108 protein-coding genes, 7 pseudogenes and 2 riboswitches (1 of these 117 running past the window's edge) are annotated in these 113,277 nt (G+C 63.8%); of the genes and pseudogenes, 56 read left to right on the plus strand and 59 right to left on the minus strand.

Features of this window, described 5'->3' with window-relative positions:
* A protein-coding gene (poxB, locus tag EY713_RS08185; RefSeq protein ID WP_131114356.1) for a ubiquinone-dependent pyruvate dehydrogenase crosses the window boundary here: on the minus strand, positions 1–708 show its start. 1,029 nt of this gene lie to the left of the window's left edge; the window shows 708 of its 1,737 coding nt (coding positions 1–708); it begins with the start codon at positions 706–708; its stop codon lies beyond the left edge, outside the window.
* Positions 709–1,141: 433 nt separating this feature from the next.
* On the opposite strand from poxB, the gene EY713_RS08190 reads away from it, so the two are divergent.
* From EY713_RS08190 to EY713_RS08210, 5 genes are all read left to right on the plus strand, one after another.
* Positions 1,142–2,158: a sugar ABC transporter substrate-binding protein gene (locus tag EY713_RS08190; RefSeq protein WP_131114357.1), complete on the plus strand. Its 1,017-nt coding sequence runs from the start codon at positions 1,142–1,144 to the stop codon at positions 2,156–2,158.
* Positions 2,159–2,184: 26 nt separating this feature from the next.
* Positions 2,185–3,669 carry a sugar ABC transporter ATP-binding protein gene (locus EY713_RS08195; protein WP_131114358.1) on the plus strand — a complete coding sequence of 495 codons (1,485 nt, stop codon included), beginning with the start codon at positions 2,185–2,187 and terminating at the stop codon, positions 3,667–3,669.
* 4 nt (positions 3,670–3,673) lie between these two features.
* Positions 3,674–4,669: an ABC transporter permease gene (locus tag EY713_RS08200; RefSeq protein ID WP_131114359.1), complete on the plus strand. Its 996-nt coding sequence runs from the start codon at positions 3,674–3,676 to the stop codon at positions 4,667–4,669.
* Positions 4,670–5,065: 396 nt separating this feature from the next.
* Entirely contained in the window at positions 5,066–6,148 is a 1,083-nt protein-coding gene (locus EY713_RS08205) for an ATP-grasp domain-containing protein (RefSeq protein ID WP_131114360.1), read from the plus strand.
* 74 nt (positions 6,149–6,222) lie between these two features.
* Positions 6,223–7,494, plus strand: a complete 1,272-nt coding sequence (locus tag EY713_RS08210; protein ID WP_131114361.1) for an NAD(P)-binding domain-containing protein — start codon at positions 6,223–6,225, stop codon at positions 7,492–7,494.
* A 21-nt stretch (positions 7,495–7,515) separates the two neighbouring features.
* On the opposite strand, the gene EY713_RS08215 is transcribed toward EY713_RS08210, so the two are convergent.
* Positions 7,516–7,743, minus strand: a complete 228-nt coding sequence (locus EY713_RS08215; RefSeq protein WP_131114362.1) for a hypothetical protein — start codon at positions 7,741–7,743, stop codon at positions 7,516–7,518.
* Positions 7,744–8,025: 282 nt separating this feature from the next.
* On the opposite strand from EY713_RS08215, the gene EY713_RS08220 reads away from it, so the two are divergent.
* Both EY713_RS08220 and EY713_RS08225 read left to right on the plus strand, forming a co-directional pair.
* The gene (locus tag EY713_RS08220) at positions 8,026–9,381 is read left to right on the plus strand and encodes a glycerophosphodiester phosphodiesterase family protein (RefSeq protein WP_131114363.1); all 1,356 of its coding nucleotides are present in this window, start codon (positions 8,026–8,028) and stop codon (positions 9,379–9,381) included.
* 288 nt (positions 9,382–9,669) lie between these two features.
* Positions 9,670–10,719 (plus strand): HoxN/HupN/NixA family nickel/cobalt transporter, encoded by a 1,050-nt coding sequence (locus tag EY713_RS08225; RefSeq protein WP_131114364.1) that lies wholly within the window; start codon positions 9,670–9,672, stop codon positions 10,717–10,719.
* A gap of 46 nt (positions 10,720–10,765) precedes the next feature.
* Here EY713_RS08225 and copD read toward each other — a convergent pair whose 3' ends face one another.
* The 7 genes from copD to EY713_RS08260 all read right to left on the minus strand — a co-directional run bounded on the left by copD (position 10,766) and on the right by EY713_RS08260 (position 16,603).
* On the minus strand, positions 10,766–11,650 hold the full coding sequence (gene copD / locus EY713_RS08230) for a copper homeostasis membrane protein CopD (protein WP_131114365.1): 885 nt from the start codon (positions 11,648–11,650) through the stop codon (positions 10,766–10,768).
* A gap of 27 nt (positions 11,651–11,677) precedes the next feature.
* Positions 11,678–12,337 (minus strand): SCO family protein, encoded by a 660-nt coding sequence (locus EY713_RS08235; protein WP_165491062.1) that lies wholly within the window; start codon positions 12,335–12,337, stop codon positions 11,678–11,680.
* A 130-nt stretch (positions 12,338–12,467) separates the two neighbouring features.
* Complete coding sequence (gene copC / locus EY713_RS08240; RefSeq protein ID WP_131114367.1) at positions 12,468–12,836, minus strand: copper homeostasis periplasmic binding protein CopC; 369 nt, start codon at positions 12,834–12,836, stop codon at positions 12,468–12,470.
* Positions 12,837–12,927: 91 nt separating this feature from the next.
* On the minus strand, positions 12,928–14,295 hold the full coding sequence (locus tag EY713_RS08245; protein WP_245572944.1) for a PepSY-associated TM helix domain-containing protein: 1,368 nt from the start codon (positions 14,293–14,295) through the stop codon (positions 12,928–12,930).
* Between the two features lie 14 nt (positions 14,296–14,309).
* A complete protein-coding gene (locus EY713_RS08250) occupies positions 14,310–14,852 on the minus strand; it encodes a copper chaperone PCu(A)C (RefSeq protein ID WP_131114368.1) in 543 nt (180 codons plus the stop codon).
* A 169-nt stretch (positions 14,853–15,021) separates the two neighbouring features.
* Entirely contained in the window at positions 15,022–15,375 is a 354-nt protein-coding gene (locus EY713_RS08255; RefSeq protein WP_131114369.1) for a hypothetical protein, read from the minus strand.
* Positions 15,376–15,526: 151 nt separating this feature from the next.
* The gene (locus EY713_RS08260; RefSeq protein WP_131114370.1) at positions 15,527–16,603 is read right to left on the minus strand and encodes a HoxN/HupN/NixA family nickel/cobalt transporter; all 1,077 of its coding nucleotides are present in this window, start codon (positions 16,601–16,603) and stop codon (positions 15,527–15,529) included.
* Positions 16,604–16,694: 91 nt separating this feature from the next.
* A riboswitch (cobalamin riboswitch) is annotated at positions 16,695–16,890 on the minus strand.
* Between the two features lie 272 nt (positions 16,891–17,162).
* Between EY713_RS08260 and EY713_RS08265 the strand changes: the two genes are divergently transcribed.
* The 4 genes from EY713_RS08265 (at position 17,163) to EY713_RS08280 (ending at position 20,965) form a co-directional block, all read left to right on the plus strand.
* Positions 17,163–17,354, plus strand: coding sequence for a hypothetical protein (locus EY713_RS08265; RefSeq protein ID WP_131114371.1), 192 nt, complete (start codon positions 17,163–17,165; stop codon positions 17,352–17,354).
* Positions 17,355–17,583: 229 nt separating this feature from the next.
* Positions 17,584–17,808: riboswitch (cobalamin riboswitch) on the plus strand.
* A 279-nt stretch (positions 17,809–18,087) separates the two neighbouring features.
* Positions 18,088–19,122, plus strand: a complete 1,035-nt coding sequence (locus EY713_RS08270) for an ABC transporter substrate-binding protein (RefSeq protein ID WP_425374347.1) — start codon at positions 18,088–18,090, stop codon at positions 19,120–19,122.
* Positions 19,122–20,159, plus strand: a complete 1,038-nt coding sequence (locus EY713_RS08275) for a FecCD family ABC transporter permease (RefSeq protein ID WP_245572988.1) — start codon at positions 19,122–19,124, stop codon at positions 20,157–20,159. Before EY713_RS08270 ends, EY713_RS08275 begins: the two co-directional genes overlap by 1 nt.
* Positions 20,156–20,965: an ABC transporter ATP-binding protein gene (locus EY713_RS08280; protein WP_131114373.1), complete on the plus strand. Its 810-nt coding sequence runs from the start codon at positions 20,156–20,158 to the stop codon at positions 20,963–20,965. The genes EY713_RS08275 and EY713_RS08280 overlap by 4 nt, the downstream gene beginning before the upstream one ends.
* Positions 20,966–20,975: 10 nt before the next feature.
* On the opposite strand, the gene pucL is transcribed toward EY713_RS08280, so the two are convergent.
* From pucL to EY713_RS08325, 9 genes are all read right to left on the minus strand, one after another.
* Positions 20,976–21,812, minus strand: a complete 837-nt coding sequence (gene pucL / locus EY713_RS08285; protein WP_131114374.1) for a factor-independent urate hydroxylase — start codon at positions 21,810–21,812, stop codon at positions 20,976–20,978.
* A 149-nt stretch (positions 21,813–21,961) separates the two neighbouring features.
* Positions 21,962–22,327: a circadian clock KaiB family protein gene (locus EY713_RS08290; protein ID WP_131114375.1), complete on the minus strand. Its 366-nt coding sequence runs from the start codon at positions 22,325–22,327 to the stop codon at positions 21,962–21,964.
* Entirely contained in the window at positions 22,324–24,087 is a 1,764-nt protein-coding gene (gene kaiC / locus EY713_RS08295) for a circadian clock protein KaiC (RefSeq protein WP_165491063.1), read from the minus strand. Before kaiC ends, EY713_RS08290 begins: the two co-directional genes overlap by 4 nt.
* Before the next feature lie 2 nt (positions 24,088–24,089).
* Complete coding sequence (locus tag EY713_RS08300) at positions 24,090–26,267, minus strand: putative bifunctional diguanylate cyclase/phosphodiesterase (RefSeq protein WP_131114377.1); 2,178 nt, start codon at positions 26,265–26,267, stop codon at positions 24,090–24,092.
* A gap of 395 nt (positions 26,268–26,662) precedes the next feature.
* Positions 26,663–27,583, minus strand: a complete 921-nt coding sequence (locus EY713_RS08305) for an acetamidase/formamidase family protein (RefSeq protein WP_131114378.1) — start codon at positions 27,581–27,583, stop codon at positions 26,663–26,665.
* Between the two features lie 75 nt (positions 27,584–27,658).
* Complete coding sequence (locus EY713_RS08310; RefSeq protein WP_131114379.1) at positions 27,659–28,501, minus strand: ABC transporter permease; 843 nt, start codon at positions 28,499–28,501, stop codon at positions 27,659–27,661.
* 13 nt (positions 28,502–28,514) lie between these two features.
* Positions 28,515–29,348 carry an ABC transporter ATP-binding protein gene (locus EY713_RS08315; protein WP_245572945.1) on the minus strand — a complete coding sequence of 278 codons (834 nt, stop codon included), beginning with the start codon at positions 29,346–29,348 and terminating at the stop codon, positions 28,515–28,517.
* Positions 29,349–29,359: 11 nt separating this feature from the next.
* Positions 29,360–30,370 carry an ABC transporter substrate-binding protein gene (locus EY713_RS08320; protein WP_131114380.1) on the minus strand — a complete coding sequence of 337 codons (1,011 nt, stop codon included), beginning with the start codon at positions 30,368–30,370 and terminating at the stop codon, positions 29,360–29,362.
* A gap of 277 nt (positions 30,371–30,647) precedes the next feature.
* Entirely contained in the window at positions 30,648–31,001 is a 354-nt protein-coding gene (locus EY713_RS08325) for a transposase (RefSeq protein WP_131114381.1), read from the minus strand.
* Between the two features lie 148 nt (positions 31,002–31,149).
* On the opposite strand from EY713_RS08325, the gene EY713_RS08330 reads away from it, so the two are divergent.
* Positions 31,150–32,088: an acetamidase/formamidase family protein gene (locus EY713_RS08330; RefSeq protein ID WP_131114382.1), complete on the plus strand. Its 939-nt coding sequence runs from the start codon at positions 31,150–31,152 to the stop codon at positions 32,086–32,088.
* An 83-nt stretch (positions 32,089–32,171) separates the two neighbouring features.
* Here the strand turns inward: EY713_RS08330 and EY713_RS08335 are convergent, their stop codons facing one another.
* From EY713_RS08335 to tnpA (EY713_RS08350), 4 genes are all read right to left on the minus strand, one after another.
* Complete coding sequence (locus EY713_RS08335; RefSeq protein WP_131114383.1) at positions 32,172–32,513, minus strand: DUF5605 domain-containing protein; 342 nt, start codon at positions 32,511–32,513, stop codon at positions 32,172–32,174.
* Between the two features lie 105 nt (positions 32,514–32,618).
* Positions 32,619–33,799, minus strand: a protein-coding gene (locus EY713_RS08340) for an IS3 family transposase (RefSeq protein ID WP_131113674.1) whose coding sequence is annotated in 2 segments (ribosomal slippage) — positions 32,619–33,538 and positions 33,538–33,799 — 1,182 coding nt in all. Because the reading frame shifts where the segments join, the coding sequence is not laid out codon by codon here.
* 46 nt (positions 33,800–33,845) lie between these two features.
* Positions 33,846–34,169 carry an IS66 family insertion sequence element accessory protein TnpB gene (gene tnpB, locus EY713_RS08345; protein ID WP_131114384.1) on the minus strand — a complete coding sequence of 108 codons (324 nt, stop codon included), beginning with the start codon at positions 34,167–34,169 and terminating at the stop codon, positions 33,846–33,848.
* Positions 34,166–34,465 carry an IS66-like element accessory protein TnpA gene (tnpA, locus tag EY713_RS08350; protein ID WP_165491064.1) on the minus strand — a complete coding sequence of 100 codons (300 nt, stop codon included), beginning with the start codon at positions 34,463–34,465 and terminating at the stop codon, positions 34,166–34,168. Before tnpA (EY713_RS08350) ends, tnpB (EY713_RS08345) begins: the two co-directional genes overlap by 4 nt.
* Before the next feature lie 251 nt (positions 34,466–34,716).
* On the opposite strand from tnpA (EY713_RS08350), the gene tnpA (EY713_RS08355) reads away from it, so the two are divergent.
* The 4 genes and pseudogenes from tnpA (EY713_RS08355) to EY713_RS08370 all read left to right on the plus strand — a co-directional run.
* On the plus strand, positions 34,717–35,103 hold the full coding sequence (gene tnpA / locus EY713_RS08355; RefSeq protein WP_131114386.1) for an IS66-like element accessory protein TnpA: 387 nt from the start codon (positions 34,717–34,719) through the stop codon (positions 35,101–35,103).
* A complete protein-coding gene (gene tnpB, locus EY713_RS08360; protein ID WP_131114387.1) occupies positions 35,100–35,447 on the plus strand; it encodes an IS66 family insertion sequence element accessory protein TnpB in 348 nt (115 codons plus the stop codon). The genes tnpA (EY713_RS08355) and tnpB (EY713_RS08360) overlap by 4 nt, the downstream gene beginning before the upstream one ends.
* Before the next feature lie 94 nt (positions 35,448–35,541).
* A complete protein-coding gene (gene tnpC, locus EY713_RS08365) occupies positions 35,542–37,065 on the plus strand; it encodes an IS66 family transposase (RefSeq protein ID WP_425374363.1) in 1,524 nt (507 codons plus the stop codon).
* A gap of 59 nt (positions 37,066–37,124) precedes the next feature.
* A pseudogene (locus EY713_RS08370) lies at positions 37,125–37,889 on the plus strand (IS256 family transposase); the annotation flags it as partial.
* Positions 37,890–37,992: 103 nt separating this feature from the next.
* Here the strand turns inward: EY713_RS08370 and EY713_RS08375 are convergent.
* From EY713_RS08375 to EY713_RS08385, 3 genes are all read right to left on the minus strand, one after another.
* Positions 37,993–38,397 (minus strand): hypothetical protein, encoded by a 405-nt coding sequence (locus EY713_RS08375; protein ID WP_131114389.1) that lies wholly within the window; start codon positions 38,395–38,397, stop codon positions 37,993–37,995.
* A gap of 150 nt (positions 38,398–38,547) precedes the next feature.
* Entirely contained in the window at positions 38,548–39,231 is a 684-nt protein-coding gene (locus EY713_RS08380; RefSeq protein WP_165491065.1) for a GntR family transcriptional regulator, read from the minus strand.
* Positions 39,232–39,369: 138 nt separating this feature from the next.
* Positions 39,370–40,194 (minus strand): alpha/beta hydrolase, encoded by an 825-nt coding sequence (locus EY713_RS08385; RefSeq protein ID WP_131114391.1) that lies wholly within the window; start codon positions 40,192–40,194, stop codon positions 39,370–39,372.
* A gap of 111 nt (positions 40,195–40,305) precedes the next feature.
* Between EY713_RS08385 and EY713_RS08390 the strand changes: the two genes are divergently transcribed.
* The 7 genes and pseudogenes from EY713_RS08390 to EY713_RS08420 form a co-directional block, all read left to right on the plus strand.
* The gene (locus tag EY713_RS08390) at positions 40,306–41,316 is read left to right on the plus strand and encodes an isopenicillin N synthase family dioxygenase (protein ID WP_131114392.1); all 1,011 of its coding nucleotides are present in this window, start codon (positions 40,306–40,308) and stop codon (positions 41,314–41,316) included.
* Between the two features lie 74 nt (positions 41,317–41,390).
* Entirely contained in the window at positions 41,391–42,455 is a 1,065-nt protein-coding gene (locus EY713_RS08395; RefSeq protein WP_131114393.1) for a CapA family protein, read from the plus strand.
* A gap of 52 nt (positions 42,456–42,507) precedes the next feature.
* Positions 42,508–43,506: a sugar ABC transporter substrate-binding protein gene (locus tag EY713_RS08400; protein ID WP_165491066.1), complete on the plus strand. Its 999-nt coding sequence runs from the start codon at positions 42,508–42,510 to the stop codon at positions 43,504–43,506.
* Positions 43,507–43,588: 82 nt separating this feature from the next.
* Complete coding sequence (locus tag EY713_RS08405) at positions 43,589–45,094, plus strand: sugar ABC transporter ATP-binding protein (RefSeq protein WP_131114395.1); 1,506 nt, start codon at positions 43,589–43,591, stop codon at positions 45,092–45,094.
* Positions 45,091–46,116: an ABC transporter permease gene (locus EY713_RS08410; protein WP_131114396.1), complete on the plus strand. Its 1,026-nt coding sequence runs from the start codon at positions 45,091–45,093 to the stop codon at positions 46,114–46,116. The genes EY713_RS08405 and EY713_RS08410 overlap by 4 nt, the downstream gene beginning before the upstream one ends.
* A gap of 347 nt (positions 46,117–46,463) precedes the next feature.
* Positions 46,464–46,646: a hypothetical protein gene (locus EY713_RS08415; protein ID WP_131114397.1), complete on the plus strand. Its 183-nt coding sequence runs from the start codon at positions 46,464–46,466 to the stop codon at positions 46,644–46,646.
* Positions 46,647–46,751: 105 nt separating this feature from the next.
* A pseudogene (locus tag EY713_RS08420) lies at positions 46,752–47,006 on the plus strand (IS21 family transposase); the annotation flags it as partial.
* A gap of 34 nt (positions 47,007–47,040) precedes the next feature.
* On the opposite strand, the pseudogene EY713_RS08425 reads toward EY713_RS08420, so the two are convergent.
* Both EY713_RS08425 and EY713_RS08430 read right to left on the minus strand, forming a co-directional pair.
* Positions 47,041–48,219: pseudogene (locus EY713_RS08425) on the minus strand (IS3 family transposase).
* 128 nt (positions 48,220–48,347) lie between these two features.
* On the minus strand, positions 48,348–49,208 hold the full coding sequence (locus EY713_RS08430; protein ID WP_131114398.1) for a hypothetical protein: 861 nt from the start codon (positions 49,206–49,208) through the stop codon (positions 48,348–48,350).
* Between the two features lie 36 nt (positions 49,209–49,244).
* Here EY713_RS08430 and EY713_RS08435 point away from each other — a divergent pair.
* Positions 49,245–50,425 (plus strand): IS3 family transposase gene (locus EY713_RS08435; protein WP_131113674.1). Its coding sequence is split into 2 segments (ribosomal slippage): positions 49,245–49,506 and positions 49,506–50,425, totalling 1,182 coding nucleotides; the frame shifts between segments, so codons are not numbered across the junction.
* Between the two features lie 139 nt (positions 50,426–50,564).
* Here the strand turns inward: EY713_RS08435 and EY713_RS08440 are convergent.
* The 8 genes from EY713_RS08440 to EY713_RS08475 form a co-directional block, all read right to left on the minus strand.
* Complete coding sequence (locus EY713_RS08440; RefSeq protein ID WP_245572946.1) at positions 50,565–51,116, minus strand: isochorismatase family protein; 552 nt, start codon at positions 51,114–51,116, stop codon at positions 50,565–50,567.
* A gap of 480 nt (positions 51,117–51,596) precedes the next feature.
* Positions 51,597–53,396 (minus strand): putative bifunctional diguanylate cyclase/phosphodiesterase, encoded by a 1,800-nt coding sequence (locus EY713_RS08445; protein WP_131114400.1) that lies wholly within the window; start codon positions 53,394–53,396, stop codon positions 51,597–51,599.
* Positions 53,393–55,342 carry a putative bifunctional diguanylate cyclase/phosphodiesterase gene (locus tag EY713_RS08450; RefSeq protein ID WP_165491067.1) on the minus strand — a complete coding sequence of 650 codons (1,950 nt, stop codon included), beginning with the start codon at positions 55,340–55,342 and terminating at the stop codon, positions 53,393–53,395. The genes EY713_RS08445 and EY713_RS08450 overlap by 4 nt, the downstream gene beginning before the upstream one ends.
* A 536-nt stretch (positions 55,343–55,878) precedes the next feature.
* Positions 55,879–56,313, minus strand: a complete 435-nt coding sequence (locus tag EY713_RS08455; protein ID WP_131114402.1) for a hypothetical protein — start codon at positions 56,311–56,313, stop codon at positions 55,879–55,881.
* Entirely contained in the window at positions 56,313–56,894 is a 582-nt protein-coding gene (locus EY713_RS08460) for a recombinase family protein (RefSeq protein ID WP_131114403.1), read from the minus strand. The genes EY713_RS08455 and EY713_RS08460 overlap by 1 nt, the downstream gene beginning before the upstream one ends.
* A 254-nt stretch (positions 56,895–57,148) precedes the next feature.
* Positions 57,149–57,499, minus strand: coding sequence for a hypothetical protein (locus tag EY713_RS08465; protein WP_165491068.1), 351 nt, complete (start codon positions 57,497–57,499; stop codon positions 57,149–57,151).
* An 11-nt stretch (positions 57,500–57,510) separates the two neighbouring features.
* Entirely contained in the window at positions 57,511–58,467 is a 957-nt protein-coding gene (dapA, locus tag EY713_RS08470; protein ID WP_131114405.1) for a 4-hydroxy-tetrahydrodipicolinate synthase, read from the minus strand.
* The gene (locus EY713_RS08475) at positions 58,454–59,371 is read right to left on the minus strand and encodes a hypothetical protein (protein WP_131114406.1); all 918 of its coding nucleotides are present in this window, start codon (positions 59,369–59,371) and stop codon (positions 58,454–58,456) included. Before EY713_RS08475 ends, dapA begins: the two co-directional genes overlap by 14 nt.
* A 577-nt stretch (positions 59,372–59,948) precedes the next feature.
* On the opposite strand from EY713_RS08475, the gene kdpF reads away from it, so the two are divergent.
* From kdpF to EY713_RS08525, 9 genes and pseudogenes are all read left to right on the plus strand, one after another.
* Positions 59,949–60,056: a K(+)-transporting ATPase subunit F gene (gene kdpF / locus EY713_RS08485; RefSeq protein WP_245572947.1), complete on the plus strand. Its 108-nt coding sequence runs from the start codon at positions 59,949–59,951 to the stop codon at positions 60,054–60,056.
* A gap of 38 nt (positions 60,057–60,094) precedes the next feature.
* Positions 60,095–61,804, plus strand: a complete 1,710-nt coding sequence (gene kdpA, locus EY713_RS08490; protein ID WP_131114408.1) for a potassium-transporting ATPase subunit KdpA — start codon at positions 60,095–60,097, stop codon at positions 61,802–61,804.
* A gap of 13 nt (positions 61,805–61,817) precedes the next feature.
* Positions 61,818–63,869 carry a potassium-transporting ATPase subunit KdpB gene (kdpB, locus tag EY713_RS08495; protein ID WP_131114409.1) on the plus strand — a complete coding sequence of 684 codons (2,052 nt, stop codon included), beginning with the start codon at positions 61,818–61,820 and terminating at the stop codon, positions 63,867–63,869.
* A gap of 5 nt (positions 63,870–63,874) precedes the next feature.
* Positions 63,875–64,561 (plus strand): potassium-transporting ATPase subunit KdpC, encoded by a 687-nt coding sequence (gene kdpC / locus EY713_RS08500; protein ID WP_131114410.1) that lies wholly within the window; start codon positions 63,875–63,877, stop codon positions 64,559–64,561.
* 29 nt (positions 64,562–64,590) lie between these two features.
* Positions 64,591–67,350, plus strand: a complete 2,760-nt coding sequence (locus tag EY713_RS08505; protein ID WP_131114411.1) for a sensor histidine kinase — start codon at positions 64,591–64,593, stop codon at positions 67,348–67,350.
* A complete protein-coding gene (locus EY713_RS08510) occupies positions 67,319–68,029 on the plus strand; it encodes a response regulator (RefSeq protein ID WP_131114412.1) in 711 nt (236 codons plus the stop codon). Before EY713_RS08505 ends, EY713_RS08510 begins: the two co-directional genes overlap by 32 nt.
* 191 nt (positions 68,030–68,220) lie before the next feature.
* On the plus strand, positions 68,221–69,075 hold the full coding sequence (locus EY713_RS08515) for an SPFH domain-containing protein (RefSeq protein ID WP_165491069.1): 855 nt from the start codon (positions 68,221–68,223) through the stop codon (positions 69,073–69,075).
* A gap of 58 nt (positions 69,076–69,133) precedes the next feature.
* Positions 69,134–69,592 carry a PTS sugar transporter subunit IIA gene (locus EY713_RS08520; protein ID WP_131114414.1) on the plus strand — a complete coding sequence of 153 codons (459 nt, stop codon included), beginning with the start codon at positions 69,134–69,136 and terminating at the stop codon, positions 69,590–69,592.
* A gap of 52 nt (positions 69,593–69,644) precedes the next feature.
* A pseudogene (locus tag EY713_RS08525) lies at positions 69,645–69,975 on the plus strand (transposase); the annotation flags it as partial.
* A gap of 224 nt (positions 69,976–70,199) precedes the next feature.
* Here the strand turns inward: EY713_RS08525 and EY713_RS08530 are convergent.
* Positions 70,200–71,380 (minus strand): IS3 family transposase gene (locus tag EY713_RS08530; RefSeq protein ID WP_131113674.1). Its coding sequence is split into 2 segments (ribosomal slippage): positions 70,200–71,119 and positions 71,119–71,380, totalling 1,182 coding nucleotides; the frame shifts between segments, so codons are not numbered across the junction.
* 223 nt (positions 71,381–71,603) lie between these two features.
* On the opposite strand from EY713_RS08530, the gene EY713_RS08535 reads away from it, so the two are divergent.
* On the plus strand, positions 71,604–71,945 hold the full coding sequence (locus EY713_RS08535) for a cupin domain-containing protein (protein ID WP_131114415.1): 342 nt from the start codon (positions 71,604–71,606) through the stop codon (positions 71,943–71,945).
* Between the two features lie 122 nt (positions 71,946–72,067).
* On the opposite strand, the pseudogene EY713_RS08540 reads toward EY713_RS08535, so the two are convergent.
* The 6 genes and pseudogenes from EY713_RS08540 to EY713_RS08560 all read right to left on the minus strand — a co-directional run bounded on the left by EY713_RS08540 (position 72,068) and on the right by EY713_RS08560 (position 78,709).
* A pseudogene (locus tag EY713_RS08540) lies at positions 72,068–73,158 on the minus strand (IS5 family transposase).
* 245 nt (positions 73,159–73,403) lie between these two features.
* Positions 73,404–74,039: a PRC-barrel domain-containing protein gene (locus EY713_RS08545; protein WP_165491070.1), complete on the minus strand. Its 636-nt coding sequence runs from the start codon at positions 74,037–74,039 to the stop codon at positions 73,404–73,406.
* A 423-nt stretch (positions 74,040–74,462) separates the two neighbouring features.
* Positions 74,463–76,370 carry an ATP-binding protein gene (locus EY713_RS08550; RefSeq protein WP_165491071.1) on the minus strand — a complete coding sequence of 636 codons (1,908 nt, stop codon included), beginning with the start codon at positions 76,368–76,370 and terminating at the stop codon, positions 74,463–74,465.
* A gap of 61 nt (positions 76,371–76,431) precedes the next feature.
* Positions 76,432–76,959, minus strand: coding sequence for a hypothetical protein (locus tag EY713_RS22705; RefSeq protein ID WP_165491072.1), 528 nt, complete (start codon positions 76,957–76,959; stop codon positions 76,432–76,434).
* Between the two features lie 87 nt (positions 76,960–77,046).
* Positions 77,047–77,829, minus strand: a complete 783-nt coding sequence (locus EY713_RS08555; protein ID WP_131114418.1) for a molybdopterin-dependent oxidoreductase — start codon at positions 77,827–77,829, stop codon at positions 77,047–77,049.
* Positions 77,822–78,709 (minus strand): cytochrome b/b6 domain-containing protein, encoded by an 888-nt coding sequence (locus tag EY713_RS08560; protein ID WP_131114419.1) that lies wholly within the window; start codon positions 78,707–78,709, stop codon positions 77,822–77,824. Before EY713_RS08560 ends, EY713_RS08555 begins: the two co-directional genes overlap by 8 nt.
* A 366-nt stretch (positions 78,710–79,075) precedes the next feature.
* Between EY713_RS08560 and EY713_RS08565 the strand changes: the two genes are divergently transcribed.
* The 6 genes and pseudogenes from EY713_RS08565 (at position 79,076) to EY713_RS08585 (ending at position 83,077) form a co-directional block, all read left to right on the plus strand.
* Positions 79,076–79,636, plus strand: a complete 561-nt coding sequence (locus EY713_RS08565) for a ferritin-like domain-containing protein (protein ID WP_210215319.1) — start codon at positions 79,076–79,078, stop codon at positions 79,634–79,636.
* A gap of 22 nt (positions 79,637–79,658) precedes the next feature.
* Positions 79,659–80,315, plus strand: a complete 657-nt coding sequence (locus EY713_RS08570; protein ID WP_131114421.1) for a ferritin-like domain-containing protein — start codon at positions 79,659–79,661, stop codon at positions 80,313–80,315.
* A 32-nt stretch (positions 80,316–80,347) separates the two neighbouring features.
* Positions 80,348–80,542 (plus strand): hypothetical protein, encoded by a 195-nt coding sequence (locus tag EY713_RS08575; protein WP_131114422.1) that lies wholly within the window; start codon positions 80,348–80,350, stop codon positions 80,540–80,542.
* A 345-nt stretch (positions 80,543–80,887) separates the two neighbouring features.
* Entirely contained in the window at positions 80,888–81,928 is a 1,041-nt protein-coding gene (locus tag EY713_RS08580; protein ID WP_131114423.1) for a PAS domain-containing protein, read from the plus strand.
* Between the two features lie 168 nt (positions 81,929–82,096).
* Positions 82,097–82,225, plus strand: a pseudogene (locus tag EY713_RS23535) (helix-turn-helix domain-containing protein); the annotation flags it as partial.
* Between the two features lie 39 nt (positions 82,226–82,264).
* Positions 82,265–83,077, plus strand: coding sequence for a LysR family transcriptional regulator (locus tag EY713_RS08585; protein ID WP_245572948.1), 813 nt, complete (start codon positions 82,265–82,267; stop codon positions 83,075–83,077).
* 419 nt (positions 83,078–83,496) lie between these two features.
* Here EY713_RS08585 and EY713_RS22975 read toward each other — a convergent pair whose 3' ends face one another.
* Positions 83,497–83,736 (minus strand): hypothetical protein, encoded by a 240-nt coding sequence (locus tag EY713_RS22975; protein ID WP_131114425.1) that lies wholly within the window; start codon positions 83,734–83,736, stop codon positions 83,497–83,499.
* Positions 83,737–83,777: 41 nt separating this feature from the next.
* Between EY713_RS22975 and EY713_RS22980 the strand changes: the two genes are divergently transcribed.
* The 3 genes from EY713_RS22980 to EY713_RS08605 all read left to right on the plus strand — a co-directional run bounded on the left by EY713_RS22980 (position 83,778) and on the right by EY713_RS08605 (position 85,031).
* Positions 83,778–84,044: an ATP-binding protein gene (locus tag EY713_RS22980; RefSeq protein WP_131114426.1), complete on the plus strand. Its 267-nt coding sequence runs from the start codon at positions 83,778–83,780 to the stop codon at positions 84,042–84,044.
* A complete protein-coding gene (locus EY713_RS08600; protein ID WP_131114427.1) occupies positions 84,041–84,391 on the plus strand; it encodes a response regulator in 351 nt (116 codons plus the stop codon). Before EY713_RS22980 ends, EY713_RS08600 begins: the two co-directional genes overlap by 4 nt.
* Positions 84,392–84,833: 442 nt before the next feature.
* Complete coding sequence (locus tag EY713_RS08605) at positions 84,834–85,031, plus strand: ribosome modulation factor (RefSeq protein ID WP_131114428.1); 198 nt, start codon at positions 84,834–84,836, stop codon at positions 85,029–85,031.
* Positions 85,032–85,193: 162 nt separating this feature from the next.
* Here EY713_RS08605 and EY713_RS23540 read toward each other — a convergent pair whose 3' ends face one another.
* Positions 85,194–85,448: a recombinase family protein gene (locus EY713_RS23540; protein WP_131114429.1), complete on the minus strand. Its 255-nt coding sequence runs from the start codon at positions 85,446–85,448 to the stop codon at positions 85,194–85,196.
* 433 nt (positions 85,449–85,881) lie between these two features.
* Here EY713_RS23540 and EY713_RS08615 point away from each other — a divergent pair, with 433 nt between their 5' ends.
* The 4 genes from EY713_RS08615 to EY713_RS08630 are packed head-to-tail and all read left to right on the plus strand — an operon-like array spanning position 85,882 to position 90,148.
* Positions 85,882–87,093, plus strand: a complete 1,212-nt coding sequence (locus EY713_RS08615; RefSeq protein WP_131114430.1) for an ABC transporter substrate-binding protein — start codon at positions 85,882–85,884, stop codon at positions 87,091–87,093.
* Positions 87,094–87,102: 9 nt separating this feature from the next.
* Entirely contained in the window at positions 87,103–88,782 is a 1,680-nt protein-coding gene (locus EY713_RS08620; RefSeq protein WP_131114431.1) for an ABC transporter permease, read from the plus strand.
* Complete coding sequence (locus EY713_RS08625) at positions 88,782–89,483, plus strand: ATP-binding cassette domain-containing protein (RefSeq protein WP_131119466.1); 702 nt, start codon at positions 88,782–88,784, stop codon at positions 89,481–89,483. Before EY713_RS08620 ends, EY713_RS08625 begins: the two co-directional genes overlap by 1 nt.
* Positions 89,480–90,148 (plus strand): CDP-alcohol phosphatidyltransferase family protein, encoded by a 669-nt coding sequence (locus EY713_RS08630; protein WP_131114432.1) that lies wholly within the window; start codon positions 89,480–89,482, stop codon positions 90,146–90,148. Before EY713_RS08625 ends, EY713_RS08630 begins: the two co-directional genes overlap by 4 nt.
* Here EY713_RS08630 and EY713_RS08635 read toward each other — a convergent pair.
* The 12 genes and pseudogenes from EY713_RS08635 to EY713_RS08685 form a co-directional block, all read right to left on the minus strand.
* Positions 90,099–91,262, minus strand: a complete 1,164-nt coding sequence (locus EY713_RS08635; protein WP_131114433.1) for an FAD-dependent oxidoreductase — start codon at positions 91,260–91,262, stop codon at positions 90,099–90,101. The genes EY713_RS08630 and EY713_RS08635 overlap by 50 nt on opposite strands.
* Positions 91,259–92,029, minus strand: coding sequence for an FAD-dependent oxidoreductase (locus EY713_RS23315; RefSeq protein WP_281015370.1), 771 nt, complete (start codon positions 92,027–92,029; stop codon positions 91,259–91,261). The genes EY713_RS08635 and EY713_RS23315 overlap by 4 nt, the downstream gene beginning before the upstream one ends.
* Positions 91,951–92,685, minus strand: a complete 735-nt coding sequence (locus tag EY713_RS23140) for an FAD-dependent oxidoreductase (protein ID WP_281015371.1) — start codon at positions 92,683–92,685, stop codon at positions 91,951–91,953. The genes EY713_RS23315 and EY713_RS23140 overlap by 79 nt, the downstream gene beginning before the upstream one ends.
* Complete coding sequence (locus tag EY713_RS08645; protein WP_131114434.1) at positions 92,682–93,434, minus strand: TVP38/TMEM64 family protein; 753 nt, start codon at positions 93,432–93,434, stop codon at positions 92,682–92,684. Before EY713_RS08645 ends, EY713_RS23140 begins: the two co-directional genes overlap by 4 nt.
* 422 nt (positions 93,435–93,856) lie before the next feature.
* Positions 93,857–94,853: pseudogene (locus EY713_RS08650) on the minus strand (DHA2 family efflux MFS transporter permease subunit); the annotation flags it as partial.
* Positions 94,837–95,343 carry an isoprenylcysteine carboxyl methyltransferase family protein gene (locus EY713_RS08655; protein WP_131114435.1) on the minus strand — a complete coding sequence of 169 codons (507 nt, stop codon included), beginning with the start codon at positions 95,341–95,343 and terminating at the stop codon, positions 94,837–94,839. The pseudogene EY713_RS08650 and the gene EY713_RS08655, both read right to left, overlap by 17 nt.
* Positions 95,340–96,392: a type III polyketide synthase gene (locus EY713_RS08660; RefSeq protein WP_131114436.1), complete on the minus strand. Its 1,053-nt coding sequence runs from the start codon at positions 96,390–96,392 to the stop codon at positions 95,340–95,342. Before EY713_RS08660 ends, EY713_RS08655 begins: the two co-directional genes overlap by 4 nt.
* 187 nt (positions 96,393–96,579) lie before the next feature.
* Entirely contained in the window at positions 96,580–98,835 is a 2,256-nt protein-coding gene (gene katG, locus EY713_RS08665) for a catalase/peroxidase HPI (protein WP_170314107.1), read from the minus strand.
* Positions 98,836–98,952: 117 nt separating this feature from the next.
* Positions 98,953–99,654, minus strand: a complete 702-nt coding sequence (locus EY713_RS08670; protein WP_131114438.1) for an MIP/aquaporin family protein — start codon at positions 99,652–99,654, stop codon at positions 98,953–98,955.
* Between the two features lie 31 nt (positions 99,655–99,685).
* On the minus strand, positions 99,686–100,294 hold the full coding sequence (locus tag EY713_RS08675) for a cytochrome b (RefSeq protein WP_131114439.1): 609 nt from the start codon (positions 100,292–100,294) through the stop codon (positions 99,686–99,688).
* Positions 100,295–100,302: 8 nt separating this feature from the next.
* On the minus strand, positions 100,303–100,740 hold the full coding sequence (locus EY713_RS08680; protein ID WP_131114440.1) for a sulfocyanin-like copper-binding protein: 438 nt from the start codon (positions 100,738–100,740) through the stop codon (positions 100,303–100,305).
* Between the two features lie 48 nt (positions 100,741–100,788).
* A complete protein-coding gene (locus tag EY713_RS08685; protein ID WP_342635983.1) occupies positions 100,789–101,595 on the minus strand; it encodes a Dps family protein in 807 nt (268 codons plus the stop codon).
* Between the two features lie 175 nt (positions 101,596–101,770).
* On the opposite strand from EY713_RS08685, the gene EY713_RS08690 reads away from it, so the two are divergent.
* The 5 genes from EY713_RS08690 to EY713_RS08710 all read left to right on the plus strand — a co-directional run bounded on the left by EY713_RS08690 (position 101,771) and on the right by EY713_RS08710 (position 105,449).
* Positions 101,771–102,448: a response regulator transcription factor gene (locus EY713_RS08690; protein WP_131114441.1), complete on the plus strand. Its 678-nt coding sequence runs from the start codon at positions 101,771–101,773 to the stop codon at positions 102,446–102,448.
* Entirely contained in the window at positions 102,435–103,862 is a 1,428-nt protein-coding gene (locus EY713_RS08695; protein ID WP_131114442.1) for a sensor histidine kinase, read from the plus strand. Before EY713_RS08690 ends, EY713_RS08695 begins: the two co-directional genes overlap by 14 nt.
* 83 nt (positions 103,863–103,945) lie before the next feature.
* A complete protein-coding gene (locus EY713_RS08700) occupies positions 103,946–104,254 on the plus strand; it encodes a hypothetical protein (protein ID WP_131114443.1) in 309 nt (102 codons plus the stop codon).
* A gap of 131 nt (positions 104,255–104,385) precedes the next feature.
* Complete coding sequence (locus EY713_RS08705; protein ID WP_165491074.1) at positions 104,386–104,715, plus strand: cytochrome c; 330 nt, start codon at positions 104,386–104,388, stop codon at positions 104,713–104,715.
* Entirely contained in the window at positions 104,712–105,449 is a 738-nt protein-coding gene (locus EY713_RS08710; RefSeq protein WP_131114445.1) for a cytochrome b/b6 domain-containing protein, read from the plus strand. Before EY713_RS08705 ends, EY713_RS08710 begins: the two co-directional genes overlap by 4 nt.
* Before the next feature lie 27 nt (positions 105,450–105,476).
* Here the strand turns inward: EY713_RS08710 and EY713_RS08715 are convergent, their stop codons facing one another.
* Positions 105,477–106,832: a sensor histidine kinase gene (locus EY713_RS08715; protein WP_131114446.1), complete on the minus strand. Its 1,356-nt coding sequence runs from the start codon at positions 106,830–106,832 to the stop codon at positions 105,477–105,479.
* Entirely contained in the window at positions 106,825–107,508 is a 684-nt protein-coding gene (locus EY713_RS08720; protein ID WP_131114447.1) for a response regulator transcription factor, read from the minus strand. Before EY713_RS08720 ends, EY713_RS08715 begins: the two co-directional genes overlap by 8 nt.
* Before the next feature lie 359 nt (positions 107,509–107,867).
* On the opposite strand from EY713_RS08720, the gene EY713_RS08725 reads away from it, so the two are divergent.
* A complete protein-coding gene (locus tag EY713_RS08725; RefSeq protein WP_131114448.1) occupies positions 107,868–108,449 on the plus strand; it encodes a cytochrome b in 582 nt (193 codons plus the stop codon).
* 16 nt (positions 108,450–108,465) lie between these two features.
* Here EY713_RS08725 and EY713_RS08730 read toward each other — a convergent pair whose 3' ends face one another.
* Positions 108,466–109,836 carry a transposase gene (locus EY713_RS08730; protein WP_131114449.1) on the minus strand — a complete coding sequence of 457 codons (1,371 nt, stop codon included), beginning with the start codon at positions 109,834–109,836 and terminating at the stop codon, positions 108,466–108,468.
* A 426-nt stretch (positions 109,837–110,262) separates the two neighbouring features.
* Between EY713_RS08730 and EY713_RS08735 the strand changes: the two genes are divergently transcribed.
* The 3 genes from EY713_RS08735 to EY713_RS22715 are packed head-to-tail and all read left to right on the plus strand — an operon-like array spanning position 110,263 to position 113,257.
* A complete protein-coding gene (locus EY713_RS08735) occupies positions 110,263–111,912 on the plus strand; it encodes a glycosyltransferase family 39 protein (protein WP_131114450.1) in 1,650 nt (549 codons plus the stop codon).
* Entirely contained in the window at positions 111,909–113,123 is a 1,215-nt protein-coding gene (locus tag EY713_RS08740; protein ID WP_131114451.1) for a glycosyltransferase family 2 protein, read from the plus strand. Before EY713_RS08735 ends, EY713_RS08740 begins: the two co-directional genes overlap by 4 nt.
* Positions 113,120–113,257 (plus strand): hypothetical protein, encoded by a 138-nt coding sequence (locus EY713_RS22715; protein WP_165491075.1) that lies wholly within the window; start codon positions 113,120–113,122, stop codon positions 113,255–113,257. The genes EY713_RS08740 and EY713_RS22715 overlap by 4 nt, the downstream gene beginning before the upstream one ends.
* Positions 113,258–113,277 lie beyond the last annotated feature (20 nt).

Here is a 113,277-nt window from a genome sequence, read left to right on the forward strand (position 1 = left end):
TGCATGGACAATTGGGCTCTTCAATGTTTCGGCGAGGCGCATCAGTGAGCCGTGGGCACCGGCGCAGCCGCGCCCGCAGAACAGGGTGACGCGCTCGGCGCCGTTCAGCAACTCGGCCAGGGCCGCGATATCGGCGGCGGGTGGCTGCATGATCGGAGCGGCGGGGATCAGGCTGCGGCGCGGCGAGATCGCCTTGTTCGGGGCGGGCTTCAGCGACACGTCGCCCGGGATCACCACCACGCCGACGCCGCGTTGGCCGACGGCGGACCGAATGGCATTTTCGAGGACGAACGGCATCTGATGCGGGTCCGAGACCAGCTCACAATAATGGCTGCATTCGCGAAACAAGTTTTGTGGATGCGTCTCCTGGAAGTAGCCGCCGCCGATCTCGGACGAGGGGATCTGGGCCGCGATGGCGAGCACCGGGGTGCGGCTGCGATGGGCATCGAACAAGCCGTTGATGAGATGCAGATTGCCAGGCCCGCAGGAGCCGGCGCAGACCGCCAGATTGCCGGTGATCTGCGCTTCGCCGGAGGCCGCGAAGGCCGCCACCTCCTCGTGACGGACGTGCACCCACTCGATGGTGCCGCGTTGGCGCAATGCTTCGGTCAGCCCATTCAGGCTGTCGCCCACGACCCCGAAAATACGTCTGACGCCCGCTTCCTCCAGCGTTGCGACGATGAGATCGGCAATGCTCGTGATCGGCATGAAACTCTTCCTCGGGTGGCGCAGGTGAAACTCAATCGATGATGGACCAGCGATCGCACAATTGGGTGACGAAGACTTGGAGGTTTGCGGCGCGATTTGCAGCCTTCGATCGTCGCGGCGAGCGGTGCGAGACGAGAGATGGATGACGTGCCGCTGCCGTTTGCTATTGCCGGTCGCTCGGTGATGCGGACCGGCCCCTGCATGGGCGGCGACCCCGTCTTGCGCCCCTCCCCAAACATGAACGTGATCCCGGTTCGTAACAACCATACGACGCGCACGCTCGGGAAAACGAGACGGCATTTTGTTTTCTGCTGCCGGCGCGCTCGGTTCCGCAGATGATGGCGCTGCCATTTGGCTTGACAGCGCGATCGTCGGAAGGACAGTCTCGGCATTAAGGCTACACAACAAGCAATGAGCCGATCTTGGGGGAAACATGGACAGAAGAGACCTGTTGAAATCCGTCGGCATTCTGACGGTGACGAGCTTTCTGCCGAGCGTCGCACGGGCCGCCGCAGGTAAACCGCTTAAGATCGGCTATAACGTCTCCACGCTGGCGAACCCGTTTTTCCAGGGCATGACCAAGGGGGTCGTCGATGCCGTGCAGCAATTCCCAAACATGACATTGCTGAACACCAATGCGAATGGCGATGCCAACACCCAGGCCAGCATGGTTGTCGACCTCATCAACCAGGGCGTCGATGCGCTGATCCTCAACCCAATCAATGCAAACGCGATCGTTCCGGTCGTGCTTCAAGCCGACAAGAAGAAGATCCCGGTCTTCACGCTTGATCGCGGGGCCGGCTGCGGCGACTGCCAGACGAATTTCCTCGAGACCGACAACGTCGCCATGGGCCGCGAGGGCGCCCGCTACATCGTCGCTCAATTGCAGAAGCGTTACGGCAAGATCCAAGGCAACGTCGTCGATCTCGTCGGCTTGATCGGCACCACGGCGGGTGATGATCGCGACAAGGGCTTCATGGACGAATTCAATAAGATCGCGGCCGACAATCCGGGTCTCAAACTCGTGGCCCGACAGGAAGGCCAATTCGATCAGGAGAAGTCCTTCAATCTTATGAGCCAGATCATGGCCGCGAACCAGCAGATCGATGCCGTGTTCAATGGCAATGACGATAATGCGGTCGGCGCCTTGCGCGCTGTGCGGCAAGCCAGCCGCAACATGCCGATCGGCGATCCCAAGCACATCATCATCATCGGCATCGATGGAACCCGGCAGGCGCTGACGGCCATCCGCAAGGGCGACATGGACGCGACCTTGTCGCAGAACCCGCTCACCATGGCGTCGCAATCGGTGAAATTCGTCGATCAATTCTACAATGGCGACAAGGCAGCGATCCCCCCACACGAGTTCTGGCCCCATATCCTGATCACCAAGGACAATATCGACAGCCCCGAGGTTAAAACCTATGGCCTGTGGGGCGAGGCGGTCTGATCGCGCCCGCGACGATTGCCGCCCCGATGGCACGTCTGCTCGACATGCAAGGCGTCTCCAAAGCGTTTCTCGGGGTCGAGGTTCTCAGCGACGTCGCGCTGACATTGGGGCGCGGCGAAGTGCTCGGCGTCGTCGGTGAAAATGGCGCCGGGAAATCCACGCTGATGAAAATTCTGGCCGGAGTCCACCGGCCGGATGCCGGGACGATCCGGCTCGATGGCGTCGCCTTCGAGCCGCATAGTCCGCGGGACGCTTTGGCGGCGGGCATCAAGGTGGTGCATCAGGAGTTGAGCCTGTTTCCCGACCGCACCGTTGCGGAAAACATCTTCGCGGGTGTGTTGCCGAGGACCCTGGTCGGGACGATCAGCCGACGCCGGTTGATGCGCAATACGCAGGTCGTGCTGAAACGCGTCGGGCTCGAGATCGCTCCAAACGCGCGCATTCGCACCTTGTCGCTCGCGCAGCGGCAACTCGTTGAAATCGGACGGGCGCTCTCGCAGAAAGCCCGCATTATCGTGATGGACGAGCCGACCGCGACCCTGACTGGGCACGAGGTCACCTTTCTGATGGCAACCATCAAGGCGCTGAAGTCCGACGGCGTCGGCATCATCTTCATCAGTCATCATCTCGACGAGGTCTTCGCGATCTGCGACCGCATCGCCGTGATGCGCGACGGACGTAGCGTCGAGGATCGGCCGACGCTGGATTGGACCGAGGCCACCATGGTTCAGGCCATGGTGAACCGACCGATCGACAAATTCGTCCCCAAGCAGTCGATTGCGCTTGGTGCTGTCATGCTGGACGTCAAAGACTTGGCCAGCAAGGGGCGGTTCAGCGGCGTGTCGTTCGAGGTCAGGGCTGGTGAGATCTACGGGCTCGCGGGCCTCGTCGGGGCCGGACGCACCGAAGTGCTGAAGACGATCTTCGGCGTGTTGCCGCTGACCAGCGGCAACATCGAGGTTGCGGGGGAGCCCTACCGGCCCCAATCGCCGCGCTCCTCCCTGCGGCAAGGCGTGGTGCTGACGCCCGAAGACCGGAAGCTCGAAGGGCTCGTTCTGCCTTTCTCGATCCGGCGCAACCTCGCCATGTCGACGCTCAATGCGCTGTCGCGCTGGGGCGTTCTGTCGGCCCGGGCCATCGGCATATTGGCCGATAAGTCGATCCGCTCCTTGCGGATCCGCACGAGTTCGGCCGACCAGGAGGTGCGCCGTCTCTCCGGCGGCAACCAGCAAAAAGTCGTGCTGGCTCGCGCCATCAGCGTGGGGCCGCGCGTCTTCATGCTCGACGAACCGACACGCGGCGTCGATGTCGGCGCGAAGGTGGAGGTCTATACGCTCATCGGCGATCTCGCAGCCAAAGGGGCCGCCATCCTCATCGTGTCGTCGGACCTGCTCGAACTTCTGGGGCTTTGCGACCGCATCGGTGTGCTGCGGGCAGGACGATTTGCCGGCGAGGTCAGCCGCGAGGAGTTCAGCCAGGATCGCATCATGTCTCTCGCGGCCATCGGATAACCTTATGACCACCAACGACACTGCGGCGCGCGTCGACACCAAGACACCGGCCACGCGGCGATGGCTCAAGACCGATGTCAGCGACCTGACGGTCCTGGGCGTGTTTCTGGCGATCGTGCTCTACCTTAGCCTGTCGACCGCCTCGTTCCTGTCGACCGCCAATCTGATGGCGATCCTGGTCGCAACGTCGCTGATCGCGCTCGTGGCTTGCGGGCAGACATTCGTCATCATCACGGGCGGCATCGATCTGTCGTCCGGTTCCGTTGTGGCTCTATCCGGCATCGTGGCCGCCATGGCGCTCCAGGCCCATGTGCCGGTGCCGTTGGCCGTCGTGATCGGGGTTCTGACCGGAGCGGGATGCGGCCTCTTCAACGGCATGGCCGTGACGCTGCTCGGTATGAATCCGTTCATCGTCACGCTCGCCTCCATGGCCATGGCGCGTGGCCTTGCCTTCATTCTCCCGAAAGGCGCCACGATCTTCGGCTTCGACGACGCTTTCGACGCGATCGGGGGCGGTCTCATCGGCTTCTTTCCGATCGCCGGTCTTATCTCGGTGTTGGCCCTCGGCATCGGGGCCTTCGTGCTCAGAAAGACCGTCTTCGGCAGCGAAGTTTATTCGGTCGGCGGCAATCGCGAGGCTGCCGTCATGACCGGTATCCCGGTAAGACGGACGCTGCTGTCGGTCTATACGATATCGGGCGCCCTTGCCGGCCTTGGCGGCATCATCCTGACGGGTCGGCTTGACTCGGCGCAGCCCATCGCGGCGAACGGCCTCGAGTTGAACGCCATCGCAGCCGTAGTGATCGGCGGCGCGTCCCTGTTCGGCGGCCGTGGTTCGATGATGGGGACCATCCTCGGCGTTTTGTTGATCGGTGTCATCAACAACGGGCTGACGCTCCACAACGTGGAGCCCTTCTGGGTCCAGTTCATCCAGGGAGCCGTCATCTTCCTCGCTGTTTTGTTCGACTCGTTGAACAACAAGCGCAAGGCGTCCTCCTAGGTCCGCTCGCGTTCGACAAATTCACGCCAATCCGACCGCGCCACCTCGACAAAGCGACGAGGCTGCCGCGTTGTGAGCCGCACCAAAGGTCTCAAGGCGCGCGCCATGCCGCTCGCTACGCGAGCGCGCCCTGATCGCTAGCCTCCGGGGTGGGTGTGAAGCAGATCGAACCTCTCGTGCACGGTCAAGCACCTCGTCGGCTTAATCCGAAAGAACGAGCGCCGGGCCATACCTCATTTGATTGATACTCCTTTGCGATCTCGCCAAGCGTGAGTGTCTCGGTCAATGAACATACGTTGCTCATAAATATTATTAAATATCAATTTAGATACAGATGACCCCAAGTATAGCGTGGCAGGTCAAAATCATGAACGTTCGCGATCACCGAGCTGCCAGATGAGCAAGAAACGTCGACTTCTTCTGCTTGCGGAAAGTTTTCGGCTGCCTTATCGCGTCATGCGATGCGCGGCCGCAAGTGGAGATGAAATATTTGTGCTCGGAACGTCTGACGCCGCAAATCTGAAAATCTCGAACTCATGTAAAAAATATATTCCGATCGAGGGGTCGTTTTCGGATTTTGTGTTTGAAGATGTTCAGAAAATCAATGCAATTGCGGCGCATTTTGATATTTCCTGCATCTTGCCGAGTTGTCCGATGACGACGCGGTTTCTGTCGGTTCATGGAGCCTCACTGACGACGCGGCATTTTCCTGTACCGTCGAGCAAAGTGTTCGACCTTCTCGACAACAAATGGAGCTTCGCGGAATTCTGCGTGGAACTTGGGGTGCCGCATCCTCCCACGCGCCATGTTGCGACGCCGAAAGAACTCCAATTTTCCAACGGCCTCAGTCAATTGATTTTCCCGTTGATGTTGAAACCGCTGTCTCTGTGGGGCAGCGCCGGGATCAGCAAGATTAATCGGATTGAAGATCTGCCCGCACATTTCGACCACACGCCGATGGTGGCGCAAAGCTATATTCCGGGCCAGGATATTTGTGCCTTCTACCTCTGCGACAATGGCGTCATCGTCCGTTCGATCCAGTATATCAAGACAGAGCGTCGTGTGACATTCATCAATGATAGTCGAATTGATGAAAACGCTTTATCGATCATCAGTCATCTCAACTATAATGGTGTCATCGGCTTTGATATCAGGCGCGACCCCGCCGGGGAAATCTGCTTTATCGAGTGTAATCCGCGCTTCTGGTATCGAATTCATTTCGCGTCGATCATCGGCATCAACTTCGTCAAAGAAGGTCTGGCGATTAACATTGGTTCCAGGCAAGACGCGAAAGACAAGCGCGACGTAACCGTCATGACCTATAGTGCGCTCGCGGCGCATCTTTTCATGCCTTGGCGGCTGACGACCTACGACTTTGCCATGCTGCGGTATCTGGCGGTCGATCCTTTTCCGACGGTGCTGACGATCCTTCAGCGCGCGTTTGGCCCGACGCTGACCGCCAATGGGGCGCATTTTTGATCTGCTAACCGGCCGCGCGGGCCGCACGTGTCGGACATTCACAAATTTCGTTTCAGACGACGAAGGGGCTCACGATGCTGCAACATATTCCCGTCGCGATCATAGGGGCCGGCCCCTATGGGCTGTCGATCTCGGCTCATCTCCACCATGCAGGGATCGGTCATCGCATCTTCGGGCGGTCGATGGAGACCTGGTCGACCGGTATGCCCTCCGGGATGTTCCTGAAATCCGCACCCGCCGCCACGGATCTGTCCGATCCGGAGGAGCGACTGACCCTGAAGGCTTTCTGTGCGCGGCAGGGTCTCGCTTATGATCCGCTCGAGATGCCGTTGCCGGTGGAACTGTTCACAGCTTATGGCGAAGCGTTCCAACGCGAGTTGGTGCCGCATCTCGAGCCGCAGTTCGTCCGCAATCTCGCGCGCGCGCCCGACGGGTTTACGCTGACGCTGGATGACGGCTCGGTCGTGCAGGCCGAACAGGTCGTCGTGGCGACGGGGTTGCGCCGCTTCGGCTCGGTGCCGGATGCGATCGCGACGCTGCCGCCCAGCCTCATGACCCACAGCAGCGAGGCGGCGGATCTCACGCATCTGCGTGGACAAGACGTCATCGTGTTGGGCGGTGGATCATCGGCTGTCGATGTCGCGGCTGCGCTGCACCGCTCCGGCGCCCGTGCGACGCTCGTGGCTCGACGGGCGACGCTGCGGTTTCCACCGATCAACGGGAAGCGGCGCTGGTTTCACGCGATCAAGGCGCCGATGACGCCGCTCGGGCCGGGGTGGAACAAGGTGCTGGCCTGGAAGGGCGCGCTCGTGTTCCACAAGATGCCGGCCGACTTCCGCGCCATGGTCGTGCGTCGCTATCTCGGTCCGTCTCCGACGATTTCGGTGCGCGAGACGATCGAGGCGCATGTCGCTCAGATTCTCAATGCCACGATCAGCCGCTGCGAGGTCGTCCAGGGCCGTTTGCGCGTGACGGTCCGCAGCGATGGCGTCGATCGTTCGATCGAGGCCGACCATATCGTGGCCGCGACGGGCTATCGCATCGACCTCGCCCGGCTCGATTTTCTCGATCACGACATCGTTGCGGCGGTCGCCTGCACCAACGGCTATCCGACGTTGTCGAACCGTTTCGAGACCAGTCTGCGCGGTCTCTACTTCGTCGGAACACCGTCGGCCGTCAGTTTCGGACCCATCATGCGGTTTGTCTGTGGAACGGGGTTCTGCTCCCGCCGTGTAACCGGCGCAATCGCGCGCTCGGTCCGAAGCGCAAGGCGATACGGCACTGTCACGCTCGGACGTCAAAACCAGGGTGTCGAGGTTGGAACGCCGGTGACCGATCCGAGCTGATCCTCGTCAGCAGCTTTGGCGTTAGACGGCGAGGTGCCGGTGGGCTTCGTCCGGCGTCATCTCGCGGATCTGATCGTCGGTCCAGCCAAGCTCGCGTAAGCGAGCGCGTTGCTGTCGCGTGATCATCAGCGACACCGCGGCGGGCTCGATCGCCGGGTCCTCCGGCTCACCCGTGTCGTTGGCGGGCTCCGGTGTGCGGGCGAGTGCATCGGTGATGAGCCGTTTCAGCCACTCATTCGGATCGGTCATGAGAAGCCTCCTGATCGCGCCATCTGCGCGGGTCCGATGCGTGAACCGAAACCGTCCTGATCGCAACGGCTCATGTGTCGCCGAGTTCCGCCCTCGCCTTGTCGGACAGTTTGCGGTGATCAGCCATGTGGTCCGCAGCGCGGCCGCGGCCGTCAGGTAGACGGCGGGATCTCCTCCCATCAGCCGCTCTTTTCAGGGAGCCTCTGGCTGGCTTGCCGCCGAGATGGGTCATTCAAGCTTCATCCGCCGCTGCTAGGCAACGGGTCCGACGGAGGATGACTCATGCGACAGACGAGCCCGATCTGGTTGATGGCCCCCATGATGGCCGCGATCACCATGTGTTCTGTCGGCGCGAGAGCCGCCGAAACTTTGCGGACTCTCGATGGAAAGCCGCCGTTGGTGATCGGCCATCGCGGGCTCCCCGGCCTCATGCCGGAAGAGACGCGGCCCTCATATGAACTCGCGTCCGATCTCGGCACCGATGCGCTTGAGGAGGATTTGCACCTCACCAAGGATTGCGTCCTCGTGGCCCGGCATAATCCCTGGCTGAGCGACAACACCAACGTGGCCGAGGTGGCCAAGTCCAACCCCGACGTCATGGCGCGCAAGCGGACCGTTCCGGGCCTGATGGTCAAGGTCGCATGGCCGCAAACCGCCACGAGTGGCCCGTCCGAATATCTAACCGACCTGACCGACCCGCGCGACCCGAAATCGGTCCTGAAATCGCTGGTGGTGGATGGCGAGGACCATACGGGTGATTGGTCGATTACCGACTTCACGGTCAAGGAGCTCAAGGACTGGTTCGGCGGCACGACCTACGACGCTGCGTCCGAGCGGCCGACCGTCTATAATGGCAAGTTCCCGATCCTGACCTACCAAGAGATCGTCGACATCGCCAAAGCAAAGAGCCTGCAGACCGGGCGCGTGATCTCGACCTACCCCGAGAGCAAGAACCCGACCTGGAACGACGAGCAGGCGATCGCTAACGGCTGCGGCCAGCCGGGCAGCCACCCGCTCGAGGATGCGATGATCAAGATCATCGAGCAGAACGGCCTCAATTCCAAAACCGCGCCGATCTTCGTCCAGAGCTTCGAGCCCGGCAGTTTGAAATATCTCGTGGCGCATGGCTTGAAGACAAAAGTCGTGCAGTTGATCGACGGCTACGACACCGATTTTAAAACCGGCAGCGTCGTCTACAACGAGATCACCGACAGCCGCCCCTTCGACTGGACGGTCGCGGGCGATCCGCGCTGGTTCGATGCGATGCTGACGCCGGACGGATTGGCCGAGATCAAGACCTATGCAGATGGCATCGGGCCATGGAAGCCGCAGATCCTGCCGCTCAAGATCGTGCCGTGGAAAGACAAGAATACGGACGGCAGCGCGTTCAAGCCGTCGACCACCCAGGCCGAGGTGCAGGCCCCAACGAGCGTCATCGCCGATGCCCACAAGGCCGGCCTCTTCGTTCACGCCTTCACGTTCCGCAACGAGAAGAAATATCTCGCGGCGACCTATGCTGGCGACGCCCAACGGGAATATCTGACCTTCTTCCGGCTCGGCCTCGACGGCGTGTTCAGCGACTATACGAACAGTGCCGTGACCGCACGGACCGCCTACATGCGCGACGTTCAGCCCTAAGGGCACGCGCCAAGACGGGGTCGTCGCAGTCAGCCTCGATGCGAGCAGCGAGCGCCTGTCGCGAGTGACGATCGAGCGGAAAGCGCGGCGCGTCCCGCTCGGGCCGGCGGTGCTCGGCATGTCTATGTCCGTCCCGCAATCAGTCGCATCGCCATCCGGTGTCGGAACCCTTGAGAGCGAGCAGGACACCGCTGGCGCGCAGCGACGAAAAGCGCTGTCAATGCGTCAATCGCAGGTCGCCGCGGCGCCGCCTCTCGTGCAAGATGGTTTGCAACTGAAGGAGAGGCCGTGTTCCTGAACCCGTTCGACGACCATCGCCCGCAAGGTCGCGCCAAAGCCGGTTTGATCTATGCGCTGCTGATATCGGCCAATATCGCGGCCTGGGTTTGGGCCTGGATCGCCTTCTCGGATCGCCCGGCGCTGCTCGCGACGGCGTTCCTGGCCTATACGTTCGGCTTGCGGCATGCTTTCGATGCGGATCACATCGCCGCCATCGACAATGTCGTTCGCAAGCTGATGCAGGACGGGAAGGCGCCGCTATCGGTCGGCTTCTTCTTCTCGCTCGGTCATTCGACCATCGTGGTCCTCGCCTCCGTCGCGATCGCCGCGACCGCAACGGCGATGCAGGGGCGGCTCGAAGAATTTCATGGCATCGGCGGCGTGATCGGCACCGCGATATCGGCGGCTTTCCTGCTGGTGATTGGTCTCGCTAACTTGTTCATCCTTCGCGGCATCTGGTCGGCGTTTTCCAGAGCCCGGCGGGGCGAGCGCGTTCTGGATGAGGAGATGGATAGCCTCCTGGCCGGGCGCGGTGTTTTGGCGCGCATCTTCCGTCCGATGTTCCGGCTCGTCTCGCGCTCGTGGCACATGTATCCGATTGGTTTTCTGTTCGGGCTCGGTTTCGATACGGCGACTGAAATCGGGCTGCTCGGCATCTCGGCGACGCAGGCCGCGCAAGGTCAATCATTTTGGACGATCCTGGTGTTTCCGGCGCTGTTTACCGCCGGCATGTCGCTGATGGACACCACCGATAGCGTGCTGATGACCGGTGCCTACGGTTGGGCTTTCGTGAACCCGATCCGCAAGCTCTGGTATAATCTCACGATCACGGCCGCCTCGGTCGTGGTCGCGATTTTTATCGGTGGCGTCGAGGCGCTTGGGCTGATCGGCGACAAGCTCGGGCTCGATGGCGGCTTTTGGGCGCTGATTGGCGATCTGAACGACAATTTCGCGAATTTCGGCTTCGTCGTCGTCGGGCTTTTCATCGCAAGCTGGATCGTGTCGACGCTCGTGTATCGCGCCAGAGGCTACGACCAGATCACGCCGACGCAAGCCTGAACGGTTTGGCTCCGGTCGACACCGGCTCATCTCCCCTCATCTCATGTCAGCTCGGCTCGATCAGCCCGAAGATGCTGACGAGCGCGATGACGGCGAGGCCGAGCGCGATCTCGAACAGTGTGCCGCGTTGCAAAGCGCCGATCGCGCTGTGTCGTGAGGCGGCCATCCGGGGCACGATGACATACCGATTGACGAGCGCGATCGTGGTCATGACCAGCACTAGGCCGATTTTCGCCGATAACAGAGCCTGATAAGGCGAGGTCCAGTCGAGTGGCCATCGTTGCAGGACGAGCGCCGTGTTAGCGACACCGGTGCCGATGACAAGTGCGACCGCCCAATGCCCGGCGGTCGAAAACCGCCGCAGCGCGAGCCCCGCGTCCTGTCGCAGCTTTGGATCGTCGAGGGCGCGCAGCAGCGGCCGTAGTGCAAACAGTGCACCAACCCATGCGCCGCCGGCGAGCAGGTGAGTGATGTCGTTCAGCCGATGCGCGAGGCCGAGAGCGCCTTCGTGCATAGCCGCATGGCCGCTGAGCGCGATGGATGCGACCACGAGCCCAGACGCGAGCGCCGTGGCGCCGCAGCGCAGGCCGGCTGGTCGCACCACTGTCAAAGTCAGCATCATCGCGGCGAGACACTGCACGATCCAGGCGGTCCCGACGCTCGTCTCGAACAGCACGGCTCGGAGCGTCGAGACATCGATGGCATCCGGCCAGCCATTGCCGATCATGGCGGCTTGGAGCGGTAACGCCGCTAGCGTCGTGATGACCGTAATGGCGATCGATGTGACCCGGAACCCGGCGAGCTGATCCGCCACAGGGGTCGTGACAGGCTGTGGCACCAGCGCCCAGAGGAATGCGAAGAGGCCCCAGAGAGCGAGGGCGGCCGCATCATGCCCGAAGCGACAAACAGCGAGGGCGACGTCTGGGCTCACGGCCCGCGGATCCGGCCGGCCGGCGGTTTAGCTGGCACACACATCGTTCATGCTGACGCCGCTCCAGAGGTCGACGCGGGGCGGTGCCCCTTTCACGCAGGCGTCGGGCCGCACGAGAGTCTCGAGCTTGGCGAAGACACTCGTTTCGGGCTCCTCGTAGGGCAGTTCGCCGACCAGCCGGCCCGTCTTGTCGAACAGCAGAACGCCAGCATAATGGTCCATGCTGTAGCCGCCACCCTCGGTTTGCACACGCCGATACGGAATGTGGTAGCGGTTGGCCATGGACGCGAGCTGCTGTTCGGTGCCGATGAAGCCACGAATGCGTGGATCGAAGGACGACAGATAGAGTTTCATCTGTTCGGCCGTGTCGCGCTGAGGATCCACCGTCACGAACACCACATTGAGCCGATTGGCGTCAGTTCCCATCCGCTGCATGACGTTGGTCAGTGTCAGCAACGTCGTGGGGCAGACATCGGGGCAATAGGTATAGCCGAAGAACATGGCGGTCGGTTTTCCGAGCATCGTCTTTTCGGTGACCGGGTCGCCGGTCATCTCCGTCATCGAGAACGCCCCACCGACGCGCGTGCTCGAATAGGGTGACCATTGCTGCACCGTAATGGCGGTGACGCCCGCTATAACCAGCAAGCAGAACAGACCCATGAGCAAGATGAACGTCGAACGCGGCATGGAGGCTCTCTTCAACGGCGAAACAGGGACAAGAGGACGATGCTGCCGTTGCCGGTCAGCGATGATATCGTGCATAGGCCCGGTCAAACGAGCCGCACCGATGATGATCGATGCGGCTCGTTTGAGCGGTTTACTTGACCGTGAACATGTAGGTCCCGTGGGTCTTGTGGCCATCCGTCGACAGGGCGTGCCAATCGATCGTGTAGGTGCCGGCCGCGAGCGTGTCGGACACCGGAACCGTCAAGGTCGTGTCGTCGCCTGCGCCGAGAGACGCCTTGCCGGTCGTGACGGCAGTCTTGCCCGGTTCCTTCACGGAAACGCCGGTGAACGCTAGGTTCAAGCCTTCGGAAAATTTCAGCTCGAGTTCTGTGGGCGGGGCTGCGACGCGACTGCCGGCGGCCGGGACCGATGAGGTGAGATGAGCATGCGCGAAAGCCGGGGCCGCAGCCCCGATCAGGCACAGGCTGGAGAGGGCGAGGGTGAGATTGAAGCGGGTCATCGTGGGGTTCCATGCGTGAGGGTGAAGCGAGGGGCCGCGATACGTCTGGCGGCTCAGAAACCGGACCGCGACGCTCGCGGCCCTTTGGATCTCAGGCGAAAGCACGCCGGAGCGGTGGGATGCTGCGGATGACGAGGAGATCGAAGGCCAGCATCAACAGGATGGCGAGCCCCGTGAGCGGGAACAGCAGGCCGAGCGCCGCCGCCGCAATCCAGAGTGCCCGATAGACACGCGTCTCGGCGGGGTAGGGCGGCACGCCGAGCCGACCGACCGGCCTGCGTTTCCACCACATGACGACGGCCGCGACCGACGACAGGATGATGGCGAAACAGGTGGCCAACATGACGAGTTGGTTCGCGAGGCCCCATTGCTGGCCCATATGGACGTTGATGCCGAATTCGATCGCTTTGCCGACCGGCCCGTAATCCTTGAAGCCGAGATCGACCAACGGCTTACCGGTATATTGGTCGAAATGGATCGTCCGTTCCTGGCCAAGATCGGCCGGATAGATCGCGGCCGTGTAGACCCCGGTCTCGTCGCCCGGGACCGACATCTCGAACCCGCGCATGATGCCGAGGTCATGAGCGTTGGCGACGGCCTGATCGAGACCGATCGGGGGCGTCTTCGTCGGCGTCGAGGCCGGCACGGGCGCCGTCTGCATCACCCAGCCGGGCTTGGTCGTCGCTTCGCTCATCGGGATGCTCGAGGACGGCACGTCGTCCCAGAGCGCCGGCGGATAATTCATCCCCGCCTGCGAGGCATAATCCTGCATGTGGGTGCCCCAGAACTTCGACCAGGGCATGCCGGTGAAGGCAAGGAAGAAGATCACGACGCCCGCAAAGGCGCCCGTGACCGCATGCACGTCCCGCCACCAAATGCGCTTCTGCGGGGTGCCACGCACCGTCATGACGCCGCCAGATTGGCGGCGTGGCCACCAGAGATAGAAGCCTGTCACCACCAGGACCAGAGCGAAGCCGGCGACCGCCTCGATGACGTAACTCGCGTAAGTGCCGAAATAAACGAGGCTATGAAGCTTGCGAGTCACGAACATGAACTCGTTGTTGGCACTCACCGTATCGAGGATCTCGCCCGTATAGGGGTTGATGTAGACGAGGGTCTTACCCGCATCTCCCTTGAGCGTGACGAGGGCCGACGCGGTTGGGCTGGCGGGTTCCGCGTAGGATTTCAGCTGTGTTGCAGGGACAGCCGCCAACGCTTTGTCGACAAGGCGGCTCGGCGGCTGCATCGGCGTCGCCTCCGCTTTCACCACATTGCGATAGGCGAAAGCCGTGTGATTGATCTCGCTTTTGAAGAGATAAAGCGAGCCGGTCACGGCCAGCAGGATCATGAACGGGACGCTCAGCAGTCCGGCGTAGAAATGCCAGCGCCAGATCGCTCGATAGAGCGACGAGCGGGGAGCGGACGCCGGCACGGCGTCGAGCGACAAGGTCTTGGACACGGGCTTCCTCCCCCTCAGTCCATGTCCATGCCGGGCATCGATTGCCCTGCATGACCGGCCTTCGTGCTCGGTTGCACAGATGGCGTCTGCGACGGTCCCTTGGCGCCCATGCCCTCGACATCGAAGCTCACCGTCACCGTCCCGGCATGGTCGAACACCAGAGTGCCCCCGATCGTCTCGCCTTTTTTCAGGCCTTTTTTCAGGCCGAGGAACATGATGTGTTTCGACGACGGATCGAGGGTCAGGCGGCCACCGGGCGGGATGTCGAGTGGGCCGGTCGGGCGCATGGTCATGATGCCGTCGGTCGTCGACATCTGGTGAAACTCGGCCGTGGTCGCGGCCTCGAGCGACCCGCCGGTCAAGCGATCGGCGACAGTGCCCGTGTTGATGATCGTGAGATAGCCGCCGGCGACTTGCGCGCCACCGGGCGTCGCACGAGCCCAAGGGTGTTCGATGACGAGATCGCCGACTTTCACGTCATGCGCCGAAGCGGGCGCGCTGGAGAGCAGGGACAGAGATGCGAGCACAGCGAAGCCGGCCGCGTGAACCTTATGCATGGGAGATGTCCTGAGTTACCCGACACCAACCCGGTCGCCGAAGCGCAGACGCTGCGTCGAGCGATGTCACCGGACACGAGCCGCGACGCGACGCGAGTGTTCCGATGCTGCTCGAGAAGCGGCCGGGTGATGGTGCGGACAGAAAAGAAAACCGTTGGCGTGTCTCAGGTCACGCGGACGGAGGCCCCTGCGGTTGGCGGGGCGAGCGCGCACGCGCTAGACGGGCCGCCCAGGACACGACGGCCGAGCGGAGAACGGCATGGCTGGCGGGTGTGACGATGGTCGGACATGGGGCGCTGGAGGTCAGGATCGGCGCCGACAAAGCGCATTGATCGCAGCAGTCGTGATGCGTCGGGTCGCTCGGGTTCGATGATGAACCGCCGCCGTCCGCGTGGCAGATCGGCATTGCGACGCCGGGGATGGACCCGAAGGACGGCATCAGATCGGAGGGAGCCGCCAGCGCTCGTCCGACGCCGGCAAGCGTCAGGACGATCATCAAAAGTGCGGCAATCGCGTGCCGCATCGATGAGCTTCGGAAGGCTGTCACACGCCTAGACGCAACCAGAGAAGGTGACCTGTCAAGACAATCCTCCGGCTGCACCTTGGACGCTTTGTCTCACGAAGCAACGACCACGGCGCGGCGACCTTTGATGGTACTGGTGCCGCGCCGGCGGTCACGACTGGTGACTAGGCTTCGGCGAGAGGGCGACATCGAACTCGTCCAGTCGCTTCATCTTGTAGACCGCGTAAGACACGACCCAGGCCGCGATAAAGATGCCGATAATGACGAAACCGAGATTGTTGAAGTTGTCGTTAAGCGCGCCGATGCCGTCCCAGAATGTGCCCTTCAGGTCGAGCTTGTCGCCGATCAATCCGAGTGCCTCGATGCCGCCGATCAGCAACGCAACCATCACGGAGACGAGCGTGATCGTCATGTTGTAATAGAGCTTCCGCATGGGTTTCACGAAAGCCCAGTTGTAGGCGCCAAGCATCATCACGCCATCGGTGGTATCGATCAGCGACATACCTGCCGCGAAAAGTACGGGAAACACCATAATGGCGGTGAGCGGGACGCCCTTGGCGGCTTGAGCCGCCGAGACGCCGAACATCGCGACTTCGGTCGCCGTGTCAAAACCGAGTCCGAACAGGAATCCCAGCGGGAACATGTGCCAGCTTTTGGTCACCAGCTTGAAGGCTGGACGGAAGATTCGAGCCAGGAAGCCCCGATTGCCCAACAAGATGTCGAGATCCTCTTCGACATAGACGCCTCCGGCTCGGACGCGCCTATAGCTCCGGTAGATGGAGGCGAAGATGACGATGTTCATTGCCGCGATGATGAGGAGGAAAAGCGCCGATATGCTGGTGCTGATCGTGCCGCCGACCGCCTGAAACGATTGGAAGCTCGCCAGCGCCCCGGTCGCGACCGCGACGAGAGCCGCCACGATGACCACGATGGCCGAGTGACCCATGGCGAAGAAGAAGCCGACCGACACCGGTCGCTGGTTATCCTGCATGAGTTTGCGGGTGACGTTGTCGATCGCTGCGATGTGATCCGCGTCGACCGCGTGGCGGAGACCGAGCCCGTAGATCACCAGTGCCACACCCAACAGGGTCGGATTGTCATGGAAGGCGATAAAGGCCCAGATCCAAGCTCCAACGTTGAGGATGGCGAGGACGACATAGATCGCGATGAGACGCCCTTTAAGATCGGGGCTGCTCTCGTCGAGGAGTTGCCTGATTCGATTTAACATGGATGATGCTGCCTTGTGACGTTGCAAGTCATCGCAAACTGGCCCCATGACATTGGGGTTCGCACACCAGGACACCCCGCCCGGCGATTCTGCTTTGACGTCCAAGATGGCAGGTCTCCTGGCTCGCGGGTCGTTGCAGCCTTCGCCTTCCCGGGTCCATGCAGCCCAGTGGCATTGTGAAGGAAGCTCGTCGCTTACAGTTGCGGGGGCAGCCGCGGCAAAGGCGTTACCGCCCGCACCACGTTCCCTTTTAATCCCTCGCGGGCACCATCAGCTTCAATTTGACGAGCCTGTCGCGTTCGGGTCAAGCCTCTTTCCGACACGCGTGTCGTTGCGATGTGGGCAGTGCTTTTGCAGCACCGTTCGTCAGTGATGCGCGCGGTTCGGTCGATCGCGCGACATCGTCCGGGCTCCTGCGACGACGAGTCCCTGTCGTTTCAACCGATGTTGGTTCTAAATTGCGGGAGCAGGCAGAGGATGTCTGATTCCTCGACAGTGAGCTCCTGCCGGACGATGCCGGGATCGGGCATCTGATCAGGCGCACGGTGGGAGGTCACCCTTGTTCGTCGACTTTCAGAACCAGTTTCCCCATCCGGGACCGTGGGAACCCAAGCCGCGGAAAGTCCGCATCACCAAGCGCCAGGAAAAGATCGTGATCTGGCTGATTTTCTTCAATCTGCTGATGTTGCTTTTGGCTCCGGTCGCGGGCTTCACGATTTTCGATGCCGTGATTGCCCTGCTGAGGCGTTGAGCCACGATCGACAGCATTCCGATCCGATGGCACGGTAACGGTCCGGCGAGGCGTGAAGCCGACCGGCCAGGGTGAGCGCGTCATTCAGTGTGCGAACCAACGATCGCTCTGTGAAGTCCCCCTTGTGTCCAAAAATGTTATAATATAACTATCGCGGCGACTTCACTTTCGGCTGCGATGCGGTGCCTTCTGCTTCGAGCCGCCCGATTGACCGATGATCGAACGGACAGCTATGATCAAGCTTGACGGTTCCCGAGAGGGATTAAAAGGGAACATGGTGAGGCTCGCGCCAAATCCATGGCTGCCCCCGCAACTGTCGGCGGATCGCTCGACGCCCTTGGTGATGTGTCATCACATCATGCCACTGCAAGCTCCGTCACCGGCGCAAGCGGGAAGGCAGGTCGAACAGCCAAGATCCGCGAGCCAGGAGACCTGCCGTCGCAGTGAAATCCATCATCCGGGCGGGGTTGTCCGGACGCAGGAGCGATTGCGATGCAGCTTCGACGCCGCCTTCTTCGACCCCAATCCGTAGAGATTGCGCCACCGCCTCGCGTTTGATGGGCGCGTTTCGCTGACGCCGTAGCAGACCGGCCGATCGTGCGTCGCGTGCCGCGACGCCGGCGAAGATCCCGCTCTCTGTCTTGTCTCACCCCTCGTTCGACCCCAGCGGTCGCGGCCTTGCTGGCTCGCGCCGTGCGGCTTGTTGGCGCCCAAAAAAGTAAGGATCATGGCCTTGTTCAATCAACGACGATTGCGGTTCGCTGTTTTCGGATCACTTGCCTATGCCATCGTTGGAGGGGCATCGTTTCCGGCTGCAGCAGCCACGATCTATCCCCTGACGATCAAGAATTGCGGCTCGACCTTGACGGTCGACAAGGCCCCGCAGCGGGTCGTTTCGATCGGCCAGAGCACGACCGAAACGCTGCTTGCGCTCGGTCTAGCCGACAAAATCGTTGGGACGGCGGTCTGGTTCGGGCCTGTGCTCAAAGCCTACGAGGCCGATAATGCCAAGATCAAACGTCTGGCCGATAACGATCCGAGTTTCGAGGCCGTCGTGGCGCAGCAGCCCGATTTCGTCGCCGCACAATATGAGTGGCACATCGGCCCAAACGGCAGCGTCGGCAAGCGCGAACAATTCTCGGACTTGAAGATCCTGGCCTATGTGTCGCCCGCCGATTGCGTCGAAAAAGATAACACGACGGGCGGCGACGGCGTCCGCAAGCAATTGTTCACGATGCAACTCGTCTATCAGGAGATCCACGAACTGGCCGCGATCTTCGATATCAGCGACCGGGGCGACGCGCTGATCGCCGACCTCAAAAAGCGCGAGGCCGCTGCTGTGGCGACGGCATCGGGCAGCAACGCCAAAGCCGTGCCGATCGTGTTCTGGTTTTCCAGCAAGGACGTGAAAGGCGACGCCTTCGTGGCCGGCAAGAACGGTGCTCCCGCCTTCATGATGCAGGCGCTCGGCGTCCGGAACGTCATCACGACGGAGGATGAATGGCCGCTGGCCAGTTGGGAAAGCATTGTGGCGGCCGACCCTCGGGTGATCGTCATCGCTCGAATGGATCGTCGCCGCTTTCCGGCCGATGCTTTGGACGTCAAGCTGAAGTTCCTCGGGACCGATCCGGTCGTGAGCCATCTCGACGCCGTGCGCAACAAGCGTTTCGTCGTCTTGGATGCGATGTCGATGAACCCCTCGATGCGGACCATCGATGGTCTCGAAGCGTTGGCTGACGGCATCAAGGCGCTCGGCCAGCCTCAGTGATAGACCCGCGGATCATTACCGATACATGGGCAAGCCGCGTCGGGCTCTTGGTTGTGGCGGCCGTAGCGCTTCTGGGCGTCATCGCTGTTGCGGTGTCGATCGGCGAAATGAAGATCCCGCTGGGCACGACGCTCGGGGCCGTGAGCAACAAGTTGTTCGGGACCGCATTTCCGCTCAGCCCCATTCAAGAAGGCATCATCTGGGATTATCGGTTCAGCCGCGCGCTGGTGGCAGCATCCTGCGGCGCGTCACTCGCGCTCTGCGGTGCGATTCTCCAGGCTCTGCTCCGCAATCCTCTGGCCGAGCCTTTCGTGCTGGGGATTTCGGCCGGCGCGTCCACCGGGGCCGTCGTGGTGCTGATCGTCGGCTTCGGCGGTGGCCTTCTTTCGTTGTCGGGCGGCGCGTTCCTCGGCGCCGTATTGGCCGTCATGCTCGTCGCGATCCTGGCGGCGGGCTCCGGCGGGGGCGGCGATCGAATTATCCTGGCCGGGGTCGCTGGATCGCAGCTCTTCAATGCCCTCACGTCCTATATCGTCACCACCTCGGCGAGTGCCGAACAGGCGCGCGGCGTCATGTTCTGGCTCCTGGGCAGTCTCGGAGGCGTTCGCTGGCCGGATGTGTATCTGGCGGCTCCCGTCGCCGTGGCGGGCCTCATCATCTGCACCGTCCACGCACGCGCGCTCGATGCCTTCACGTTCGGGGTGGATGCGGCCGCCTCGCTCGGCATTCCGGTCACCCGCGTCCGCGTGGTCTTGTTCGGTCTCACGGCGCTGATGACCGCCACCATGGTCAGCCTCGTCGGGTCGATCGGTTTCGTCGGACTCGTCATCCCGCACGCGGCCCGTTTCCTCGTCGGGCCGAGCCATGCGCGCCTGTTGCCGGCCTCGGTCATGATCGGGGCGATCTTCATGGTGCTGGCCGATATCATCTCCCGGATCATCATCCCGCAGCAGGTCTTGCCGATCGGCGTCGTCACGGCCCTGTTCGGTGCGCCCGCCTTTGCGTTCATTCTCTATCGGTCGAGGGTGTCGGCGTGAGCATCGCGGCCAGGAATGTCCGCTGGATCGTGTCGGGCAAGATCATCGTTGATGATGTCACACTGGACGTCGCGCCCGGCTCGATGCTCGGCCTCGTCGGACCGAACGGATCGGGCAAGTCGAGCCTGCTTCGATTGATATGCCGCCTTCGCAAGGTCGCCAGCGGCGTCATCACCTTGGGCGAGGTCGACGTGACGGCCCTGTCGCATGGCGACATCGCCCGGCGGGTCGCCCTCGTGGAGCAACAGGCCACCACCGATGCTCAGGTCACCGTCCTCGATGTGGTTCGGCTCGGCCGCACGCCGCATCGGGGACCCCTCTCCCCGATGACGGACATCGACAGGGCGGCGATCGAGGCGGCGCTGGTCCACGTCGATATGGACGGCCGTCGCAATCAGCCCTGGACGACCCTCTCGGGCGGCGAGCGCCAGCGGGTTCAGATTGCGCGGGCGCTGGCTCAGACACCGACCGAATTGCTGCTCGACGAGCCGACCAACCATCTGGACGTGCAGCACCAGCTCGAGATCCTGTCGCTTGTCGCCGATCTGCCTGCCACCAGCATCGTGGCGCTGCACGACCTCAATCTCGCGGCGATGTTCTGCGACACGATCGTCGTGCTCAAAGGCGGCCGCGTGGTGTGCGCCGGTAAGCCGGACGCGATCATCACGGCCGATATGATCCGGGATGTGTTCGGCGTCGAGGCGCATGTCGCGCCTTCGGCGCGTCACGGCAAGCCGCTCGTGCAATTTGCGAGGCCCGCCCGCTTGCGCGATCGGGGTGTTGCCTTCGACGAATCGAGCCTCTAGCGAAACCGCCTTACCGGCCGACGGTGCACTCGATTTGCCCATGGGGCTCGTCGGTCGAGGTGAACACGCGATTGGGGTTATCCAGCCCAAATGCACCGAGGTTGACCGGCAGGTAATGCTTGTTCGGGCAAGCCATCCGGATGCTCTCGATCTCGGGCACGTCCTCGAGCGCCGCGCAAGCCATGCGATACATGCTGTCTTGCGCGCTATGGCTGTATGTCGTCGCAAAGACGCGCATAAAAGCCGCGACGACGCGGGCATTGGCGGTCGCGAAATCGCTGGGATCGCGTGACCAGCGCCATGTTGCGTCCATGCTGGTGGCAAGGATGCGGTCCTGCGTTTCGGGCAGCGTCGTGTAGGTGTCTTTCACGTAGTTCGACCACCCCGAGGCGGTCGCCTTGAGAAAGGTGAAACCCGAAAGCCCGGATGTGACGTGATCGCCGTTGCGATCCATGACGACGCTGGCGGTGCCCTGGCCGTTGGCCTCCAGCGTGAAAGCATGTGGATGCGGGGCGCCATCCACCGTCAGGCGGGTCCAGCGGATTTCCCGAGCCGAGACCGTGGAGCCGGTCATGCCGGGATATTGTTCAAGAAGGCGCACGGCCACGGCACGGCAGAAGACTTCCGGACCCGCCTCGAGTTGCTCGCGCGCCACCACATTGACGACGTTCTTGATCGTATCAGTCGACACGGTGGTGGTGTTGTCGGCCTCGACATAGGCCGGCGCGATATTGCCGGTCAGCATGGCTTGGATCGTGAGTTCGCGAACCTCGCGATGGTCGCCATCGCCCGACAGCCGCATGACGCGGACGCGGCCTTTGCCGTAGGTGCTGTCCAAAAGCTGCATGGGTTTCTCCAAGAGATGGGGCCGCGACCCTCCCCTCGTCTCGCCGTGCGTGGAAGGTCGGACCAGTAGAACTCAATGAGCAGCATCCGAGAACGCGCTCAGGGCTGACTCGCATGATCTGCGCCAGCATCCGCATCGCGCTCTTTCGGCTACCCTGGCGGCGCGGCGTCTTTCAGACAAAGATCGCGAATGACGCCCAATAAGTGGAGATGATCGGCCAGATCGCCCATCAACACGATCCGTTGATGCGCGTTCACGCCGATGAGGGTCGGCGTTACCACGACACCGGCCGTGAGCGCCCGCTTGGGTTGCGAGAACACATCGACGATGTCGAGCGACGGTACAAGCAGTTGGCCCTGCAGAACGTCCATCACGCGCGCGAGATTGATCTCCGCGCGCTGAGAATTCGGCGTCGCTCGTGCAACGTAGAGGGTCAAGCGTGCCAGCGTCTCGGGACGGCCTTCGCCGGGCACCTTTTCGCGACGGTCGGGCATGTCGGCGGGTTCGACCGTCATCTCGGGTTCACGGGAACGATGGTGGTTCCGCCTTCGGTGACCGGTCCGTCATCGTCGCCCCGGCGGAGGCTCAATCGATCGATCGCGTCGACTCGGCTGGTTTCGAGGCGGCTCTGTTCTGACGCGATCAACAGGTCCACCTCCTTCTGTTTCCAGCCCAGTTCGAGGTTCGCGGCCTCGACATGGGCGCGGGCCTCCGAAATCTGCCGATCGAGCGAGAGACGCGCACGCTCCGCGGCGATCTGTTCGAGAACGTGGAGCCGCTTGACGGCGACTTCCTTCTGGGCTCGAGCGCTGCCCATCAGCACCTCTCCCTCCGCGACATAGACCTCGACCAGATCGATCCCCGACGCGTCGAGCACCAATTCACGAACCTGGTTCGAATGTCCGGTCCCTCGCGATTTGACGATCGTCAAAGCACGGTTGCGTTCGCCGTCGCGCGCCACATAAGACACGTGCAGCCACGTGTCGGCGATCGTCGAAATTTGGCTTGCCGACAACTCAGTGGTGCCGCTCACCTGATCGAGCAGCGAGATGCAGACGACGGAAATTTCTTGGGATTTGGCGAGATCGAGCAAGCTCTCGCAGATCATTGCGGAGAACGGGTAATCGGCTTTCATCAGCGCGGAGATGGGATCGATCACGAGGCACTTCGGATGACGCGTCGCCAGCACGTTGCGGATCGCGACAAAATGCTCCTCTGGGCTGCGCCCGGACGAGAGAAACGATACGATGGTCAGCAACCCGGACTCGATATGCGGCGTGAGGTTCATGCCGATCGACAGCATATTGGCGACGATCTGTGCCCCGCTCTCGTCAAAGCTGATCACGACCGCATGCTCGCCGCGCTCGCAGGCCGCGAAGGCGAATGTGACGCCGAGGCTGGTCTTCGAGGTTCCGGGTGAGCCCGAAATCAGGGTACTGCTCCCACGGAGATAGCCGCCGTTGAGCAGGGCGTCGAGCCGCGGAACTCCGGAGGATACGCGGCCTGTATAGGTGGGGTAGCCGACCCGTATGCCCTTGAACGCGATGACGTCGATCCCAGACGCGCCGATCACGACCGGAACCGGATTACCCGAAAAACCGGACCCACGAAATTTAGCGATGCGAATCGTGCGCGAGGATCCGGTCTCGGTGACGATCTCGGCCATGATGACGAGGCAGTCGGTCATATATTGTAGAAAGTCGGCGCGGATCTGGTCCCGGTCTCCAGCCCCGAAGATCTTCACGGTCACGATCGCTGAAATCTCCGACCGCTTGATCCAGCTATCGAGGCGCAGCAATTCTTGCCGCTCCAGCCGCTCATCCTTCAGGCTGCTGAGCAGCATGTCGATGCCGTCGAAGACGACGTTTCGCGCACCGGTCTCGACGATCAACGCGCTGAGACCGGCAAGCAGGCCCGCGAGATCGAACGCACCCGTCACGACCGCGTCGTCGGGAATGCGGGCATCGATAAAATGAAATTGGTTGGACTCGAGCGTATCGACGTCCCAATCGAAGGAGGCGACGTTGCTGCGGATGCGATCGATCGGCTCCTCGAAGGTCACGAAGATGCACGGCTCGCCGCGGTCGGCAAGGCGATTTTTAAGGGTCTGGAGTGCAAACACGGTCTTGCCGGCACCGGCACTCCCGACAACAGCCGTCAACCGGTTCTTCGGTAAGCCGCCACCGCTGATTTCGTCGAACCCGGCAATGCCCGTCGCGACTTTCGAGATCGCCCTGCCGCGCGCCTCTACGGTTCCATGATCCGATGCCGTCATCTTCATCCTAGTTGCGCTCCCGTGACGGCGTCCGGTCCCGTTGGTGATCCGGGCAACGCTTGCTCCACGGGGCCTCGCATTGGAAGTCTCACGTTATGGGCTAGCATCCACGTAAAATCTTCGGCGACAAGCGGCATACTGAACAGATATCCCTGCCCGACGGCGCATCCCTCTTGCTGCAGAAATGCGCGCTGCATGTCGGTTTCGATACCCTCCGCAACCAACGCTATTCCCATGCTCCGCGCCAAGGAAATGATCGCCCGGATGATCAAGGCATCGGTTGATTCCAGCACGAGCTTCCGGACGAAGATCTGATCGATTTTGAGCTTATCGACGGGAAAATCGCGCAGGTAGCGGAAAGTGGCATGCCCGCTGCCGAAATCGTCGATCGCGATCGTGAATCCCATGGTCCGCAAGGCGTGAAGCGACGCCATGATCTGCGGCGAAGGCTCGACCAACAACCCTTCGGTCAAATCGATTTCGAAATTCGCGGCATTTGCCCCTTGGCTTTCAAGAGCCTCTGCGACGAGGGCGACGAATCCCGGCTCGATCAATTGATTGCCGGACACGTTCACGGCCACGGGTGGGGGCGCCAACCCGGCACTCGTCCAGAGCCGATGCTGGCGAAAGGCTTGTTCGAGAACCCATCGGCCGAGCGGCACAATCAAGCCCGATGTCTCGGCAAGCGGAATGAACCGATCCGGTCGTTGCATCCCGAGCGTCGGGTGCTTCCATCGCACCAGAGCTTCGGCAGATACGATCCGGCCGGACGCAAGCTCGACGAGCGGCTGGTAATGGAGCTCAAGTTCGTCGTTGGCGATCGCATGTTCGAGCGAGCGCGCCAGGACGGCCTCGTTGCGGTGACGATCGTCCTGCTCGGGTGAATAGAGCATCGGGGTGTTTCGGCCGGATTGCTTGGCCCAGCGAAGCGCGAGTTCGGCCTGGGTCATGACTTCGCTGGCGATCCCTTTGTCGGCCATCGTCTCGGTCTCGAGCCGCTGGTGGAAGGTCGCACCGATGCAGGTCAGAACCGTCAGCCACTCCGTCCCGATCTGCATCGGTTGCGCGAACGCCTCGCGCAACGAGCCGACGCAGAGCGACAAAGACTCTTGGTCGGCGCAGTCGGGGATCATGATCGCGAATTCGTCGCCACCAAGACGGGCCGCGACACCACCGATCGAGGCGGCGAGTTTGGCAAGTCGCTTCGCGGTTTCGCGCAGGATCGTATCGCCGGCGATCTGGCCGAGCCGTTCATTGAGCGCACTGAAGGCCGAAATGTCGCTACAAATCACAGCGCAAGTCGCGGATTCAGACCTCTCTGCCGTCAGTTCCGACTCGAGCGCTTGCAGCCACGCCGCGCGGGTCAGCAAGCCCGTGAGCGGATCACGAGACGCTTGGTTCGCGATCTCGCTCTCCCACCGTTCCTCGGCGCTGGACTCGATCGCGATGCCGTCCCATACGATTTCGCCGTTGGGCGTGCGGCGTGGCATCGCCCTACTGCGAAGCCAATGCAGAGTACCGTTGGAAGCGACGAGCCTGAACTCTTCCCGAAAGACGGACATGCCGGCTGCTGACTTGCGGATTGCGGCATAGACCGCGTCGTGATCGTCCGGGTGGACAAGATTGTCGAAGGTTCGCATGACTTGGCTGTTATCAATTCCAAGCATCTGAGCGACAGACGCGCTGCGATAGACGGTATCGATTGTCCCATCGCTTCGCATGATCAAGCGATAGATGTATCCCGGAAGATGCTCCGCGACGCTTGGGAGGTTTGTGTCGACCTCTCCAATTGTTGCAGCGGGATCACCGGTCACGTCCGTCGGCCGATAGATACTGATGAGATGCGTCACCCGCCCCGAGGCATCTCGGATAGGGTCGATCGAGACGTCGGTTCGATAAGGCGTCCCGTCTTTTCGAGTGGTCACAATCGTGCGGCGGATGCCTCGGCCTTCCGTGAGGACGGCCTGCATGTCCGCCTTGACGCTCCGATCGGTCTTTAAGCCGTCGAGGACAGCATCGTCGCGGCCGACGAGATCCGCGATCGGATGGCCGCACATGGCGCTGAAGGCTGCGTTTGCATAGGAGATGACATGCTCGCCTTGAACCATCGCCGTGACGAGAACAGGCCAGGAGACACCATCGAGAGCCTGATAGAGAGGGGGTGGGGCAGGCTCCCTCATGAAGCGGCGGCCGATGACGGGGCGGAGGACGACGAGGCGGACGATGTGGAGCGTCGCGTCGAGAATCCGACGATAACTGCTGAGGTCCTCATCACGTCCGCAATGATCGATCTATCATAGGCTTAAATCTCCAGCACGTGAGCGGACCGCACTCTCACATCGCCGTCATGGCTAAAATCTCACACAATATATAATATATGTTAGCGCCATTCGCTCGAAAGCACCAGCCTACCTTAAGCTGAACCTTAAGGCTTTGCCAGGCGCACCCGCGTCCTGACAACCAGATCTGCCGAAGCGCGTCGTGATGTCCACCTCTCTCCGTTCTAAGGCTATGACCGACACGCAACATCACTGCGGCGGCCACGTGATCGCGATGTCGACCCCGGGTCGCAGTTTCAGGTGAACTGAGCCAGGATCGCCTTTGATACTTTACAAATATAAGTATACTTTGGGTTGACCATCTGGGTACAGCGCGCCTCTGCGATCTGCGCGAGAAGCAGGTATCCGTCGGGCTCCGGGATATTCCATTCATCGTTGAGCCAGTAGATCATCTCCTGGAAGGCGATCCGCATGGCGTCCTCCAGGGGGCGGGCACAGCCGAGGGTGCAAAGATGCGTCGCGGTCTCGATACGCGGATGTCCGAGCCGTTTGGGAGCCTTTTCGATCGTGATCCTGAGCGTGACGTTCGAGCCGATCTCGATCGCGCCCATGCCGACCGCCTCGCCATCGCCCTGGAGCGCATGACAATCGCCGATAAAGAAATGCGCCCCTGGTTTTTCGACGCGGAGCATGATGATGCTGCCGGTCGTGATCTCCTGGACGTCGAGGTTGCCCCCATGCGTGCCGTTGTCCACCGTGAGCACGGCACCATGAATCGGAGCGACACCGATCACGCCGGCCATCGGTTTGCAAGGAAGCCTGACCGTGTCGGTCCAATGGACGACGCCGTCAAGAACATCGACCACACGGGTCTGGATCCCGAATTCCTTGCGCCGGACCCAATCCGGGAACATGCCATGGCCTGGCCAAAGCGAGGAATACCCGAGCGTGTCGAGTTCCATATGCAGAATTTCGACCTTCAGCATGTCGCCCGGCATCGCGCCGACGACCTCGATCGGGCCCGTCGCGCCATTCACGAACGGGAAGGTCACATCGACTTCCGTGAGTTGCTGTCCAACATGTTTGATCACGCCATCACCGATGTTGATGACACATTCGATCGTGACGGTTTCGCCTGGCTCGACGTGAGCCACGAAGTCATCGTCGCCCGAAAGCGCGTATTTGATGGTGCCTTGCTTGCTGATGCGTTGGGTCATGTGTCCTCCGTTCCGATCTCGTGGCCTTTGGGCGGCACGATGATGCTGTCGAGCGATTGACGTGGAGCGCGCGCGCTAGCCGGCGCGACGCCACGGCGTCAAAGCATGTTCGACCTTGCCGACCATGAAGGTTAGCAAAAGCGCGAGCGCGATGGTGCCCACCAACGACGCGAACACCTTGGGGATCGCGTAGAGCGAGCCGGCCTGGAAAATCGCATGGCCCAGGCCGACCGACGACGACATGAACTCGCCGACGATTGCGCCGATCAGCGCGAAGCCGACCGTGAGCTTCAATCCCGCAAAGATGTCAGTCAGCGAGGAGGGGACGACGAGTTTCGAAAAGATCTGGGGTTTCGAGGCACCCAGCGTGCGAAGCAGATTGATCTGGTCGGGATCGACGCCGATCGCACCCTTGTAGGACGTGACCAGCGCGACGACGACGACCGAGATCGTCGACATCGCGATCTTCGATGGCAGTCCTGTGCCAAACCAGATGATAATGATGGGCGCGAGAGCGATAATGGGGATCGAGCCGATCGCGATCACGAAAGGCTGGACGACGCGCGAGACGAAAAGCGAATACCAGAGCATCAGTCCGGCCAACGTCCCGATCAGATTGCCGACCACGAAGCCGAGAACCGTCTCGGTCCCTGTCACGGCGCTGTCGCGCAACAGACTGCCATCCAGGATCATCTGCCATAAAAACCGTCCGATGGCGGAGGGCGACCCGAACATGAAGGCCGATTGGCTGCTCTTCGACGTTTGATACTCCCAGAACCCCAGGAAGGCGGCGAGGATCGCAAGCTGGACCGCGAGCACGAGGGCGTGCTGTCGCAGCCGCTCGGTCCGCAGTCGGCGAACCGCGAGCCGATCCGGGCTGCCTTGCGCAGCCGGCGTTTGCCCGATCAGGACCGACATCGCTGCTCTCCGGTCATGTGCGGACGACCGCGAGATCGGCCCAGATCCGACGCACATAATCGCCGAAATCCGGGCTTTCCCGGGCCGCGATCATGTCGCCCCGAGCCGCCCCGAGCGAGATACTGTAGCTAGCCTTCACGGCCGTGGGACGGTGCGACAACACCAGAACGCGATCGGCGATCGACACGGCTTCCTCGATATCGTGAGTGATCAGCAGAACCGACTTGCCGCTATCCCGCACCAGCTTGGCGGTGTCGCTCTCGATCAGGAGCTTGGTCTGGAAATCGAGCGCTGCGAAAGGCTCGTCGAGCAGCAGAACGTCGGGATCATTGGCGAGGGTGCGGGCGAGCGCCACGCGTTGCCGCATCCCGCCCGAGAGCGTCGATGGATAATTATCCGCGAAACCATGGAGGCCCAGCTGGTCGAGCAAGGCGCGTGCCCTGTCGTCGGCTTCGGCAGCGGGAACGCGGCGAATTTCCATGCCGAGCTTCACATTGTCGACGGCCTTGCGCCAAGGCAAAAGCAGATCCTTCTGCAGCATGTAACCGAAGCTGGCCTGTTTGACGCCGCGCTTTTGCGCGCCGAGCTTTTCGCCGTACCAGCGAACCGTCCCGCGATCGGGCTCGATCAGGCCACAGATGACATTCAGCATGGTCGTCTTCCCGCAACCCGACGGGCCGACGATGCTGACGATCTCGCCGCGGCCAAGCGTGAACGACAGATCGCCGATCACGGGTGTCACATTGCCGGGCGACACATAGCTCTTGGCGACGTGATCGACCACGATCGGTTGCGTCTGCTCGGCCGACATCGTCTCTAGACTGCGTTCGGCACTGCGTTCAGCCATGACGATCTCGGTCAGCCGGCTGCCTTGACGGCTTTGTCGGCGAATGAATTGTCGATGATCTGATCGAACGGGACGGTGCCTTTGGCGTTGCCGAGATAAACCTGCATGTCCATCAGGTTCTTCCATTGATCGGGTTTGGTCACCACAGACTGCGCCGGAATGAGATATTTCAGTTCTGCATCGATCGCCGCGTCGACGACCTCGCCGGGGAGATCCGGAAATTCGAGACGAGCGACCTGCTTGGCATAAGCCGGGTCCGCATAGGTTTTGCGCGAGGCTTCCTCGAACGACGTCACGAGCGCCTGCACCATGGCCGGATCTTTCTCGATCGTGGTCGGCAGCACCATGATGCCGGTGTTGCAGAAGGGTCCGATATAGGTCGAGAAGTCGAACACGACCTTGGCGCCCTGCGACACCGCCGACGCGACGCCGGGCTGATAGGCGATCGCGATATCGGCTTGGCCGGCCAGCATGGCGGCGATTTCCGTGCCAGGGCTGACCGGGATGATGGTGGCGTCGACCCCGACCTTCAGGCCCGCATTTTCGAGCAAGCGCTTGGCAACGCTATAGTTGGTGTTGGGCTCAGGCGATGTGACGATCTTGAGACCCTTGAACATCTTGGGGTCGGTGAACGGCTCGAGTGTCTTGGACACGCCAAAATAATGCGCGCGCTGAACGACTGTCCCGACCACCACGCCGGGGCCGCCATTCTCGCGTGAAATCTGCGCCATGGTGGCATCGCCGATCGCGAAATCGGCGGAACCGCCGAGAACCGCCGCGAACGTTTGCGTGTCGCCGCCGGCGGCGCTCACCTGCATATCTAGGCCATTTTTCTTGAAGATGCCGGCGTGCATGCCGACGTAGAGGTTGATGTAGCCAAGGTTGTGGACCGCTTCGCTGAACCGAACGGGCTTGAGGTCGGCCGCAAAAGCGACGCCCCCAAAGAGCGACACGGTCGTCGCGCCCGCCACACCCTTCATGAAGGACCGGCGGTTGGGGAAGGATTTCGTTCCAAAGATCATCGTCGCTCTCCACTGCCACGTGCATGAATGGCTCTCATCCGTGCAGCTTCCTGTGCGATCCTCGGACGAGCAAGCATCTTTGATAAGCGGCGATTGTCCAAAACACGTGCAGTCTGGTTAAAGCCGATCAAAGACTTGACCTTGCAAGACAACGTCAGTCTTGGTTCGTGATGAAATCTTGCGGTTCTGACGCAGGAGTGCCGCGATCTCTCGTTGTAATTTGTCAAAAATGACATGACCGTGAGCCGTCGCTGCACAAACTATCAGCGGAGGTTCATCACCGGACACGGAGCGCCGCATAGCGGCCCACGACGGTCGCGGAGGTCACGCCCGATGACACCCTGCCGCCACCGAGATCGCTTCGCATCGTCACGCGAGATGGCGACGTGGTCGTGGAAATCGTCTTGATGGCTCGGTGCGCCGCCTCGGCCTTCAGCCTATAATTCTCTTGTTCGAGCGCCCGCAGAGCGTGGACCGCAAAGGGTTTGAGGCCGCCGAAGCGACGCCGCCATCGATAGAGCGTTCGCAGCGTGATTCCGGCGGTCTGGCACATTTCATCAGCAGGCCGCCCGGCTTCGACATCTCGCACCATCGCGATGATTTCCGAGTCTGAATAAGCGGAACGGCGCATCGTGACCTCGCTCGCGTCGAACGACCGCGCCAGTCAGGCGCGCGGTTTGCATCGGGAGCGGATCGCCCCTGTCGCGATCAGCCAAGCAAAAATTTGGCCAAACCAGACACGGGCAGGTGACCCGGTCCGCAGCAGAAGGAGGTTTCACATGGCGAGGCGTCACGAGATCCCTCCGACACCCGACGCCATGGTGTGGGGCTACTTCGACGCGAGCCGCCCGGCCGTGATCGAGATCGAGTCAGGCGACATGGTCACGCTTCACTCGTTCCCGGCAGGCGGCCCGGAGACGTTGCCGCCCGATCGCGGCCTCGTCAGCGCCGACTATCGCAGGGTGCTCGAGACGCTGCCGCAGGGTCCTGGCCCGCATTTCATCACCGGCCCCGTGCACGTGCGAGGGGCCGAGCCGGGCGACACGCTGCAAATCGATATTCTGGATGTGCGGATCAATCAGGATTGGGGTTTCATGGCGATCCTGCCACTCCTCGGCACTCTGCCCGAGGAGTTCACGGATTACGAGATCGTGCACCCGCTGATCGATCATCAGCGCAATGTCGCGATCATGCCTTGGGGCACCGAAGTTCCGCTGGCGCCCTTTTTTGGCATCATCGCGGTCGCGCCGCCCCCAGCCTGGGGGCGTGTCGGCTCACCCGTGCCGCGTCGCTTTGGCGGCAACATGGACAATAAGGAACTGAGGCCCGGCGCCACGCTTTTTTTGCCGGTGTTCAACGACGGCGCGCTGTTCTACGCCGGGGATGGCCATGCCGTGCAAGGCGACGGTGAGGTTTGCATCACGGCACTCGAAACCGGCGTGACCGGGAGCTTTCGCCTGACGATCCGTAAAGACATGGCGCTCGAATGGCCCTTCGCCGAAACCGCCACCCACCTCATGTCGATCGGGCTCGACGACGATCTCGATGACGCCGCCAAACAGGCCGTCCGTGAGATGGTGCACCACATCTGCGCCCGGTCCAACCTCACGCCCAATCAGGCCTATATGCTGTGCTCTCTGGCCGGAAACCTCCGCGTCACCCAAATCGTCGACGGCAACAAGGGCATTCACATGATGTTCCCGAAGGCTCTCCTCTGAGACCAGTCACGCGACCCTCTATTCACTGGACCACACTGCAGTATCGAAGCCCGAGACCAATCATCTGGGCAAAACGGCAGGCCTTACTTGGCTCGAACAGGTCTGATCCGGACGGCCTGATAAGGTTTTCCTGGTAGCTTCACGCCAAAGGCTGCTTCTGGCTCGCCGCCGGCCATCGCCCCGCCGCGTTGGCGTAACGCCGGAGAAGCGGGTAACGCCGCCTTGTCGAGGCGGGTCACCGTCATCTCCCACGTATCGATGAGGTCGATCTCATAGTCGCCGTCTTCTAACGGCAGGCCCACGGCCCACTCGCGGGGCTGGTGCTCCCCGAAATAGAGGAAACGGACAGTCCCGTCCCGCGCGCCGGAAACCCGACTGAACTCCCAGCGCCCATCCTCGCTCAGGGGTGTCAGTCCTTCGGTCACGCTGTCCTCGACGAGCCACCGTAAAAAGCCGATCCGCGCTGCGCTTTCGCCGTGCAAAACGCCACCTTTGGTGATCGGCCCCCATCGGGTGGTCCGGGTTGATTGTTAGTTCATGGTCGGCCTGGGCGCCACCCTGAGCATGGCCGGCGGAGATGGTCGGGGTTTCGCAGCCGGCCATGCGGCGAAGGCGGGCACGAAGACCTCCGGCGCCGGGGGCTTGTAGCCGATTGATCCGTGCGGGCGCACAGTATTGTAATGCCTTCTCCAGCTTTCGATGATGACCTGAGCTTCCTTGAGCGAGTAGAAGATCTCTCCGTCGAGCAGCTCGTCTCGGAAGCGAGCGTTGAACGACTCGACGTAGCCGTTCTCCCACGGGCTGCCTGGGGCAATATAGGCGGTCTTTGCTCCAACCGCCGTGATCCAGTCTTGCACAGCCTGGGCGATGAACTCGGGGCCGTTGTCCGAACGGATGTGACCAGGCACGCCGCGCAGGATGAACAGGTCGGACAGAACGTCAATGACGTCGGTCGAGTTGAGCTTGCGCGCGACCCGGATGGCCAGGCACTCCCGGGTGAACTCGTCGACGACATTGAGGGTCCTGAACTTGCGGCCGTCATGCGTGCGATCCTCGACAAAGTCGTACGACCAGACGTGATCGCGGTGCTCGGGCCGGAGGCGAATGCAGGAGCCGTCGTTGAGCCAGAGACGTCCCTTCTTCGGCTGCTTGGCCGGCACCTTCAGCCCTTCGCATCGCCAGATGCGCTCGACCCGCTTGTCGTTTACCAGCCACCCGGCATCGCGCAGCAACGCCGCGATCTTGCGATAGCCGTAGCGGCCGTACTGCCGCGCCAGCTCGATGATGTCGCCCGTCAACGCCTCTTCGTCGTCAAAGCCCCGCGGCGCCTTGCGCTGCGTCGAGCGGTGCTGACCGAGCGCCGCACAGACGCGGCGCTCGGAGACAGGCAAATGCTGTCGCACATGCTCGATGCAGACGCGCCGGCGCGCGGGGCTCAGAAGTTTCCCGAGGCCGCCTCCTTCAGAATCAGCTTGTCGAGCGTGAGGTCGGCGATCGCCTTGCGAAGCCGCATGTTCTCCGTCTCCAGCTCCTTCAGGCGCTTGACCTGGTCAAGCTTCAAGCCGCCGAACTCCTTCCGCCACCGGTAGTAGGTGACCTCGGTCACCCCGATCGAGCGAACCGAGTCCGCAACGGTCTTCCCCTGTGAGACCAACACGTCGACCTGACGCAGCTTGCTCACGATCTCTTCAGGCTTCGGTCGTCTTCCCATCGATCCATCCTCCAGGCTCGAAAGCCATACATCGGGATGGACCACTTCAAGGGGGGACGATCAAGTCGATACCCTCCAGCAACATGGCGGCCTGTGCCGGGGTCAGAGCGGCAGCCGCCCCGCTCTCCACCGAGGGCCACAGAAAGCGGCCCTTCTCCAGCCGCTTGGCAAACAGGCAGTAGCCCTGGCCGTCCCACCACAGGATCTTGAGCAGACGCCCCTGACGACCCCGGAACACGAAGGCCTGCCCCGAGAAGGGATCGCGACGGAGGTGGTCCTGCACCAGCGCGGCCAAGCCGTCGAAGCCCTTGCGCATATCGGTATGGCCGGTTGCCAGCCAGACACGCGCACCAGCGGGCACCGGGATCATCGACCAACCAGGGCGTCGATCACGCTGCGCAGGACAATGAGATCGACCGGACCCTCGACCCGCAAGCGATGGCCGCCCGCCAAGTCGATCTTGATCGTGCCTGAAGTGTGTCGAGGCAAATCAACGGGAGCAGGCAAGGCCACGGGCATGAACGAGGGCGGCGCCGACGACGATGTCACAGCACGCTCCCCAGCCCGCGCGTTACGCCGCCACCGGAACAGCAGGCTCGAATGAATGCCGTGTCGTCGCGCCACCATCGAAACCGTGGCACCAGGCTCGCCCGCCTCGGTTACCATCCCTCGCTTGTCTTCCTCCGACCAGACCCGACGGGTTGTCGCCGTCACGACGTGTGGTGGGTTCGTCCTATGTCCAGACATGGTGCCGATACAAAGCCAAATGGGACCATCTGTATCCAGCCAGACCCCTTAGTCGCACAAGGCGCCCGTCAGCGAGCGCTTACTACGCATCCGACGAAGGCCGCCTTGCGGGATGACGGGCTTGCGGCCGACCTTATGGGCTTAAGGCTAGCCTAAAGGTCATCAGGTCGATGCGGGTCGAGGTTCTGAGCGGGGTTGAGCGCCGGCGTCAATGGTCGGACGATGAGAAGGCCCGGATCGTTGAGGAGACTTTGGTCCCGGGTGCGCGGGTGGCCGAGGTGGCGCGACGCAACGCGGTAAGTGCCAGCCTTGTGTTCGGATGGCGTCGCCTGGCTCGCGCCGGCCTTCTGGGACGGGGCGTGCCGGCGCTGGTTCCGGTCGAGATCGTGGCTCCCGTTCCCGCACTGCCGACCCCCACGCCATCGAGCGTATCGCGCCCGAGGCGGTCGGCCGGGCTGATCGAGATCGAACTGTCGCAGGGGCGCCGCCTGCGGGTGGGCCCTGATGTCGACGGCGACGCGCTGCGGCGCGTCCTCGATGCCCTGGATCGCCGATGATCCCGCTGCCGAGCGGCACCAAGGTGTGGCTGGCGACAGGCCACACCGACATGCGCAAGGGTATTGGTGGCCTGTCACTGTTGGTGCAGGAGGTGCTCGGGCGCGACCCGTTCTGCGGCCACCTGTTCGTCTTCCGCGGCCGTCGATCCGACTTGATCAAGATCGTCTGGCACGACGGCCAGGGCGGGTGCCTGTTCATGAAGAGGCTGGACCGCGGCCGGTTCACCTGGCCGTCGGCGAGTGACGGGGCGATCGCGATCACGCCGGCGCAGCTCGCCTACCTGACCGAGGGGATCGACTGGAGAAACCCACAGCAGACGTGGCGTCCGAGCCAAGCGGGATAACGAAAAGGCTTGCAGTGGCAGGAGGTTGTGATCTGATCGGGGTGTGACGACGTCCCCCGATCAGCTCCCGTCCGACCTCGCCGATGCCCACGCCATGATCGTGGCGCTGCGTAGCGAAGCCCTGATCCGCCGGCTCGAAACCGAGAAGCTGAAGTTCCTGATCGCCAAGCTGCGCCGTGAGCAGTTCGGCCAGTCCTCCGAGCGTGGCAGGCTCCTCGTGGAGCAACTCGAGTTGGCCATCGCCGACGTGGAAGAGAGCCAGGGCGCGGCCGAGGCGGAGGCCGACATCGCGGCACCCGCCGCGGCGGCCGCGGAGCGACAGAAGCGCCCCGCCCGTACGCAACGCCCAAGCCTGCCCGATCACCTGCCGGTGGAGCGGATCGTGTATCCGGCGCCCTGCGCCTGCGCCAAATGCGGTGGAGCCCGGCTTCGCAAGCTCGACGACGTCGTGTCGCGCTCGCTCGAATGCGAGCCGCGGCGGTGGAAGATCGTCGAGCACGTACGCGAGAAGATGACGTGCCGCGACTGCGAGAGCGTCACCGAGACGCCGGCCCCGTCCCACCCGATCCCGCGCGGCTTTGCCGGCCCGAACCTGCTGGCGAGCGTGCTGGTGTCGAAGTTCATGCTTCACCAGCCGCTGAACCGGCAGAGCGACGCCTTCGCCCGCGAGGGGATCGCGATCGATACCTCGACGCTGGCGGACCGCGTCGGCGCCTGTGCGGTGGCGCTCGCCCCGATCGTGGACGCGATCAGGCGTCACGTGCTGGCGGCGGATCGGATCCACGGCGATGACACGACAGTGCCGGTGTTGGCCAAAGGAAAGACCGACACGGGGCGCCTGTGGACCTACGTGCGGGACGACCGGCCGTTCGGCGGTGCCGACCCGCCGGCCGCGGCCTTCCATTATTCGCGCAGCCGGTCCGGGGAACACCCGCGGGAGCACCTGGCGACCTACGGCGGCATCCTGCAGGCCGATGCCTACGCGGGCTACAACGACCTTTATGACGGCCGACGCAGACCAGCACCCGTGATCGAGGCGGCGTGCTGGGCCCACGGACGGCGGAAACTGTTCGACATCGCCAAGCTGACGAAGGCGCCGATCGCGGTGGAAGCGGTACGACGCATCGATGAGATTTTCGCCATAGAGCGCACCATTAACGGCCAGACCTCGGTCGAGCGCGTCGCTGCACGACAACAACAGTCGAAGCCGCTCATCCTCGATCTGGAGATCTACCTTCGGGAACAGCGAATGCTGCTCTCGGCCAAGAGCGATACGGCCAAGGCCATCACTTATATCCTGAGCCGTTGGGCGGCCTTCACCCGCTTTCTCGACGACGGCAGGATCTGCCTGAGCAATAACGCGGCGGAGCGCGCACTGCGGGGGATCGCCATCGGCAGACGGAACTGGACGTTCTGCGGCTCAGACGCGGGCGGCCATCGCGCCGCCGCCATCTATACGCTGATCGAGACCGCCAAGCTCAACGATGTCGATCCTCAGGCCTGGCTCGCCGACGTCCTCGCCCGGCTGCCGGACCACCCCGCCAAGCGCCTCGACGAGCTGCTGCCCTGGAACTGGAAGGCCAGCCGACCTGGCGCAGCCCTGGCCCAGGCGGCCTGACACACCACCGACGCGATCCACAGAACGCCGCCGTCACACAGGTAGCCCTGACCTACGGTCTTGGCCGGATGCGTACTGTCTACGTATGGGCTGACGGCGTCTACCTGCAGGCCCGGATGGAGAACCAGGCGGAGTGCATGCTGGTGCTGATCGGGGCGACACCCGAGGGCAGGAAGGAGTTGGTCGGCTTCCAAGTCGGCGTGCGAGAGAGCGCCCAGAGTTGGCGCGAACTGCTCGTCGAGGTGAAACGGCATGGTCTGATCATCGCGCCCGAACTGGCGATTGGCGACGGCGCGCTCGGGTTCTGGAAGGCCCTCGAGGAGATCTATCCCGGCACGCGGCACCAACGCTGCTGGGTCCACAAGACCGCCAACGTGCTCAACAAGGTCCCGAAATCCGTCCAGGCCGCGATGAAGGACGATCTTCGTGAGGTCCATGGCGCGCCGACCCGGGCGGCGGCCGAAACGGCCATCGTCGTCTTCGACGAGAAGTACGGAGCGAAGTACCCCAGGGCGGTCGCCTGCCTAACCAAAAACCGCGAGGCCCTGCTGACCTTCTTCGACTTCCCCGCCGAGCACTGGGACCACCTGCGCACCTCGAACCCCATCGAGAGCATCTTCGCCACCGTCCGACACAGGACGGTGCGCACCAAGGGGGCACTCTCGCCGACCACGGCACGGCTAATGGTCTTCAAGCTGGTCATGGCCGCCTCAAAGACCTGGCGGCGTCTCAAAGGCGAGAACCAGTTGCCCAAGGTTGTCGCCGGTGTCATCTTCCGGGACGGGACCGAGGTCCTCGACCGCACGTCAGACCGCGCCGCCTGACTGCTGCATCACCTAAATTCCCGCATAGCTCAAGGACGGGTTCGCGCGTGTCGTTCCGGTCCACAGCGAACTTGAGCGCGAAGGCCTGATCCATTTCGTCGAATCATCCGGAAGCGGTTTCCTGTTCGTCGGTGACGTCGCGCAAAAGCGTGGCGCCAGCCGTAGCCCCCAGGAGCTTCGAGCTGCAGAACTTGCTGCATGGATCAGGACGCAGGCTGATCTCGAGCTTGGGCTCAGTCCCAATCACTCTTGGCGGCACACTTTTGTGACACAAGCCGAAGGTGCGGAGATTTCGAAGCGCCATAGCAACGCTATCACAGGCCACAATAAGCGACGGGATGCCAGTGACGGTTATTTCTCTCCCGGCGTTGCGCAGCTCAAGACTGAGATAGAGAAGCTCCCTGCCTTCGACCTTGCATAACGCTTTAGGCTTGTTCTTGTTGACGCCGTCAATTGAGGCGAGGCGTCTATCGGCCCATGATCGAACGTAAGGTGCCTGCTTGGACATTCGGCTTTGCGCCGGGAGCGGCCGTTGCCCGGGCGCAGAATAGCGGACATTCGGCATTGCGCCCATCCAAGTCGTTCAGTAGCAACTCGCCCGCTCCCGCAAGCTGCCGTTCGCAGCGGAACCTCGACTTTTGTGCCCCCGAAGATTCTCTCAGATTTCAACGCGCTTGCGAACGGCCGGTCGTATTGTAGAGAAGATCGCGACGAGGTCGGTTCCCTCTTGTTTGTTGAGGGCCAGCGCCGCCTCGATATGTATCAGGTGCGCGAGCGAGAGAGAAAGTGCACCCGCAGTATCGCTGGCGGCGAGCGCGTCGACGATGGAATCATGCTCGCGTAGCGAGCAGTCGAGTTGGTGGCCCGTTGCATGCGCTGACACAGCAAGCGAGCTTTGCGCGATGAGGTCGCGCAGGATGGAGGAGAAGATGCTGTTTCCGGCAGCCTGGGCCAGCCGAAGGTGGAACAGGCCCGACAACCTAACCTCAGCGTTGCGGTCGCCGATCTCGATCGCCTGGTGCTCGGCGGCGAGGTGAGTGCGGAGACTTGCGATTGCAGCTTCGCGCTGCGGTCCCGGCAATGCCGCGACGAGACGGACGAGCTCGGCTTCAATTAGGCGACGGGCCTGAAAGACCTCGCGCGTCTCCTTGGCTGTTGGCCGCGCCACGGTGGCGCCGCGGTTTGGCGAGAGCTGGACGATCCGTCGTTGCGACAGCACAAGGAGTACCTTGCGGATTCGGGCGCGATTCAGGCCGAAGATCTCGGCAAGTTGCTCCTCCGCCAGCTTGATGCCGGGCGCGAGACGACGTTCGGCGATGGCCTGCACGATCGCATCGAGCATTTCTGTTTCGGGTTCGGACAACCCTGCGACGCCTGGATCGTCGCCGTCTTCGACGTCATGTTCGGTCATATTGCGCTTGGCCATCACCTGCCTGAATAGCTTCGCGTCCGGCGCGCTGCAATGACGAAAATCGACACATCAGGTCGCCATGCGCGCCAGCTTTGTAGCGAGCACGCCGTCGGGCGACGCCAGGGATTCCAGCACGGAGAAGTGGTCCGCCCCGGATACTGGAAAAACCTCGGGCCGCCAGCCCTGCGCTTCGAGCGCGGCCCCGTAGTCGCGAGACTGGCGCTGGATTTCAGGACGTTCGCGATCACCAAATGTCACCACGAGCGGCTTGGCGGCGCCCGCCGGTCGATGCAAGGGCGAGAAGGTCCGCGCGTCATCCGCTGACATCCCGATGGCATCGTTGAGCCCGGAGAGGCGGATCGGCTCAAGGTCGTAGATGCCGCTGATCAAGAGCCCGCCGGCGACGTTCGGGAGGGTCAATGCGGTCGCCATCAGATGAGCACCGGTGGAAATTCCGCACACGTAGAGCGGAGCAAGACCACCGCATATTGTAGACAATCCATGTTCTATCCATCGCACCATTGCATGAACTTCGCCGCAGATCTGCTCCATCGTCGCCGCAGGCGCCAGCGTGTATTCCCCGACGGCGACGTTTAGGGTGTGCGGCAGCAGGCCGGCAGCGACGAACGCTTGCCCCTCCTTGTCGTTCCACTGCCAGTAGCCGCCGTGAAGAAACAGGATCGTGGGCCGCCCAGGGACTCCACAGGGGAAGATGTCGACCTTCTGCCGTGCGCTGTCGCCGTAGTGCAGATCTCTACCGCAGAGCGTCGAAGCGTAAACAGTGTCGCTGCGCTCTGCCCAGCGCGTCAGGTAGCCCTCCCAGTCGGGCACGACCGCCCGATTGTTGTAGGCTGTGTCTAAAGCTTCGCGATCCATTCCGCGATATGTTTTCATGCTGTTTGCCCAAAGGTTAGACAATGAGTGACGCTAATTTGGCATTGTCATGTCAACATCATTGTTTACAATAATCATCATCGAAAACGATCGAGTTGCAAGGAGTTTATAATGCCCGCACTTGAGGAAGTCCCAATTATCGATCTTCGGCCTTTCCTGAACGGTACCGACGAGGAGCGTAGGAAAGTCGCGGAACTCGTCGACAAAACCAATCGTGAGATTGGTTTCCTCGTCGTAACCGGGCACGGCTTTGACCTGGATCTCCTTGCCAAGTGGTTCGATGTCTCCCGCCGCTTCTTCGAGCAGCCGGCCGATACCAAGGCCGCCTGCATGCCCGCTGTGTCGGGCGATCACCAGGGCTACCACCAGCTCGCCGCGTCCGGTCTTGCCGCCAAGGAAGGGCAAGAGGCTCCGCCGGATCTCCGCGAATACTTCATGATCGGCCGCCTCGACACGGACGCGCCTTACTTTCAGGACGAGTCGGCGAAGCGCTTCTACAAGCCGAACCGCTGGCCCGAGCAGCCGATTGAATTCCGCGAGATTGGTGAGCGATACTATCGCGCCGTCGACCAGTTGGGCCGCCAGCTGATGTCCCTGTTCGGCGTGGCGCTCGGCCTCGGCCAAGGATTCTTTGAGCCGTATATAAACCGGCAGTTTTCGGTCGTCAGCTCTATCTACTACCCGGCCCAGCGCGTAGCGCCGATGCCGGGACAGTTGCGGGCCGGCGCCCACACTGACTACGGCAGCCTGACGATCCTGGCCCCGACCGACTCGCCAGGCGGGCTCCAGGTCCGCACCCTCGCGGGCGACTGGGTCGACGTCCCCTACGTCCCGGGTGCCTTCGTCATCAACATTGGTGATATGATGCAGCGTTGGACCAACGACCGTTGGCTTTCCAACATGCACAGGGTCGCCAACCCGCCCGCGGCATCGGCAGCGACCCCTAAGCCGCGCCAGTCGATCGCGTTCTTCCTGCATCCGAACTACGACGCAGTCATCGAGTGCCTGCCGACCTGCACCGATGCTGCCAACCCGCCCAAGCACGCCGCGATCCTCGCCGGCGAGTACATGCGGGAGAAGGAGGCTGCCATCGCCCAGGCCAAGCCCACGAAGGCGGCCTGACAGAGGCTGCCATGGCTTGAAAACAGCATGCCTGCAGCACGCGACGACCCCAGAAACTTGGAGCACAGCAGGGCATGAGTTCTCTCTCGATCGTCCTTGCCGGCGATATCTGCCCCACGCGCAGGCTCGGGCCGTTCGCGCCGGAGGTCGAGGCCGTGTTCGCGCTGATCCGCGCGGCGGACCTCGCCGTCGGCGACTTCGAGATGCCTCTAACGACTGCCGGTACGCCCGTGCAGAAGCTTCTCAACCTCCGAGCCAATCCAGAGATAGCGCAAGACATCCCTGCTCTGGGCTTCGGGATACTCACGTTAGCCAACAATCATGCTGTCGACTACGGCTGGACGGCGCTGGACGGAACCGCCCGCCTCTTGCAGGAGAGAGGCCTGCAGACGATCGGCGTTGGTACTGACCGAGCGGCAGCGGCATTACCTGCCATTCGGACAGTGCGCGGCGCAAGGATCGGCGTTGTCGCTTTCTCCTGCCTGACTCCGACGGGCATGGGAGCGTCTGACGAGCGCCCGGGAATCTCGGCAATCCACATCGAGACCGCCTACGAGATCGATCCCTGGTACCAGATGGAGGAGCCTGGCGACCCATCGGTCGTCACCGTGCGGACCCGGGTCAGGGATGCCGATCGCATATGGGTCGAACAAACAGTCCGGAAGGCTAAGGCGGACTGCGACGTGCTGATCGTCAGCGTCCATTGGGGCTTTGGGTCGGGTGACGAACTCGCGGAGTACCAGGAGCCGCTTGGGCGAGCATTCATCGAGGCTGGCGCCGACGTGGTCCATGGCCATCATCCACACGCGATCCATCCGGTCGGTTTCCACCATGGCAAACCTATCCTCTACGGGTTGAGCACACTGGTCGGCCAACAAGTGTTCATGCCGGCCTCGGATCAGGTGCAGGCCCTCTGGGCCGCGATGTCGGCAGACGGGATCGTTGCTGAACTGCGGCTTGATGGTGGCGTCCCGGACGTCGTGCTTCATCCCACGATGTTGAATGCCGACCGGCTACCCGTGCTTGCCCAGGGGATCGACTTCGATCGGATCGAAGAGAGGATTCGGCACCTCTCCGCGCCCCTCGGAGCCGCCATCGTCCGAAACGACCACGCCCTCACCGTCACACCTCGGTCCTGATCACAGGCTCGAAGTCCCGCGGCGCCGCCGCATTACTGAAGGAAGCGATCCCATGACCAAGACACCCAGGTTTCCGCTGTCGCAAACCGCGTCGCGCCGCATCGTGGTGGCCGCGTTCGGTGCGGCAGTTGCTTGTGCGGCCGCGCCCATAGCAGGCGCGAGTGCCGAAGAAACGATCATCGCCATCAGCTTTCCAAATGCGTCGACAATCGGCGCCGTCGTAACGGAGATCGAGGGCGCCAAGAAGAAAGGTGCCGAGATGGGCTACAAGGTCGTGGTCGACGACCCCAGCACCGACCTCAACAAACAGATCAACACGATCAAGACCTGGACGGAGCAGAAGGTCGGCGCGATCGTTTGCGACGCTCTGCAACCTGCGGCGTTCGAGTCCGTCGCCAAGCAGGCCCGAGCCGCGGGGGTCAAGTGGATCACCTACGGTGAGAAGCTTGAGAATCAAGATGCCACGGTCGGATACGCGCAATATGCCGATGGGCATACCCTGGGCGAATATGCGGGTAGCTGGATCGCAGGCAAGCCGGGCTTCAAGGCCAAGGTCGTGATCCTGGGCTACCAGAAGGGCGTATGGGGCCAGTTGCGTGGCAAAGGCATCAAGGAAGGCCTGCTGGCCAAGGCGCCCAATGTAGACATCGTTGCCGAGCAGGATGCGATCAGCCCAACCGAGGGCCTCAACGTGACGCGTTCTATTCTCCAGGCCCATCCCGACGCCAACGTGATCCTGGGCGTCGAGGATCCCGCCACCGAGGGGGCCTACAAGGCCTGGATCGCGTCTGGCAAGGACAAGGCCGACCCGAATGCCTTCATCGGGGGCATGGATGGCACCGCGCCGGCCCTCAAGCTTCTGAAAGAGGGTGGCACGGTCTATCGCGCTTCGATGGCGATCCCGCTCGTCGCAGTTGGTGAAGCCATGATCACCACCGCCGACGCCCTGATCAAGGGCAGGAAGCCGGGCGACGATATCGTTCCCCTCGAACTCGTGACCGAAAAATCGCCCAAGGCCGAGGAATACCTCATGCAGCAGGGCGAAAAGTAAACGTTGCAGGTCAGTTCCTCGCCGGCTCCGCTTCGGTGGGCCGCTGGCGAGGACGGCAAGCATCCGATCACGAGGTTTCAACATGGCCTTCGCTGTCTACGGCCTCCAGAAATCATACGGCGGTGTCGAGGTCCTGGGTGGGATCGATCTCGAAGTCGCCGACGGCGAAATTCACGCACTGCTCGGCGCGAACGGGGCTGGAAAGTCCACGCTGATCAAGTGCCTATCGGGAGCAGTCACGCCCGACGCCGGCGTTATCATAGTCGGAGCAGAGCGCTTCGAAGCGCTGACGCCGCGCGAGGCTCGTCAGGCCGGGGTCTCGGTCGTCTACCAGGACCTCTCCCTGGCGGCGACGCTGGACGTCTCCGACAACATGTTCCTGGGTCAGGAACTCCGGTGGGGTCCGTTCGTGCGCAAGCGCCAGCAGCGGATCGAGGCCCGGCGTTGGCTGGAAACGATGGGCACCGACATCGCTCCCACAGCCTCGCTGTCATCCCTCGGCAATGCTGGGCTTCAGGCGGTCGAGATCGCCAAAGCTTTGCGGACCAAACCGAAGGTGCTGATCCTTGACGAGCCCACGGCCGCGCTGTCGGAACGTGAGGCCGAAACTCTTGGTCACCATCTCAAGGAACTCAAGAAGCAGAGCCTGCCGTTGCTCTACGTCACGCACAGGTTGGCCGAGGTCTTCGCACTTGCCGACCGCGTGACAGTTCTGCGCGGGGGCCGAGTCGTGCTCAGCGGGCTCGTGGCGGAATACGATCGCGATGCGCTGGTCGGCGCCATCGTGGGGGAGCAGATCGACCGTGGCCGGCCAAAGGCGCAGGCCGGTAAAAACGCAAACCGCGAGCCCGTGCTTCGTGTCGAGGGATTACTGGCTGCCGGGATAGGCCCCATGAATCTTACAGTTGGGGCCGGAGAGGTGGTGGGTGTGTTCGGGCTGGTCGGCTCCGGCCGCACGGAGATGCTGGAGGCACTTTTCGGCCATCGGCCCGCGGCCGCCGGCAAGGTGGCCCTGGACGGCCGGCCTATTACGCTCGGCGATCCCAAGCGGGCTGTCGCGGCCGGCTTGGCCCTGGTCCCGTCGGACCGGCTCCGCAAGAGCATTCTCGGACCGCTGTCGGCGGGCGAGAACGTCCTGCTCCCGTCCTACGCCCGCATCGGCGTCCTTGGCGCCCGCCGCCGCGCCGCCGAGCGGGTAGTGTTCCAGCAGGCTGCCGGCCGGATGGATCTCAGACCGTCCCGCATTGACCTTGAAGCGAAGCGATTCTCCGGGGGCAACCAGCAGAAACTCGTTATCGCCCGCTGGTTAAACGCTGTTCAGGACTGCCGGGTCTTGATGCTCGATGAGCCGACGCAAGGCGTCGATGTAGGGGCGCGCCGCGATATCTACCGGGCGTTGGCGGACACCGCCGCCGCCGGACGAGGCGTTCTCGTCACCTCGTCGGAACCCGAAGAACTCGTCCAGGTGGCCCATCGGGTGATCGTGCTCGCCCATGGTTTCGTCGTCGCTGTACTTGAAGGCGCCGCCATCGAGGAAGCCAGACTCCTCTCCCTCGCCCATGCCCTTGAAGGGAAGGACGCCTCATGAACGAAGTCAGCAAAGTGCGCAGGCGCCAGCGCGGCCTACCCGTCGAACTCGTCGTGAACAACATCCTGCTGCTCGCGCTGTTAGTCCTCGTCGTCTACTTCGGCAGCCACAGCAGCGCATTCCTGACGGTATCAAACTTTAAGGTGCTGCTGACGAACTACGCCGCGATCGGCATCGTGGCAGCCGTCATGGCCTTGTTGGTCATCGCCGGTCAGGTAGACCTTTCGATCGGCTCGAACATCGCGTTCTCGGCGATGGTGACCGCTATCGCGATGACGGCCTGGCACCTCCCGGCGACGATCGGCATCCTGCTAGGCATAGGATCAGGCGCGCTCATAGGGCTTCTGAACGGGATCCTGTGCGCATACCTGGGGTTCAGCCCGATCATTGTGACGCTGGGCATGCTGAGCGTCCTGCGCGGCACCACTCTCCTCATCAACCCGATCGAAGTGAGTGGCTTGGGAGACGTCCTCTTCTCGGTTGGTAACGGCGAAACGCTCGGAATGCCGAACCTGCTCATCGTGGTCCTGTGCGCGTTTCTGCTGTCTGCCGCTTTTCTCTCATTAACCGTGTGGGGACGCTACGTTTTCGCCATCGGCATCAACCCCCAGGCGGCGTTCCTGGCCGCTCTTCCAGTGCGGCCGGTGCTGCTCGGGTTGTTCGTCGCGACGGGGGCCGCTGCTGGCGCCTCGGGTGTGGTCCTCGCGGCGCGCCTCGATGGTGTATCGCCCGGCTCGCTGGGGCTGCAGATGGAGTTGCAAGCGCTGACCATCATCCTGTTGGGTGGTGTCGCCTTCGCGGGGGGGCGCGGCCGCGTCCTGGGCGTCTTCACAGCATGGGTCTTCCTAGGCGTACTCGACAACGGACTGACGCTCTTGAACGTCCCGCCTTTCGTGCAACTAGTCGCGAGCGGTCTCGCGCTCGTCTTCGCAGCCAGCTTGGATGCTCTGGGAACCTTTCTTGGACCGCGATTGGAGCAGCGGCGGCGTGTCGCCGAGCAGCTAAGCCAAGCCAAGAGCTGAACGTGCCTGTATTATGCTCCAAACCGGATCGACCCCGTTCGGCCAAGTACGGTCGTAGGTGCCGGCTTAGGTGCGCCAACAGCAGACCTTCGGCAGGTCCGTTTTGAGGTTTCCGGAGCAAGCGTTAGCGTGTCGGCTTCGGTTTCCGGCTTGGCGACGATGGCCATGCGACGACGCTCGGCATCGAGCCTGTCTAGCTCAACCCGGTGCCGTATGGTCGACGCCATTGACGCCGTCGCGGGCGACGAGGATTTGTCCTGGCCCCGCAACGGTTGCGCGGTGCCGGCGGTGCCCCCCAGATGTCGGTGGCGCCCCGATACGGGTGGGAACGATGAGGCGGCGTCGAGATGGCGAAGGGCGGCTCGGCGAAGCTGAAGGACCAGAACCGTCGGCAATTGTGGCTGGTGATCGCCATCAATGCCGTCGTCGTCTACGCGGTAAGCCAGTGGGCCGCGATCCAGGCGTCCGGGCTTACGGCACTGGCCGAGGGCGCGGTCAAGCTGTTGCCCGTCGGGCTGGCGGTGTGTTGATTTCCGCTGAGAGTTGACCCGGCGGAGGCGGAAGTTTCCACCGAGAAGTGACCCGTGTCTGAACCCTCTCCCTGGCTGATGGTCGGGGGGCACGGAGTGATCGACATGGCTTTATTGAGCGTCATCCGGCGTTGGGCATTACGAGACGGGATGCCGATCCGGGAGATTTCGCGACGCACGGGACTGTCGCGCAACACCATCCGCAAGTACCTGCGTTCTGATGCGAAGGAGCCGAGCTACCAGGCTCCGGAGCGTCCAAGCAAGTTAGACCCGTTTGCCGAGAAGCTCTCCGGCTGGTTGAAGACGGAGGCGACCAAGTCCCGCAAACAACGGCGCACGGCGCGTCAGATGCATGCCGACTGATCGGCCCCCATCGGGTGGTCCGGGTTGATTGTTAGTTCATGGTCGGCCTGGGCGCCACCCTGAGCATGGCCGGCGGAGATGGTCGGGGTTTCGCAGCCGGCCATGCGGCGAAGGCGGGCACGAAGACCTCCGGCGCCGGGGGCTTGTAGCCGATTGATCCGTGCGGGCGCACAGTATTGTAATGCCTTCTCCAGCTTTCGATGATGACCTGAGCTTCCTTGAGCGAGTAGAAGATCTCTCCGTCGAGCAGCTCGTCTCGGAAGCGAGCGTTGAACGACTCGACGTAGCCGTTCTCCCACGGGCTGCCTGGGGCAATATAGGCGGTCTTTGCTCCAACCGCCGTGATCCAGTCTTGCACAGCCTGGGCGATGAACTCGGGGCCGTTGTCCGAACGGATGTGACCAGGCACGCCGCGCAGGATGAACAGGTCGGACAGAACGTCAATGACGTCGGTCGAGTTGAGCTTGCGCGCGACCCGGATGGCCAGGCACTCCCGGGTGAACTCGTCGACGACATTGAGGGTCCTGAACTTGCGGCCGTCATGCGTGCGATCCTCGACAAAGTCGTACGACCAGACGTGATCGCGGTGCTCGGGCCGGAGGCGAATGCAGGAGCCGTCGTTGAGCCAGAGACGTCCCTTCTTCGGCTGCTTGGCCGGCACCTTCAGCCCTTCGCATCGCCAGATGCGCTCGACCCGCTTGTCGTTTACCAGCCACCCGGCATCGCGCAGCAACGCCGCGATCTTGCGATAGCCGTAGCGGCCGTACTGCCGCGCCAGCTCGATGATGTCGCCCGTCAACGCCTCTTCGTCGTCAAAGCCCCGCGGCGCCTTGCGCTGCGTCGAGCGGTGCTGACCGAGCGCCGCACAGACGCGGCGCTCGGAGACAGGCAAATGCTGTCGCACATGCTCGATGCAGACGCGCCGGCGCGCGGGGCTCAGAAGTTTCCCGAGGCCGCCTCCTTCAGAATCAGCTTGTCGAGCGTGAGGTCGGCGATCGCCTTGCGAAGCCGCATGTTCTCCGTCTCCAGCTCCTTCAGGCGCTTGACCTGGTCAAGCTTCAAGCCGCCGAACTCCTTCCGCCACCGGTAGTAGGTGACCTCGGTCACCCCGATCGAGCGAACCGAGTCCGCAACGGTCTTCCCCTGAGACCAACACGTCGACCTGACGCAGCTTGCTCACGATCTCTTCAGGCTTCGGTCGTCTTCCCATCGATCCATCCTCCAGGCTCGAAAGCCATACATCGGGATGGACCACTTCAAGGGGGGACGATCAGGATCCTCGTCTAGACCTGACACCCCATGGCCTGCCTGCTCTCCTGCGCTACCCGACTTCCGCGCCTATCGCGTCCGCGCCCGGCCCGATCGGCTTGGGGCCGCCCGCAGTCGCGGCGCACGCTTGCCTGCTGCGTCGACCCGTGAGCGATGCAGCGGCGGGAACATCGTCGGCACCTCGGTGGCCCTGGCGCTCGGTAGACTCATTGGCTCTGTCATGACGTGATCAATGATGAGCTGTTCGCAGAGGCGCAGCAGCCGTGACGCGTCGTGCCGCGGCCGGATCAGCACCAGCTCGGTGGACCACGCCACCGCGTCGCCAGGCCCGCGCGTACCGCGGACGAGCGACCCCGGGTCGATGCCCTGCGCGGCGCAGACGGCCTGACCCTCGGCACTGCTGGCCCACCCTGCCAGGCTCACGCTGCCCAGGGCTTTTGCGAGCGCCTTATCGAAGGCGTTGGTGGTGAGCGTCGCGGGCAACAGGCATTCGAGGCCGTCGCCGACAACGCGGACCGGGCTGCCGGGGGATGGGATCACGGTCGCGATCGGCAGCGGCTCCACGCTCCAGCATCGGAAGCCGGCATCGGCTAGAACCGGATCAGCTACGGATACGCTGGCGTAGGCGCTCTGACCGAGTTCCGCGACGCGTCGCGCAATATCGCGCCCGGTGCCGACTTTTCCGACGCCCGGATCGGCCCCGACCGCATAGGCGTTGAGCCGGAGCGGGCGGACGAGCTCGGCAAGGCGACGATTCCCCGCGCAATACACCCCGATGGTGGCGCCCGGACGCCAGCGTGCGGCGAACTCGACCTCGGTGAACGTCATCCGGGGCGTGAGATCGAACGTTGCTCCGCCAATCAACGGCAGCAAACGCTGGGCGACTGCGATCTCGCCGCCAGATGATCGTCCCCCCTTGAAGTGGTCCATCCCGATGTATGGCTTTCGAGCCTGGAGGATGGATCGATGGGAAGACGACCGAAGCCTGAAGAGATCGTGAGCAAGCTGCGTCAGGTCGACGTGTTGGTCTCACAGGGGAAGACCGTTGCGGACTCGGTTCGCTCGATCGGGGTGACCGAGGTCACCTACTACCGGTGGCGGAAGGAGTTCGGCGGCTTGAAGCTTGACCAGGTCAAGCGCCTGAAGGAGCTGGAGACGGAGAACATGCGGCTTCGCAAGGCGATCGCCGACCTCACGCTCGACAAGCTGATTCTGAAGGAGGCGGCCTCGGGAAACTTCTGAGCCCCGCGCGCCGGCGCGTCTGCATCGAGCATGTGCGACAGCATTTGCCTGTCTCCGAGCGCCGCGTCTGTGCGGCGCTCGGTCAGCACCGCTCGACGCAGCGCAAGGCGCCGCGGGGCTTTGACGACGAAGAGGCGTTGACGGGCGACATCATCGAGCTGGCGCGGCAGTACGGCCGCTACGGCTATCGCAAGATCGCGGCGTTGCTGCGCGATGCCGGGTGGCTGGTAAACGACAAGCGGGTCGAGCGCATCTGGCGATGCGAAGGGCTGAAGGTGCCGGCCAAGCAGCCGAAGAAGGGACGTCTCTGGCTCAACGACGGCTCCTGCATTCGCCTCCGGCCCGAGCACCGCGATCACGTCTGGTCGTACGACTTTGTCGAGGATCGCACGCATGACGGCCGCAAGTTCAGGACCCTCAATGTCGTCGACGAGTTCACCCGGGAGTGCCTGGCCATCCGGGTCGCGCGCAAGCTCAACTCGACCGACGTCATTGACGTTCTGTCCGACCTGTTCATCCTGCGCGGCGTGCCTGGTCACATCCGTTCGGACAACGGCCCCGAGTTCATCGCCCAGGCTGTGCAAGACTGGATCACGGCGGTTGGAGCAAAGACCGCCTATATTGCCCCAGGCAGCCCGTGGGAGAACGGCTACGTCGAGTCGTTCAACGCTCGCTTCCGAGACGAGCTGCTCGACGGAGAGATCTTCTACTCGCTCAAGGAAGCTCAGGTCATCATCGAAAGCTGGAGAAGGCATTACAATACTGTGCGCCCGCACGGATCAATCGGCTACAAGCCCCCGGCGCCGGAGGTCTTCGTGCCCGCCTTCGCCGCATGGCCGGCTGCGAAACCCCGACCATCTCCGCCGGCCATGCTCAGGGTGGCGCCCAGGCCGACCATGAACTAACAATCAACCCGGACCACCCGATGGGGGCCGATCAGCACAACGCCCCGCGCAACAGAGAGGTATGCGAGCGCCTATGGATGCCGCTCAGGCTCTAAGCCGATAGACTCGAGACGTATGCAGTGCGAATGACTGAAGGTCGTCAGTAAACGACTGCACCGACAGCCACTATGACTTCGGAGGTGTCCCGAACCAACGCAATCCTAGGTAGAATGTTTGTGACGGCAAATTCGTGGAAGCCCTGTGATGTGCTGCTGCAAGCATCGGCCGCGATCACAACGGCGTAATTGAGATTGTAAGCATCGCGCGCACTGCCCTCGACCCCGAAGTTCGTCGCCAGCCCGCATATAATCACAGTCGTGATGCCACGCCGGCGGAGCTGCAGATCAAGTTCAGTGCCGTAGAAAGCACTGTGTTGGCGTTTGGTAATGTATAGGGGGGCGGGAAGCAACGCGATTTCCGGAACCAGCATGGCCCAGTTTTCTGGTAGCCCCTCGGGAGGCAAGCTCAAGGGAGCATCTGCCGGCTGGTTGGGACGGTCGGCATATCCCTCGGAATAGTCGACGTTGACCAGAACGATAATTCCGCCCGCCTCTGCGAGCGCGTACCCAAGGTCGACACACCGCGCGATGACATGGCCAGCGTCATACGGCATCAACGGCAGCGCCACGATGCCATTCTGGAGATCGATCACGACGAGAGCTGTCGTCCTCGGATTTAGGGTTAGCACGATTCCTACCTTGTTTACCCGAGATCAGTGCGGAAGCGATGGTAAGAGAGCCGGTGCAGTACCAATAGCGGTAGCACCGCAATCCACCTATATTACGGGTCGATGCTGCAAAACTCAAGAATTCTGCATGACGCTCAGGCAAACGGACCCGTGTTGCGCGTCCTTCCAAACTCGTCGTGGCCGTTCCCTAATCGAAAGGCGGCCCGCCGTGATAGGATCACAGCATGGATATACAACTGCCCCATATCGGACTGCGCCGCGTTGTTCGCCTCGTTGCACTGCTGAACCTTGCTCCAAAGTTCGGAATATCAGCTCGAACGTGGGTAAATACCATACCGCCACAGAACATTTGATGCAGAGTAATACCACGATGGCAGTTACAAGTACAACTCGCTCACTGATGGTAGATTCGGCGCGAGCGCAGATGGTTGCAAGCGCCTACAACTAACGCACCAATCGTGGCCGTGCAGTTCTCTGCTCAACCGCGTCGAAGAGCGATGCAGCCCTCGCCTCCCACCGCTCGAGAAAGCCAGGGACATCATCCGAAGGCATAGGGCGGCCAAACAGGAACCCTTGCCCGACGTCGCAGCCGAACTGCCTCAGCACGGCGAGCTGATCCACGGTCTCGATCCCCTCGGCCGTGATCCGGATTCCGAGGTCACGGCCAAGACCGATCATGCAGCGAACGATTGCCTGATCGTAGCCGTCGATGCCTACGTTCGCCATGAAGGCGCGATTGAGCTTGATTCTTTCGACCCTGAACTGCTTGAGACGGGTCAGCGACGCATGACCCATGCCGAAATCGTCGAGCACGCAGACGACTCCAAGTTCGGCAAGGCTGTCCATCGTCGCCGCGGTGGACCGCGCTGCAGGTTCCCCCAGGGCTGCCTCACTGATTTCGAGCTTCAGCCGATCCGGCGTGAGCCGATGCCGGTCGAGACCGGTCATGATCCGCTCGACCAGATCCGGCCGCTTGAGTTGCGCTTCGGAGACATTGACGCCCAGGCACGTGACAGGCGCGGCCCTGTCGAGCCACTGCCGCATCTGCCGCAGGCTGGTATCGAGCACGAAGTCGTCGATCGCGACCGAGGTCTTCGGGTCGGACAGAGCGGCAGCAAAGCGCTCGGGAAGCAGCAACCCGCGTTGCGGATGGCGCCACCGCACCAGCGCCTCCCACCCGCGGACGATGCGGGTGCGCAGATCGACGATGGGCTGGTAATGCACCTCGAACTGGTTCCGGGCTAAGCCGGTCCTTACCTCGTCGGCGAGACGGTCGTGGGCTTCGACTTCTTTGCGAAAGCGAGGCTCGAACAGGCAGTATTGGTCCCGTCCGTTCAGTTTGGCCTTGTACAGTGCGATGTCGGCCTGCTTCAGCAGATGGTCGGGCGACAGCGTACGACTGCAGGACGCTCCGATGCTGACGGAGGGTGTCAACATGTGATCGGCACACAGTCCGGGCTCGCGCACAGCCGTGATGACGGACGACACGCGTCGTTGCAAGTCAGCCTTGCTTTGCAATCCCGTGAGCACGATGGCGAACTCGTCCCCGCCAAGGCGAGCGACGAGGTCGGTTGTTCGGACCGCCGCCGCCAGGCGGGAAGCAATGAGTTTCAATAAGAGGTCGCCGACCTCATGCCCGTAGCCATCGTTGACGGATTTGAACCGGTCGACGTCGACGATGCACAGGCCCAGTCGCTCTACCCCGGTCGACTGGACCTGTTCCAGCCGGGCTTGGAATGCGCGGCGGTTCGGCAACCCTGTCAGCATGTCCTGGAGGGCCTGCTGGCGCAGGTGCTCTTCGGCGATGCGTTCGCTGGTGACATCGCGAATGACGCCGAACAGCCGCTTCGATCCAGCCACGATCTCGACCTGGCCGACCATGCGGGCCCATCGGTTTTCTCCGGCGCGAGTCCGGAACGGGACGGTGAGGTCGTAGGGCTCGCCGGACGCCTTGGCGCGCTCGATCCCCTGCTGGATCCGGTCACGCGTCGCGGCGTCATAGAAGGCGAGCGCCTCCTCGAGCGTGATCGGCGAACCCGCAGGCACCCCGAACACCGCGTAGGTGCCGTCGGACCAAGTCAGCCCGCCCGCGTCGAGGCCGGCTTCGAAGCTGCCGAACTTAACGAGCCGCTCGACCTGTTCGGCATTGCGACGCCACTTGGCCAGCTCGGCTACCAGCGCTTGCTCGGCGTCGCCGTCCGGCCGCCCTGCTTTGCTCCCCCCAACGTGCGCGACGAAGCTCATGCCGCGACCGCCGCCGCGTCGGGCCCGAGTTGCTCCGCGCCGAGCAGGGCCGCGATCCGGTGCGCGGGGACCGGCTTGCCGAAGAGCCAGCCCTGCCCGATGTCGCAGCCGAGCGTTCGCAACAGGCCGGCGATCGCTTCGGTCTCGATGCCTTCCGCGACCGTCGAAAGTCCCAGGCTATGGCCCAGCCCTACGACGGCGGCGACGATCTTCCCGCTTTCGGCGTTGTCCGACATGGCCGCCACGAAGCTCCGATCGATCTTGATCTTGTCGAAGGGCAGCGTCTGCAGATGCCTCAGGCTGGAGTAGCCCGTCCCGAAGTCGTCAAGTGCAAGGCGCACCCCGATAGCTTTCAACTGCCCGAGCGACGCACGCGCGAGATCGAGGTCGCCGACGAGCGCACTCTCCGTGATCTCGAGTTCCAACCGATGCGGCGGGAACCCGGTTCGTTCGAGCACCTCTTGGATCGCCAACGACAGACCGGAATCGGCGAGCTGCAGGGGCGACAGATTGCAGGCGATGGTGACGTCGCCAGGCCAGCCAGCGGTCTCTCGACAAGCCCTGGCCAGCAGTCGCTCGGTCATGTGCCCGATAAGGCCGAGTTCCTCCGCGATCGGGATGAAGGCATCGGGTGGCACCATCCCGTGGAGCGGATGAGGCCACCGCGCCAGCATCTCGACCCCGACCATCGCGCCGGTCCGCAGGTCGACGAGCGGCTGGTAGTGCGGCACGATCGCGTCCTCGACGATCGCGAGGCGAAGGTCGCGCTCCAGGAGCGCCCGCGCGCGCACCTTCGCCTCCATCGCGGGCTCGAAGACGCGGAAGCAGTGACGGCCTCCGGCCTTCGCGCGGGATAGGGCGACGTCGGCCCTGTGAATGAGGTCGCTTAGCACCTTGCAGTCGACATCCCGGGGCGCGATGCCGACGCTCGCGCCGATCCGGACGGCGGTGCCGTCTTCGAGCACGAACGGCTCCGCCAGAGCCGCGAGGATGCGCGCGGCGACGGCCTCCGATCGCGACCCGGTCCAAGCCACGCCTCGATCCGTACCGAGCATGAGCGCGAACTCGTCTCCGCCGAGGCGAGCGACGATATCGCCCCCGCGCACGATGCCGCGCAATCGGCTTGCGACAAGCTTGAGCACCTCGTCGCCGGCCGGATGGCCGTGGGCGTCGTTAACGGTCTTGAAGCGGTCGAGGTCGATCAGCAGTAGGGCGTTCTCCTCGTCGAACGGTTCAGCCAGGAGACTCGCGGCAGCCTCGTAGAAACCACGGCGGTTCGGCAGGTCGGTCAAGGTGTCGATGAGAGCCACCGTGGCGACGCGGCCAAGGTCTCGGGCGTGCCGCACCCGACCGCGGATCGACAGGCCGGCCGACACCACGGCCAGGACCGCGAGCGCCAGGCCCATCGCCTCTCGCCATGCGCGATCGTTCAGGAGTTCGGTTCGGGTCTCGGTGTAGGTGGCGAGGTTCTGGCCGAAGATCTCGACGCCGGACGCGTAGACGTCCTTGAGGTAGGCGAACTCCGGTCCGTCGAGCAACGTCCGCGCCGACGCGAGGTCGTCGGCTGCGGCGAGGGCGAGTGCTCGCCGTTCCATGGTGACGAGGTCGCGGTGGGCTTCGCCCGTGGTGCCGGCCATCGCGGTACGGGTCTCCGGCGAGGCGAGCCCGGCCGCCTCGGCAAGCGCAGCATTGAGCTTGGGGGCCGCCTCATCGAAGCGGTCCGCCCAGCGATGCTCGCCCGAGGCCGCGGCCAACCGTGCCGACTGGGTCATCCATTCGTCGAGGTACGCAATCGTACCACGCAACTCCGCGACGCGGATCGCATGCTGGGAGGCGGAGCGGGCCTCGTCGCGTGCCTGCTGCCCGCTCCAGCCGAGCCACGCGATGAGCGACACGGCCGCCAAGGAAACCCCGACAAGGAGGAGGCGGCCGAAGATTGCCGGCACAGGCCGGCTCGGCAAGAAGGAGAAACGAGTTGGCAGCTTGAGCATGCACCTATGGTGTGCGCAAAAGTTTACAGATTATGGCGGTGATCATCCGCAGGTCTGGATGACGGTAAATCCAACCTCAATCCTCCGCATCGGATGAGACCGCCTTATTCGGCCGGGATCAAAGGTTGCCTGCAGCGGCATTGTACAGGAGATCGAGCACCCACGAGCACCCATTAAGAGTCTCTGCGTTTTTGTGTAAAGTTCACGAACTCACTGACCAACGTGATTAGGTTCTGCCGGTCGGTCGGATCGCTCATAAGATTGAGTAGGCGGACCAGCTCATGAGCTTGAATGTCCGCGGTCTCCGGGACAGCCGCAGAGTCGTAAAACCGAGACACAGGTACGGAGAGCATGTCGGCAATGCTTTGTAGAAGAATGGATGCAGTAGAAGATCTACCGTCGAGGAATCGATCTGTCATATTTCTTCCAACTTAGCTGGATGATTGGGCAAGCAACAAGCCGTTCGGTCCCAAGCAAACCGATTTGCCGCGCTAAGGCGATGGATACAGACCGAGAAACAGGTCGCCCATGGCCTTGCGCATCCGCAAGGTGAGATAGCGCCGCCGCTGATGCTCCTCTCGATCGTGCATCAAGTGACAGCGCTGGCAGAAGGCTCGGAGGTTGCGCAGCCGGTTGTTGGTCGGGTCGTGATCCAGATGGGCGGCAGCGAGCACCACGCGAGTCGTGCGCAAAGCCGGGTCTGCATCTACGGGCGCGGATAACCGGGTGAGGGACCGGCCCTGGCCATTTCGCCAGGTCTTCCCCTCTTGGTCCCACCAACGACCATCACCGAGATGGCGGATCAGCTGCTGGTGCGGGCGACCGCACGCTTCGCAACGTCCCTTCGCGCGCTCGAACCGCACCACGGCTGACAGCTGGGGCCAGTCGAACGGGTACAGCCACTTGTAGCGCGCCTGGATTGGCATCAGACGGCCTCCGTGTTGCTACGGGACCGCGCGGCCGGGAAGTAACCGTAGAAGGTCGTTCGGCTGACCCCGAGGCGCTGCGCGATCTGGGCTACGGGGATGGTCGCCTCTCTCAGCATGGCACGGGCAGCAGCCTGGTCGGCCTCGGTCAGCTTCTTACGCCGGCCGCCCTTGCGACCACGCGCCAGGGCAGCTTTCAGCCCCTCCATGGTGCGTTCGCGATTGAGGTCGAGGAAGTACTCCGCCATGGCCCCGTGCATCTGGAGTGCGAAGCGGCCGTGAGCGGTGTCGCTGTCGAACTTCTCGGTCAGGCTCTGGAAACGGACGCTGTCGCGCCGCAGCGTGTCGATGGTGCGCATCATCTCGACCAGCGAGCGCCCGAGGCGATCGAGCTTCCAAACGATCAGAACGTCTTCCGGACGGAGGAACGCGATCGCAGCCTCGAACTCGGGTCGCCGCGTGCCGGCCTTGCCGGACTTCTTCTCCTCGAATACGCGTTCGCATCCGGCCTGCTGCAGGGCGTCGCGCTGAAGGTCGAGATTCTGATCGATAGTCGATACGCGAGCATATCCAATATTCATGTCAGGATAGTACGCAGACCGCGTTTATCTTACAATAGTTTTACTGACACATTTTCCGCACATGAAATCGATTCTTTGAGGCGCTTTTAAACCCATCCATCGGCGTGTTCGGAATACGATCGTTTACCGCACAGCGCAGGCTGCAATGGGCAGTAAGCAGACTATATGTCGCGCCGATCACTAGGCATCCGGGGATCGTATCGAGGATGGGTTGCCAAGCCCAACGGTGGGCCTCGGGCTGGGCGCAGACCGCATCACCCCGCAAATAGGCTCAATCCCATCGCCAGTGTCATGAACAAGATGGCTTCGTCCCATCGGCTCAGACTAGTCGTCGACCACTTCTCCCACAGGAGGACGGCAAGTACCATGTCGGCCAACGCACAGGTGGTCAGCAATCTCTCGAAAAGCCCGACGTGATTCCCATCCTGGGCGAACGATGCCAGAAACATGAGGAACGAAAGGGTCCAGCCGATCCGGACCATCATCAGTCGGTTGAGCTGGGCTTGATTGCCTTCGAACGGACGGCGACCTTCGCTTTGCCTACCAAACGGCCGGACCCGCTCCCCGGGTGGAGTGATAAAATGGCGTACTTGCTTCAGCAGCATCGCAAGGCGAATCATCTGGAAGCCAGCAACTGTTGTTGACGTCCGACGTGCGGACGTCTGAGGTCGGGGGCGTGAGGGTTCCAGAACGGATCGATAAGCAGAGCTTTCAATTCATCGCCCAAACCATCGTGATACTCTGCTGATCCGCCGACTATCGGAAGGCGGCAGGAAGTAGGGAAGCCAGGCCTCACCTTTTTCATCGCCACTTTGATCTGCGCAGGGTCTCCGTCGCAGGCGAGGGCTTCCAAGAGACCAGTCAAGCGTCGGATGATGTCGGCGGCAACGTCATGGCGCTGGTCGAAGGTGGCCTGTCGAAGCATCGCGCAGGCCGCGGGCACCAGGTTCGCTAGCGCGGAGATGCACACCTGCCCTTTGGCTCGCGCGAACGCGAACGCTCGCACGTCGCTGTCCCATCTCTGGAAGAGACGTCGGTTCGTTGCCCATTCGATCGCGAATGGCTTCAACGGATCGGTACCTTGGTCAAAGATCCCAACGGTCGATGGGATCTGGACCAGTCGGCCAACCGTCGTCGGGAGGAGATCGACTCCGGTGCGGGACGGAACATTATGCAGGACGATCGGAAGATCCACAGCTCGGGCGACAGCCTCGAAATGGCGATAGAGGCCTTCTTGCGACGGCCTGCTATAGTACGGGGTTACAACCAATGCAGCGGCAGCACCAGCTGCCTTGGCCATTTGAGTCAGTGCGATCGTGCTTTCCGTACCGTACGTCCCCGTCGCCGCGATTATCGGAACACGCGTGGCCGAAACCTCGACGCAGATCCGGATCAGCCGCTCCATTTCCCCAGTCGTAAGGGTGGGACCCTCTCCGGTGGTAGTGCAGATCGCAATCCCGTTGGTGCCTTGAGAAATTTGCCATTCGACGAGCTCCGCGACCTCGCATTCGGCGATACCCTCACCCGCGAAGGGGGTGACCAGATCTACGATTGATCCTTTAAGCAAGGTCATGACGCCGACTCCGCGCTGAATAAGGCTTCGGCCGGTTTGTGCGCTGAGGCAAATGGCGGGAAAACCAAGCCCAGAGCCTGAGCGAGATCAATCCGGCGGCCATGAGAGCCGCCGCCAAGGCGAAGCTCTGCGGGGGATCGCCAACTTGGAGGGGGATGAGGGGCAGCCCGCACGCCGATGACCGGGGCACCACTGCCAGAATGTCGCCGGGCGTCCCCGTGAACGGGAGGTTGGAATGCCATGTCACCCGGCACGCTTCACCGGACGGCTGCCGAAAGTCTAGGACAACCATGTCGGCCGAGCCGCTGCTTCTGACGCCCCCTGAAGGATCGACGGAGATTACGGTCGCGGGCACGCTCGGGTGCTCTGCCATGAAGGCGCGGTCCTGCATTTGCCCGATACCCGCGCGGACGTGCCATAGGGACAGTAGCGGGGCCACAATGCCAAGGCCTGCGCTGAACTCAATAGCCCAGGCGCGGCCGAGGCCTTGCGGTTTGTGTGTTGAAGCGGAACTGCCGCGACTCCGCCGTCGCCTCGCAGGCGGCAGCATAGAGCTATTTGGTGAGAGGCTTGGCTCTTCAGCCAGGTCCAACGAGGCTTGAGTCACCATCCAGCGAATTAGGTCTGCGGCGTCCGTCGGCCAATAGAGGATGCCGACTTGAGCCAGCAGCGCCTCACGCCGCAAAACAAACCACCGTGCGCCAAGACCCTGCTCTGCGATGCTGTAATGGGCCAGCACGGCTGCATCGAGCGTTTCGGCGTCGCGCGCAAGCCGCTCGAACAGGGCGATGATCTTGAGATCGTCGCCACTGCTTAGAGCACCGCACAAGGAAACTTCGCGGGCCTTGGCACATTGGCTCAGGATCCCACTGAAATCCTGCCGAAAGATATCGAGGTCGGACATCACGGCTCTCAGAATCTGAGTTGCAACAGCCCGGGGGACATCTCGATGGCACCCGGCCGATGCCCTGTCTCGAAGTCGGCGTAATGCAAGGCGTCCTGGCGGCTCTTGAAGAGGCCTCCGCCGAGGTTGTGGGTCTCGACCGCCAGCCAGCAGCCGTGGTCATCTTGGCCGACAACGAAATGCGGTGCGTCGCAGTCGGTCGCTGCCGGGGGAGGTTCCAAGTCAAATCGCGACATTACAGTGATCCAGCGCCCTTATGGCGTGCCCCGAATATGGATCGTTTCGGCGTTACGGATCGAGATGTTGCGAAAACCTCCTGCATAGAGAGGTCATAAACGGCGTCAAGAAAGCGATGGTTGATCGCCTTGCGAGGTCAGTACCGTCAGGCTGAAGTTCCGTTTGTCTATGGATTGTTTATATCCAAGCACTGCCTTGCGTCTCGAACGTTGATGCGGTTCCGAGCGATAAGCGATGGGTTGGCCCTTGAGGCCGCTATGGACCCTCGCCATGCTCGACCTCGTCTTCGTCGTTCTGTCTCTCGCGCTGTTCGGCGTGACGGTCGCCTACGCGTCCGCCGTTGAGCGGATGTGAGGTTGCCATGCTGGAACCTCTCGCCGGCCTGGCCGTGGCCGCCGCGCTCGGCCTCTACCTCCTCTACACGCTGATCCACCCCGAACGATTCTGAAGGACGTGAGGCCGGCGACGGCCCGCGAAAGTGACGCCATGACCGTATTGGGTTGGCTGCAGATTTTACTCGTGCTCGTCGCGGTGGTGGCCGCCGCCGTGCCGCTCGGCCGCTACATCGCCAAGGTGATGGCGGGCGAGCGGACGTTCATGACCCCTGTGCTGGCGCCGATCGAGGGCGTGTTCTACGCTCTTGCGGGCGTGGACAAGAAGCGAGAGCAGACTTGGCGCGGCTACACGCTCGCGATGCTGGCCTTCAGCGCCGCCGGTCTGCTCAGCCTCTACGCGCTGCAGCGCCTGCAGGGCTATCTGCCGCTGAACCCGCAGGGGTTCGACGGCGTCGATCCCGCACTCGCTTTCAATTCCGCGGTCAGCTTCGTCACCAACACCAACTGGCAGAACTACGGTGGCGAGACCACCATGAGCCATCTCACCCAGATGGCCGGACTGACGGTGCATAACTTCGTGTCGGCCGCGACCGGACTCGCCATGGCGTTCGCGCTGATCCGGGCGTTCACGCGCTCCGAGGCGAAGACGATCGGCAATTTCTGGGTCGATCTCACGCGCGGGGTCCTCTACCTGCTGCTGCCGCTGTCGATCGTGCTCGCGCTGGTGATGGTGGCTGGCGGCATCCCCCAGACCTTGCTCGGATCTGTAGACGCCACGACGCTCGAAGGCGCCAAGCAGGTGCTGTCGATCGGACCGGTGGCGAGCCAGGAAGCCATCAAGGAGCTCGGGACCAACGGCGGCGGGTTCTTCAACGCCAATTCGTCTCATCCGTTCGAGGGCCCGAGCGCCTGGATCATCATGGTCGAGGCGTTCAGCCTGCTGCTGATCCCGGTGGCGTCGGTGATCGCCTTCGGACGCCTCGTCGGCAACTGGAAGGAAGGGCGCTCGCTGCTCGTCACCATGGGGATCGTGCTGGTCCTCGGCATCGCGGTTCTCTACGGCGCCGAGACCTTCGGCAATCCGATCCTGACCGCGCTCGGCGTCGACGGCTCGGCTGGCAACCTCGAAGGCAAGGAGCTGCGCTTCGGTCAGGCGCTCACGGCCCTGTTCAGCGCTGGCACGACGGGCACAAGCACGGGCTCGGTCGTCGCCATGCACGACAGCCTCACCCCGCTTGGGGGCCTCGTGCCGCTGTTCAACATGCTGATGGGCTGCATCACGCCCGGCGGTGTCGGGGCCGGTCTCTACGGCATCCTGGTGCTCGCCATCATCACGGTGTTCGTGGCGGGGCTCATGGTGGGGCGGACGCCCGAATATCTCGGTAAGAAGATCGAGACGCGCGAGATGAAGCTCGCGATGCTGGCGATCCTGATCTACCCGCTGCTGGTGCTGGGCTTCACGGGCATGTCGGTGATGCTGAAGACGGGGCTCGATAGCCTGAACAACGCCGGTCCGCACGGCCTCAGCGAAATCCTCTACGCGTTCGCCTCGCAGACCGCCAATAATGGCTCGGCTTTTGCGGGGCTGACCGGCAACACGCTCTGGTACAATACGACAGGGGGGCTGGCGATGTTCCTCGGCCGCTTTGCCTATGTGGTGCCGGTGCTGGCGCTGGCGGGCTCGCTCGCGGCCAAGCGCAAGGCGCCCGCCTCGGTCGGCACCTTCCCGACCGATGGCCCGCTGTTCGTCGGCCTGCTGCTCGGCGTGATCGCGATCCTCTACCTCCTGCAGTATTTCCCCGCCCTCGCGCTTGGTCCGATCGTCGAGCATTTCGCCATGCTCTCCGGCCACGCCTACTGAAAGGCCCATCGTCATGGCATCCCGTTCCGCCACCAGCCTGTTCGACCCGGCCATCGCGCGCCGGGCCACGATCGAGGCTTTCCGCAAGCTCAACCCCAAGACGCTCGCCAAAAACCCCGTGATCTTCGTCACGGAGGTCGTGTCGCTCGGCGTCACCCTGCTGTTTGTCCGCGATCTCGTGACGGGGACCGGGGAGGCCCTGTTCTCCGGCCAGATCGCGGCCTGGCTCTGGTTCACGGTGCTGTTCGCCAACTTCGCCGAAGCCGTGGCGGAGGGGCGCGGCAAGGCACAGGCCGATGCCATGCGTCGCACCCGCAGCGACACCAAGGCCAAGCGGGTGGTCGACCACAAGCACCTCGACGGCGCGTTCGAAGAGGTGAACGCGCTCGATCTCAAGGTGGGCGACATCGTGCTGGTCGAGCCCGGCGATCTTATCCCTTCGGACGGCGAGGTGGTGGCCGGCATCGCGTCGGTCAACGAATCCGCTATCACGGGCGAGTCCGCGCCGGTGATCCGTGAGTCCGGCGGCGACCGCTCGGCCGTCACAGGCGGCACCATGGTGCTGTCGGACGGCATCAAGGTGCGCGTGACGGCCGCGGCCGGCTCGACCTTCCTCGACCGCATGATCGCGCTGGTGGAAGGCGCCGAACGGCAGAAGACCCCCAACGAGCTCGCGCTCTCGATCCTGCTGTCGGGGCTGACGATCATCTTCCTCATCGTCTGCGTCAGCCTGTGGCCCATCGCGTATTATTCCGGCGCCACGCTGTCGGTCACGGTGCTGGTGGCGCTGCTAGTGTGCCTCATCCCCACCACCATCGGCGGCCTTCTGTCCGCCATCGGCATCGCCGGCATGGATCGGCTGATCCGCTTCAACGTGGTGGCGACCTCCGGCCGTGCGGTCGAAGCGGCGGGCGACGTCGATACCCTGCTGCTCGACAAGACCGGCACGATCACGTTCGGCAACCGCATGCCGAGCGAGTTCATCGCCGTGGGCGGCGTGCCCGAGCAGACGCTCGCCGAAGCCGTGCTGCTGTCGAGCCTCGCGGACGAGACCCCGGAAGGCCGCTCCATCGTGGCGCTGTGCAAGTCTCGCTACGGCCTGACCGAGACGGACCTGTCCCAGGCGGGCGCCACCATCGTGCCCTTCACGGCGCAGACCCGCATGTCCGGCATCGATCTCGACGGGCGCTCGCTGCGCAAGGGCGCGGTCGACTCGGTGCTGGCCAGCGTGGGCTTGGCAGAGGGCGGCGGCCCGGCCGACTTCCGCGCCGCCGTCGACAAGATCGCCCGCACGGGCGGCACCCCGCTCGCCGTGGCCGAGAACAAACGCCTGCTCGGCGTCGTGCATCTCAAAGACACGGTGAAGCCCGACATCAAGGAGCGTTTCGCGGCCCTGCGTGCCATGGGCATCAAGACCGTCATGGTCACCGGCGACAATCCGGTGACGGCGGCCGCCATCGCGTCCGAGGCGGGGGTCGACGACTTTCTGGCAAAGGCGACCCCGGAGGATAAGCTCGCCTACATCCGCAAGGAGCAGCAGGGTGGCCGGCTGATCGCCATGTGCGGCGACGGCACCAACGACGCTCCAGCCCTGGCCCAGGCCGATGTCGGCGTCGCCATGCAGACCGGCACCCAGGCAGCCCGCGAAGCCGGCAACATGGTCGATCTCGACAGCGACCCCACCAAGCTCATCGAGGTGGTGGGTATCGGCAAGCAGTTGCTGATGACGCGCGGCTCGCTGACCACCTTCTCGATCGCCAACGACGTCGCGAAATATTTCGCGATCATCCCCGCCCTGTTCCTCGCCACCTACCCCGAGCTCGGCGCCCTTAACGTGATGGGGCTGCATTCGCCGCGCTCGGCCATCCTGTCGGCCGTGATCTTCAACGCGCTGATCATCATCGCGCTGATCCCGCTTGCGCTGAAAGGCGTGCCTTACAAGCCGATCGGGGCCGCGGCGCTGCTGCGGCGTAACCTGCTGCTCTACGGGCTCGGCGGCATCGTGGTGCCGTTCGTCGGCATCAAGATCATCGACCTCTGCCTCTCCTCCCTCCATCTGGCGTGACCCCCATGCTCTCGCACCTCCGCCCCGCGCTCGTCATGATCGTCCTGTTCACCGCCCTCACGGGCCTCGCCTATCCGCTCGCCATCACGGGGATCGCGCAAGCGGTTCTCAAAGGGCCGGCGGATGGCTCGCTCATCACCCGCAACGGCGTCGTGGTCGGCTCCGCGCTGGTCGGGCAGAATTTCGCCACCGACCGCTACTTCCAGGGACGCCCCTCGGCCACCAGCGCCCCGGATCCGAAGGACGCCACCAAGACGATCGACGCGCCCTACAACGCCGCGAACTCGAGCGGCTCGAATCTCGGGCCGACCTCGCAGAAGCTGATCGACCGAGTGAAAGCGTCCGTGACGGCGCTCGGGGGCAGTCCGTCCCGGTATGTCCCGGCAGACGCCGTCACCACCTCGGCATCGGGTCTCGACCCGGACATCTCGCCGGCCTTCGCGGCGATGCAGGTCGAGCGTGTCGCCGGAGCCCGGAAGCTGGACGCTGCCAAGGTCCAAGCGCTGGTCGTAGCCAACACCGTCGGCTCTTCCCTCTTCGACACCAATCGGGTCCGCGTGCTCCAGCTGAACGTCGCCCTCGAAGACCTCGATCCGACGCCCGCTCCGGCCGCGTCCTCGACCACCAAGCCGGCGGACAAGGCCGACGTCGGAGCGGGCACCGGCCGCGCAATGAGCGAGCCGGCCCGATGATCATTAAGGTCTGACCAGATAGCGATCCGATGAGAGTCCTGACGCTCCCCAACGACGCCCGTCCCAATCCCAACTCCCTCCTGGCCGCAGCGGGACAGGAGGGACGGGGTCGCCTCAAGGTGTTCCTCGGCGCGGCGCCCGGGGTCGGCAAGACCTTCGCGATGTTGTCCGGTGCACGGCGCCTCGGCCAGGCCCATCTCGACGTCGTAGTGGGCGTCGCAGAGACCCATGGTCGGGTCGAGACCGAGGCCCTCCTGGCAGGCCTGGAGATTCTCCCCCGCCGGAACGTCGCCTACAAAGGGACGCAGCTCAGCGAGTTCGATCTCGACGGTGCGCTGGCGCGACGGCCGGCTCTGCTGATCGTCGATGAACTTGCCCATACGAACGCCGACGACTGTCGCCATCCCAAGCGCTACCTCGACGTCGAGGAACTCCTGAACGCTGGGATCGACGTCTGGACCGCCGTCAATATCCAGCACCTCGAAAGTCTGTCGGACGTCGTGTCACGGATCACAGGTATCGTCGTGCGCGAGACCGTGCCGGATACGGTGATCGATCGGGCCGATGAAGTCGTGGTCGTCGACGTCACGCCCGCCGAACTCATCACGCGCCTGAGCGAGGGGCGCATCTACCTGCCCCTGAACGCGGCGCGGGCCGCCAATGCCTTCTTTAAGCCCGGCAACCTGACGGCATTGCGCGAGCTGGCCCTGCGCCGCACAGCCGACCGGGTCGACGACCAGATGGTCGATCATCTCCGGCAGAACGCCATCGAAGGTGCCTGGCCCACCGCCGAGCGAATTCTGGTCTGCGTGGGGTCGGATCCCTCGTCGGAGCGCGTAGTCCGGTCCGCCAGCCGCCTGGCCAATGGCCTTAATGCGGCCTGGATCGCCGTCACTCTGGAGAAGTCCGGCCACGAAATCACTGACGCGGTGGCGCTCCGCCGGGTCGACGAGGCCATGCGGCTTGCTGAACGACTTGGGGCGGAGACAGCCCGCTTGGCGGGGCCCGATCTGCCAGAGGAAATCCTCCGTTACGCCCGCCGCGAGAACATCACCCAGATCGTCATCGGGCGATCGAGCCCGACGGTGTGGGCACGGGTCCGGGGCCGGTCTCTGTCCGGCATGCTAGTGCGGCGCGCCTCCGATATCGCCATCCATATCGTTGTGGGCGAACGCATCGCCAAGCCGGCGAGACGGTGGTCATGGCCGGACCGCAACACGCTCGCGGTCGGCCTGTCGGCGGCCGTTGGGTCGGTCGCGGCAGCCGTGGGGGTCGGCATGCTGGCGACCCACTACCTTGCACTGCCGAACCTCTCGATGATCTTCCTGGCCGCCGTGCTCGGCTGCGCCGTCACGCTCGGCCAGTGGCCCGCCATCGCGGCCGCGATCTTGTCGTTCCTCGCCTACAACTTCTTCTTCATTCAGCCGCTCTTCACCTTCTCGGTCGCGACCCCCTACGAGTTTTTCGCGCTGATGATCTTCCTGCTGGTCGGGGTCGTCACCGGCGGCCTCGCTGGGCGGGTCCGTGACCAGTCGGATGCTGCCCGGGCGCGCGTCAGGACCATCCAGGCGCTCTATGACGTCTCTCGCAAACTCTCGGCCACGGTGAGCATCGAGGACGTGTTGTGGGTCCTGGTCAGGCAGACCGCAGCCGCCATCCGGGGACAGGTCGTCATGCTGCTGCGGGAGCGCGAGGGACTTGAGGCTGGAGAGTTGACCATCACGGCCGCATTCCCGCCCGAGGACAGCTTGCAGCCGAGCGAATGGGCCGCCGCACGGTGGGCGTTCAGCCGCACGGAGGTCGCCGGCTGGCGCACGGGAACACTGCCCAACGCCCATTTCCAATTCCATCCGATCCGCACCTCATCGGGCACCGTCGGCACGATCGGGATCTCGCCATCCGATCGCAGCAAGGCCCTATCGGCCGAAGAGGAGCGCGCCTTCGCGGCCCTCATCGACCAGGGTGCACTCGCGATCGAAAGGGCCATGCTGGTCGTCGAGGCCAGGAATGGCGAGGCGCGCGCCGAGCGGGAACGCTTGCAGTCGACCCTGCTCTCTTCGATCAGCCATGACCTCCGAACGCCACTCTCCGCGATCCTTGGATCGGCGACGAGCCTGCGCGACTACGGCAGCCGCATGGAACAGGCCGACCGGGACGACCTCGTGCTGACCATTGAGGAGGAGGCCCGTCGCCTGACGCGTTTCGTCGCCAACCTGCTCGACATGACGCGCGTCGAATCCGGCACCCTGGCGCTGCGCCGGGACTGGATCGACGTGTCCGATGTCATCGCCGCCGCAGTGAAGCGCGCCAGGAAATCGTTTCCGTCTCGCATCGTGGAGACGCGAACGGTGGCAGGCGATCTGGCCGTCGAGGGGGATCCGGTGTTGTTCGAGCAGGTGCTCTTCAACCTCCTCGACAATGCCGACAAGTACGCCGCGCCCGGTACGCCGACCATCATCGCAGCGAAAGCCGAGGGCGGGCAGGTCGTGGTCACGATCGAGGACGAGGGGCGCGGCATTCCACCGGCCGATCTCGAGCGTGTGTTCGAAAAGTTCATGCGCCTCGGCGCCGGCGACGGGCGGCCGGCTGGGACGGGCCTGGGACTCGCGATTGCCAAGGGCGTCATCGAGGCTATGGGCGGCACCATTCGGGCCGAGAGCCCGCGGCTGACAGGCCACGGCACGCTCATTCGGATCGCACTCCCTGTCGCTGAACCCAGTGCAGCCATCCCCCTGGCTGTCGAAGAGGAACAAGCCCTTGCCGGCCTCGCGCTACATCCTCGTCGTTGACGATGAGCCGCAGATCCATCGCTTCCTCCGCCCGACGCTCGTCGCCGCCGGCTTCACGGTCGAGTCGGCTCTGACCGGCGTGCAGGCCTTGCAGAAGTTCAGCGCCACGCCGCCCGAGCTGGTGATCCTTGATCTTGGACTGACCGACATGGACGGATCAGCGGTCCTGGCCACCATCCGGGAGACCTCGAAGGTGCCCGTGATCATCCTCTCGGCCCGCGACAACGAGATGGAGAAGGCGGCGCTGCTGGACGCGGGCGCGGACGACTACGTCAGCAAGCCCTTTGGCGTCAGCGAACTCATTGCGCGCATCAACACAGCGCTGCGGCACGCGGTGGCCGCAGCAGGCACGACGGCCGTCTTCGAGGCCGGCGATCTGATCGTCGATACGCTTGCCCACCGCGTCACGCTTCGGGGCGAGCCGGTCCGTCTCACGCCGCGGGAATACGACCTACTGCATCTCCTGGCCCGCCATGCCGGGCGACTGCTGACCCACCAGCACATCCTCAGAGAGGTCTGGGGGCCGAACCACGCCGAGCATGCCCAGTACCTCCGGGTGTTCATCAGCCGTCTCCGCCAGAAGATCGAGGTCGATGCGACCCAGCCGCGCCTGCTGCTGACCGAGGCCGGCGTCGGCTACCGCCTCGCTGCCCCCATCAGCCTTGCTGCACAGTTCTAAGTCGCGTCACGAAAGCTATCGCCATGAACGTCATCCCGTCCGACGACCAGCAGCCTTGGGGCGCCCCGCAACAGGGTAAGCATAAACTGAACCTTTCCCCCCTGCCGACGGGGAGCCTCGCCATCATCATCGGAGTCGGAGCCCTCGTCGCGGCCTCATTCGGCAGCTTCTACACGGTCCAACCGACTGAGATGGCCGGCGTGCGTCGCCTTGGCACCGTCGTAACGCAAGAACCTGTGGGGCCCGGACTGCATTTCAAAGTTCCATTCATCGATACCGTCGACACGATCCAGACGAGCCTCGACACGTTTCAACTTAACAACTTGACCGTTTATACGGTGGATAATCAGGCCGTGAACGTCGGCGTCGGGCTGTCTTACAAGATCCCCGCGGCCGCCGTGCTGAAGCTCCTCTACAGCGTTGGCCGAAGCGGCAATGTTGATATCTCGGAGAACATCCGTCCGGTCCTCGCCGACCGTGTTCTTCGCGTCTTCTCTACCCAGAACACGGTCAGCATTTCGGCCAACCGCGAGCAGATCGCGGGCGAGATTCGCAAGGGTGTCAGTCAAGCCCTCGACGGTATTTTCGGCATCCAGCTCGTCGACCTCCAGCTGAGCAGCATCGCCTATAGCCCGAGTTTCCAGGCCTCCGTCGAGGCGGCGGTACAAGCCAAGAACGATGCCATCCGTGCCGAGAACACCGTCGTCAAGGTCCGCTACGAGGGCGAACAGTTGAAGGTACAAGCCGACGCGCAAGCAGCCGTCCGCATCGCCCAGGCGAACGGCGAAGCTCAGGCGACGATCGCGCAGGCCAGATCCCAGCGCGAAGCCTCGATCCTCAAGGCCGAGGGCGAGGCGCAAGCCGCTACATTGGTCGGCGAGGCCCAAGCGCGAATTATTCAGCAGGTTGGAACGGCCGTGAACAGCAACGCGGTCGTGGTGTCATACGAGACGGCGCATCGCTGGAATGGACAAATGCCCTCTACGGTCCTTGGAAACTCTACAAGCCCCCTTGCTATGCTGAACCTGCCCTCAACGCCGAAATGACGGCCGCGATGAAGCAGGGACGCGGGACAGTCTGGGCCAACGGATCAAGAGTGCCGCCATGGAAATAAAAGACTTTCTCACCCCCGACGCCGTGTTCGAATTACGGGAGACCGACAAGGGACGTGTCCTCAAGGAGCTGGCGTGTCGGGCGTCGGCCCTCGTCGGGATGGACTTTATCGCGATCGAGACGGCGCTCGTTCAGCGGGAGCATCTGGGTTCGACGGGACTCGGCAACGGTATAGCCCTGCCCCACGCCCGTATCGCAAACCTTACAAAGCCGTTCGGACTCTTCGCCCTGCTCAAGACGGCGGTCCAGTTCGATGCCATCGACGAGCGGCCAGTCGATCTTATCTTCCTCCTTCTCCTTCCGGAGCTGCACCCGGAGGGTCAGCTCAAGGCCATGGCCTGTGTCGCCAGGCGCCTGCGCGATCCCGTCCTGGCAGGCAGGCTCCGCGCCTCAAGGGGGAGCGTTCCGCTTTACGCGCTTCTGACCGCGAATGACGCCGGCGGCCGGTGAGCAGTTCAAAGTGATCCGGAATATCCCGAAGATCGTATCAGTGTAGGCGCCGGTGACCGTGGCGCCCGAACGGGCCATCGGGGATGGCGCGCTCGGCTTCTGGAAGGCCGTCGAAGAGATCTACCCCGGCACGCCGCACCAGCGGTGCTGGGTTCATAAGGCCGCCAACGTCCTCAACACTTCAACAGGGCGCCCAAGTCCGTCCAGGCCGCAATGAAGGACGACCTGCGCGAGGTCCACGGCGCGCCGACGCGGGCCGCAGCCGAAACGGCAATCACCGTCTTCGACCAAAAGTACAGGGCGAAATACCCCAAGGCTGTCACCTGCCTGACCAAGGACCGCGAGGCCCTGCTGACCTGCTTCGATTTCTTGCTGAACACTGGGTGCGCATTTCGCGGATCGTGGGCAGTAATTTCACGCCAGGGTGGGCAGCGATTTCACGCGATCATAGGCAATGTGACGCCTGACCGACGGTGGCTATGGAATCAGGGGTTCTGGCTCGCGTCAAGGGATCGTTTCTAGACGCCTGACTTGTAGAAAGCCTCACCCCCGTTAGGTCACCTGGACGACATCTGATCGGCCCCCATCGGGTGGTCCGGGTTGATTGTTAGTTCATGGTCGGCCTGGGCGCCACCCTGAGCATGGCCGGCGGAGATGGTCGGGGTTTCGCAGCCGGCCATGCGGCGAAGGCGGGCACGAAGACCTCCGGCGCCGGGGGCTTGTAGCCGATTGATCCGTGCGGGCGCACAGTATTGTAATGCCTTCTCCAGCTTTCGATGATGACCTGAGCTTCCTTGAGCGAGTAGAAGATCTCTCCGTCGAGCAGCTCGTCTCGGAAGCGAGCGTTGAACGACTCGACGTAGCCGTTCTCCCACGGGCTGCCTGGGGCAATATAGGCGGTCTTTGCTCCAACCGCCGTGATCCAGTCTTGCACAGCCTGGGCGATGAACTCGGGGCCGTTGTCCGAACGGATGTGACCAGGCACGCCGCGCAGGATGAACAGGTCGGACAGAACGTCAATGACGTCGGTCGAGTTGAGCTTGCGCGCGACCCGGATGGCCAGGCACTCCCGGGTGAACTCGTCGACGACATTGAGGGTCCTGAACTTGCGGCCGTCATGCGTGCGATCCTCGACAAAGTCGTACGACCAGACGTGATCGCGGTGCTCGGGCCGGAGGCGAATGCAGGAGCCGTCGTTGAGCCAGAGACGTCCCTTCTTCGGCTGCTTGGCCGGCACCTTCAGCCCTTCGCATCGCCAGATGCGCTCGACCCGCTTGTCGTTTACCAGCCACCCGGCATCGCGCAGCAACGCCGCGATCTTGCGATAGCCGTAGCGGCCGTACTGCCGCGCCAGCTCGATGATGTCGCCCGTCAACGCCTCTTCGTCGTCAAAGCCCCGCGGCGCCTTGCGCTGCGTCGAGCGGTGCTGACCGAGCGCCGCACAGACGCGGCGCTCGGAGACAGGCAAATGCTGTCGCACATGCTCGATGCAGACGCGCCGGCGCGCGGGGCTCAGAAGTTTCCCGAGGCCGCCTCCTTCAGAATCAGCTTGTCGAGCGTGAGGTCGGCGATCGCCTTGCGAAGCCGCATGTTCTCCGTCTCCAGCTCCTTCAGGCGCTTGACCTGGTCAAGCTTCAAGCCGCCGAACTCCTTCCGCCACCGGTAGTAGGTGACCTCGGTCACCCCGATCGAGCGAACCGAGTCCGCAACGGTCTTCCCCTGTGAGACCAACACGTCGACCTGACGCAGCTTGCTCACGATCTCTTCAGGCTTCGGTCGTCTTCCCATCGATCCATCCTCCAGGCTCGAAAGCCATACATCGGGATGGACCACTTCAAGGGGGGACGATCAGTGGCGCGTGTCGATCCCGAGCAAGGGCTTCTATGGCCGCCACGGGCATTCGTCGCCAGACCGGCCAAGCCGGTGGATGTCTGCGGCCGGCTCGTGGCAGGCCTTCGCGGCTTGCCCACACCCCCGGCGCACGGCTGCAACTTGTGCTTGGCCGCTGGTCATGAGGCATGCGACCAAGGATCCGACGCAGCGTGCCTCCGGCATGGAGCCGGTCGCCCTGCTCGTGGGCGTCAGACCCGGAGAACAGCGCATGATCGAGGCCATCAACATACTCGCCGCCTTGGACGGCGTGACCGAGCATTGGTCTCCGAGGGTGGTCGGGCGCGTGAACGACCAGTATGTGAAGGTCGCCAAGCTCCAGGGTCAGATCGCCTGGCACAGGCACGACGACGAGGACGAACTATTTCAAATCATGCGCGGGCGGCTGCGCATCCAGTTTGAGGGGGGTGCCGAGACGGCGCTGGAAACGACCGCTTCCGAGCAGTCGCAAATAGCGACCTAATAGCTGGACACCTCCAAGAACGCTGCTTTCTCGATGCGCGGGACGGTCGTGAGGGCTGATGGCGGCCAAGATTGAGATGGCGGAAGGCGGAGCTCGACTGCTTTTGTGCTTTGGCTCGTGCCTCAGGCGATTGCCTGGCGCTGTGCGGTGAACCAGACGGCTCGGCGCATGTTGTAGGCGATGTTGGCAAGGCCGATTTTGACGGTCGCTCTGGCGAGCCCGATGGTGCGCACGAGACCCATCGGACCCTTTTGCCGGCCGAAGACGTGCTCCACGGCGGCGCGGACCTTCGAACGGGCGTTGTTGGCTCGCGCGACGTTCTTCGCGATCGGCTTCCCCGCCGGCTTTTTGCGATGGATCTGCGAGCGTAAGCCGCTTTCGGCGACGTGCTGCTCGTTGACCTTCGAGCGGTAGGCTGAGTCCGCCCACACCGCACTCGCGGTGTTTGCCTTCGATATTAGGTTGGGAAGTTGCGCCCCGTCGTGACGTGCTGCATGGGTCGCCGTCCAGGTCCGGATGAGACCATGACGCCGGTCGATGCCGATGTGGTTCTTGTATCCGAAGGATGGCACCGCGATGTCGATGCGGGGCGAGCCATCGTCCGACGGCTTTGCCTTCGAGAACTTCACCGTCCAACGGGCGTCCGATCCTTCTGGGCGAGCTTGGCCGGCTTGTCCTTCCACGCCTCGGGCACCCGCCCGGCCCGGATGTCGGCCTTCTCGCCATCGGTGTTGCGCTGCTTGGGCGCCGACACGATCGTGGCGTCGATGATCTGGCCGCCCATGGCGAGGAAGCCCGCCTTGGTCAGCGCCGCCTCGTAGGCGCGGAACAGCACCGTGATGGCGGGCGCGTCCCGTATCGTCGCTCGCGTCAGCGCTTCGCGGAAGGTCCAGATCGTGTTGGCGTCCGGGATCGGATCGGACAGGCCGAGCCCCAGGAAGCGCATGAACGACAGCCTGTCCTTGATCAGAAACTCGGTGCGCTCGTCCGACAGCGAGTGGCTCGCCTGCAGGATCAGCACCTTCCACATGAAGACATGATCGAAGGGCGGCCGGCCGCCCTTGCTGCCGTCCGAACGCGGCACCGCCCGAGCGAGATCGGATCGGAATGCCTCGAAGTCGACGATCGCGTTGAGGCGTTCAAGATCGTCGCCCTTGGCCGAGATCTCCTTCAGCCGCTCGTCAATGTCGAAGAACCCAGCCTGGCCCCGCATCGCCCCGCCTCCAACCCGATGATCACCAGAGAATCACATTTAGGCGGAAACCGCGAGGTTCTTGGAGGTGTCCAACTGCGTTGGGCGCAAAGCTGTCCATATACTACTTGGCATTATCGGAAACGGAAAGGCTGCTTCGAGCCGTTGACACCAAAGACTGGACATACCGGAGCGCCGAACTTGTAGAAGCTCGGCGCTCAAGGGTCTTCAAGCTGAAGTGACGCAAAACGCGGTGGCAATCGTGGTCAGCTGGCAAACTTGAAGCTGGGCGCTGCCTTGAGTTGCTCAGCCGTCATGTCAATGGTGCTGTGGTCGGGATAGGCGAGAGTGTGAGCCATTCTCGCTGCGGAGCCGGGGGCCGTAGCGCTTGCGCCGGCCATCGCTGGTGCCGCACCGGCGCCGGTGGTGTCGGCCGGGGTTCCGAGACCAACCATGGTACCGGGCGCAATCCCTCCGTTGGGAGCCATCCCGCCGTTAGTTGCGTTCGGCGCGCCTGTGCCCGAGGGGCCGGCCATCGTGTTGGTGGCGGCCGGCGCTGCACCATTGTCGATCGGTTCTGGGTTTACCGGCGGCATCGGCGGCTGACTGATGAACTTCACCTGGTCAAAGGGGACCGCAACGTCTTTCTCGCCTATACCGAGGAAGCCACCGACCCCGATAATGACGTACTCTGCCTTGCCGTCCCGGCTCAAAAGTACGTCGCTGATCTTGCCAACCGTCTTGTTCCCCGGACCATAGACAGACAGCCCCGCCAGTTTCGAGGCACGCCACTGATCCGGGGTCTGCTGGCTGATCGCTCCAGCATCCGCTGCGAAAGCGCCGGCTGTTGTAACCGATAGAAAAGCCAGCACCACCGTCGATGACATCAGGCGAAAAGTCATGTGAGATCTCCCAATTGATATTGTATTTCGAAAACGCCCAAATCGATTGCCAAATCTCACCGACGACGCCCAACCGGTTACCGGAAGAAAGGGCCGTGCGTGACCGGCGCAACCAGGATATGTAGGACCTGATATCATCACTATACGAAGCGATCGGCCATCCTTCGGGCCGACGCCATCGCGGACCACGCGTTGTCCGCCGTGCCCGACCCCAGAAGCATCCGCGAACGCTCCCCCTCCGCTTGGCTGTGGAAGACCATGAACCGAACGGCTCCGCCGATCTCCTTCGTCACGAGGCGGAATGGACCTGTCTCATAGACGACCGATCCGTCCGGCTCCGTGTTCCAGCGTCCTTGCTCCCCGGCCATTCGTCGTGCCTCGCACAGCCATCACCTCTGCGGGCCTCCGGGCCCACCATCGATCCTAGCCACCGAGCCCGATCGGCCACACCGTCGAATCCGGATAGTGACTATGCGAATGCGGGTCGGCCTCCGGCGTCGATGTAGAACCTTCTCGGGCAGTCCCTGGTCGTTGGAGCATTTGGCGAATCTTGCTCCCGAGTGCATCCAGCGTGAAGGGCTTGGTCAGGAGGTCCATGCCCGGCGCGAGGAAGTCGCTGCGGATCGTCGCGGCGGACGCGTAGGCCGTCACGAACAGCACCTTCAGATCGGGTCTGGTCTCCCGCGCCATCTCGGCCAGGTGTCGGCCGTCGAGCCCGGGCAGGCCGACGTCGGACACCATCATGTCCACGCGCTGGCCGGAACGCAGGATCGGAAGCGCCTGACGGCTATCGGATACCTCCAGAGGGACATAGCTAAGCTCCCTGAGGACTTCCACGATGAGAAGACGAACGGTCGGGTCGTCCTCGACCACTAGGACGGTTTCCCCATCCCCTCGGGGCGTGTCCGACCGATCGAGATCGCTGACGACGGCGACGCCGCCTTGGGCCCGGGGAAGGTAGAGCTTCACCGTCGTGCCCCGACCGACCTCGCTCTCGATCCGGACATGGCCGCCACTCTGTTTCGCGAAGCCGTAGATCATCGATAGACCCAAGCCCGTTCCCTGGCCGATCGCCTTGGTCGTGAAGAACGGATCGAAGGCTTTCGCGATGACCTCCGGCGTCATGCCCGAGCCGGTATCCGAGACGGAAATGACGACGTAGCGCCCCGGGCTCACCTCCTCGTTCGGCAGGGAATGCGTGTCTTCCAGGCTGACGTTCATGGTCTCGATCGAGAGCCGCCCACCATCCGGCATGGCGTCCCGCGCATTGATCGCGAGGTTCAGGATCGCGTTTTCGAGCTGGTTGGCGTCGGTCATCGCCGGCCAGAGATCAGCCCCGAGCACGATGTCCAGGGTCTGCTTGCCGAGCGTCCGACGCAACAGGTCGTCCATCCCGGCGACGAGAGCGTTCACGTCGGATGGCTTGGTATCCAGCGACTGGCGGCGGGCGAAAGCCAATAGGCGGTGGGTCAGGGCCGCAGCTCGCAGGGCGGACGTGGAAGCCGCATCGATGAAGCGACCGATATCATACATCCGTCCGGCCTCGATGCGGCGGCGTATCAGATCCAGGGAGCCGGTGATTCCCGTGAGCAGGTTGTTGAAGTCGTGCGCGATCCCGCCCGTGAGCTGCCCGATCGCGTCCATCTTCTGGCTCTGACGGAGCTGGCCCTCGGCAACCTCGCGGTGACCCTGTTCCGTTTCGAAGGCGCTCGTCCTTTCGGCGACACGTTCCTCAAGCGTCTCGTTGGCGCGCCGCAGTGCGGTTTCGCTCGTTTGCAGGGCAACCTGGGCGCCGCGCATCGCGTCGGCCACCCGAAGGCGATCGACCGCAGCCGCAAGCAGATTGGCGTACCCTCGGAGAAATTTGGTGTCCCGCTCGACGAACTTGCGGGGCGTTCGACTGTCGACCTGGAGGATGCCGAAGGGCGCCTTGTCTTCCGCGCCCAGGATGATGACGCTCACGATGGCCTTGACGCCGCTCTCCTTGATGAAGTCGGCGTAGGCGAACCTCGTCTCGTTATCGATATTGTCGGACATGACGGGCTGACCGGTTTTAAGGGCGTAGCCTTCGGACGATCCCTTGACGGCTTTGACCGTCACCTTGCCGATGATCCCCGCGTGCCAGCCGACGCCCGCTCGCACGGACAGGGTGACGCCGTCATCCTGCATTTCCATGACCTTGGCGAGGTCGGTGCCGAGCGCCTCGCCGACCAAGCGGCAGGCCTCGTTGAGGATGTCATCCAGGCTGTCGGAGCGCAGGGCCATCTCGCCAAACTTGGCCAGGACTTCCTGTTGGCGTAGGAGAGCGGCAATGGTCTCGGTCTCGATCACCTTGGGAAGCCCCGCCACCCCATGAGGCGGCGCGCTGGTACGAGGACCGCCTCGCCCACGTTCAGCACGCCGATTTACGCTGGTCGTCGGAAAACCGCTGTCCTTTTTCGCCGGCTTCCACGGTCTTCGAGACAGCCTCCTGCATGACGATTCGCGAAAGCAGTTCCGCTGCGATGGCATCGACGGTCGAGGTCCCGACTTTGCTCTCAAGTTCGGCATCGTGGCGATGGACACTGACGATCGCGTCAGGCCCCGTACCGCTCACGCAGAACTCGCCGGCGAAAGTGCTGCCCCGATAGGTGCAGGAGGTGTTTTCGATCCTTGCCGACGGATTCTCGACCTTTGCAGTTTCACGCCCGGCATCGGCCAAGTCGACCGAGGCCAAGTCACTACGGGCCGGCGTCGCGATCGAGCCTGCGGTTCGATGCGATCCACTCATGGATCTCGCGATATTGGCACGCCTGACCTCATCGACCGGTAATGCGGATTTCCGCGTGGGATAATATGCGAGGACGGTAGGACCAATTGCTTGCTCGATTGGCATTTTATCCTCCAAATTACTTTGACATATGAGGTCCGGAAAACGCATCGACCACTCTATGAATACATCTGGACGGCTGCAAAAAGCGGAAAACCTTCAGGCGTTTTTCGATAGTGGATATGCAGATCTGATCGCTCAAATCCCCGCGTACCATTGGTAGCCGCTGTCCTCCCAGTACCCGCCCTTACCCTGGCCGATATCCTTGAAGTCCTCCATGAGCTGGATGCGCTTGATGTACTTCGTCATTTTGTAGCCAAGCTGCCTCTCGACGCGGAGGCGCAACGGGGCCCCGTACTTCACCTCCAGCGGCTTGCCGCCCATGTCGTAGGCGAGGATGGTCTGCGGATGCCGTGCGGCCAGCAGGTCGACGCTCCCGTAGAACGGAGTGGGACCGGACGGATCGCCGTCGTCCATCGTGTCGAAACAGTGGAAGACCACGTAACGCGCCGTCGCCTTCACGCCGGCCCGGTCCAGCACGCCCTGCAATGGCGTACCGGTCCACTGGCCGATGCAGCTCCAGCCCTCCACGCAGTCGTGCCGGGTGATCTGCGTTCGGACAGGCATCGCGCGAAGCTCCGCCATCGTCAGTTCCAGCGGACGCTCGACCAAGCCGTCGACGACCAGCTTGTAGGTGTCGAAGCCCTTGGCGGCCATCGCCTTGTAACGCTCGTCGTCGGGGTCGGTGGAGCCGTTGGCATAGAACATCGTCGAAACGTCGCTCAACTCGTATTCCGGGGCCAGTTGTTCAGAACCGAGGATCGCCTCCTGGGCCTTCCGGTTCAACCCACCGACACCATCGAGGACCTGCCTCGCCAAGGGGTTGTTGGTGATCTTCTCGCAGCCGGCGAGGCCCAGGGCGGCGATCGCGGTCGCTCCCCCCGTCAGGATGGTGCGTCGTGTCGTCGGACGATCAACCATGGGTCCCGCGCTCCTGCCCGATGTCGTACCAGCCGCTGATCATCGAACGCATGTTGTTGAAGAGCCCGGACAGGAGCACCAGGGCCACGTGGACGAGCACGAACAGCACCACCCCGAACGCAGCGAAGAAGTGAACCGAACGTGCGGTCTGCCGGCCCCCGAAAATATGAAGGAGAAAGGGAAACGCGGCGTCGAGCCCCGGCGACATGGTCCAGCCCGCCACGACCAGGAGCGGCAGAAGGACGAGGGCGACCAGGAAGTAGGTGATCTTCTGGATGGCGTTGTACTGCCGCGCCTTCTCTCCCTTGGGAAAGCGAAGCCTGGCGTGATCGAGGATCTCGCCGCCGATATGCCGCCATTGAAAGCGGCTCGGTACGAAGTCGCGACGGAAGTGGCGGGTCGCGAAACCCCAGACGAGGTAGACGAGGCCGTTGGCGACGAAGAGCCAGGCGAATACGAAATGAATGGCTCGTCCGGTGCCGAGGTCCTGCTCGCCCGGCAGCGTCGCCCAGGACGGAAAGGCACGCTCGGTCGGTTTGCCCTCGAAGTCCGACAGCCCGAGGACGCCCGTCGTGTCGAAACGATGCTCGCCGATCCGAACGTAGCCACGGGCCTTGCCGTCTACCTTGTCGGAGTCGATGGCCACGGGCGGGTGGTCGAAGTCGGTCTTGTTGCCGAAGTCGAGTTGCGGACGGGCGTTGAAGATCTGAAGCCCGCTCATCAGCAGCATGGTGAGGCACAGCACGGTGATCCAGTGCGTCACGCGAACCACGACGCTGTGGCGCTTCACCAGCGTGACGAGGTGCTGCTCCTTGCCCTTAGGAACGGCGTCGTCGTTCGACACGACGGGATCGTCCCGTTCCGCTTCGGCCAGTGACATCGAGACTCCGATCGCATCGTTCGTCCGAGGGATCGAATGCACTGAATGTCGACGACCAAGGGTCGACGCTCGATCCTGTTTTCACTCGAATTTCGAGGCGTCGCACGATGTCGCGATAAGTCGGCGATAAATATTCGCATAGTGGGAATGCGTATTTGCACGTACGTCACGGCGCACCGTATCGAATAACTCAGCGTACCTAGAATGCATGGCCATTCAGAGTCTTATTTTGGCCGGAACAACGGATATGGGAGACGATAGACCAGCGCAAACCAAAACGAACTCAACCACGGCAGCAATTCCCGACGCGCCATCCTGAAGTGGGCCGGCGTCACAGCAGTCGCGGCGGTCGCCTTCGGCGTCGACGTGCCGGGCCTGAAACTGAACCAAGCGTTCGCCCAGGCCGGGGTCGACCTTGGCGCCGGGGACCTCGGCGTCTTGAACTACGCCTACGCCCTAGAGCAGCTCGAAGCGGCCTTCTACAGCCAGGTCCTCGCCTCGCCCTACGGAGGTATGACTCGGGGCGAGCGTTCGCTCCTTCAGGACATCAAGGCGCATGAGATCGCACATAGGACGCTTTTCGCTAGGGCCCTCGGGGGCAATCGCATTCCCGACCTGACACCCAACTTCGCCGCCATCGATTTTTCCAGCCGTGAGTCGGTTCTCGGTACCGCCGCGACCTTCGAGGACCTCGGCGTGGCCGCCTACAACGGCGGCGGCGCTGCGATCCAAAGCCCGAAGTACCTGGCGATCGCTGGTTCGATCGTGTCGGTCGAAGCGCGGCACGCCGCAACCATCCACGACATCATCGGCGACTTCGGCCCGATCGACCAGAACGGCCTCGACCGGGCGCTGCTGCCGTCCCAGGTCCTGCCGATGGTCGCACCCTTCATCGCGACGCCCGTCACCGCCTCGCAACTTCCCTGATCACTCCGAAAGGACTCACCGTATGTCCACCGACATCGCCATTCTCGACGGGATCGATCCCGACCTCTCCAACCGCCTGATCAAACGGCGCGACTTGTTCGCCGGTGCCGCCGTCAAGCTCGGCGCCCTTGCCACCGCCCCGATGATGCTGGCCGCCGTCTCGTCGGAGGTTTTCGCGCAGGTGCCGCAACAGGTCGCGGACATCCTGAACTTCGCGCTGACACTGGAATACCTCGAAGACGAGTTCTACCGGACGGCGCTGGCCCAGGGCGGGCTCATCCCTGACTATGCCGGGGCCACGTTCCAGGTCATCAGCCAGCACGAAACCGCGCACGTCGCGCTGTTGCAATCCGTACTCGGCGGGGCGGCGATCGCCAAGCCGGAGTTCGACTTCACGGCGCGCGGGAAATACCGCGACGTGTTCCAGAACTTCAAGACGTTCGCGGCGGTGTCGCAGGCGTTGGAAGACACCGGCGTCGCCGCCTACAAGGGGCAGGCACCCAACCTCGTCGGCGGCGGCAAGCTGCTCACGACGGCGTTGCAGATCCATTCGGTCGAGGCGCGACATGCGGCTTCGGTGCGGCTGCTGCGCAAGCAGAAGCCCTGGACCGGCGCCTTCGACAAGCCGCTCAGCAAGGCGCAGGTACTGGCGATCGCAGGTCCGTTCATCGCGGGATGATCCCGCATTGAAGGCATAACAGGAGAACACCCATGACAAAGACCAAGAGCCTGATCCTCGCGTGCGCGGCCATCGCCTGCTCACTCGGCGCCGCCATAGCGCCGGCCTCCGCGCAGATGATGAAGAAGCCGATGATGCATAAGTCCATGATGCACGGCAAGATGATGCACGGCAAGATGATGAATAAGAAAATGATGATGCACAAGAAGATGATGCATCGCATGTGATTTTAAAACGAGACGCTTCCTCAAGGAGGGCGTCTCGACTTTTGCTCGGGTGAAGATATCACAATGACTTTGATTATCGAATTCTGTTGATACGCAAAGAGCGTTGCGATGCTAGAGCGCCCGTGATTTCATATATGCATCTCGACTATGCTTAAATTTGCGCCTCGCCAAGTGATCCGGCCCTTATGATAATGTCTGCCACAGGGACCCGGTAAATCCCAAGGGCCGCCATCGATACCAACGCGCATCGGTGACGAGTGAGGTGGTCCGCGCCGGGTTGCGGTCATCTCACGAGATTTAGCCGCTCGATGGGGTTCGTGCTTTTCGGGCGTTGGGAGAAGCTTCATGGCGGAACAAGCCGATAAGTCAGGCCAGCAGAAGGACGCGGAGTCCGTTGTCGAAGGCTTCCGCGAGGACCTCGGTCCCTTCGTCGTAGCCGCCGAGACGACAAGGATGCCGATGGTATTCTGCAACGCCAGGGCGCCGGACAAGCCGATCGTGTTCGTCAATCAGGCCTTCCTCGACCTCACGGGTTACGACGAACATGAGGTGCTTGGCCAAAAGTTCGGTTTCCTGATCCAAAGCAGCAACGACCCCGAAGCGATGACGCAGATCCAGACCGCCTTCGAGGGCGGTCGCGACCTCGATACGCCGCTTCGCTTTCACCGCAAGGACGGCAGTACGATCTGGGTTTCCGTCTTCATCAGTCAGGTCCGGGACGATGCCGGTGCCGTCGTGCAGCACTTCGCCTCCTTCGTGAACGTGACCGCGCACAAGAGCGAGCTGGAGCGGCTCAGGTTCAAGCTCGACGATCTGAACCACCGAACGCAGGACACGCTCGCGACCGTCCTGACCATCACCGGGCAGACGCCGCGTGGCGTGGCGGACAAGCGAATCATCGACGCTTTCGTGGGACGTGTCCTGGCGCTGTCGAAAACCCACGGCCTCCTCGGCACTGGGACGCGGGATAGTGTCGGCCTGAGCGACATCCTCGACCAGACGGTGGAGGCCTTGGGGCCGGGCGTACGCATCTCCATCCAGGGTGACGAGCTTCCACTCCGGCCCAAGGAGGCGTTGAGTCTAACGATGGCCTTCCATGAACTGGCCAACAACGCCGCCACCCACGGTGCGCTGTCGCCCGAAGCGGACGGAAAAGTCGACGTATCGTGGCGGTTCGAAGCCGTGCCGAAGGGCGATCAGGTCCGGCTGCTTTGGCGCGAGAGCGGCGGTTCCACGGTCACGTCACCTTCCTTCAAGGGTTTTGGCCGGAGCCTGATCGAGGGTAGCTTGGCTCAGGATCTCGATGGCGAGGTTCGACTCGATTTCGAGACTACTGGGGTCGTTTGCGAGATCGTGATGCCCGTTTCGCCAGGGATCGCTCGATGATCCATCCGAGAGAAGCCGGATCGATCTCGGTCCTTTGCCGGATTGCTCCGAGGGAATAGCCGCGATACTCTCGATCGACCTGTCCGATACCGCCAATGTTCTGCTCTAGGCGTCCCAGTGCGGCGATGAGGATCGCCGACCGCGCAATGCGAAGGTAACCTGATGGCGATGCTCGATTGGGATGACTTTCGTATCTTCCTCGCCATCGTACGCGCGGGCGGCCTCTCCTCCGCCGCTAGGGAGTTGCGCGTCGCCCAGTCTACGGTGGGGCGACGTCTCGCGTCCCTAGAGGCGAGCCTGGGGGTTCGCCTCCTAAACCGGACGCCGGACGGTTACATGACCACCCTGGCAGGCGAGGATGTCCGAAAGCAAGCGGAACGGGTCGAGGCCGAGGTCCTCTTGGTGGAGCGTCAGGTCGGAGGTCAGGACGCGCACATGGCGGGCCTGGTGCGCGTCACCTGTTCGGAGACCATCGCGAGCAACCTCATCGCCCCCGGCCTGGGCACGCTCCATCTCACCAACCCCGACATCATGATCGAGCTGATCCCCAACCCTCGGGAACTTAGCCTGTCGATGCGCGAGGCGGACATCTCGATACGCCTGACCCAGCCCGAGCAGCACGACCTCGTCGTGCGTCGGATCGGCACGCTCGCGTACGGGCTCTACGCCAGCCCCGGCTACCTCGATCGGCACGGCGACTGCGACTACGATGCCGGATGCCCCGGCCACCGCCTTATTACGCAGCTTGAAGGCATCCAGGACGCGACGCAGACAGACTGGCTCGCCGAGCTTGCGCCCCGCGCTACCGTCGCGATGCAGACCAGTAGCCATGCGGCGGCGCTCGCTGCGGCCAAGCAGGGCGGAGGTTTGGCCAGCCTGATCCGGTACCAAGCCGATCAGGAACCGGGACTGACCCGTATCGAGGTGCCGCCGCTGCCGTCCCTTATCCCCAGTGCGGGCATCTGGTTGGTGGTTCACAAGGACAATCGCGACACCCCCCGCATCCGGGTCGTCCTCGATCACGTCACGAAGTGGGTGCGTAAACGTGCCGATGAACTCGATCCGACAGAACAACGACCCGAAACGCATCGCCACCGCGAGGCCCTCGGCGCCGACGAAAACAAACGGTCGATGCCACCGGGGTCGTGACGTCGTCCGCATCGATGCTACGGCTCGCCGAACCGGGCCGGGCTCGGGCAGGCTACCCGGGATTGCTGGCCCGAGGCCTGGCACATCAACGAGACGATCTACGCGCGCGTGCTCGCCGGGGAGTCTGTCACCTTCGAGGGTGCGTTGTCCCCCATCACGCGCCACGGCGCGTCACATGACGCTTGGCTAACGCATTCTTCAGGTCCGCTGCGCGAAGACGCGGGTGTTATCGCGGGCATCCTCGTCACCGTGTTCGAGACGACCGGCAGGCTACTCGCGGAGCGCGGGACTGCGGGGAGACCGAACGGCAGCGAAACCTCTTCCAGGGCGCACCCGGCTCGCCGCTTTCACGCGGGGTCTGGATCATGTCTTTTAGATCGTCGAGGACGCCTACGTCCGCCTTGCCGGCGGTCGGGATTTCATCGGTCGGCGCAGGCATCACGGACGAACGAAGGCGACGCTATCTCGTCGCGGTGTCGGATACGGTCGACCGCGCGGCCCAGCTGACCTGCCAACTCCAGGCGTTCGCCTGCCGTTCGGCGCTGAAGTCCGAAGTGTTCGACGTAGGCGTGCGCCTCGGCGCCGTGGTCGAAATGCTCGATGCGGTGACGGGCTCCCGCATCGGCATCATGACGAATGCGTCCGAAGAACGCTGTCACGTTCGCGCCGACCTCAGCCAGTTCGAGACCGCGTGGTCAATATGGCCGTCAACGCCAGAGTTGCGATGGACGGCGTCGGGACGCTGTCGCTGTCTAAGACCGGCGGCTGCGGGATTCGGATGATCCGGGGGCACGGACGGAATGCCGGACCCTTCGTGGCGACCTCGGTCGCCGACACCGGGTCTGGGATCCCACCGGAGCGGATTGCCCGCATCTTCGAGCCTTTCTTCACGACGAGAGAGGTTGGCAAGGGAACGGATCTGGGGTCTTCGGATTCGCCAAGCAGTCCGGCGGCGATGTCGACGTGACGAGCGAGGTCGGGAGAGGCACGACTTTCGATCTGTCCCTACCCGAGGTCGAAAAAGTGCCGGCGCGGTCCTTCGACGAAGTGGCGGAAGCGAATGCGGTTACGAACGGAACGGGCCTGCGGCTCCCGGTCGTGGAGGACAACATCCATGTAGGGAACTTTGCCACCCAAACCCTGGGGGATCTCAGATACCAAACGTCCCGGGCGACGAGCGCCGAGTGTGCCTTGCCCAAGCTGGATGAGGATCACTTCGACGTCGTATTTTCCGACGTGGTCATGCCGGGAATGGGCGGGGTTGCGCTCGCGAAGCGCCTACGCATTACGCCTCCGCTTTATCCGCGCTCCTGAAATTCCATTACAGCCATACTTATCGGAGGATGGGGTCTAGGATTTCGAACTTCTTGAAAAGCCGCATTCGGTCGAAAACCTTTCCAGAACGATAGCGAGGGTCTTTTCACGACCTCCGAAGTGAGGCCGCGCTTCTCGCTCCGTGCGCTTTCCGCCGACGCTGGCCAGAAATGACCGAACTTGAAACCGACATCGACGCGACGGCGATCGGGGGGACGGACGAATAATTTGTTCTATCTTATTGCAATATTGCATACTGACTATTCAAATTTGCAGTCGCAAAATAGTTTACTAATCATGAGCGTTGAATAAGGATCCGCTGGCGATGCGTTTGCGCTTCAGAGAAGATTACCAAGAATGTCAGTTACGCAATAACTGGTGACTCTTGTCATCTAAGAGGCAGCTTTGATGGGTCTCCTCAAGTATCAAACGAGGGAAACGCATGGCCGATCCCGAAGAGTTGAGCTTCGTCGAAGGCCAAAATGCCTACGAGCATGGTCTCGAACAGGGCACCTGTCCATACCCCGATATAGGGTCGATTAGACATCTATGGTTGGCGGGTTGGGACGAGGCCCAACGCTGGGCCTCGAACACGGTTCGCCTCAGCACGTCGAGATCTGTCGACGAGGCGGAGGACTAGGCCCCTCACTCGTAGTTTCGATCGGACACCGGGGAAGGCGACCTGCGCCAAGACCTCAAGTCAGCGACATAGGCTCACTCACGCGTCGCTACCAGGCCTTCCGCCGCTGGCGGGCGTCAGCTTCGGCTTGCGGCCCATCAGGACCCCGTGCTCCTTGGCACGCTACAGCCCTTCGCCCATCCAAGCTAGGATCGGCTCCCGCTCGAACTCCGCGAGGACGCCGAAAACCCTTAGCATAAGTCGGCCATGCGGTGTTTTAGTATACGCCCACGCGGCCCGGATCGATCGAATGCCCACGCCCTTCTTACCCAGTGTGTCGAGGATGTTCAGCAGATCCCGGTTGCTGCGGGCGAGACGGTCCAGCCTAGTCACGAGCAGGACGTCCCTTGCCTGGGTGGTAGGGACGGCACGCTTCATGGCCTCGATCCGTGACGATGTCCGAGATCTTTTCGTGGAACACGATCTCGGAGCCCGCCGCGTTCAGTTCGGCGACCTGCGCGTCGAGGGATTACCCGTCCGTGTCCCCTTTGGCGTAGCTGAAGAGTGCCGTGAGGCGCTCCAGCCTCGCACCGGAGTTTCGCACGGCTTAAGCGACTGATCCAATTCGGCCCGGCAAGCCGTGCGAATCTCCTGCAATCCACATGGCTTGGGAACGGCTGCTTTCTGGAACGACTTCGCGGCCCCTGGACGGCAATGATGGGCGCACCGCCGCCGGCCCTGGCCCGGGCATTCGACCGAAGCCGTCTCGAGCCCGCTTCGTGGAGTCGATCTTCTGCTGTAGAAGTGTTTAGACCGATGCCGCGTTTGCGTGCGCCGGGCAGATCGCGCTCTCGCCTCGACTGGTTTAAATATGATTCGGCGACGTGATTTCTTCACAGGTCTGGCCCTCTCCGTTGGCGTTCTGCCGGTGCCGGCTTGGGCGCAGTCAGCTGATTGGGAGTTCATCGAGGCCAGGGCACGTGGACAGTCCGTCTACTTCAACGCTTGGGGGGGCGATCCGCAGACGAACGCCTTTCTGGATTGGATAGCCGGAGAGACGAAGGCGCGTCACGGGATCGACCTTGTGCATGTCAAGCTGACCGACACCGCCGAGGCGGTGACCCGGGTTCTGGCTGAGAAGGCGGCCGGACGCTCGACCGGCGGATCGGTCGACCTGGTCTGGATCAACGGGCCCAACTTCGTCGCCATGAAGGATCAAGGCCTCTTGTCGGCCCCGTTCGCGACGGATCTGCCCAACTGGCGCTACGTCGATAAGCGCAAGCCATCAAACCTCATCGACTTCACGATCCCAGTGAACGGGCTCGAGTCGCCCTGGCGGATCGCCCAGGTGGTCTTCGTCTACGACGAGGCCCGAACGCCGCTGGCGGGGTTGCCCAAGACAGCGTCCGCGATGCTGGACTGGGCCGAGGCCCACCGGGGCCGACTGACCCATCCGAATGCGAGGAACTTTCTCGGCGCAACGTTCCTAAAACAGGCGCTCGTCGGCTTGGTCCCGGACCGGGATATTCTGCAGCAAGCCGCGACGGACGCGACCTTCCAGACTGCCGCCGCGGCGCTTTGGAGCTGGTACGACGCGCTGCGGCCGCATCTCTGGCACGATGGTCGTGACTTCCCAGAAACCGGTGCCACGCTGCTGCAGCTTTTCGCCGATGGCGAGATCGACACGGCGATCTCGTTCAACCCCGCAGAGGCCGCAAACGGGATCGCGAATGGCACTCTGGCCAAATCGGCGCGCGTCCACGTGCTGGACGGAGGAACGATCGGCAATACGAGTTTCGTCGCGATCCCCTACGATGCGGCCCATCGGGACGGCGCCATGGTGATCGCCAACCTGCTGCTCGCGCCGGAGGTCCAGGCCCGCGCGCAGGATCCCGCCGTGCTGGGCAGCTTTACGGTGCTCGACCTCGCGGCGCTCGATCCGACGCAACGCGCAATGTTCCAGAAGGTGGACGACAGGGCCGGGATGCCGACCAACGCGCAGCTCGGCGCCCCGCTGCTGGAGCCGCATCCCTCGTGGATGACGCGGATCACCGGGGAATGGGAGCGGCGGACCAGTCAGTAACCGGCTGCCATGTTGAGCTGGGCTCCATTCCTCACGATCCTACTCGTCGCCGGGCCGGTCTTGGCCGGGCTGATCTTCACCGGGCTTCCCGCTCTCGACGTCATGCCGTCGCTCGGCCGGACCCATCCCTCGCTCGCCGGGTTCATTGTCCTGTTTCACATGCCGGGCTTCGTCACGGCGCTACGGCTGACGCTTGTGACGGGCGTCGGCGCGGCGCTGCTGTCCTTCGCTCTCGCGGTGGCTTTCTCCGCCGAAGCCCTTACCCGTCCGAGCTGGCGCTGGCTCACCCGGTTGCAGACACCAATCCTCGCCAGCCCCCACAGCGCGATCGCGCTGGGCTTCGCATTTCTGATCGCACCAAGCGGCTGGATCGTCCGGCTTCTGTCGCCCTGGGCGACCGGCTGGACGCTGCCGCCCGGCGACCTCGTCACGCTCCGCGATCCCTGGGGCTTGGCGATGGTGCTCGGCCTCACGCTCAAGGAAACGCCCTATCTGGTGCTGATGATCATCTCGGCCTCGGCGCAGGTCCCGGCGCGATCACTGATGGCCGCCGCGGGTGCACTCGGTGATCCGCTCGCCGTCGCATGGATCAAGGTCGTGTTCCCCTCGGTGTACCGGCAGGTCAGATTGCCGATGCTGGCGGTCCTCGCCTTCTCCCTGTCGGTTGTGGACATGCCCCTGATCCTCGCGCCGGGTAATCCGCCGCCGCTTGCGGTTCTCGCGGTCCGGTGGCTCACCAACTACGATCTGAGCATGTATGTGCCTGCGGCGGCCGCGGCCATGCTGATCATGCTGATCGTGCTCGCCAGTGGCGCTCTTTGGTGGGTGGCGGAGTGGCCGGTCGCCTGGCTGGCGCGGGTCTGGGTCGAACGCGGTGGCCCCAACCCTCTCTTGGACATGATCCTCTGGTCGGCTGCGCGCCTCGCCGTCGTCCTGGGCGCAGCGGCCTTTGCCGGCGGAACCGGGCAGGCGCTGTGGTCGGTGGCCCGCCTCTGGCCGTTTCCGGACGCGCGACCCGTCGCCTTCACCCTCGCGACCTGGACCGGTCAGGCGCAACACTCGCTCGGGACAATAGCGGTCACGGTGGCGGTCGCTGGAGCGGTGGTGGGGTCGGCGCTGGTCCTGTCGCTTGCGTGCCTCGAACATATGCAGCGACAGCGCGGGCGGCTCGGGCTAGGAATGCAGGCCCTCGTATTCGCGCCCTTGCTCGTGCCGCAGATCGCCTTCCTGTTCGGTATGCAGGTCCTCCTCGTCAGACTCCACCTCGATGGCACGCTGATCGCGGTCGCCTGGAGCCACCTCATCTTCGTGCTGCCCTACGTGCTGCTATCCCTCAGCGACCCGTTTCTCGCGCTTGATCCCCGCTACGCGGCGTCGGGCGCCGCCCTGGGCGCGGGACGGGCGCGGGTGTTCTTCGCGTTGAAGCTGCCCCTCCTGATCCGGCCCATCGCGGTCGCGGCCGCCGTCGGCTTCGCGGTCAGTTTCGCCCAATATCTGCCGACGCTGTTCGCCGGCGCGGGCCGTATCGCAACCCTCACGACCGAGGCGGTGACCCTGTCGAGTGGCGGTGACCGGCGGATCATCGGCGTGCTAGCCATGCTGCAGGCAGCGCTGCCGCTTGCGGCTTATGGGCTTGCGCTCGGCGCTCCATTCCTGCTCTTCCGTCGACGAGGCGGCATGAGACCATGATGGCCGATGGCGCCCTGCCGCTGCACCTCACGGATGTCACGCTTCGCTTTCGCGCCACCGGCGCCCCGTTGCTGCAAGCGGTGTCGCTCACGGTCGCGCCCGGCGAGATCGTGACCATCATGGGGCCGAGCGGGTCGGGCAAGTCGACGCTGTTGGCGTATGCGGGCGCCTTTCTCGATCCCATGGCCTTCACCGCGAGCGGAACGATCCGGCTCGGCGACACCCGGCTCGACGACAAGCCGGCCGCGCTACGTCGCCTCGGGATCCTTTTTCAGGACCCGATCCTGTTTCCCCATCTGTCCGTCGCCGGCAACCTGCTGTTCGGGCTTCCCCGTGCCGTCTACAGAACCCGGGTGAGCCGTCTCGCGGCTGTCGAACGCGGCTTGGCAAGCGTCGGCTTGACCGGGTTCGGACCCCGCGATCCTGCGTCCCTGTCCGGCGGCCAGAAGGCCCGCGTGGCCCTGCTGCGGACCCTGCTGTCGGAGCCGCGCGCGCTGCTTCTCGACGAACCCTTTGGCAAGCTCGATGCGACGCTGCGCGCCGAGGTCAGAGACTTGGTCTTCGCCCGCGCCGTCGAAAGGCGGCTTCCAACGCTTCTCGTGACGCACGACGAGGCTGACGCAACTGCGGCGGGCGGCCCGATCTTCGCCATCGCGGATGGTCGACTCGTCCCGGTACCTGCGAGAAGGGCCCCGCTATGATCGACGCTCGACTTCAGCCCGTACTGCGCGCTGTCTATGCCGCGCCGGCGCGCTGGATGGCCCGCCGCGGCTTTACGGCCGACATGCTGTCCGTCGCGGGGTTTCTTGTCGGGATCGCTGGATCGGCCTGCGTTGCATCGCGCGCGTTCTGGACCGGCCTGGGCCTCATCCTCCTGAACAGGATCATGGACGGTCTGGACGGCGCGGTCGCCCGGCACGTTGGGCCAACAGACCGCGGCGCGTTTCTCGACATCGCCCTCGACTTCGTCTTCTACGCCACCGTCCCTCTTGCCTTCGCGATTGCGGATCCGAAAGCCAATGCGCTTGCCGCCGCGGCGCTGCTGTTCGGCTTCATGGGATCCACCAGCAGCTTCCTGGCCTTCGCGGCCGTCGAAGCGCGCCGGGGCCTCGCACCGGCGGTGTTCCCACACAAGGGCATCCACTATCTCGGAGGCATCACGGAAGGTTTTGAGACGATCGCGTTCTTCGTCGCGATGACGCTGTGGCCGCGGGCCTTCGCGCCGCTCGCCTGGGTCTTCGCCGCGCTCTGCCTGGTGACGACAGTCACGCGATGGTGGTGGGGCTGGGCGGCCTTTTCCGGCCCCCGTCAGCCCCTCACAGGTTCTGGTAGCGCGCAATCCAGCGCCGATCGAGCCAATCCTTGATGCGCCACACCCAGTCACCCTCGACCATGAGGCCGTTGCGGACGGCAACCGCATGTCGACTGCCCGTCGAGATCAGCACCAGATTGTCGCGTTGTGGCCGGTACGGTCGCGGCGGATCGCCAACCAGGGCCCGTCGGAGATTATCGGCCAAAACTGGCCCCTGCCGGACCGCATAGACGCCTGCCTTGGGCAGATCGCGCGGCCCGAAGCGCACCGCGTCGCCCACGGCGAAGACGCCGGACTGCCGTCGCACATTAAGCCCCGCGTCAACCTGAATGAAACCCAATGGGTCCAGTGGCAGGCCGGTGCCGCGCAGCCAAACCGGTGCCGCCGCCTGGGTCACCCACAGCACCGCCTCCACGGGCAAGGGCGGACGACCCTCGATTTGCAGATGGTCGGCCGCGACGGCCGTCACGCGGGCGTCGCACAGGAGCGCAACGCGCCGTGATGACAGGTGCCGTTCCAGCCGGCGAGAGGCGCCAGCGGGCAAAGCGGGAAGGATGCGGGACCCGCGCGTGACGAGCCGCAGATCGATCGACCCCGGGTCCTTTCCAGCACCGCGGGCTACAAGCCGCAGGCGATGCGCAACCGCCAGGGCGAGTTCGACCCCGCCGGCCCCACCCCCCACCAGCGCGATGCGGCACACGCAACCCGCCCGCACCTGCCCCAGCAGATCGTCGAAGCGGCTGAGAAAGCCGCCGATCGGCTTGACCGGAAGGGCGTACTCGGCAGCACCAGGGACAGCAGCGGCGGCCGGACTGATGCCGATATCGAGCGACAGAACGTCGTAGCCGATGATGCTCCCATCGGCGCAGCGGGCCTCGCGTGCCGCTAGATCGAGACCGATCACGATTCCTTCGACGAAGCGCGCTCCAGCCACGTCGGCAAGGCGGCCCGCATCGATATGGGCGTCATCGAACCCGTAGAGGCCGGCTACGAGTCCCGGCAGCATCCCGGAATAGGGGGTGAATTGGCTCATCGTGACGAGCACGACGTCGACACCGGGCACAGGCTTCATGGCGAACGATCGCAACACCTCGACATGGGCGTGACCGGCCCCCACCAGGAGCACAACGCGGCGGCCGGCGCCACCCGCGCCCGCCAAGCGTGTCATCGCGGCAGCCAGCCCAGTGCTCCGACGAGGCGGCGAGTCGTTTTGCTGAAGAGTGCCGGCTTATAGTAATCGCTCGCAGCCGCCTTCGCGGTTTCGCCGAAGGTCGGATAGGGCAGCATCAGACCCGCGACCGCCCTCAGCGTCAGCTTGCGGCTGATCGCCAGGCACCACAGGCCGATGATCTCGCCCGCCGCGGGTGCCAGGATCGAGGCACCGAGGATCCGGCCGCCGCGATCCACCACGACCTTGAGCGATCCTGCGGTCCGGCGCTCCACGACGGCGCGATCGTTTCGGGCGAGCGGCACGTTGAGCACGCCGACCCGGTCGCCGTGTCGGGTACGCGCGGCCGCTTCCGTCAGGCCGACGTGGGCGAGTTCCGGATCGGCGTAGGTCACCCAGGGAAGTGCCCGGTAATCGACTTGGGCGGGGAGCCGGAACGCGATGTTGCGAACCACGATGCCGGCCTGGTAGCTCGCCGCATGGGTGAAGCGGGGCCCGTCGATGACGTCGCCCAGCGCGAAGACATGGCGTTGGTTGGTGCGCAGGCGGCCATCGACGGTAATGCCGCGCGCCGTACTAGCGATACCCGCGGCGTCTAGGCCGAGCGCGCCGATGGCCGGGGTTCGGCCAGTCGCGATCAGACAATGCGAGCCCGTGATGACCGCTCTCTCGCCGCCTTGTCGCACTGTCATCGCCACCGTACCCGGGCCATGCGTCGCGCGCTCGATCGTGGCGTGTTCGCGAACCGCGATGTCGGCGTCGTGCATCGCCTGGCGTAGCTCCCCGACGAGTTCGGGCTCGTCGCGTGGCAGGATCGTGCCGCGCTGGATGAGGTTACAGGAACGCCGAGACGGCGGTGGGCGAAAGCCATTTCCACCCCGATGGGGCCGCCGCCGAGGATCAGAAGATGGTCGGGTTTGTGGCGCAGCCGAAAGATCGTCTCGTTAGTCAGGATCGTGTCGGCGTTGAGCCCGGGGATCGAGGGGATCGTTGGACGCGACCCCGTGGCTAGGACGATCCAGCGCGAGCGAACTCGACCGGTGCCGAGCGTGAGCGTGCGGGCATTCTCGAAGCGGGCCGTGCCACGCAGCACCGTCACCCCCATGCCCTCGAACCGCGCCGCCGAGTCATACGGCGCGATCCTGTCGATCACGTTTTGGATGCCATCCTTGACGCCGCCGAAATCGATCGTCGGATCGCCGTCGCCAAGACCGGCCATCTTTGGGGCCGCAGCGGCATGCACGCGTTTGGCCGCGGCCAACAGCGCCTTGGACGGCACGCACCCGGTATTCAGGCACTCTCCGCCCATGGCGCCCTGTTCGATCAGAGCCGTCGCGAGGCCAAGTTGCGCGCATCCCGCGGCGACCGATAAGCCCGCCGATCCCGCCCCGATGACGCAAACGTCGAACGCATGGTCTGTCATCCCCGGTCCTCTCCGTGCGGTGCGCTACTTCGAGCCCAAGGTCTCCAGGACCTGAGAAGGATGGGCAGGAGCGAAAGGCCGGCGAGCCCGAACAGGGCCACCAAGGCGCCGGGCGACAACAGACCGGACAGGCTGGATACCGTTCCGATCTCCCGGCCGAGGCTGTTGTAGATGAAGGCCGCCGGTGCAATGCCGATGGCCGTGGTCACCAGGAAGGTCGTCAGGCGGAGGTCGAACAGCGCCGCCGCAGGATTGACCAGAAAGAACGGAAAAAGCGGCATAAAGCGAAGGAACAGCAGCACCTCGATGGGATGAGCGGTCACGCCGGCCGATATCTTGTCGTAGAGGGGCCCGGCACGCCGCCGGAGCGGCTCCCCCAGCGCACTGCGCGCGATCGAGAAGACGATCGCGGCCCCGAGGGTTGCGCCGATCACCACGAGGGCAGTCCCAAGCCAGCGTCCGAATAGGAACCCGCCAAGCAGACTGAGAACGGCAGCTCCTGGAATGGCCGCCGCCGCGACGGCGACGTAGAGGACCACAAAGCCCAGTGCGGTGAGGCCGGCGTGCTGAACTGTCCAGCCGAGGAGCGTCTGTCGTTCGGCCAACACGGCTTGCAGGCTCAGACAGTGCGACGCGCCTGAGACATAGGCTGCAATGACGGCCACGATGAGAAAGGCGCTGAGGCCGATCGCGATATGATGATGACGAGACAGGCGAATCTCACAGTCGACGAAGGCGCCGCGAACCATAGACCTAGCGCACGCGAGTGCGGCGACCCTGTAGAATACGACGTTCCTTCATTCGGACTCGTACGGCAACCTAACGGCTCTCGTTGATGGTCAAGAGCTTGACCAGCCTCGGCATCGATCGCCAAGCGATCGCCTCCACATCCTGAAAGGGCTGCTTTCGAGACGGGTATTCTGCCGCTCACGCCTCGTTGATGGGCGCGAAGCTGTCCGGCTGCTCTACGACTGAAATTGGCCGAACGCGGAATGACCGCTTTAGAAAACACAGGTCGAGAAGCTAACGTTCAGCAGATCAAGGCTCTGCCAATCCCAGCTTGGGCCCGCCGGCAGCCGGGTTGCGGTGTTAGGCATCATGCGGGCGAAGCTGGCCGGTCGGCTTGGCGGCGTGGTGCGGCTTCACGCTGCCCTCGGCTGCGATCCTGATCGCGTGCCTGCGTCGTGACACGGGCGACCTTGGCCAGCAGTTGCGCGACCCCCGTCACCAGCATGGTTTCACCGATCGCCAACGGGTCATGACCGCGCACCAGCGCCAGGAACACCGGCATCAGGTAGATGGTGCCGAACAGGCCCATGCCGAGCACGAAGCTGAGCCCGCATCCGATCGCAAAAGCCCGATCGCGCAACAGCGCGATGTCGATCAAAGGGTGCGGTCGCGCAAGCGCCCTTACGACGAGCCAGACCAGGGCAAGAGCGCTGCAGGCCAGCAGACCCAGCACCTCGCCGGAGCCCCAGCCGCTTTGCGGCGCCTGTTTAAGCCCGATCTCCAGTGTCGCAAGGCCCAGGGCGAGCAGCGCCAGGGCTGCGGTATCGAGCCGCTTCAGGGCCGTGAGGCGAAGCGGATGCCGTGGCAGCGCCAAGCCGGCACAGAGCGCCGCCGCGGCGCCGGGCAGCACATTGATGAGGAACAGCCAGTGCCAGGAGAAGGTCTGGGTGATCCAGCCTCCGACGATGGGCCCGACGGTCGGCGCGAGTACGGCCAGCACGCCGGCCAGCGTGGTGGCAAGCCCCTGCTGGCGGACCGGGGAACAGCACGAACACGGCCGCGAAGACCGCCGGGATCAGGGTGCCGCCAGCCAGACCCTGCACGATGCGCCACCCCACCAGGGTCGCGAAGCTGTGGCTTGCGGCGCAGCCGACCGAAGCCAGGCTGAACAGCGAAACCGCGATAACGAACAGCCAGCGCATCGTCAGGGCACGCGTCAGCAGACCGGTGAGCGGGATCGCGATCACCTCGGCGATGAGGTAGGCGGTTTGCAGCCAGCTCATCGCCGACGGCGCGACCTTCAGCGCACCTTGAATGGTCGGCAGCGCGGTGGCCACGACCTGCACGTCGAGGATGGCCATGAACATGCCGACGCACATGGCCATGAAGCCGATCGCGACGGTCACGGGCGTCCGCTCGGTCTCAGCGTGCGCCAGCATGCCTCGTCCCGGCGAGAGCCTGGCTCTCGGCCCGGATGCGGACGACCAGCACGGCGGCGTTCAGCATCGAGAAGACCAGCGCCACCCAGGGCAGCCCGAAGACGAGCGGCAGCACCGCGATCTCGGCCACCACGACCATGTAGTTGGGGTGGCTCACCCAGCGATACGGTCCGCGCCGCACCAGAGCGCCGGCGGGAAGCACGATGATGCGCGTCGTCCAGCGCGGGCCGAGCGTGCCGATGACCCAGACTCGCAGAGCCTGCAACACGCAGAACAGGACAAGCCATGCGGGCCGCACGGCGGCCGACCAGCCCAGGATCCATAGCGTCGCGAGCCACAGCCCATGCACAGCGATGATCGCCGGATAGTGGCCGGGTGCCGCCTCGACGGCGCCCTGATCGAGCAATCGCCGGGTGTTGTGACGCGCCAGCGCGAGTTCCCCGAGGCGCTGCAGCGTCACGAGCGTGAGGACCAAAACCGCGAGGCTCAAACGGTCTTCCTCAGGACAGCGCAGCTCGAGGTGAAGCCGGGCCCCATGGCGTTGAGCACCGAGCAATCCGGCAGGCCCGCCCGAATCACGCGGTCCAGCACGAACAGCACGGTGGGGGCGGACATATTGCCGTGTGACGCCAGCACCGTGCGTTCATGGTCGAGCGACCCCGGCGTCAGCTCCAGCGCGCCCTCCAGCGCCGACACGACCTTGCGGCCACCGGGGTGACAGACGAAGCGATCAACGTCCGACATCCGATGACCGGAGCGGGCCAGAATGCTCTTCACCGCAGGCCCGACGTTCTCGCGCGCGAAGGGCGGGATGGCTTGCGCGAAGATGACGCCGAAGCCCTGGGGGTCGACACTCCACCCCATGATGTCGAGCGTATCGGGCCAGGTATGCTCGCCCGCGGCCTCGATGGCCGCGAGGCCACCGTCGCCGGCCCGCAGCACGCATGCTGCGGCGCCGTCGCCGAACAGCGCCGTCGCCACGATATTGGCCTTCGTCAGCTCGTCGAGCCGGAACGACAGGGTGCAGAGTTCGACCACCACCAGCAGCACGTTGGTGCCGGGCCGCGCCACCGCCAGCCGGGCCGCGATCGAGACCCCCGAGACGCCGCCAGCGCAACCGAGGCCGAACACCGGCACCCGCCCGATGTCGGAGCGGAACCCCATCCGGGCTGCCACCCGCGCCTCGAGGCTGGGCGTGGCGACCCCCGTCGAGGTCACCGTGACGACGGTATCGACATCGGCAGCTGAAAGATTGGCCGCCGCGAGCGCCTTGGTGGCTGCCTCGATAAATAACGCCTCGCCGCCTTCGATGAAGGCCGCCGTCCGCTCGGGCCAGCCGAGCGGCTGGGCGTACCATTCCATGGGACGGACCGCATGCCGCGTGACGATTCCGCTGGTCTCGAAGACGCGCGACAGGCGGTCGAAATCAGCATACCGATCCGAGAACATTGTAGTGGCCACACGGGCCACATCGGACTGCTTGAACACGAAGGGCGGAGAGGCAGTCGCGACCGACTGAAGATGGGCTAATAGGTTCACGCCGCCGCCTTGTTTTTATGGTGTGACGCGACCGACGAAGCGTCAGTTTGGCTGAGACTTGGTCACAAAGATCGAGATGCGATCCTCCGATGACCGCAAGGCTGTCGCCGTCCTACAACACGGCGATGGGGGCGGCCTGCCGTTCGGCAAGCCGCCCCCCCACCGTCCTGCAGCGTCGATCCTCGTGTCAGGTGCCGACGTCGTACCGATCGAGCATCATCACCTTATCCCAGACCTTGACGAAGTCCTTCACGAACCGGGCATGCCCGTCGCTGCTGGCGTAGACCTCGACGACGGCGCGCAACTGGCTGTTCGATCCGAAGATCAGGTCGTTCCGGGTCGCGGTGAAGCGCGGCGCGCCCGAGGTCCGGTCGTCGATCGAGAACGCCATGCCCTTGTCGTCGGTCTTCTTCCACACGTAGTCCGTATTGGTCAGCGTGGTGAAGAAGTCGTTGCTGAGGACGCCGACCCGATTGGTGAAGATGCCGGTCGAGGAGCCGTCGTGGTTGGAGCCCATGGCGCGCAGGCCGCCCACCAGCGCGACCCACTCGGGGACCGTGAGGGCCAGCAGTTGCGCCTTGTCGAGGAACAAATCCTCGGGCGACACGCCCTGGGAGATCGCCGCGAACTGGTCGTCGACATAGTTGCGGAACCCGTCGACCACGGGCTTCAGCCAGGTGAACATCTCGATGTCGGTCAGGTCCTGTGTCGTGTCGCGCCGGCCGGGCGTGAACGGCACCGCGATCTGGACGCCCGCGTCCGACGCGGCCTTCTCGAGCGCGGCGCAACCGCCGAGCACGATCAGGTCGGCGAGCGACACTTTCATGGCGCCGCCCACTTGCCTGCCGTCGAAGTCCTGCTTGACGTTCTGCAGTGCCGCGATGACCGGCCCGGTGCGCCGATTGACGGCCCAATCCTTCTGCGGCGAAAGCGCCAACCGGCCCCCGTTCGCGCCACCGCGCTTGTCGCTGTTGCGGTAGGTGGAGGCTGCCGAAAACGCCGTGAAGACGAGGTCCGACACGCTGAGGCCGCTCGAAAGGATCGACTGCTTGAGCGCCGCGATCTCGGCCGCGCCGATCACGTCGTAGTCGCGCGGCGGAATTGGATCCTGCCACAGCAGGCCGTTCTCGTTCCGCTTCTCCGGCCCGAGGTAACGCTCGCGCGGGCCCATGTCGCGATGGGTCAGCTTGTACCACGCCTTCGAGAAGGCCTGCGTGAAGGCATCGAAGTCGTTCAGGAATTTCTCGCAGACGGCGCGGTAATCCGGATCGACCTTGAGCGCGATGTCGCTGGTCATCATCATCAGCGGGTTCATCTTGCCCGGCACATGGGCGTCGGGCGTCTTCGGCGCATCCGCGTCGATCGGCGTCCACTGCGACGCACCGGCGGGGCTCTTGGTCTGCGTCCATTCGAACTTGAAGAGGTTCTCGAGGTAGCTGTTGTCCCATTGGGTGGGATCGGGCGTCCAGCTGCCCTCGATACCGTTCGTCATCGTGAACTGACCAGAGCCGGTGCCGACCGGGTTGTGCCAACCCAGACCCATCGCCTCGATGGGCGAGATCTCGGGCGGCGCGCCGATCTGATCGGCCGCCACCATGCCGTGGCTCTTGCCGAAGGCGTGACCGCCGGCGATTAGCGCGACCGTCTCCTCGTTGTTCATCGCCATGCGGGTGAACGTGATCCGGATGTCGCGCGCCGAGCCCATCGGGTCGCCGTTGGCGTAGGGGCCCTCGGGATTGACGTAGATCAGGGCCTGATGCGAGGCCGCCAGCGGATTTTCGAGGTCGTAGTCGGCATCGCCGTTCTGGCCGCGCCAGCGCTTGTCGCGCGTCACCATGCTGTCGAAGGACGACACGTTCTTGGGATCCTCCCACACCTCGGGACCCCAATAGGTGCGGGTGTCGGCTTCCCATGCGTCCCGCCGGCCGCCTGCGAACCCGTAAGTCGGCAGCCCCATGATCTCGAGCGCGACAGTTCCAGTCAGCACGATGAGATCTGCCCAGGACAGCGCATTGCCGTACTTCTGCTTGAGCGGCCAGATCAGGCGGCGCGATTTGTCGGTGTTGCCGTTGTCCCACCAGCTGTCGATGGGCGCGAAACGCTGCATGGCTTCGCCCGCGCCGCCGCGGCCGTCGGAGATGCGATACGTGCCGGCCGAGTGCCAGGCCATGCGGATCATCTGCGGGCCGTAGTTGGAATAGTCGGACGGCCACCAGGGCACGGACGTGGTCAGGAACGACTTGATGTCGCGCTTCAACGTCTCGTAATCGAGCGCGTTGAAGGCGTGCACGTAGTCGTAATCGTCGCCGAGCGGATTGGCGCGGGGCCCGTTGTGGTGGAGATATTCCACCTTGAGGCGCTGCGGATACCAGTCCGAGAGACCGGGGGGCGTGCCCTCGGCGCCGCCGACGCGGTCGCCGCCGAACGGGCATTTGCCTGCCATCTCGAAGGTCTTGGTGTTGGTCTTGTCGTCTTTGATGTCGAGCACGATCAGTTTCCTCACTCGGGTCTAAAACTGGCAGTCAACGGTGGACGGCGGAACCCGCGCGGACCGTGTGGATCAGGACCGCGCCGGAAGGCCCGGGACCGCGGAGGCGCTGGCATCGGCCTTCGTGTCTTTCCAAACGAGCCGATAAAGCAGTCCGGCGACGATTGCGCCTCCGAGCTGGGCCACTACGTAGAGGCCGACCTCGGCAAAGTCGCCTGTCGCAAGCGCGGGCCCAAGCGTCCGCGCCGGGTTGAGGCTGCCGCCTGTGACCGCCCCGAAACTCATAATGCAGAGAGCCACCGTCATCCCGATCGCGAATGGCGCGAACGGTCCGGCCGTGCCCCTCACCGCCGTATTGAGAACGATGCTGGCAAGAAAGAACGTCCCCACGGCTTCGAGCAAGAAGCCTCCGAGCAGCGTCGTCCTGCTCAGGTCGATCGATGTCGCGCCCAGGTGGTGCGGCGCGCCATGACCGTAGATGGCGACAAGTAGGAACGCCCCCGCAATGCCGCCAAGGAGCTGGGCGATGATGACGGGCACCGCATCCAACGGCGAGTGCTCGCCGGCCACCACGCTTGCGACGACGAGCGCCGGATTGACGTAGGATCCACTCTCGTTGCCGAACGCGTAGGCGAAGCTCATGATGACGAAGCCATGAGCCAGCGCCACGGCGACGGTCTCGTTCGGCGCGAGGACGATGACGGCCCCCGCACCGATGAAGATGAGAGCGAACGTCCCGAGGAACTCAGCCAAGAGGGGTTTAGTCAGGCGCATGGCACATTCCGATTTGGGGGGGCGTGAAGGGTCAGGAGCGGCCGATATTGCTCGCCGCCTTGAGAGACCGGCCCGTCGTCATGCGTTGCAGGACATCGTCCCTCTTGATGAAACGGTGCCGCAACGCCCCAGCGATGTGCAGCGCGAGCAACGCCAGGATGCCGTAGCCGAGCCAGCCGTGCAGGACGAAGAGACGATCGCCGAGATCCTGGTTCGCCTCGACGAGATCGGGCAGCGGGAGAAGGCCGAGGAACGTGACGGTGTCACCCTGCGCGTTGCTGCCGAGCCAGCCGAGGATCGGCATGGCCAGCAGGGCGAGGTACAGCAGTGCCTGGACCGTCCAAGCCAGCCACCGCTCCCAGGGCGCGCTCGGCACGGGCGGCAACGGATGCGTCGTGCGCCAAGTCACGCGCGCGAGGGTGACGAGCAAGATGCAGAGCCCGATCGAGCGATGAATCTCGACCAGTTTGGCTGCAGTGGGGCTTGGGCCGAGCGTATTGAACAGCCAGGCCGCGCCGAACCCGCCGGCCACGAGGGCGGCGGTAGCCCAGTGCAGGGCACGCGTGGTCACGCCCAGACGCCCGGCACGGGAGATGTCCATGCCGGGCGGGAGAACCGTATCGGCATCGCGGAGCGACATCGTGCCGCTCAGGGCGTTACGGTGAACGGTGCCGCCATCCCGGCCTCGTAGTGGCCCTTGATGTTGCAGATCAGCATGTAGTCGCCGGGCGTCACGCTCGCCTTGAGAACGCCGACGGCGCCGGCCTTGAGGTTGGACACCTCGCCGAGCGATTTGATCGCCTTCTCGTCGATGCGGTGCTTGGCGGGATCGAGGGGAAGCGTCTCGCTCTTGGATGCGAGCTTCACCAGGATCATCTCATGGCCCGTCTTCATCGCGGCGTTCGTGACGTCGAACTCGACCTTGCCGGCCGGCACGCTCGAAGGCGTGGCTTCGAGGCCCATCTTCTCATGGCTTTCGCCGGTGAGCCTCACCTTGACGACGGTATCGGCAAACGCCGCCGTCGCGGTCGCGGTGGTGAGGAGGCCGATCAAGAGCAACAGTTTGGGGGTGCATTTAAAAGTCATGGTCATATCCTCAAAGGGCGAGCGCCGACGTCGGCGCTCGCGTAGGACTCACTTGGCGTTCGGATCGATTTTGGACGGCTGGCTCGGCAGGTCGACCGGCTTGTTGTTGTTGATGTCGAACCCGGTGTTGGGGTCGGTGTGCGTCCCCTGGACGAAGGCGCGCATCTGCCACTGGTACTTGTCGATGCCGTGCTCGATCTCCTGCAGCAGGTTTGACGAGGTCGGATCGGGATCCTGCGTGTCCTTGATGCCCGCGCGGACCTCCTCGCCCACCGTCTTGTAGGCATTGGTGAACCAGACGATGACCTGGGCATCGTCGATGTAGCCGCCGGGGATCTCGGGAATAGCCGAGGTCTTCACGATCGTGCTGGCGCGTCCGTCCGATGACGACCCGATAGCGAGAAGGCGCTCGGCGCATTCGTCGGCGTACTTGGACAGGCCCTCATAATGGTCCTGCAAGAGTTCATGCAGCGAGTAGAAGAGCGTCCCGGAGACGTTCCAGTGGGCCTCTTTGGTCTGGAGCTGGAGCTGCTGCAACTCCGTCAGGGTTCTCTGGAGGGCGCCGACCGTCTTCTTATATCCCTCGACCCCACCTTCGGGGCTGACGTAGGGGCGGTCCGTGACGGCGTTGGTCGGGAACGCCCCAACCGGCTGCGGCATGCTCACGGGTGCTTGCGGCGACAGTGTCTTCACCTGCTCGGACCCCTGCGAGGTCTTGGCCTGCGCGACCTGGGTCCGGGCAGTCATGGGCCAGACAGTCGAAGCTCTGGTGTCGGGTGTGGTGGCGGCACTGGCCAGTCCAACGGGAAGCAGGACGCCGGCCAGGAGGCACGCGGCGATCTTGGTCATACGCATCAGTGAGCCTCAATTCCCATCGATGGGCGTCGCAGGGGTGGACGCCGTCGAGCCATGAGGTAGCGGTGCGCTGGGCTCGCACCACTAAATTCGAATTCAGGCGCGCGCCGCCGAAAGCTGCGGACCGCACCGCCGGCGCGGTCTAGGTTGCGTCATCACTTCTCACCGGATGACGATGCCCAAGCTGCTGCTGATCGAGGATGACGACATCACTGCTGCGGAAATCGCATCGGATCTGCGCTGGCGCGGGTTCGGCGTCGAGATCGCCGCCGACGGAATCGAAGGCCTCAAACAGGCGCGTGAAGGGTCATGGGACGTCATCGTGATCGACCGCATGCTGCCGGGCTGCGACGGTTTGACTGTGCTCAAGACCCTGCGAGGCGAGGACAACAAGGTCCCGGCCTTGATCCTGAGCGCGATGGGGCATGTGGACGAGCGGGTCCGTGGCTTGCGGGCGGGCGGCGACGATTATCTCAGCAAGCCCTTCTCGCTCGTCGAACTCGCCGCCCGCGTGGAGGCGCTGCTGCGCCGGCCGGCGGCGTCGCGCGAGACGCTTCTCCGTGTCGGGCCGCTGGAGTTGGACTTGATCACGTCGACGGCAACGCGTGGTCAGCGCTCGCTCGACCTGTTGCAACGCGAGTTCAAGCTCCTCGAATACCTGATGCGGCGCGAGGGGCAGGTCGTGACCCCAGCCATGCTGTTCGAGGAGGTCTGGAACTACAATTTCATGCCGCGCACGAACCTCATCCACGTCCACATGGGACGCCTGCGCCGCAAACTCGACGGCCCCGATGAAACGCCTTTGATCGAGACCGTGCGCGGGATCGGATATATGCTGCATGCTCCGGCTTGATCTCTTCCGGACGACCGCCTTTCGTTGGGCGATGACGGCAGCGGCCGCTTTCACCGGTCTGTCCATCATCCTGTTCGCCTTCGTGTACTGGCAGACGGCTCATTACGAGCGTGCGCAGTTGGACGACATGCTCCGCCACGAGGCGAAGGCCATCGCGGACGACCCGGGAGCCGCTGTTGCGGCCCTGAAAGCGTGGCTGCGGGATGATGTTCACAGCGTTCGGTATGGCATACTCGCCACCCATGACGGGGTCGCGCAAGCCGGCAACATGCCTTCGCTGCCCAAAGATCTTTGGCCCGACGCCAAGCCGCAATACGCCACGACCGAGGCGCAGGACGCGGACGGCGACGAGCGCGGCGAACGGATCCGGGCGATCGGACTGAACCTGCCGGACGGCCGCACGCTCGCGCTCGGCAACGACACGGATGCGCTGGAGCACGTCAGCGTCGTGATCATCCGGGCGCTCGGCCTCGGGCTCGGGCCCATGGTGGCCCTTTCCCTTCTAGGCGGGGCGCTCCTGGGTCGCCGCGCGCTCGGACGCGTCACGGTTCTCAGCGAAGCCATCGCCGCGATCCGCGAGGGTCGGCTGAGTGAGCGTCTTCCTCTGACAGGGCGGCGCGATGAATTTGACCGTCTGGCGACCGACATCAACGCCATGATGGACGAGATCGAACGGCTGCTCGACGAAGTCCGCAGCGTCGGCGACAGTATCGCGCATGACCTCAGGACTCCGTTGACCCGGGCCCGCACCCGTCTTGAGCGCTCGAGGAACGCGGTGACGTCGCCGGCGGAGTTCGCGGCCGCCATTGACGAGACGCTCGGCTGGCTCGACCAGACTTTCGCGGTCATCACGGCCGTTCTGCGGATCGGCGAGATCGAACACGGCCGCCGTCGGGCGGCATTCCAATCCGTCGACCTGGGGCAGATCCTCGTCGAGGCGGCCGAGTTGTACGATCCGATCGCGGAAGACCGTGAGATCACCGTTCGGGTCGGCGTCGACCAGGCAAGTGGCGCAATCGCGATGGGCGATCGGGACCTGCTCTTCGAAGCCGTCGCGAACCTGCTCGACAACGCCATCAAGTTCACCCCGCGAGGCGGTCATGTGATGCTCTCCCTGGTCGAGCGGGACGGAAGCGCGGTGGTCACGGTCGCCGACGATGGACCCGGCATCGCCGAGGACGACCGCACGCGCGTGTTGAAACGCTTCTATCGAGCGGAGCGCAGCCGCCAACGAGAGGGCGTCGGGCTCGGCCTTTCGCTCGTCGCGGCGATCGCGACCCTGCATGGCTTCCGTCTCACGATCGGCGACAACCACCCCGGCTGCCGTATCGAACTCGTTTGCCCAGGCTCGACCGTTGCCGTGCGCAAGGGCGGACCCATCACATCGGACCTTGTTAGCCAAGGGGCGATTTGACCGGGTGCATTGCAGTCAGACCGCGTTCTTCACCCTCCCCGTCCGACAGCAATTCGACAGGCGACATCGGTAAATGTCTAATCATGACAGCTTTCACGATACGTCAGGCAGCCGCGCGTAATTGGCTGAACCGTTTGTTCGGCGCGTTTCCGCTGTCAGCGATCGCCTCGGCGACCCTACTGGCTGTCGGATGGGCGCAGGACGCTCCCGCTCAGCCGCGCGGAACCGAGGCGCAGCAAGCCGACTGCATGCCGGACGTCTTCCGGCTCTGCCCCAGCCATATTCCTGACGAGGAGGCGATCCTAGCCTGCCTGCACCGAAAGGCTGATCGGCTCAGCGCTCCCTGTCGCGAGGTCATCGATCCCAGAAAGCAAGTGGAGATCAAAAAATGATCGACTGGTTGGATCGAGGGGAAGGCTTGCGACGTCCACCTGTGGGAGCTGTAGCGCAAGGACGCTCGACTAGCCCGGCACGCCGCGCCATCGTAACCGGAATGACAGTCTTTTGGGGATTGGCCCCGCTGATGGCGTCGACGGAACCGCTCCTGGCAGACCCTCTCAAGGCGACGATGGCCGAGATGGCGCGGACGACGAAGGAGGCCAAGGCGGCGCTGTCCGTCACCGACCCGGCGACGTTCGATGCGATCCTGAAGGCCTATGCGGGTGAGGGAAGAGCGGGCATGGCGCTGTTCCCGGGTGGGAGCGCGAAGGGCCAGGATCTTCGGACGCGGTTCTCGAAGTTCGCGGCGACGGCCGACGCCGCCCGGCAACCAAGCACGACCCCGGCGCGGTTCAGGGCGGCCTTCGGCTCGCTCGTCAGCGAGTGCCGGTCGTGCCACTCGGCTTACAAATGAGCGCCGCTGAACGCCTGTTGCGGCGTCACTTCGACCCGGAGGGGAGCCGACGTCCCGACGTCCTGGCATGGGATCTGCCGACACGCCTGTTCAAGTGGGGGCTTGTCATCGCCGTCATCACCGCCTGGGTGTCCAGCGGCTTCGACGACCCCGCCATGACGGTGCACAAGGCAGCCGGCTATACGATCCTGACGCTCGTCATCTACCGTGTCCTATGGGGCTTCTTCGGTGGCACCACCGCGCGCTTCTCCACCTTCCTGACCTCTCCGGCCGCCGTCGTCGCCTACCTGAAAACGGTGTGGGCGGGCACTGAGCGGCCCTACCTGGGCCATAACCCCGCCGGCGGGCTCATGATCATCGGATTGCTGCTCGCCTGCGCGGTCCAGGTCGCTCTCGGCCTCTTCTCCAGCGACGGCGTGTTGGCGTCCGGCCCGTTTGCCGATGCGATCGGCGGCACATGGTCGTCACGGGCGGCGACCCTGCATTCGATCTGGTTCTACGTGATCCTGGGGCTGGCCGTCGTGCACATCGGCGTCAACCTGTTCCACCAATTCATCAAGCGCGATAACCTGATCGGCGCCATGCTCACGGGCCGCAAGGCCAGAGCCCCCTTCGCTGACGTTCGGAACCCGAAGCGCGGCTCGTCGCTTACGGCACTCCTATGCCTTGGCGTCGCGATCAGCTTGGTCTACGGCACCGTCGTCCTGTCCGGCGGGACGTTCTTCGCCGGCTGAACATCGGGTGCTTGGCCCTCTTCCCGCTCAGCCCTCGCGGTCGAGATCGGCCGCGAAAGCGAGTTCCATCGTGGTGCGGCTCCCACGCTCGACCGACATCTCCAGCGTCCCGCGATGCAGCCTCATGATGCGCCGGACGATCTCCAGCCCGATACCGGACGGGTCCGGCAAGCCATCACCGGGCATGCCCGGTGATGGCTCCTGACGAAGCAGGCCGGCATCGTCGCTCACCGACACGCGAGCGCCGGGACCGGCCGTGACCTCGATGGCGGTGCGCCCGGGTGTGTGCCGGATGGCATTCTCGATGAGGTTGCGGACTGCGTTCTCGATCAACGAAGGGTGGCCTTCCACCGTTGCGGCGCCAGCGTCCTCAAAGGCGATCGTGTCCTTGTGGTCGTAGACCCATGGCGCGACGTCGCTGACGACCGCTCGGCTCAGGGCAGCCAAGTCGATCGACCGGAACGTCGATCGGTCGGCGCCTTCCAGCCGGCCGAGATCGGTGATCTGTGCGACGAAGTGGGTTAGCGCGTCGAGGTCCTGCTCGATCTTTCGCGCGCGCGGATGCTCGATGTTGCCGAGTTCGAGCTTCACCATCGCCAACGGCGTCCGGATCTCGTGAGCGATGGCGGTGGTGTAGACGCGCTGGGCCTGCATCAGCGCGTTGATGCGCACCAGCATGCGGTTCACGGCCGCACCGAGGTTGGCGACCTCCCTCGGCATCCCCGCGATCTCGATCGTCTGGCTGGGGTCGAGCGGATCGATGTGCTCGGCCTGCGAGGCCGCCCGCTCCACCGGTCGCAGCGCGAGCTTCACCGACAGCAGGATGCCGCCAAGCACGAAGACGAGCATGATGGACATCGGGACGGCAAGGTGGTCGCCGAGTTCTCGTCCGAGAACGTGCCACATCACGCGTTCGTGGTCATCGAGCACCGCGACCTCGACGAAGATCTTTGCGCCATGAACATCGAACGATTGGCCACCGGCGACCGCGATCGGCTTGCCGCGCCGCAGCAGGCGCGACCAAAGATCGGGCGGGTTCACTTCCTGCGGCAGCAGATGTAGAGCGCAGCTCGCGTCGCAATTTGAGAACACGACTCGCCCCTCCGGTGTGCGCACGCGGGTGAAGTAGTCGCCGTTCGATCCCTGGTAGCGCTTCATGCCGCGCGGGACCGCGTAAGTTGGGCCGCCCGGGCCGATGCTCACTCCCTTGACCAAAGCGGCAGTCTCGCCCTCGATCATCAGGGAGGCGAGCTTGGGATCGTCGAAATAGTAGTCGGCCAGCACGACGGCCACCTGCACGGTCATCGCGAGGAGCGCGAAGACGACGATGCGCGAGCCGACGATCCGTGCGAGCGACGGTAGCGTCCGACCCCGCTCAGGCATGCGCCTTGACCTCCCGCAGCAAATAGCCGGCGCCCCTCACAGTCTCGATGGCGATACCGGCCTCGACGGGTTCGAGCCGCTTGCGGAGGCGCGAGATCGCCAGTTCGACGGCATTGGTCGAGATCTCCTCCCCGAAGGCGGACAAGGCAATCTCGATCCGTTCCTTTGGCACCACGCGGTCGGCGTGGCGCAGCAACAACTCCAGGAGGGATCGCTCGCGGGGCGAGACCGGCACGATGGAACCCCCGACGCGAACCGATCCGGACGCCGGATCGAATTCGAGACGGCCGAACTCGATACGCTCCGCGCGGTGAGGCCCGCTACGCCGCAAAAGGGCGCGGCAGCGGGCCAGGAACTCGATGTGATTGAACGGCTTCATCAGAAAATCGTCGGCCCCGCAGTCGAGGGCGTCGACGCGGTCGTCGATCGAGCCCCGCGCCGTCAGGACGAGGATTGGCACGGACGAGCCCTGCGCCCTGAGCGACCTGATCAACGACTTGCCATCGCCATCCGGGAGCCCGAGGTCGATGAGGACGAGGTCGTAGAGGATCGATCGCGAGGCCTCCGTGGCGGCCGCGATCGTGCCGACCGCGTCCAGCATCCAGCCCGCCCCGCGGATCCGCTCGGTGAGCAGGTCGCGTAGGCGAACACTATCCTCCACCAGCAGCAGCCTCATCGCGGCACTCCCCTGTTGGGGCTGACCTTACCGTCAGGAACGACCGCGCCGGGAAGTTTTCGCCGACGTTGACAGCAATCTGACAGGAGCGAGCGAGACGATGGGGGATGGAATGCGGCGCATGCGCCGGCGCCCTGGGTGACGCACACCATGACGGGGCCACGGTCGCCTTTGATGACACGCTCCCGATGGTGGCTAAGCGCCTTGGTCGGCAGCGACGATGGCGGAGGCGCTCGCGACCGATGCAGGCCGAGCACCCATTAGAGAGGCTGAACATGACTGACATACGCTTGGCGGGGGCGACCCGAGCCTTGGCCGGTGAAGGCGGGCGGCCTCGCGGTGCCTAACGCTACGACGGCATGACCATCACGTTGCACTGGCTCACCGCCATCCTGGTCGTGACCTTGTTCAGCCTCGCCCACATCTGGTCGTTCTTTCCCCACGATGGGCCGACGCAGATCACGTTGCAGACCCTGCACGTCTCTCTTGGCGTCGTTCTCGCAGCGGGGCTGATAACGCGACTTGTTTGGCGGCCATTCCTGGGGCGTCGGTTGCCTCCGGCAAGCCAAGGCCTCGCCGAGCTCGCGGCCAAGGGGATGCACTACGTCCTGTATGGCCTGTTGATTGCGATGGTGATCGCCGGGTTCGGCAAAAGGTGGGTCCGCGGCCATGGGGTGGAGTTCTTCGGCACCAGCATACCGTCCCCAATCGTGCTCGATCCCTCATGGCGGTCGGCGTTCAACTGGGTCCACCATTGGGGTGCCTGGGCCATCATCGTGTTCGCCGGGTTCCATGCAGCCGCGGCCCTCTTTCACCACTATGCCGTGCACGATGGCGTGCTCAGGCGGATGCTGCCCGGTCAGGAAGGTCCGACGACGGTTGATTGTGTTGAAAAACTCATTGTTCCAGCCCCGAGGCTCTCGTCGCTCAGTCAGTCTTGAAGCTTTTAGGTGGTCTTCACGCTGTCGCTGGCATTTGCAGCGGGATGAGCTTGGCGAGCTTGCGGAGGTTCTGGGCTGTAGCGGCGAGGTGGAACTCGTCTCTGGCACCGTTTGGACCGCGGAGCCGTAATCGATCGAGCTTCAGAATGCGTTTGAGGTGCGCGAACAGCATTTCGACCTTCTTCCTTTCACGACGCGAGGTCTGATAGGCGTCGGTCTTGGCGATATCGCGTGCCATGTCGCGAGCGCCTTCGGAGATGGAACGTGGGATCTTGCGGGCGGGGGTGTTGGGGCAGCATCGCGGCTTCAGTGAGCAGATCTCGCAATCGCGCTTGCTGGCGCGGTAGCGCATCATGCCGTCCTGATCCACAAGCGGGCGCGTCTTCAGATACGTCTTTTGTCGCTGCCGCAGCGGCTTCCCGGCGGGGCAGGTGTAGGCATCGGCATGACGATCGTACGTGAATTCTGAACGACTGAAGGTGCCGTCCTTGCGCGCGGATTTGTCGAACACGGGAATGTGCGGCTCGATCCCACGCTCGTGGACCAGCCACTCAAGCATCTCGGCTGAGCCGTACCCCGTGTCGGCGATCAGCCGCTGCGGCCACAACGCAAGGCGGTCGTAAGCCCGTTCGATCATGGTTCTGGCGGCAGTGACCTCGGCCTGACGCACGGCGGTCGAGGGCTCTACATCGACAATGACAGCATGTTGCACGTCGACGAGATAGTTCGTGCAGTAAGCGTAGAACGCAGGTCCACCCCAGGAGGCGGTCCAGCGTGCCGCCGGATCGACCGGTGAAATGAACTTCGGCTCGACCGGTGTGGCGGCCCCGAAAGCAGCATCGTCCAGGGTGGCAAGGTACTCCGCCACGGCCCTGTTCGCAGTCGGGTCGAGGTCCTCTGCCTTCGGCACGCCGCGCTGACGATGGGCATCGGCCGCGATCAGGCTGCCATCAACGGCAAAGCCTTCACCGCCGACCAGGCCTTCCGCTATGCAGCGACCGAGCACGTCCTCAAAAAGCTTGCGTAGGACGTCGCTCTCTCTGAACCGGCCGTGACGGTTCTTCGAGAAGGTCGAGTGATCGGGCACCGCGCCATCCAAGCCGAGCCCGCAAAACCAACGGTAAGCCAGATTGAGGTGGACCTCTTCACAGAGCCGCCTCTCTGAGCGGATGCCGGAGCAATAGCCCACGATTAGCATCCGGAGCAGCAGTTCCGGATCGATCGATGGCCGCCCGGTCGTGCTGTAGAAGGGTCGAAGATGCTCCCGCACGCCCTCCAGGTCGACGAAACGATCGACAGAGCGAAGCAGATGACCGGCCGGAACATGCCGCTCCAGGTTGAACCCGTAAAATAGCGGCTCCTGCGGGATCGACTGTCTGCCCATCATGTCCGCGTTCTCCCCTTCGCCCAGGAGAACTGAATCAGGCAATCACAACTACTGCAACCACGCCTTTTTCAACACAATCGGTTACCAGCGGCCTCACCGATCGCCCCGTCGCCTGAACTCAGCCCCTCGGCACGGCTCCGAAGAGGGGTCGGCGCCGCCCGACGATCAACCGCCCATCTTCAAGCCGGTCACGGCCGCAAGGACCGTGCCGGATTTGGTCGCTGCGGAGGAGGACGGAGAGCCGTCAGGCTAGTAGTCGCCATCGGCGTCCTTGACGGTATGCCCTCGATCTCTGCCATTGGCCCGATGATGGGAGGCGAGTCTGACCCCGAGTGGGTAACATCGACGTGAGCTGACGGCTGATGGACAGGTCGCGTCCCTAAGAGTGCGGCGGCGGTACTTCACCGTCGCATCGAGGCACTGCTGTTGAGTTCATCACATCGCGCGTCCGTTGCGGCGGCATCGGTCGGCTCGTCGAACAAGCCCGCGCACCGCTTGGCCGAAGAGGCCTCCGTGGGTGCGGCTTCCTCTGCTTGGCTCCTGGCGCGTCCGGCGGCGACCGCGGCCCTGATCATCGCGGTCTTCCTCGCGGTCCGCCTCGTCCTGATGCTCGCCATTGGGTTCGGCAACGACGAGGCCTACACCCTCGCCGGTGCACGGGCCCTGCACCTCTCCTATTTCGACCATCCGCCGTTGCACATCTGGCTGGCGCATGTGGCTTCGCTGGTGGTCGGGGAGACCCGGTGGGTGCGGCTGCCCTTCGTGCTGCTCTTTGCGGGAACGGGGTGGCTGCTGTTCCTCATCACGCGACATCTCTACGGGCCGCAATCCGCCGTCTGGAGCGTGCTCGCGCTCAACCTGTCGATCTTCTTCACCGTCTCGGCGGGCGGCTGGGTCGTGCCAGACGGCGTCCTGATCTTCAGCCTGCTCGCGGCGGTCCACGCGCTGCTGCCGGTCCTGACACCGAAGCAGAACGGTGATACGGCGTCGCCATGGCGGGCTTGGCTGCTGGCGGGCCTGTGGTTCGGGCTGGCCGGCCTGTCAAAGTACAACGCGATCCTGATCGCGCTAGGGCTCGTCGCCTTCATCGTCGCCTCTCCTCGGCACCGGCGCTGGCTCGCGCATCCCGCCCCTTATCTCGGCGCGCTTGTGGCGCTCGTCATCCTGACGCCGGTGCTGGTTTGGAATGCCCGCAACGGGTGGGTGTCGTTCGCCTTCCAGACGTCGCGCGGTCTCCCGCAGTCCGGCCTGCACCCCGTGCAAGTGCTCGCCATGATGGCCGGCGAAGCGGCGTTCCTCTCTCCGTGGGTGGTCGTTCCTCTGGTCGCCGCGCTCGTCGGCGCCTGCCGCTCTCCGGGCCGGGACGCGGACCGCCTCATGCTGGCGTTGTCGCTGCCGGCCATCGTGATCTTCTCGATCGCGCCGCTCTGGAGCACGCGGGGGCTCCCGCATTGGCCGATGCCCGGGTGGCTGTTCGTCTTCCCGGTCCTCGGCGCCTGGGTCGAGAAGAGCCACTCGCGCTGGTTCTCGCCACCCAAATGGGCGATCGGATCGACTGTCGCATTCGCCGTGGTGCTGGTGGTCGCGGTGGGCTTGACCGCCGAAGGATGGGCGTCGCGCGGCGTGGCGGCCTCGGGGGCGGGACGAGACCCGACTTTGGAGAGCCTCGACTGGACCGCGCTTCGCAACGCCGATGCGGTAGTCGCCACGCACCCGGCCTTCGTGGTGACCACGCGGTGGATGGACGCTGGCAAGATCGCCCTCGCCCTTGGAAAGGACGTGCAGGTCGCCATCTTCTCTGACGATCCCCGACAGTTCGCCTTCGGTCCCTCGATCGACCGCTTCATCGGCCAGGACGCCCTCGTCATCGTGCCGGCGCCGTTGCTCGCCGAGCAGCTGCCGCGCTTGAAGCCGTACTTCACGACCTTCGATCTTCCCGAGCATGTCTGGCTCGGCCGGCACGGTCGCGACGAGGTCGAGCTTGCGATCGTCCCAGCCCATGGCCTGCTCAGGCCCTATCCGCTTCCCTACCCGTCGACAGGTTCCGCAACCGAGTCGACCGGAGTACGGCCGTGATCGCTGGCCACAGCCGTCAGAACCATTCGGAACCCTGTCCGGCACCGCTGCTGTCCGTCATCGTCCCGACGTTCAATGAACGTGACAATGTCCCGATCCTGTTCGACCGGTTGGCCGTCGTGCTGCGCGACATCCTTTGGGAAATGATCGTCGTCGACGATGACTCGACAGACGGGACGTGGGATTGGGCGAGGCGGAAGGGGGCGACGGACGCCCGGCTCCGTTGCCTGCGCCGCGTCGGTCGGCGTGGTTTGGCGGGGGCCTGCCTTGAGGGAGCCCTGTGCTCCTCGGCGCCGGTTATCGCCGTCATCGACGGCGACCTGCAACACGACGAAACGATCCTCGCGGCGATGTGGCGGCTCGTCGCCGACCGGGAAGCCGATCTCGTCATCGGAACGCGTCGCGACCCCGGCGGTGTCGACGGGGCGATGAGTGCCCTCCGCCGCAGGCTGAGCGGCGTCGGAGCGACGCTCTCTCGCATCGTGCTCAAGCGTGCCGTTGCCGATCCGATGAGCGGCTTTTTCATGGTTCGACGCGACCTCATTGAGACGATCGCGCCGTCCCTCGTATCCGACGGCTTTAAGATCCTCCTCGACGTCCTGCTGCATATCCCCTGCGACGTGCGCGTCGCGGAAGTCGTTTACGATTTTCGAGAGAGGGGCGAAGGGGACAGCAAGCTCGATGCTCGCGTGCTTGTCGACTATGTGGGGCTGATCGTCCATCGCCTCTCCGGCGACCTCGTCCCCATCCGTATGACGGCTTACGTCCTCGTCGGTCTGGCAGGTCTCCTCGCCCACATTCTCCTCCTCCGGGCCATGATCCACGTCACCCCGAAGCTCGGCTTCCACGCGATGGAGACTTTGGCGTCCTTCGGCGCCATGCCTGTCAACTTCCTCCTAAACAACGCTCTAACGTTTCGCGAGCGGCGGGTTCGGGGCTGGTCGATGGTGCCGGCCCTCGTCCTTTTCGGCGCCGTTTGCAGCGTCGGGGTCCTGGCCAACCTCAGCGTGGCGACCTGGATCTTCGCGGACGCGCCACGATGGTGGCTGGCGGGCTTCCTCGGCGCGTTGGTCAGCGCGTTTTGGAACTATGCCGTGAGCGCCGTCGTCGTGTGGCCGCTCAAAAGGGCACGCGTCATGCCCTATGCCGTCGCGACCGAAGCGTGGGAGGACGACGCGCCTGGACCGGCAGCCGTTAGGCACTCTCCATGAGCCACGACGGACCGGCGGAACTCTACTGGCTGGCGGAGGGCGAGGTCATCACCTCCGAGACCTTCGACGTCGAACATTGGAACAAGCCCGGGGCGAGACGGAGCGAGACGTTTCCCGTTGTTCAGCAGCGCTGATCTACGCACTGGACGCCACC

This window comes from Lichenihabitans psoromatis, assembly GCF_004323635.1.
In the GTDB taxonomy this organism is placed as follows: domain Bacteria; phylum Pseudomonadota; class Alphaproteobacteria; order Rhizobiales; family Beijerinckiaceae; genus Lichenihabitans; species Lichenihabitans psoromatis.

What these genes read in the sequence shown, in the direction of transcription:
- EY713_RS08190 (WP_131114357.1), top strand. Translation starts at nt 1,142, where the DNA reads ATGGACAGAAGAGACCTGTTGAAATCCGTCGGCATTCTGACGGTGACG.
- EY713_RS08195 (WP_131114358.1), top strand. Translation starts at nt 2,185, where the DNA reads ATGGCACGTCTGCTCGACATGCAAGGCGTCTCCAAAGCGTTTCTCGGG.
- EY713_RS08200 (WP_131114359.1), top strand. Translation starts at nt 3,674, where the DNA reads ATGACCACCAACGACACTGCGGCGCGCGTCGACACCAAGACACCGGCC.
- EY713_RS08205 (WP_131114360.1), top strand. Translation starts at nt 5,066, where the DNA reads ATGAGCAAGAAACGTCGACTTCTTCTGCTTGCGGAAAGTTTTCGGCTG.
- EY713_RS08210 (WP_131114361.1), top strand. Translation starts at nt 6,223, where the DNA reads ATGCTGCAACATATTCCCGTCGCGATCATAGGGGCCGGCCCCTATGGG.
- EY713_RS08215 (WP_131114362.1), bottom strand. Translation starts at nt 7,743, where the DNA reads ATGACCGATCCGAATGAGTGGCTGAAACGGCTCATCACCGATGCACTC.
- EY713_RS08220 (WP_131114363.1), top strand. Translation starts at nt 8,026, where the DNA reads ATGCGACAGACGAGCCCGATCTGGTTGATGGCCCCCATGATGGCCGCG.
- EY713_RS08235 (WP_165491062.1), bottom strand. Translation starts at nt 12,337, where the DNA reads ATGCCGCGTTCGACGTTCATCTTGCTCATGGGTCTGTTCTGCTTGCTG.
- copC (WP_131114367.1), bottom strand. Translation starts at nt 12,836, where the DNA reads ATGACCCGCTTCAATCTCACCCTCGCCCTCTCCAGCCTGTGCCTGATC.
- EY713_RS08250 (WP_131114368.1), bottom strand. Translation starts at nt 14,852, where the DNA reads ATGCATAAGGTTCACGCGGCCGGCTTCGCTGTGCTCGCATCTCTGTCC.
- EY713_RS08255 (WP_131114369.1), bottom strand. Translation starts at nt 15,375, where the DNA reads ATGCGGCACGCGATTGCCGCACTTTTGATGATCGTCCTGACGCTTGCC.
- EY713_RS08260 (WP_131114370.1), bottom strand. Translation starts at nt 16,603, where the DNA reads ATGTTAAATCGAATCAGGCAACTCCTCGACGAGAGCAGCCCCGATCTT.
- pucL (WP_131114374.1), bottom strand. Translation starts at nt 21,812, where the DNA reads ATGCAGCTTTTGGACAGCACCTACGGCAAAGGCCGCGTCCGCGTCATG.
- EY713_RS08290 (WP_131114375.1), bottom strand. Translation starts at nt 22,327, where the DNA reads ATGACGGTCGAACCCGCCGACATGCCCGACCGTCGCGAAAAGGTGCCC.
- kaiC (WP_165491063.1), bottom strand. Translation starts at nt 24,087, where the DNA reads ATGACGGCATCGGATCATGGAACCGTAGAGGCGCGCGGCAGGGCGATC.
- EY713_RS08300 (WP_131114377.1), bottom strand. Translation starts at nt 26,267, where the DNA reads ATGAGGGAGCCTGCCCCACCCCCTCTCTATCAGGCTCTCGATGGTGTC.
- EY713_RS08305 (WP_131114378.1), bottom strand. Translation starts at nt 27,583, where the DNA reads ATGACCCAACGCATCAGCAAGCAAGGCACCATCAAATACGCGCTTTCG.
- EY713_RS08310 (WP_131114379.1), bottom strand. Translation starts at nt 28,501, where the DNA reads ATGTCGGTCCTGATCGGGCAAACGCCGGCTGCGCAAGGCAGCCCGGAT.
- EY713_RS08315 (WP_245572945.1), bottom strand. Translation starts at nt 29,348, where the DNA reads ATGGCTGAACGCAGTGCCGAACGCAGTCTAGAGACGATGTCGGCCGAG.
- EY713_RS08320 (WP_131114380.1), bottom strand. Translation starts at nt 30,370, where the DNA reads ATGATCTTTGGAACGAAATCCTTCCCCAACCGCCGGTCCTTCATGAAG.
- EY713_RS08325 (WP_131114381.1), bottom strand. Translation starts at nt 31,001, where the DNA reads ATGCGCCGTTCCGCTTATTCAGACTCGGAAATCATCGCGATGGTGCGA.
- EY713_RS08330 (WP_131114382.1), top strand. Translation starts at nt 31,150, where the DNA reads ATGGCGAGGCGTCACGAGATCCCTCCGACACCCGACGCCATGGTGTGG.
- tnpB (WP_131114384.1), bottom strand. Translation starts at nt 34,169, where the DNA reads ATGATCCCGGTGCCCGCTGGTGCGCGTGTCTGGCTGGCAACCGGCCAT.
- tnpA (WP_165491064.1), bottom strand. Translation starts at nt 34,465, where the DNA reads ATGGTAACCGAGGCGGGCGAGCCTGGTGCCACGGTTTCGATGGTGGCG.
- tnpA (WP_131114386.1), top strand. Translation starts at nt 34,717, where the DNA reads ATGCGGGTCGAGGTTCTGAGCGGGGTTGAGCGCCGGCGTCAATGGTCG.
- tnpB (WP_131114387.1), top strand. Translation starts at nt 35,100, where the DNA reads ATGATCCCGCTGCCGAGCGGCACCAAGGTGTGGCTGGCGACAGGCCAC.
- tnpC (WP_425374363.1), top strand. Translation starts at nt 35,542, where the DNA reads ATGATCGTGGCGCTGCGTAGCGAAGCCCTGATCCGCCGGCTCGAAACC.
- EY713_RS08375 (WP_131114389.1), bottom strand. Translation starts at nt 38,397, where the DNA reads ATGTCCAAGCAGGCACCTTACGTTCGATCATGGGCCGATAGACGCCTC.
- EY713_RS08380 (WP_165491065.1), bottom strand. Translation starts at nt 39,231, where the DNA reads ATGCTCGATGCGATCGTGCAGGCCATCGCCGAACGTCGTCTCGCGCCC.
- EY713_RS08385 (WP_131114391.1), bottom strand. Translation starts at nt 40,194, where the DNA reads ATGAAAACATATCGCGGAATGGATCGCGAAGCTTTAGACACAGCCTAC.
- EY713_RS08390 (WP_131114392.1), top strand. Translation starts at nt 40,306, where the DNA reads ATGCCCGCACTTGAGGAAGTCCCAATTATCGATCTTCGGCCTTTCCTG.
- EY713_RS08395 (WP_131114393.1), top strand. Translation starts at nt 41,391, where the DNA reads ATGAGTTCTCTCTCGATCGTCCTTGCCGGCGATATCTGCCCCACGCGC.
- EY713_RS08400 (WP_165491066.1), top strand. Translation starts at nt 42,508, where the DNA reads ATGACCAAGACACCCAGGTTTCCGCTGTCGCAAACCGCGTCGCGCCGC.
- EY713_RS08405 (WP_131114395.1), top strand. Translation starts at nt 43,589, where the DNA reads ATGGCCTTCGCTGTCTACGGCCTCCAGAAATCATACGGCGGTGTCGAG.
- EY713_RS08410 (WP_131114396.1), top strand. Translation starts at nt 45,091, where the DNA reads ATGAACGAAGTCAGCAAAGTGCGCAGGCGCCAGCGCGGCCTACCCGTC.
- EY713_RS08415 (WP_131114397.1), top strand. Translation starts at nt 46,464, where the DNA reads ATGGCGAAGGGCGGCTCGGCGAAGCTGAAGGACCAGAACCGTCGGCAA.
- EY713_RS08430 (WP_131114398.1), bottom strand. Translation starts at nt 49,208, where the DNA reads ATGGACCACTTCAAGGGGGGACGATCATCTGGCGGCGAGATCGCAGTC.
- EY713_RS08445 (WP_131114400.1), bottom strand. Translation starts at nt 53,396, where the DNA reads ATGAGCTTCGTCGCGCACGTTGGGGGGAGCAAAGCAGGGCGGCCGGAC.
- EY713_RS08455 (WP_131114402.1), bottom strand. Translation starts at nt 56,313, where the DNA reads ATGCCAATCCAGGCGCGCTACAAGTGGCTGTACCCGTTCGACTGGCCC.
- EY713_RS08460 (WP_131114403.1), bottom strand. Translation starts at nt 56,894, where the DNA reads ATGAATATTGGATATGCTCGCGTATCGACTATCGATCAGAATCTCGAC.
- EY713_RS08465 (WP_165491068.1), bottom strand. Translation starts at nt 57,499, where the DNA reads ATGCTGCTGAAGCAAGTACGCCATTTTATCACTCCACCCGGGGAGCGG.
- dapA (WP_131114405.1), bottom strand. Translation starts at nt 58,467, where the DNA reads ATGACCTTGCTTAAAGGATCAATCGTAGATCTGGTCACCCCCTTCGCG.
- EY713_RS08475 (WP_131114406.1), bottom strand. Translation starts at nt 59,371, where the DNA reads ATGTCCGACCTCGATATCTTTCGGCAGGATTTCAGTGGGATCCTGAGC.
- kdpA (WP_131114408.1), top strand. Translation starts at nt 60,095, where the DNA reads ATGACCGTATTGGGTTGGCTGCAGATTTTACTCGTGCTCGTCGCGGTG.
- kdpB (WP_131114409.1), top strand. Translation starts at nt 61,818, where the DNA reads ATGGCATCCCGTTCCGCCACCAGCCTGTTCGACCCGGCCATCGCGCGC.
- kdpC (WP_131114410.1), top strand. Translation starts at nt 63,875, where the DNA reads ATGCTCTCGCACCTCCGCCCCGCGCTCGTCATGATCGTCCTGTTCACC.
- EY713_RS08505 (WP_131114411.1), top strand. Translation starts at nt 64,591, where the DNA reads ATGAGAGTCCTGACGCTCCCCAACGACGCCCGTCCCAATCCCAACTCC.
- EY713_RS08515 (WP_165491069.1), top strand. Translation starts at nt 68,221, where the DNA reads ATGGCCGGCGTGCGTCGCCTTGGCACCGTCGTAACGCAAGAACCTGTG.
- EY713_RS08520 (WP_131114414.1), top strand. Translation starts at nt 69,134, where the DNA reads ATGGAAATAAAAGACTTTCTCACCCCCGACGCCGTGTTCGAATTACGG.
- EY713_RS08535 (WP_131114415.1), top strand. Translation starts at nt 71,604, where the DNA reads ATGAGGCATGCGACCAAGGATCCGACGCAGCGTGCCTCCGGCATGGAG.
- EY713_RS08545 (WP_165491070.1), bottom strand. Translation starts at nt 74,039, where the DNA reads ATGACTTTTCGCCTGATGTCATCGACGGTGGTGCTGGCTTTTCTATCG.
- EY713_RS22705 (WP_165491072.1), bottom strand. Translation starts at nt 76,959, where the DNA reads ATGCGTTTTCCGGACCTCATATGTCAAAGTAATTTGGAGGATAAAATG.
- EY713_RS08555 (WP_131114418.1), bottom strand. Translation starts at nt 77,829, where the DNA reads ATGGTTGATCGTCCGACGACACGACGCACCATCCTGACGGGGGGAGCG.
- EY713_RS08560 (WP_131114419.1), bottom strand. Translation starts at nt 78,709, where the DNA reads ATGTCACTGGCCGAAGCGGAACGGGACGATCCCGTCGTGTCGAACGAC.
- EY713_RS08570 (WP_131114421.1), top strand. Translation starts at nt 79,659, where the DNA reads ATGTCCACCGACATCGCCATTCTCGACGGGATCGATCCCGACCTCTCC.
- EY713_RS08575 (WP_131114422.1), top strand. Translation starts at nt 80,348, where the DNA reads ATGACAAAGACCAAGAGCCTGATCCTCGCGTGCGCGGCCATCGCCTGC.
- EY713_RS08580 (WP_131114423.1), top strand. Translation starts at nt 80,888, where the DNA reads ATGGCGGAACAAGCCGATAAGTCAGGCCAGCAGAAGGACGCGGAGTCC.
- EY713_RS08585 (WP_245572948.1), top strand. Translation starts at nt 82,265, where the DNA reads ATGACCACCCTGGCAGGCGAGGATGTCCGAAAGCAAGCGGAACGGGTC.
- EY713_RS22980 (WP_131114426.1), top strand. Translation starts at nt 83,778, where the DNA reads ATGGCCGTCAACGCCAGAGTTGCGATGGACGGCGTCGGGACGCTGTCG.
- EY713_RS08605 (WP_131114428.1), top strand. Translation starts at nt 84,834, where the DNA reads ATGGCCGATCCCGAAGAGTTGAGCTTCGTCGAAGGCCAAAATGCCTAC.
- EY713_RS23540 (WP_131114429.1), bottom strand. Translation starts at nt 85,448, where the DNA reads ATGAAGCGTGCCGTCCCTACCACCCAGGCAAGGGACGTCCTGCTCGTG.
- EY713_RS08615 (WP_131114430.1), top strand. Translation starts at nt 85,882, where the DNA reads ATGATTCGGCGACGTGATTTCTTCACAGGTCTGGCCCTCTCCGTTGGC.
- EY713_RS08620 (WP_131114431.1), top strand. Translation starts at nt 87,103, where the DNA reads ATGTTGAGCTGGGCTCCATTCCTCACGATCCTACTCGTCGCCGGGCCG.
- EY713_RS08625 (WP_131119466.1), top strand. Translation starts at nt 88,782, where the DNA reads ATGGCCGATGGCGCCCTGCCGCTGCACCTCACGGATGTCACGCTTCGC.
- EY713_RS08630 (WP_131114432.1), top strand. Translation starts at nt 89,480, where the DNA reads ATGATCGACGCTCGACTTCAGCCCGTACTGCGCGCTGTCTATGCCGCG.
- EY713_RS08635 (WP_131114433.1), bottom strand. Translation starts at nt 91,262, where the DNA reads ATGACACGCTTGGCGGGCGCGGGTGGCGCCGGCCGCCGCGTTGTGCTC.
- EY713_RS23315 (WP_281015370.1), bottom strand. Translation starts at nt 92,029, where the DNA reads ATGCACGACGCCGACATCGCGGTTCGCGAACACGCCACGATCGAGCGC.
- EY713_RS23140 (WP_281015371.1), bottom strand. Translation starts at nt 92,685, where the DNA reads ATGACAGACCATGCGTTCGACGTTTGCGTCATCGGGGCGGGATCGGCG.
- EY713_RS08645 (WP_131114434.1), bottom strand. Translation starts at nt 93,434, where the DNA reads ATGGTTCGCGGCGCCTTCGTCGACTGTGAGATTCGCCTGTCTCGTCAT.
- katG (WP_170314107.1), bottom strand. Translation starts at nt 98,835, where the DNA reads ATGGCAGGCAAATGCCCGTTCGGCGGCGACCGCGTCGGCGGCGCCGAG.
- EY713_RS08670 (WP_131114438.1), bottom strand. Translation starts at nt 99,654, where the DNA reads ATGCGCCTGACTAAACCCCTCTTGGCTGAGTTCCTCGGGACGTTCGCT.
- EY713_RS08675 (WP_131114439.1), bottom strand. Translation starts at nt 100,294, where the DNA reads ATGTCGCTCCGCGATGCCGATACGGTTCTCCCGCCCGGCATGGACATC.
- EY713_RS08680 (WP_131114440.1), bottom strand. Translation starts at nt 100,740, where the DNA reads ATGACTTTTAAATGCACCCCCAAACTGTTGCTCTTGATCGGCCTCCTC.
- EY713_RS08685 (WP_342635983.1), bottom strand. Translation starts at nt 101,595, where the DNA reads ATGCGTATGACCAAGATCGCCGCGTGCCTCCTGGCCGGCGTCCTGCTT.
- EY713_RS08690 (WP_131114441.1), top strand. Translation starts at nt 101,771, where the DNA reads ATGCCCAAGCTGCTGCTGATCGAGGATGACGACATCACTGCTGCGGAA.
- EY713_RS08695 (WP_131114442.1), top strand. Translation starts at nt 102,435, where the DNA reads ATGCTCCGGCTTGATCTCTTCCGGACGACCGCCTTTCGTTGGGCGATG.
- EY713_RS08700 (WP_131114443.1), top strand. Translation starts at nt 103,946, where the DNA reads ATGACAGCTTTCACGATACGTCAGGCAGCCGCGCGTAATTGGCTGAAC.
- EY713_RS08705 (WP_165491074.1), top strand. Translation starts at nt 104,386, where the DNA reads ATGGCGTCGACGGAACCGCTCCTGGCAGACCCTCTCAAGGCGACGATG.
- EY713_RS08710 (WP_131114445.1), top strand. Translation starts at nt 104,712, where the DNA reads ATGAGCGCCGCTGAACGCCTGTTGCGGCGTCACTTCGACCCGGAGGGG.
- EY713_RS08715 (WP_131114446.1), bottom strand. Translation starts at nt 106,832, where the DNA reads ATGCCTGAGCGGGGTCGGACGCTACCGTCGCTCGCACGGATCGTCGGC.
- EY713_RS08720 (WP_131114447.1), bottom strand. Translation starts at nt 107,508, where the DNA reads ATGAGGCTGCTGCTGGTGGAGGATAGTGTTCGCCTACGCGACCTGCTC.
- EY713_RS08725 (WP_131114448.1), top strand. Translation starts at nt 107,868, where the DNA reads ATGACCATCACGTTGCACTGGCTCACCGCCATCCTGGTCGTGACCTTG.
- EY713_RS08730 (WP_131114449.1), bottom strand. Translation starts at nt 109,836, where the DNA reads ATGATGGGCAGACAGTCGATCCCGCAGGAGCCGCTATTTTACGGGTTC.
- EY713_RS22715 (WP_165491075.1), top strand. Translation starts at nt 113,120, where the DNA reads ATGAGCCACGACGGACCGGCGGAACTCTACTGGCTGGCGGAGGGCGAG.